A 115,343-nucleotide genomic window follows, 5' to 3' on the forward strand; every position below is an offset into this window, starting at 1 on the left:
GCATCTGCAGAACCTTAACAAAAGCCTCTTCCGTCGTCATTCTCATCTGAGTGTTTCCTTTTATGGGCCACTAAGGCCTTGGTAAATTACAGTATTTCGTCCTTGAGGTAGTAGCCAACATAGGCTACGCGCTGACCCAGTCGCCGGAACGGAGTCAGGATGCCGTGGCTGGGCAGAGGCGACGTGAAGATCGGCAAATCAAACGCCTTGTCCTTCTGCCCCGCAACCAATTGCGCCATGCGGCGCCCGGCCTGGGCCGAATACATAACGCCGTTGCCGCCATAGCCCATGGCGTAGAATACGCTCTGATCCGGGTCCGGCCGGAAGATACGCGGCATCATGTCATGGCTGACATCTACCCAACCCCACCAGGAGTAATCAAGGTTGATATCTTCCAGCGCCGGGAATTTCCGGGCCAGTCCCTTTTTCAGCATTTCCAGATGCTTGTCATTCTCGGCGTCCCGTCCGGTCACTGCACTGCGGCTACCGATCTGCATCCGGTTGTCTGGCAGCAGGCGGTAATAGTGCCGCAGCGTGCGCGTATCGGTCAGCGGAGATTTGGTCTGGATGCCGCACTCGTCCAATTCAGATTGGGTCAAGGGCCGGGTGACCATCGAGTTTGACAGGATAGGCATCAGGCGATGCTTGGTCCGGTTGCTCAGCCCGGGCGGTGTATACCCGGCTGTTGCCAGCGCCACAGACTTGGCGCGCACAGTCCCACCCGGAGTCCGAACGTGGTGCACGCCGTTTTTGGTCTCCCACCCCATCACCGGGCTGCCGGTATGGATTTTCACACCCAGCCGGCGTGCCATGTTGACATAGCCAAAGGCCAGTTTGCCGGCGTGAATGCAGGTACCGTCGGGCTCCCACATGGCACCTGCCGCCTCCATGTCGCGCACGTGGCTTTCGTGCAGTTCATCGCGGTTGATGATGCGCGAGCCATAGCCAAACACGTCGTTCAGCAGCTTGCTCTCTTTCTTGAGCGACGGCATGACCTTGTCCCGATGGGCAATGTAGTAATGCCCCCCCGGCTGCGGATCGCAGTCGATATCATCCGACGCAATCAGGGCATTGAACAGCTCAAATGCTTCGGTCACTTCGGAGTGCATGCCTTTGGCGACGTCAACGCCCCACCGTTCGATCCACTGTGACCGCTTCAGCCGCCCGGACGAGATTTGGGCCTGCCCGCCGTTGCGGGTCGAACAGCCCCAGGCCACGGTGTTCGCTTCCAGAACAACGGCTTGAATACCGTGTTCCTTGGCAAGATGAATGGCGGTCGACAGACCGGTATAACCCGATCCGACAACAACGACTTCCGCATCCATATCGCCGGACACGGGACCATCATCCGCAGGTGGTTCGCCAGCGGTGCCAATCCAGTAAGTTGGCGCGTGATCACGGTTGTGACCCGGACCGGCATCAATGATGGGATCATACTTGGGATCATAGCTGGCCTTGGGCCAGTGACGCGGGATGCTGTTATCCACCATTCTAGTTTGTCTCCGAAGCTGCGCGCAGGGCGGCGGATCAGGCTTTGAACATCGGGCGCGTCTTGCGAAGCGCCTGTTTCACGACAATTTTTCCGTCACGCACTGTGAACAGATCGGCACCTTCGGCCTCGATCCGCATGCCGTTGGCATCGGTGCCGGAAAATGTCCATTCCGATACGGCGCGGTTACCGTGTACGAAGTGGCTGTGGTGATCCCAATGCGCGTCCTTCATGCCAGCCCATACGCCCGAAAAGGCAGCAGCGATGGCTATTGCACCTTCGACCTTGTTACCATATTTCTCGTCACCAGCGACCGTGTAAAATACGCAGTCATCGGCGAAATGGGTCATCACACCGTCAATGTCGTGACGGTTGAACGCGTCGAACGTATCGGCGAGGTCCTGCGCGGTCAGGGTTTTGCTCATTTTGTTTTTCCTTTTCAATAGAGGTGTTACGCTTCGTCCGGGTTCGGAACGATCAGTGTCGGGATCTTGGATCGCCGCAAAACGCGTTTGGCGACGGTGCCGAGGAATGTGTGGGAAAAGCCGTGGTCGTGTGCGCCCAGCACGATCAGATCACAGCCCAGTTCCACCGAACGGCGCAGGATCACTTCGGCAGGGTGGCCATCGGTGACCTCGACCGAAGTCACTTGCTCGCGGATTTTGGCGTCACCGCCTTCGAAACGCGCCCAGAACTTGGCCTGCCGCTCGGCCAGAACCTTGCGTACCATCTCGTGGCGACGCGACAGCGCCGTTTTGCGGGTTTCCTCGTTCAGGATGAACATTTCCATCGTGATCTTGGCGTCGTCCGAGATCGGCTCATTCACGTGCAAGACATGAATTTGCGCTTTGGTCGCCTGCGCGATGCTGGCGGCATGACGCAGGGCGTGGGACGAGTTCGCCGACAGGTCGGTGGCAAACAGGATGTTGGTGACCAGTTGTTTCATGTCGTCATCCTTTCCGGTCAGTAGCCCAGCAGCCGTGGAAGCCACAGCGACAGTTCAGGGAAGAAGGCAATTATGAAGATCGCGGCCGTATTGGCGGCAGCGAACGGCAGCGCCCGCAGCGAGATCTGTTCGATCGAGATGTTCGAAATACCCGAAGCGATGAACAGGTTTTCACCCAGCGGCGGCGTCTGGAAGCCGATGCCCAGCGTACAGACCATCACAACACCAAAGTGGATCGGGTCAATGCCCACCGAATAGGCCACCGGCAGCATCACCGGAACAAGGATCAGGATCGTGGCTAGCGTCTCCATGAACATGCCGACAAACAGCAGGAAGAAGATGATCAGCGCCCAGATCACATAGAGGTTGTCGGTAAAGCTGAGCATCGAATCCGCAATAATCGCCGGGATCTGGTTTTCCACCAGCAGACGGCCGAATACGGTTGCGGTAAACAGGATCAGCAGCACGCGGCCGGTCAGCCAGGTAGTTGCCTCGAGCGACTGGAACAGGGTCTGCCACGTCAGTTCGCGGTAGATCACCACACCCACGACCAGCGTGTAGAAGATCGCGACGATGGCGGCCTCGGTCGGAGTGAAAAAACCGGTGTAGATACCACCCAGGATGACGAGAGGAGCCATCAGGGACCAGAAGCCACGATACATCTCGCAGAACACATTGCGGATGGACCAACCGTCGGCCGAGCCCTTGTAGCCGCGCTTTTTCGACATGAAAAAGTTCAGAATCAGAAGGCTGGTGGCAATCAGAAACGCCGGAACAAAGCCTGCGATGAACAGTTTCGAGATCGAGACGGACTGAAAGATGCCGAATTTCTCGACCGCTTCCGGTGGAGGTGCCATGCCGAGCGCGGCAATGCCAAAGATCACCATCGGGATGGAGGGAGGAATAATAATCCCGAGGCCGCCAGAGGACGCAGTGATTGCCGAGGCATAGCCGCGCTCATATCCGCGGTTGATCATTGCCGGGATCATCAGCATCCCCACCGCCGCGGTCGTTGCCGGGCCCGAGCCCGAGATGGCACCAAAGAACAGACAGGCCATGACAGTCGCCGCCGAGATACCACCGGTGAATGGGCCAGCCAGGCTTTCAGCGACGTTAATCAGCCGTTTTGAGATACCGGCGGCCTCCATCAAAGCCCCAGCAAGGATAAAGGCGGGCAGCGCCATCAGCGGGAATGCACCCACCGAGGTAAAGGCGATCTGCACAAATTTTATTGGGTTTTCGCCCAGGTACAGGAACGAAAACAGCGATGCGACACCCAGCGCCACAGTGATCGGCGCGCCGATCAGCAGCAAAAGCAGGAATGATCCAAACAGGATTGTGACGATTTCGGATTCCATGATGTATCCCCCTGCCCTTAGGTGTTCTTGGCCGCATCGGTGGCGGCTTTGATTTCGTCGAGGTCGATCTGATCCGGGTCAGAAATGTCTTCACCCTTGATCAGGCGGCGATAGTTCACCTGAATTATGCGGAAGGTCATCAGCGCAAAGGCGATGGGCAGCACCATGTAGATGTACTTCATCTCGATACCCAAGGTCTGGGACTTCCAGAACTTGTTCATCTTGTTGAAAACAAAATCTGTCGCCAGGTAGAGAAAGTAGACATTGAAGAAGAGCCAGAAGAGATCGGCAAAGGCTTCGATGTACTTGATCGCGCCGTCAGGCAGGAACTTGAATTGGAATGTCACGCGGTTATGCGCGCCCTTCAGAGCAGCGTAACTGGCGCCAAAATAGACGAACCAGACGAACATGTAGACCGAGAGCTCCTCGATCCAGCTGAACGAAAAGCCAAAGACTTCGCGCGCGATGATCTGCACGAATAAAAGGCAGACGAAACCGGAAAGCAATATCCGGCATATGACACTTTCTATATTGTCCAGAAACTTCCAGAACATGTGGTTTCACTCCTCCCTGAGATGAGAAGAGCGCCGTGGCGCTCTTCCCTGTATCGCTCTGCGGCGATTACTGCTGGACCGGGTCGCGGCCGATGGCTTCGAGAACTGCGTTCATCTTTTCAACGCCACCGATGGACTCGTAAAACTGCGGCCATACTGCACCTGTCGCCAGTTCGATGAATTCGGCCTCGTCGTTCTCGGGATCGACGATTTCCATGCCCTTGGCGACCAGTTCTTCCTTGATCGCTGCTTCGGAGTCGCGCAGGAACTGGGCTGATTTCTGGGTCGCTTCCTGACCCGCTTCCAGGATCATCTGCTGCTCTTCTTCACTCAGGCTCTGGAACACGGCCTCGGAAATGATCAGCGGTTCGATCGAGAAGATGTAACGCAGGTTCGTGACGTGATCCTGAACCTCGTAGAACTTCATCGCGTTGATGGTCATGTACGGGTTGTCCTGACCGTCAACAACTTTGGTTTGCAGACCGGTGAAGGTTTCCGACCAGGCCATCGGGGTCGGGTTGATGCCCCAGGACTTATAGGTTTCGATCATGATCTCGTTCTTGGGAACGCGGATGACCAGATCTTGCAGATCGGCAACCGAAGTCACCGGTTTCTTGGAGTTGGTCAGACGGCGGAAGCCGGTATAGGTCCACGCGATGATGCGAACACCTGCGTCACGGATGGTGTTTTCCGTCAACTCCTGACCGATCGGACCTTGGGTCAGAGTTTCGGCGTCTTCCAGGCTGAGGATGACGTAAGGCAGGGTGAAAACACCCACCGACGGCGAGAAAGGTGTGACGTTGTTGATCGCCAGTAGCGACATGTCCAGCGTGCCGATGGCCGCTTCGTTCACGGTATCCTGCTCGGATCCCAGCTGACCGTTCAGAAACAGGGTGCCGGTGTGCTCGCCGCCCGACTTCGCCTCCAGCGCTTCGACAAAGAATTTGCCGGTCGCTTCCTGCGGGCTGCCGGCACTATCGCCAACTGCAATTTTGAAATTCTTCGCGTCAGCTGCGCCTGCGACCATCAGTGCTGCCACGGATACAGCAGCGCTGAAGGTGCCAAGCTTCTTGAAAAATGACATGGATTTCCTCCCATTTGTCAGGTTTTCGAGGTGCGCGCTGGCCAGGGGAGAAGTTTGGCCAATCCGATTCTGCCTCGATCGGGAGAACCTAGCTTGCGAAAAATGTTTCTTCGTTGTTAATCTTTGCGCGAAAGGTTTCATAAATGTCGAACGCCAAAATGCAGCGCGAAATTCTTGCCACCCGGATCGGCGACACTGACATTCGCCTGTTGCGGATTTTCAAAACAGTTGTCGAAAGTGGTGGGCTCTCGGCAGCCGAAATTGAGCTGAATATCGGGAAATCAACGATCTCCAAGCACCTTTCCGATCTGGAATTGAGGTTGGAGTTGAAACTGTGCAATCGCGGGCCATCCGGGTTTTCATTAACCGAAGATGGTGAAAAAGTACTACGCGCAGCCGAAGATCTGTTGATTTCCGTTTCACAGTTTCGAACAGAAGTGAATGAAATCAAGGAACGGATGGCGGGAACCATACGGGTGGCTTTGTTCGATCAATGTACCTCGAATCCCGAAGCCCGGTTGGCCTCCGCCATTCACAAGTTCAATGAAGCCGCGCCCGCGGTCCAAATCGAACTGTCCCTTGAGCCACCTAACGTGATCGAAACAATGGTCATCAGCGGGCATCTGGATATCGGCATCATCGCATTGCACAGGCCGTCCGCCAGCCTTCACTACGCGCCAATTTATGGAGAAAACATGTTCCTGTATTGCGGGCAGGAACATCCCCTGTTCGGTCTTTCAAACACCGAGATGAATTCGACGGACTTGCGCAAGTTCAACTATGCGGGCCTCAGTGTGAATTCTCCCAATCTGATCGTTGGCCAGCAACTGGGCTTTCGACGCGCGGCCAAAGTTCAAAATGAACAGGCCCTCGCCATTTTGATTCTTTCGGGTCGTTACCTTGGATTTTTGCCCGATCACCTTGCGCAGGAGTTTGTTGACGGCGGCCTCATGAAGAAAGTGAAGCCCGAAGAAACACAGTATCGAACCAGATTTGCGGCAGTGACCAGAAAGCAACCCGCTCCAACACGTGTGGCCAAACTGTTTCTCAGTGTTCTGCTCAAAGAACACGGCGCTTCCTAGAAATTCCCGCGCATTCGGGGCAGCAGTTTGAAACCCGGCACGCGGCATGAGAATTCTGAATTCAATGTTCAAGTCAACCGACAGAGAGCTCAGGCAGAAAAGCCGGTTTTCCGCGTCAAAACCGGGTAGAAGGCACAGAAAATCCAAATTTCTTCAGGACTTGCCCTGCTTCGTGGCCCCAGCGCGTTTGCAGTACATCATTACCATTGCGCCGCAATCCTAGTGCTTTCAGCGTTGTTAGCCTGTCCGGATTGTCGCTGCCGAAAGATACAGCAACACGTGGCCACCAGTAATCAACCAAATCCTGCAGAGATGACTTGTTCTGCTGCTCAGCCAGTTTACCCAAACCTTCTTCAGCCAACTCGGCGTGGCGGGCTTCGATCGGCGCAATCGCGCGGAAAGCATCCGCCAGAGGTTGGTAGGAAACCAGGCTAAACTCGGCCAATTGAACTGCAACTGCGCGACCCATCAGCAAATTCATAACGACCGCGTCTGCCCAGCCAAGAATGGGATAGTTGAAGACGGCAAGGCGCATATCGTGCTCAGAGCGTGTTGCGCCAATGTCGGCGTCGCGGTTAAGTCGCGCGGTCCAGGGGTGATGATTGGCGTAGCGCTGCGTGTCGACACCAAATTCGCCCATGATATCCAGAACGCGACTGGCGTTATCGGTTTTCTCCAATACGATCTTTGCGGCGGCGATACGCTCTTTGATGCCGGGACCTTCGTTGATGACATCCGCAAAACCCGCTGCCCCCGCAAGCTCGCTGTCCACGAAAGTCGTCATCAACTTCATCAATTCGGCGCGATAGCGCGGGGGAACGTTCGACGGGTTGGACAATACGCCACCCTGCTCCAGATACTTTTCGATGCTCATTTCTTCAGGCATGATCCGTCCCCTACTGATCGAAGTCGACAACGACATTGTCGGTCCGTGGATAGGACTGGCAAGACAAGACATATCCTTTTTCGACTTCGTAGTCTTCCAGCGCATGATTGGATTCCATCTCGACCTCGCCCTCCAAAACCATGCAGCGGCAGGTCGAGCAAACGCCCGCCTTGCAGGCGAAGGGCGCATCCATTGCGTTTTCGAGCGCTGCATCAAGGATGGTGGTATCCTTGGGCATTTCAATGGTCTGTGTCGCACCGTCCAAAGTGATTGCAGCTTTGGTCAGATTGGCGCTTCGGGACGCTTCTTTGTTTACGATCTTGCGTTTCAGCCGACCCGGTTGCGCACTTGCAAACAACTCAAACTTTATCTGGCTGTCCTCCAGACCATGAGCGCGTAGCGCGCTGGCGATACCCAGCATCATCGGCTCCGGGCCACAGATGAAGGCCGCGTCGATGTTCTCGATATCTATCCAACCTGTTCTGAACAGATCGGCGCATTTTTCTTCTGTTACGAGACCCGTAAAAAGGTCAATCTCCTGAGCGTCACTTTCCAGAACATGGATCACGTTGAAACGGCTCATGAAGGTGTTTTTCAGATCTTCCAGCTCTTCACGAAACATGATCGTGTTTACGCCCTTGTTTGCATAAACCAATGTAAAGGTGGAATTTGGTTCCTGGCTGAGCGTGGTTTTCAGGATGGACAGGACCGGCGTGATGCCAGATCCGCCTGCAAAACCAAGATACTGCTTTTCGTTTTCCGCATTCAATTCGGTAAAGAAACCGCCCATTGGGGGCATGGCCTGGATCGTATCGCCAACTTTCAGATCTTCGTTCGCCCAGGTCGAAAACGCACCGCCATCGACACGCTTGATGCCAACTTGCAGGATGCCATCGTCCTTGCCCGAGCAGATGGAATAGGACCGGCGCAATTCTTCGCCGTCAAAAGACTGACGGAAAGTCAGATATTGACCCTGCGTGAAGTCGAACGCTTCGTCTGTGCCGTTGGTGGGCTTGAGGGTCACGACCACCGCGTCGCGTATTGTCCTGCTGATTTCAGTAATTTCCAAATCGTGAAAGCGCGCCATGGGTCCCTCCCTCAGATGCACTTGAAGTAATCAAAAGGCTCAAGACAGTCCTTGCACCGCCATTGGGCCTTGCATGGGGTCGAGCCGAATTGGCTGAGCCTTTCCAGATGGGTGCTGCTGCATTGCGGGCATCGTTCCGGCCCGCCACCTGGTTGAGGCGGAGCAATGCCAAACTTCTCTAATTGCGCACGGCCCTTGTCCGACAACCAGTCCGTGGTCCACGCAGGAGAAAGCTGGCGGCGCAGCTCCAGATTTTCGATGCCATGCTTTCGCAACGCGGTCTCGATATCGAAGTTAATGATGCTGGTCGCGGGGCAGCCCGAATAGGTCGGCGTGACAGTGACAACCAACAGGTCGCCTTCCCAATCAACGCCACGGACAATCCCAAGATCCACAAGCGATATCACGGGAATTTCCGGGTCGGGTATGGCGTCCAGCCACTCCCAGACCTGATCAATTGCGGGTTGCGCCATGATCATCACCATTGGCAGCCTGGATAGGCGCGGGGCAACCACTGCATGGTACACAGCAGATGGCCTAGATGCTCAGTGTGCATATAGCCGGTCCGGCCCCCTTTATGCGCGAAACGGCTCTCGGGGATGGTCAGTGTCGCCTCGGACAGAACCCGGCCGACCAGAGCGCCATATTCCTCGCGCAGCGTAGCCGGATTTACCGAAATACCAGCGGCAACCATCTGCTCGTCGGCCTCGTCGCTGTCAAACATCTCGCCAACATAGGGCCAGAGGTAGTCCAACGCGGCCTGCATGCGATCGTGACTTTCCTGAGTCCCATCGCCCAGGCCAACCACGGTGTCGGCCGAGCGTTCGAGGTGATACGCGACCTCTTTGCTGGCCTTCTCGGCGATCTCGGCCACGGTTGTGTCCGAGGATTTCATCAACCGGCCCAAAATAATCGCATGCCACGCGTCGAACAGGAACTGACGCATCAGAGTTCGGCCGAAATCACCGTTGGGCAATTCCACCAGCAACAGGTTGCGGAAATCCCATGCATCGCGAAGGAAGGCCAGATCATCGGCGGTTTTGCCCTCTCCCTGCACTTCCGCGGCGTAACCCAGCCACAACTGGGTCTGACCGATCAGGTCCAATGCAGTGTTGGCAAGCGCGATATCCTCCTCAAGAACCGGGGAGTGCCCGCACCATTCCGATACGCGGTGTCCAAGGACCAACGTGTTGTCACCCATGCGCAGCAGAAATTGCAGCAGGGCCTGTTTGTCGACCTCAACCATTACATGTTCCCCACTTCATCGGGAATGTCGTAGAAGGTCGGGTGGCGATAGACCTTGCTTTCCGACGGCTCGAACAAAGGGCCTTTGTCGCCGGGCGCCGTTGCCGTGATATGTTTGGCTTCAACCACCCAGATCGACACGCCTTCGTTGCGGCGCGTATAGACGTCACGCGCGTTCTTGACGGCCATTTCCGCGTCAGGGGCGTGTAGCGAACCCACATGACGGTGGCTCAGACCATGCTGACCGCGAATGAAGATTTCCCAAAGAGGCCATTCGTTTTTCATAGTGGAATCTCCTGATTACTCTGCCGCGTGCTCGCGGGCGGCTTTCTTGCGGGCGTGTTCCATCAGACCCTCGCGAACCCATGCGCCGTCGTCCCATGCGTTTTTGCGATCTGAGAGACGATCCACGTTACAGGGGCCGTTGCCCTTGATGACGTTAAAGAACTCTGTCCAGTCCGGATCCGTGTAGTCGTAGTGACCACGCTCCTCGTTCCACTTGATACCGGGATCCGGCAGGTCGAGGCCAAGAAATTCGATTTGCGGCACTGTCTGATCAACGAATTTTTGCCGCAGTTCGTCATTGGTGTTGATTTTGATCTTCCACGCCATCGACTGGGCGGAATGGACCGAGTCCTTGTCCGACGGGCCGAACATCATCAGCGACGGAAACCACAAACGGTTCAATGCGTCCTGCGCCATCTTCTTCTGTTCCGGAGTACCTTCCGCCATTTTGCGAATGGCGTCATAACCCTGACGCTGGTGAAAGCTTTCCTCTTTGCAGATGCGGATCATGGCGCGGGAATACGGGCCGTATGACGTGCGTTGCAGCGGCACTTGGTTCATGATCGCTGCACCGTCCACCAACCAGCCGACGGCCCCGATATCGGCCCAGTTCAATGTCGGGTAGTTGAAGATCGACGAGTATTTCATGCGGCCGTCCAGCAACATCTCGGTAATCTCATCACGGCTCACACCTAACGTTTCAGCAGCGCAATACAGATAGAGGCCATGACCTGCTTCGTCCTGCACCTTGGCAAGCAGGATTGCTTTGCGTTCCAGTGTGGGCGCGCGGGTGATCCAGTTGCCTTCAGGCAATTGACCGACAATTTCCGAATGCGCGTGCTGACCAATCTGGCGGATCAGGGTTGCGCGATAATCATCAGGCATCCAATCACGCGGTTCGATCTTGATGTCGCGGTCGATCTTGTCCTGAAAGGCGCGCTCCTCCTCCGTCATCTCTTCTTTGGATTTGACGCCCGTTCCGGCTGTTTTCACCAGCTGTGCATACATCTGGGGTTCCTCCTTCAGACACGTTCCAGGATCATGGCTGCACCCTGCCCGACACCAACGCACATGGTGCATAGGGCATACCGCCCGCCGGTGCGTTGCAACTGATAGGCTGCCGTCAAAACAAGCCGCGCACCCGACATCCCAAGCGGATGTCCCATCGCGATGGCGCCTCCGTTGGGATTCACATGCGGCGCGTCGTCGGCAACGTTAAGCTCGCGCAGCGTGGCAAGACCCTGGCTGGCAAAAGCTTCGTTCAATTCTATCACATCCATCTGCTCAATGGTCAGTCCTGCACGTTCTAGAACCTTATGGCTGGCCGGTACCGGGCCAATACCCATGACGCGCGGCGCGACACCCGCGGCCGACATGCCCACCACCCGAACCATCGGTTTCAGGCCATTCTTTTCCGCCATCGCCTCATTGGCCATCAGGATCGCCGCCGCACCATCATTCACGCCCGAGGCATTTCCTGCAGTGACAGTCAGGTCAAGCCCGTTCACACCTTTCAGCTTTGCCAGTTTTTCAACGGTTACTCCGGGGCGCGGGTGCTCATCGGTGTCAACAATGATCGGTTCGCCTTTGCGCTGCGGTATGGAGATTGGCGTAATCTCCTCTGCGAAAACACCAGCCGTTTGAGCGGCCTCCCAACGCGCCTGACTACGGGCCGCGAAAGCGTCCTGATCTTCGCGGCTGATATTGTAGTCCGCGGCCACGTTATCAGCAGTTTGCGGCATGGAATCCACGCCGTACATCTCTTTCATCTTCGGATTGATAAAACGCCAGCCAATGGTGGTGTCGTAAACCGCATTCGAGCGGGTAAACGCGTTGGTGGCCTTCGGCATCACGAAAGGCGCGCGACTCATGCTTTCCACACCGCCGGCAATTGCCATATCATAGTCGCCGGCCTTGATCCCCCGTGCGGCCATGCCAACCGCATCCATTCCCGAAGCACACAGCCGGTTTATTGTGGTCCCTGGCACGTCGATCGGCAACCCAGCCAGCAAAGCAGCCATGCGGGCGACGTTGCGGTTACTTTCGCCGGCCTGGTTGGCGTCACCATAAATCACGTCGTCAACACTGGTCCAATCGACCTGGGGATTCCTTTGCATCAACGCAGCAATCGGCGCAGCCGCCAGATCATCCGTCCGCACTGAGGACAGCGCCCCGCCATACCGGCCAATTGGCGTGCGTGTCGCATCGCAAATGAATGCGTCCATCTGTGGAATCTCCCGTTTGTACCAGCTCGAAACACCAACCGATTGGTCGGTTAATACAGTCACCAGTGATTCGGGGCAAGATTAATGTTACGCTTTCCATTGTATCAGCCAATTTTTGTAACGATTTGAAAGACAAATACTCTGGCGCAAGCAAAGGAATTTCGTTCTGGCCTGGATCAAATCACGTCTGAATAGGCCAACGTGGCGGTCGTACGGAATGGGATTGCCCAGTGGTCGCCACACACAAGTTCAGGATTCCAAAGCTTTTTCCAGAGCATCCAAAGAGGGTCGAGGCAAGGCTGCCAACAATTGAGAAACCACTTCGCGGCAGGCAGGTCCCATCCAGTCATCCGGCAGAAACGTCTCGGGGAGGTCTGGATGGCGCAAAACCACCCGGCGCCAGCTATGGACCAATAGAACGCGCAGCACGGCCACTTTCATTGGATCGCTTACCACGTTTGGCGGCAGGTGGCTCTTCACGGCCTGTGCCGTTTCCCAAAGCTGATCGTAGGAATCCTTCAACGCCTTGGGACCGCACAGGTCTTTAAGCCAATTTGGAACAGAGATTTCTTTGCTTTGCACAACCAAAAGCTCTTCAATCCCATCTGGTGCGGGCCCGGGTGCCATAGCAGTTGAGTTGTTCAGGGAAATGTAATCTCCCGTCAGCATCAAGTCGGACAGCTCCTGCCGGGCCAAGTCTGAACCGCTGCCAACCAGAACATGCCAAATGTCGGGCCTGACCGTTTCCCGGGCATAAATGCGAGGCACCGCTGCGGCGCTTTGGCTGCGGCCAAAATCCGTCAATCGGTGAACGCTGTTTCGTCCGATCCGAGTGCTTTCGATCCAACCTTCCTTACGGAGCCTGTGCAAGGCGACGCGAGTCGCCTCGGCCTTGATACCGGCAAGACTGGTCAGTGAGGTAATCAGGGCACCACTGATCTGATCCGTTTCGTTTTGCGCAAGATCTCCGAATATCGTGACCAGCACTGACCACACCCTTTGGGTACCAGAGGCAGTCAGCCGGGTCACACAGATATCAAACCAATCAGGGGTCTTTTCGTTCATGGCAAAAGTATATTCAGGAGGGCCGGAATTTCCATCCGATCGGCCAACCCTAGTAGGCCACCATCGTAAGAAGCTCGTATTCGGCGACCTGCTCGTCGTGCTGATTGGTCAGGGTGACGTGCCACCGGACCTCGCCATAGTCTTCGTTTCGTTTTGTTTTGTTCTTGACCGTCAGTCGCACTTTGATGGCGTCACCTGCCTCTACAGGTTTCATGAAGCGCAGACCGTCCAGCCCTGTGTTGGCAAGAACCGGTCCTTCATTGGGCTCGACAAACAAACCTGCCGCAAACGAAAGCAGCAGATAGCCATGCGCCACACGGCCCGGAAAAAACGGATTCCGTTCTGCTGCCGCCTGATCCATGTGTGCATAGAACGTATCACCGGTGAAGTGGGCAAAATGTTCTATGTCTTCCATAGTTACAGTGCGCGAACCCGTGTGGATCGTCTCGCCGATGCTCAGGTCGTGGTAACGACGGGTAAATGGGTGAGAAGGACCTTCTATCTCGGTCGCACCGGGCACCCATTTATTCCCAATCGCCGAAAGAATATCGGGTGATCCCTGGATGGCGGTCCGCTGCATGTAATGCTTCACCCCTCGCACACCGCCCATTTCCTCACCGCCACCAGCTCTGCCGGGGCCACCATGGACCAGATGTGGCAGTGGCGAACCGTGACCTGTCGATTCCTTCATCGAGGCGCGATCATTGAAGTAAAGCCTCCCGTGATATGCGCCCGCGCCCAGAACGACCTGCCGCGCGACATTTGGGTCATGGGTTATAACAGAAGCCACCAGCGAGCCCTGCCCCTTGTTCGCCAGCTTGATCGCGTGGTCTATGTCGCTGTAGCCCATGATTGTGCTTACGGGGCCAAAGGCTTCGGTGTCATGAACACGCTGGGCTGCATCGGGATTGGCACAGTGGAACAGCATCGGCGGTAAAAAGGCGCCTTTGTCAGCATCAGCACCATCCACTGTGAAATCAGACGGATTGCCGAATACCCGCTCTGCCTCCTGTCCGATAATGGCGGCTTTTTCCAGAACGTCCCGCTTTTGGGCATTCGAGACCAGCGCTCCCATGCGCGTCGTCTCCAGTCTCGGGTCTCCGATGACGGTTTTCGCCAACCGTGCCGAGAGCGCCTCGATAACGGCCTGCACCTGTGGCTCTGGAGCAATAATTCGGCGAATAGCAGTACATTTCTGACCCGCCTTGGTGGTCATCTCTCGCTGAACTTCCTTGATGAACAGATCAAACTCGGGCGTTCCGGGTTCGGCATCCGGGCCAAGGATTGAAGCATTCAAACTGTCCTGTTCGGCGACGAACCGCACCGAATTTTCAAGGATCGCCGGATTGGACCGCAGCCTAAGCGCTGTGTCGGCGGACCCGGTAAAGCTGACCACATCCTGCATCGTCAGGCGATCCAGCATGTCGCCCAAACCACCTGAAACCAGTTGCAAGGCGCCGGCCGGAAGAATGCCGGACTCCAGCATGATCCGCACACACAGTTCCGTCACGTAGCAAGAATTCGTTGCCGGTTTAACGATAGCGGGAACCCCTGCCAGCAGGGTCGGAGCAAGTTTTTCCAGCATGCCCCAGACCGGGAAGTTGAATGCGTTTATGTGGATCGCAACGCCTTGTAACGGTGTGCAAATATGCTGACCCAGAAACGTCCCATTGCGCGACAATTGCTCAACTTCGCCATCCAAATAGACATGCCCATCGGGCATTTCGCGCCGTCCTTTCGAGGCAAAAACGAACATCGTACCGATACCACCATCGATATCGATCATGTGGTCCGACTGGGTAGCTCCGGTATTGAAGGACAGGTCATACAACGCCTGTTTGTGTTTTCCCAAATGTAGGGACAGCGTCTTGAGCATCTTTGCGCGCTCATGGAAAGTCATCTTGCGCAGGGCTGGTCCACCAACGTTGCGCGCATGGTCCAGCATCCCCTGTACATCCAACGCGTTGTTTCCTGCGGCCGCAATCACCTCACCAGTCACGGCACTGGCAATTTCCCGGGAGCCCTCTCCGGGCGCAACCCAGTCACCCGCCGCGAAGCTGGAAATCTGTTGGATCGTCATGGGGGCTCTCCTCTACCATTGAATTTGTCCGCGAGGCGGCGTTTAACTCTTGATAAGTTTTATTATCAACCGTACGGTCGGTCAATGATATAGAAAACAAATAACTTGGACACTTAGCAAACGCGCGCCGGAAGCCGCGCAAAGCCGCGAAACCGAACCCGCCCGCCACGCTGGGCCTCGTCGGTGAGTTGATAATTTGGAAAGCGGCCCAGAAACCGGCTGATTGCCACACGCCCTTCCATCCGAGCTAACGACAAACCAACACAGGTATGTGGCCCCCCGGCAAACGCATGGTGTTTGTTCGGCCATCGTTGCAAGACCATCTCGTCAGGTTTTTCAAACTGACGCGGATCGCGATTGGCGGCGCCAATACACAGATGGATATCGGTGCCTGCCGGAATAGTATGGCCGTGAAACTCCACCTCTTCGGCAGTCAGGCGGTTGCCAAACTGGTTCGGGCTTTCAAAGCGCAGAAACTCATCTACAGCCGTAGTGATCAGGTCCGGATTGGTCAAAAGCTCAATTCGTTTATCACGATGCCGGTCCAGTAATTCCAGCGCATTACCTATTAGGTTGGTCGTCGTCTCGTGCCCGGCGTTCAGGATGAAAATACAATTCTGATACAGTTCGACTTCAGTAAGTCCACCATCCACATCGTCCTGTATCAGTCGGGTCAGAACGTCTGTCTCTGGGTCACCGGGCTTTGCCCGGCGGTCTTCGACAATGTAACGCAGAAAGGTTTTAAATTCGGTCACGGACCGGTTGCCCCACTCTTTCTGCTCGGTCGTCAGCTTAGGTTCCAACGCGCCGAGGATTGCGAGTGACCAGTCACGCAGAGGGCCTCGCTCATTGCGGGGAATACCCAACAGGTTGCCTATGATCTCAATCGGGATGGCGCCGGCAAAATCTTCGATCAGCTCGACCTCACCCTTCGCTTCCATCTCGTCCAGAAGAGTATCGACCAGCGCGATCAATCCCGGCTCCATCTGCGCCAGAGCACGCGGGTTCATTGCCCCGACCATCACTTTGCGAACGCGCGTATGAAGCGGCGGGTCGTTGAACACCAGGCTCGTGGTGTGGTGCTCATACAGCGGGCTGTCGGTGCCGAACTTCGGACCGAACACCGCCTTCTTGTCGGAAATGAACCGCTTCGTGTCACGGTAGACCACATTCAGGTCGTCGTATCGCGAGAGGATCACTGATCCACCGGGTTGCGGACACACTGGCGTTTCTTCCCGCAACTGTGTGTAGAACAGGTATGGGTCAACGTGAAACCCCGGGGGAAGCGACGTCAGACTAAACATCAGTGACCCATCGCGCCCATCTGTTCCGGCAAAACCAGCACCAGCCACGGCACCAGAACGATCAATGCCAACCGGAAAATGTCAGCGACCCAGAAGGGTGTAACGCCCCTAAAAATAGTCGCTGTTGATACATCACCGACAACGCCCTTCAGAATAAAAACATTCAATCCCACTGGCGGCGTGATCAGGCTTATCTCTGTGACAACGACGACCACAATACCAAACCAAATCGGGTCATAGCCCAGCGATGTTACCAGCGGAAAAAAGATGGGTACGGTCAACAACAGCATTGAAAGCGATTCAAAAACGCAGCCCAGAATAATGTAGATGCCAAGGATCATCAGAATGACAGCAAAGGGCGCGACGTCGTAGGCCGTGACCATCGCGATCAAAGCCTCGGGCAGGCCGGCGAGATTGATAAAGTTCGAAAACACTTGCGCGCCGATCAATACCGAAAACAGTGCCGCAGCAGTGTGAGTGGTCTCTTTCAAAACCTCGAATGTCGAACGAACGGTCAACCCTCCGCGCGACAATGCAATCAGAAAAGCACCCATAGCACCCATTCCTGCCGCCTCGGTCGGGCTAAAGGTCAGGTTCAGCGGGTGGAAGTCAAAGGCACCATAGAGGCCGCCGATCACAAGGAAGAACAGGAGCAGAACGGCCCAGACAGAGCGCAACGCTTTCAGGCGCTCACCCCAGCCATGGCGTTCTCCTGCCGGACCGGAATCCGCTTTGCGCCAAACGGTCCATCGGACAGCGAACAGATAGAAGAGGATGCCCAATATGCCTGGAAGGATGCCAGCAACGAATAGCTTGCCGATTGAGGTCTCTGTGAGCAGCCCATAGATGACGAGGATCACCGAGGGCGGGATCAGGATGCCGAGGGTCCCGCCAGCCGCAATCGAAGCCGTTGAAAGTTCGTCCGAATATCGATAGCGGCGCATCTCCGGCATTGCGACCTTAGACATGGTCGCAGCAGTGGCCAGTGACGAGCCGCAAATTGCCGAGAACCCACCACAGGCTGCAACGGTCGCCATGGCAATGCCGCCCTTAAAGTGACCAAGAAAGGCGTTGGACACTGCGTAGAGCTCGCGCGCAAGACCGCCTTTGTTCACGAATAGTCCCATCAAAATGAACAACGGGATGACCGACAGGCCGTAATCCTGTGCGGTGTCCGTGATCTGACGGCCCACCATCGACATGGCAGCCTTCAACCCGCGTTCTGAAAAGATACTTCCCCCTCGCTCATATGCAAAACCCAATGTACCAACGAGCCCCATTGCAAAAACAATGGGAAGACGCACCAGCACGAGAATAAGTACGAGGGCAAAACCGATCAGTGCCGCGGTCATTGGGTTTGCTCCGAAAGGATATGAGGGGCAAAGAGATGCAACAGGCCAGTAACGACCATCGCGACGGCAGTGATCGTGATCGATGCCGTTATGAACCATCCGACGTAGAATACGGGAATGGAAAGGTATTCCGTCACATCACCATAATCGCGGGCGCGCTCAGACAGAATCCAAACGCGTTTGATTGGCCAGATCAGCATTATACCTGAAGCCAAGTAAACGACCGCATCCCGTATGCGGCTCAGGCGCAACCGAGCAAACAACCCGTCTGTCAGGTCGACCGCGATCTGGCCTTTCGAAGCCGAGATCATCGGCAAAACAGAGAACACCAGGATTGCCATCAGGATTCTGGTCAGTTCCGTTGCGGCCTCGATGGGCGCGTTGAATACGGACCGAAAGATGACGTCGAAGAAGGTCATCACCATCAGGATAAACAGCGCCAGGCAAGCCAGCAGCGTTGGAAGAAAGCTGACACGACGCGCGAGGGTCACGAAGTTTTGCATGGTTGGTTCCCAGCGGGTGAAATTGGCTGACGGCTTGTTTCCGCCAGCCGGGCTGCCTTATTGGGCGGCCATTTCCTTTACGATCGTGTCATAAGCAGCCTGCGCGTCCACGCCGGAGCCATTCACTTCATCGATGACTTTTGTGCGTACATCGACGGCAATCGCATTGAATTTTTCAAGATCTTCAGCAGACGCCGTGTTGATCGCATTACCTTCTGCGGCTTCCGTGGCTTCACGGCCAATTGCATCGATCTGATCCCAGATCTTGCCGATTTCACGGCTCAGCGGCTCACCAAAGACGTTTTCTTCCAGTGCCGCCTGCAGATCTTCGGGCAGGTCGGCAAATGTGTCTTCGTTCATGATGAAGGCAAAAGAACCTCGATACAGACCGCCTGGAACTTCGTAAACGTTCGGGGCAACTTCAGTCAGCTTGAACCCCTTGCGGGATTCAAACGGCATGACCACACCATCCGCAGCTTTGGAAGCGAGGGTCTCATAGACCTTCGGTGCCGGCACCTGAATTCCGGTCGCGCCAAGGGCAGAACCGACATCGCCGCCGACGCCACCAGGTATCCGGACCTTCAGCCCGGACACCTCATCCAGAGAAGTCACGGATGAACTTGAATGAAGTTGCGCAGGGCCATGTGTGTGCAGTGCGATCACTTTTACACCACGATGCTCATCAGCCGCTTTGAGGTGGTCTTCGTAGGTGCGCCAATAAGCAACAGATGCCGCTTCGGCCGATCCTTCATACCCGGGCAGCTCAATCATCTTGGTCGTGACAAAGCGACCGGGCTGATAGCCGTGAAAGATGATCGACGCATCTGCCGCACCATCCATGATCAGATCCATCTGCGCGGGCGGAGGGGCGATACCCAGTTTAAGTTCGGCGGTGACCTTCCCATCTGTGGCTTCTTCAACCATTTCAATGAATTTCGGCCACATCATGGCATTGATACCGTGCGTCGGTGGCGCCCAGCTGGAAATGGTCAGCGTATAATCCGCAGCATAGGCCGCAGCACCAGACAGGGCCATCGTAGCGCCCGCCAGAAGCGAAGTGAGTTTCGTGAATTTGGCCATCGGTTCCTCCCTGAAATATGGCATCTAGAGTTCGGGAACTGCGCTGCAGAGCCGAACTGTGTGAAACGAAAATTCTGTTTACCGCTCTCGCGCAATCCTCCATGAACCGGGATTTTCTGCAGCCACTGTTTCCATGGTCTGCCGGGAAACCGCCGGTCCAATTTCATTGCTATAGTTCATCGGCCCGCCCCGCCAACGCGGGAAACCATAGCCGTGAATTTGAACCATATCGACGGCTTCGGCACTTTCGGCGATGCCTTCTTCGACAATCAGGGCGCCTTCATTGGACAAAACTGCAATCAAGCGAGACGAAATCTCTTCGGTTCTAAATTCGCGTCGTTGGATATCATGTGCCGCAGAATAGCTTTCGATCAACGATTCTACATCAGGATCACGGATCGGCGTGCGATTGCCGTCGTCATAACGATACCACCCCTTACCTGTTCGCTGACCAAACCGTCCATTCTCGCACAGCTGGTCAGCTATGGTGACATACCGCTCCTGCGGGTTGCGGGTTGCAGCATTGCGTTTGCGATTGGCCCAAGCAATCTGGAGACCCGTCAGATCCTGAAGTTCATATGGGCCCATAGGCATCCCGAACTCTCGCATCGCTTCGTCCACCTGATAGGGCAGAGCCCCATCCGCCAGAAGGTAGTCCGCCTCCCGCCTATAGGCTGCCAGCATGCGGTTGCCGATAAACCCGTCGCAAATTCCTGACAAAACCGAAATCTTCCCCAGCCTTTTGCCAATCGCAAATCCAGTGGCGATAACCTCAGAGGACGTGTGTGGGGTTCTCACAATCTCCAGCAGTTTCATGACATGGGCCGGGCTGAAAAAATGTAACCCGATGCAGCAGGCCTGATTGTTTATCCCGGCAAAAATCTCCATCGGATCAAGATAAGAGGTGTTGGTTGCAAGAATGGCCTCACCATCCATGTATTCTGCAAGCTCGGCAAACACCTGTTGCTTGACAGCAAGATCTTCGAACACCGCTTCAACGGCCAATTGGGCGTCCGCAGCAGCCGCATAATCGTCGACAGCGCGAAACGCTTCCATTCGATCCTGCAATTGCGCCCCGGTCAATTTGCCCCGGCTGACCGCCCCCTGCAAAAGGCCCGCGACCCGTTCATGTGCGGCGGCGGCAGCATCGGCATCACGTTCGATTAGGGTGACGGACAGCCCCCCAAGCAGAGCAGCAGTTGCAATCCCCGCCCCCATCAAGCCACCGCCAACAACAGCTATCCGGCTGATGTCACGCGGGATAGCGCCTTTAATGGCCAGTGGCCTCGCCACATTGCGTTCCGCAAAAAAGGCGTGGCGAAGCGCACGGCTTTCCGCACGCTGGCGAAGCTCCAGATGACGGGCGCGCTCTTTCGGCTGGGCTTTTGCAAATGGCTCGGACGACCAGATCAAGGCCGTCAGGTTTTCCAATGGCGACTGCTGCCCCTTTGAACGCTTCAAGAGCGTTTCGCGCGATTTTTCAATCAACTCCGGCGGGTATTTCGGGACATCTCTCTGGCTGACCGGGACGGGCCGATCCGGCAGGTCAGTGACAAATTCCCTAACCGCACTCTGCAAATCTTCGGCCACGTAATCCACCGCGCCCAGGTCCAACAAGTCTTGCGCTGTCAGGATTTTCCCCGAACAGGCTATGTCGATGGCAGCTTCCATACCCACAAGGCGCGGAAGCCGCTGTGTCCCCCCTGCCCCCGGAATCAAACCCACCTTGACCTCTGGCAAACCAAACCTGGTGTCGGATGCCGCAATGCGCCAAGCGCAGGCCATGGCAACCTCGAATCCGCCACCAAGCACATTGCCATGCATCAGAGCGACAAAAGGAACCTCGCTGTCCTCAATCATCTGAACAACGTCCGGCAAATGCGGCTCGACCGGTGGCGCGTCGAATTCAGACATGTCACCACCTGCAATAAAAGTCTTTCCGGCGCAGGTAAGCACGGCAACACGTGCGCCTTTGACTGCCTCAACCGCATTGGCAAGCCCCTGACGCACTCCGATTGACGTGGCGTTCACAGGTGGATTGTCGATTGTGACCCAGGCGATGTCGCCCTCGCGCTCAACTTTCACCGGTGGCGGTTGCTGCATGATCATTCTCATTGAGGGTTCAGACTCGATGTTTCGCTAAATATTGACCAACCGTTCGGTTAATGCAATAGTTAACTTGAAACAAAGGCGGGGCAGTCATGAGCGATACGATTCTTATACAGGATCATGGGAATTGGGTCGAAATCACTCTGAACCGCCCGGAAAAGCTGAACTCATTCAACGAAGAAATGCACGTGGCCCTTCAGGACGCTCTGAAGCTTGCCCGCGACAATCGCGCCCGCGCAGTTCTGTTAACCGGCGCGGGGCGCGGGTTTTGTGCAGGACAGGACCTTGGGGACCGCGACCCGTCAAAAATGGACGGCCCGCCCGATCTGGGCCAAACGGTTCGAACGTTCTATGCGCCGCTGGTCCGGTTGATCCGCTCGCTGAACTTCCCTGTGATCTGCGCAGTGAATGGCGTGGCCGCCGGGGCCGGAGCAAATCTTGCCCTTGCCTGCGACATGGTTCTGGCGGGGGAAAACGCCAAATTCATTCAGAGCTTTTCCAAGGTCGGATTGATCCCTGATACAGGCGGTACCTGGCACCTGCCTCGTCTATTGGGCGAAGCCCGCGCCAAAGGCCTGGCATTGACCGCCCAGCCTCTGTCTGCAACGCAGGCCGAAAATTGGGGCCTGATCTGGAAATCAGTGCCCGATGACCAACTCATGACCGAAGCCCGTGCTCTTGCCGAGCAATTCGCCAATGGCCCCACCCTCGGGCTGGGACTTACCAAACAGTGCATTCAGGCTGCTGCCGTCAATTCCTTGTCCGATCAATTGGATATTGAGGCGGACGCAATGAAAACCTGCGGGGAAAGTGCTGACTATGCAGAAGGCGTTGCGAGCTTTCTTGAGAAACGCGCGCCAAACTTTCAGGGCAATTGATGATGACTCCCAAAGAACGTGCCGAAAAATCCGCCGCGAGCATGTGGGCTAATGACGAAGCCAGCAAATGGTTCGGCATGGAGATTATCGACGTTAACGAAGGGCGCGCAACCCTGGCTCTGACTATCAAGGCCCACCACTGCAACGGCCATGGCATCTGTCACGGAGGCGTCAGTTTCGCGTTGGCTGACAGCGCTTTTGCCTTCGCCTGCAACAGCCGCAACGTTTCAACGGTCGGGCAACATACGATGATGAGCTATATGGCACCCGGCCGGCTGGATGACCGCCTAACCGCCCGAGCGAACGAAGTTACTCTGGCGGGCCGTAGCGGCATATACGACGTTCGTATCACCAACCAGGACGATACCCTGATCGCGGAATTCCGCGGCGTGTCGCGCGCGGTTGGTGGTCGACATTTCGACGAATAGTTTCGCGTTTGGAGGAGCGCCGCGATGAAAGATCTGACCCCGCACAAAACTGATCTCGACCCGATTGAGATCGCCTCGATCGACGAAATCCGTGCCTTGCAACTGGATCGCCTGAAATGGTCGGTGCGCCATGCCTATGAAAATGTGCAGATGTACAAGCACAGGTTCGACGAGGCGGGCGTGCATCCTGACGACCTGAACGACCTGTCCGATCTGGCTAAATTCCCCTTCACGTACAAAAACGACCTGCGTGACAATTACCCGTTCGGTTTATTCGCCGTGCCGCGCAGCGAGATTATTCGTGTGCACGCCTCATCCGGCACCACTGGCAAGCCGACTGTGGTGGGTTACACCAAAAACGACATCGAGAACTGGGCAGACCTCGTGGCGCGCTCTTTACGAGCTTCGGGCCTGCGCAAGGGTGATATGGTGCACAATGCCTATGGCTATGGCCTGTTTACTGGCGGGCTTGGGGCTCATTACGGTATCGAACGTCTTGGGGCGACCGTTGTTCCGATGTCCGGAGGTCAGACGGAGAAGCAGGTTGGGTTGATCACCGACCTCAAACCCGATGGGATCATGGTAACACCATCCTACATGCTCAATATCCTGGAGCAGTTTCGCAAAGTGGGTCTGGACCCGCGTGAATGCTCGCTGAAGGTTGGGGTGTTTGGCGCCGAACCCTGGACTGAAGCCATGCGCCTTGAGGTCGAAAAGGCCTTTGACATGCACGCTGTCGATATCTACGGGCTTTCTGAAATCATGGGGCCCGGTGTAGCCAACGAATGCGTTGAGACCAAAGATGGTCCGGTGATCTGGGAAGACCATTTCCTGCCGGAAATCATCGACCCTGAAACCGGTGACGTGCTGCCTGACGGAGAACTGGGCGAACTGGTGTTTACCACTCTGACCAAGGAAGGGCTGCCGATGATCCGCTATCGCACGCGCGATCTGACCCGGCTGTTGCCTGGGACTGCGCGGTCCATGCGTCGGATGGCCAAGATCACCGGTCGCAGTGACGACATGATCATCCTTCGCGGCGTCAATGTTTTCCCGAGCCAGATAGAAGAACAGGTCATGGCCACCGGCGGTCTGGCGCCCCACTACCAGATTGAGTTGTTCAAGTCCGGGCGGCTGGACGCCATGCGGATTATTGTCGAAGCCACGCCGGGTTCAACCGATGAATTGTCCAAGACTGCCGCCGCGCGGATGCTGACCAAACGGATCAAGGACATTGTTGGCGTTTCCACCGAGATTGTTGTAGGTGATCCCGGAAATGTAGAGCGCTCGCAAGGCAAGGCGAAACGCGTCATAGACAATCGTGATAAGGAGTGAGCCTTGGCCCGCACAATCGCCAAAGATCACGGCCAAAAGCGAGAGCAAATCCTTAAAACGGCCGCCAAAGTATTTGCCGATCAAGGATTTGATCGTGCCTCGATGACGCTATTGGCGAAAGAGTGCGGCATCTCCAAGGCCAATATCTACCACTACTATGATAGCAAGGATGCCATTCTCTACGACATCCTTGAAACCTATCTGCGTGAGCTTCGAGACCGGATCTGCACTGTCAAGACAGACGGTCTGACACCCGAGCAAAAGCTGCAAGCCACGATCCGTGAAATCCTGTTTGCTTATCAGGGAGCTGATGACGAACATCGTGTGCAAATCAGTGGCATGACGGCCCTGACCGAAGACCAGCAGAAACTTCTGCGTGGATATCAGCGTGATCTGGTGAATTTCGTGAGCGACATCGTAAGAGAAGTTTCGCCCAAAGCATTCGACGGGGATAACGCAAAGTTGCGCGCAACCACAATGTCGGTGTTCGGAATGCTGAACTGGTATTACATGTGGAATACAGGTGCCGGATCCCAAGCCCGCGAGGATTACGCGGATCTGGTCAGTTCATTAACACTGCGAGGCGTGCAGAACTTGTAGGGGCTTACTCGCAGGCCTCGTCTTAATAACCGAGCGTGGCGCCTGAAAAACTTCGCGAAAGGTCTTCGGAAATAGCAGCACATCTTTGTACTGTCGGGTTCGCGAATCGGAGCGCCCAACACCCCGGCATCATAAATCGCACCCGGAAATTCAATCTGCAAGACCGTGCCCGGCCGGGCGTATTCTGGCGAGGTTGGAGTTGTAATAGCGGACGGTTCCATCCTCACGGCTTCCGATTCCAACCGCCTTGAAATATTGGAAATTTAATGATTACAGCGCTCTCACTACGGAAACGATTTAAAAGCTGTTGGAAGGGATAGCCGTCCTGCCCGACCAGACATACGAAGTAATTGCTGCTTATGTCGGCAGAGCAATGGCCCACGCCCAACTCATGGCACAGCATATCCCGAATGGTCGGCACACTTCATTATGAACGCACACTCCCGTTGTGAGGAACCGGGCAAGAACAACGCTAGTACCGCCTGGGCCGCGCTAAATGACCGGATCAGCTCACCCGCCACCAGTAGTGCCTATGTCACCCTCATGTTGGCGGACGTGCCGGATAACCTGACTGGCGCCTTTTGGCCCATTGGCCAGAAACTGGCGCAAGTTAAAGGCAAATGCGAACCTGGCGGTTTTCAGGGCAAAAGAACGGGTTCTGCAATTAAATGGCTACAACAACTGCTTGATTTGAACCAACCCAGATCGGGCAATTTTTCTGCTTTTAACAATTCCGGACGTACGGGACGGATCGATCTAACCGCTGGCTTGGCGAGGTCATCCGACAGGCGGTTGGGGGCTTTTCGCCGATCCACCGATTCTCGCATTTTCAACCCATCAGCAACAAACTAGGATGCAGCGCATCGAAGGCTCTCCTGCCTCTTACAAACCAACAATCATAGGCCTCGTTCGTGAACACAGAGAACCGCATGTTAATGCCGCCCCGATACGAGCTGCGAAAAGTGCGCGATCAGGGCGTAACTTTTCTGGCCTTGGCGTTCCTGTTCAGCATCTTCGTTAATCTACTGATGCTGACCGGCCCTTTGTTCATGTTGCAGGTCTACGACCGGGTGCTGGGATCGCGGGCGGTTGAGACCTTAACCGCGCTGTTTTTGCTGGTGGTTTTACTTTACTCCCTTATGGCGATGCTGGACTTTGCCCGGGGTAGAATCGTTGCACGGTTTGGCGCCCGGTTTCAGTCCCAACTTGACGAGCGGGTGTTTGACGCGACGCTCCGGCGGTCACTGTACCCGCAGGCGCGATCGGCGCCAGCAACTGCGTTGCGCAATTTGGAATCTATTCAAAGCCTTTGTTCCTCGCCGGTTTTGCTTGCCCTAATGGACATCCCCTGGACACCGGTCTTTCTGGCCGCAATCTTTCTGTTTCATCCCTTGCTGGGGTGGCTGGCCGTGGCAGGTGGTGCTCTGCTGATAGTGATCGCCCTGCTGAACCAGTCTCTGACCCATCGCAAGGTCGCAGAAGCGCAAAGGGCCTCGGCTCAGGCCAACGCCTTTTCAGAACATGCCAGACAGGCGGCCGAAGTAGTGCGGTCTCAGGGTATGCAGGAAGACATTACATCGCGGTGGCAGAAACAACGGACCAATGCACTGAGCCAGACAATCGCCGCAAGTGACTGGACTGGTAGTTTCACGTCGCTCACCAAGTCGTTGAGGTTATTTTTGCAGTCTGCAATGCTGGCACTCGGCGCGTGGCTGGTGCTGCGCAACGAGTTGACGCCGGGTGCAATGATTGCCGGATCAATCCTGCTGGGCCGGGCGCTGGCGCCTGTGGAACAATCCATTGGCCAATGGGGTATGATTGAAAGAGCTCGCGCAGCCTGGATATCGCTGAACCAGTTTCTGGACGCAACCCCGCCCGAAGCCCCGCGCACCAAACTTCCTATACCCGAAGGAAAACTGGTTACCAAAAGCCTGACAGTCATTCCGCCAGGCTCAAGCACGCCCACACTCCGCGGTGTTACACTTCGCCTCGAACCGGGCAAGGCCCTTGGCGTCATCGGCAAAAGCGGATCAGGAAAGTCCACGCTCGCCAAGGCTTTGATGGGACTGTGGCAACCTGCCGCTGGTGAAATCCGGTTGGGCGGCGCGACGCTGGATCAGTACAATCCGACAGATCTGGGGCAGCACGTCGGCTACCTGCCGCAAGAAGTCACTTTGTTTAACGGTTCTGTGGCCGAGAACATTGCCCGCATGTCAGAAAATCCAGACCCTGAAGCCGTTGTTGAGGCCGCCAAAAAAGCAAAGGCGCACGAACTGATCCTATCGCTGGAAAAAGGCTACGATACGTTTCTGGAGGGCAATGACAGTCAGCTGTCCGGCGGCCAGAAACAGCGCATCGCATTGGCGCGCGCGCTGTATGGAAACCCGGTTCTTCTGATACTGGACGAACCGAACTCTGCGCTGGATGCAGATGGGACCGAAGCACTGAACGCCGCCGTAAGGGGGCTGAAGGAAGCGGGGAAATCGGCCATCATCATGACGCATCGCCCTCAGGCGATTTCCGAATGCGACGATCTGGCGGTTGTCGAGCGGGGACAGGTCGTGAAATTCGGCAGCCGCGATGAGGTGTTGGGCGCGATGGTGCAAAATGCCAGTGCAATCAGACGGGGTCTTAGCCAGGTGGGTGAATGATGCAGGACGCAACGGTTCAATACAAACGCCCGGTCTGGAGTATCACCATACCCGCGCTGGTCGGCTTTGCGGCATTGGGCATTCTGGTAGGTGGATTGGGCATCTGGGCTGTTCAGACCCGCCTTGCCGGGGCCATCGTGTCGCAGGGGAGCATCGAGGTGCAAAGCAACCGGCAAGTGGTTGAACATCCCGATGGCGGCGTCGTCGGCGAGATTTTTGTGCGCGACGGGGATGACGTGGCCGCCGGGGATTTGCTGGTCCGTCTGGACGACACGTTCTTGTCGTCTGAGAAAACTATCGTCGAATCTCAACTGTTCGAATTGCTGGCGCGCCGAATCCGGTTGGAGGCCGAGCGTGACGGTGTGGACGCCGACGCACTGGCGACCCAGTTGGCGGAACTTCAGATGCGGGAAGGCATTGATCCAGAACTGATTGCCGGCCAGCAGCGCCTGTTCGAGGCCCGTTTGGAAACGATGACCCAACAGACGCAACAGCTAGGCAAACAGACGGTTCAGATAGAAAGTGAAATCGAGGGCACCGAGGCACAGCTTGTATCCCTACGCCGCCAGGTCGAGTTGATTCAGAATGAGCTGAAAGACCAGCAAGACCTGTTGCAACGTGGTTTGACGCAAGCGAGCCGGGTATCGGCCTTGCAGCGGGAAGAAGCCAGCCTGACGGGTGAGATTGGCCGCCTTGAGGCCTCGGTGGCGCGGCTGAAGGGCCAAATTGCGGCCACTGAGATTGAGATTGTCGAATTGACAGCCACCCGCCGGGAAGAGGCCATCACCGCATTGCGGGATGCTCAGACCCAAATCTCCGAACTGGACGAACGCCGCCTGTCACTGGATGTGCAACTGTCACGATTGGATATCCGCGCGCCTGTTACAGGGTCTGTCTATGGCAGTCAGGTATTTGCGCTGCAGTCGGTTATCCAGCCTGCTGAACCGATGATGTATGTTGTGCCTCAGGACACGCCGTTGCTTGTAGCGGCGCGCGTGGATGCGATTCATGTGGATCAATTGCATATTGGGCAACCCGTGGCCTTGCGTTTCCCCGCTTTCAACCAGCGTGAAACGCCCGAGATAGACGGTCGGGTCATCACTGTTTCGGCAGACACCTTTACGGATGAGAACACTGGTCAGACGTTCTACCGTGCCGAAGTGGTGCCGGAGGACGATCAAATCGAGCGCTTGAACGGACAAGCTCTGCTACCCGGTATGCCTGTCGAGGCGATGATCAAAACGGACGAGCGGACGCCGCTTTCCTACCTGATCAAACCTTTGGCCGACTACTTCAACCGGGCCTTTCGCGAATAATTCAATCCCGGTGTCAGACCAGTTCCAGATTGCCCAAAAGGATTGATGTCATGTCGGTGGAAATAACATTGTCCACCGCTACGACGTCGACCCCTGTTTCATAACTGACATTGTCTTTGGAGATACCCGAGAGGTCCGCATCGTCGTCCAGGAAAACCCATTCCGGTTCATGCGCCGTGGGCTGCCCGACGGCGACCTGTAGGATCGCCAATGCGTCGAGTGCATTGACTGTACCGTCCTGCGTAATGTCGGCCGCGATCAGGTTTTCCGGCGAGGCCGGCCCCCACGTCGGGTCCAGCCCTACTGAGATGCGCAACACCTGCAGGGCATCCAATGCGGTGATATCGTTACTGGCTGTTGAATAGGTTTTAACAATCTCAAGTTCACCGTCAAAGGAACCCGTTGGCAATTCGAGGTCAAATCGACCTTCGTCATCTGCCCGGACGCTGATCGTACCGCCCCCATCCGGGGTAAAGAAAATTTCCGCATCGGCTAGCCCAGGGTTCGCTGCCTCGGAATTGACGGTGATTGATCCCTGAACCCCATCTGAACTTCCGGGATCCGAACCACCAAAGTCGCTGAAATCCACTGGAATATGATCCGGGCCGCCAAAGCCTGCTCCGAACACTTCTGCGCTGGTTAAGGGGCCGCCTGTTGCCGAAACAATCTCGATCACCTCGTCGAGGTATTCGATATGCGCCCCTTGCGCCGTGGAAGTGAACGTCAACTGACCCGGCGTGCGCAATAAAGGATAGTCAAACAGGTCAAGCCTGTCGCTCCCGGCTTCGAAATCATTTATTGATGTCACATCACTGCCATATTGCATGACAAAGATGTCCGCACCGCGCCCTCCGTTCATGACTGTCGCACCCGATCCCGCAATCAGGATGTCGTCTCCCTTCCCGCCCGAAAGGGTCGTGTCCAATACACTGCCGCTTAGCATATCGTCGCCTGCGGTTCCTATCACCGATCCGAATCCATCGCGAACAACGCCCAGATTCTCGATGGAAACGGTGAGGTGGGTCAGCCCCGCGTCCTGTTGCGAGCCAACGAGAATTTGCAGCTCGTCCCCCACATGCGCCACGCTGAGTGTTTCAACATTCTGCAATCCGCTTTGATTGGTGTCCTCGAAACTATCCAAATGAATAAGCTGACCGTCAGGCGTGAGTGTGAACAAAGTGACACCATCATCCCCACCACCCGCCACAACGAAAGCATGCCCGTCCGCCTCGATAACAGCCAGATCCTGTATCGATTCAAACCGCGTATGCAGAGTATCTAAAACATGGTCTGTCGGAGTCAGATGCCCATCGCTGGCCAGTTCCATCACGCTGAGTGAGTTGCTTCCGGCACCTGCCACCACAACCCATGACTGGCCATAAACCTGCACCACTTCAACAGCCGTTGGTGTCGCGATCCCCAATGTCGCCAGGGTATCGCTGTTGTCGATCACGCTAAGTGCACCGGTGTTGTTTTCGATTTCATACGTGCTGATCGTGCTGGTCGCAGCATCGGCAGCGATCAAATAGTGATCCGAACCTGATTGCAGTACCTGCATCGAATCAGCTTGCGCAGTTACAGACGTCCCAAGGCTCAGCGAACCGTCACCATTGACGGTGTAGGTCGTGATTTGCCCGGAACTGTCATTGGCGATGGCCAGAAGGTCGCCGATTTGAACAAGGGCCGAAATATCTCCGCCACCGGCCAATGACCCGGTCTCCTGCAAAGTACCGACAGTTCCGTTTGGATTCAGGTCATACCCGACCAAACCTGTCGCAGAATTCACATCCAGCACAAGTTGATCGTCTCCGGCCAATGAAACAGGCGTTCCGCTGCGACCAACCTGAAAAGAAATTGAACCGCTGAAATATTCCGTGTCCTGCAACTGAGGAACAGCGCCCTCGGTCAGTTTCCAGACCGCAATGCCACCCCCTGGTCCAGTCACACTGTACAGATACGTGACCCCGTTAAACGTTTTTAAAGCCGTATCGCCGATACCTGAATCGAGCGCTGCGCTCCCCGTTGCAACCACACTTTCGAACTTAAGCATCATAGCAAATCACCCAAAGCCACCCCTGGCACCGAAAACAGGATGATCCGATGCCCAGTACGGAACCAAAGCGGGAATGTGGTGAAAACGAGGAGTTCGGCTTTAGTTTAACTCAATTTTTTCTGGTCCGACCGCATGAGCCACAAAAGGGAAAGACAGATGAACAAATCCAGCCTCCCCCAAACGGATGCGGAAACCACATGTGAGGGCAAGATGACCAAAGAACCTGAATCCAAGACCACTCCAGCCGATGCCCAACCTGATCTGGAGCGTAAGCGGAACATCCGCCAATGGATTGACGGCAAAATGCGCCGCTGGGCCGGCCGCGGTTTATTCGGCGGACTGGGTTCCACGATCCTGGCCCTGCCAGCTTTGGCACAAGCCACTATCGAAGAGCTCTACGCATTTCAATTTGCGGAAACGATACCCGGGGTACAGTCGGTCAAACTACTGGATAATGGTGATGTTCTTCTGAAACTGGCTGATGGCCGCAAGATGATCATCGCGGCCGAAAACGTTCAGGTGCTGGACGGCGGCGCGATCATGATTGCCGAAGATGTGGTTTCTGAGATCGCTCAGTTTAGCCTGGCCGCCGAAACAGGTGGTGCGGCGGCGGGGGTGATGACGACGTCGCCGTACCAGTGCCCGCTCCTACGCCACCGCCTGCGCCCAGCTACCCTGACCTCAACCTGGCTGGGGCTCAGACAGATACATTGAGCAGCGTAAATTTAGGACATATCGCGCCAGGCGGTACAGAGGCTGTTGAAGTTTCCATCGGTTCGTTCACCAAAACGGTAACTCCAAGCGACGACGGAACATGGATCGTTTCGCTGACACCGGACGAAGCGGCCAATCTTCCTCAGGGTGTAAGCACCGTTACAATTCGAAATCTCGACGGCGATGGTGAAGAAATATCGGTCGAGACGGTCACATATAATGTGGATACCATCCCCCCAACCCTGACGATTTCAGGCTTCTCCAGCGGGGAGGTGATGAATGCGTCCGAACAGGCGGACGATCTAACGGTGACCGGCACGACTAATGCAGAAAACGGTCAATCCGTAACGGTCGAGATCAACGGGCAAACATATACGGGCACCGCTACCGACGGGCAATGGAGTGTGACTGTTCCTGCAGAGGACCTGAATGCCCTGCCTGACGGCGCAACGATAACTGTCACTGCGGATGTAACGGATCAGGCGGGCAACCCGGCAACGCAGGCTGGAACCAGCTTTGATACGGATTTCACCGCTCCTACAATCTCGCTGAATCCGATATCCGGCGGCTCAATCAGTCTGGTAGATGTGGGTAGCGATCTGGTCGTGTCCGGGGCCACAACGGCACCCGACGGGTTTCCTGTTTCGGTTGAGTTTGATGGGCAAACCTACTCCGGGACAACTTCCGGCGGCATGTGGAGCGTAACCATTCCCAGTGCAGATCTCGGAGGATTGTCGACAGGCACTCCAGCCGCGTTCAGTGTGACTGTCAACGATGCCGCCGGTAACACGTCGGTTCCGGCCTCGGCTTCGGTTCCCGTAGATTTGACGGGACCATCGATCAACATTTCTCCGCTGTCTGTTGGGGCAGTTCTCAACGGAGTGGAAGTGGGGTCGGACCTGACCATCTCCGGTTCTACGGCAAATGTTCAGGATGGTCAGCAAGTAACAGTAACTCTGGACGGACAAACCTATACCGACACGGTGTCAGGTGGTAGTTGGACCGTGACGGTGCCCGCTGTTGATCTGGTCGCGCTGGCGGATGGTGGGGACTTTGCCGTAACTGCTGATGTCTCGGATGCCGACGGGCTGCCAGCTTTTCAGGCCAGTGCACCCCTCGCAAAGGACATCAGCCCGCCAAGCCTGAGTATCGACAGCTTTTCCGATGGTGCTGTCATGAACGCAGATGAACAGGGAACGGATTTGGCCATTACCGGGTCATCGACGGCCGAGGACGGGCAAACCGTAACCGTTACCGTAAACGGTCAGACATACACCGGAACAGTGACCGGCGGTGCGTGGTCGGTGACCGTTCCTGCAGCAGATCTTGCGGCCTTACCGGATGGAACCACGATAGCCGTTACCGCCGACGTAACAGATGCTGCAGGAAATCCTGCGGTTCAGGCGAGCAACAGTTTTGATACTGATTTCACCGCTCCGGACCTAGCCATCACAGGAATGTCTGACGGCGCAGTGATGAACGCAGCGGAGCAATATACAGACCTGACGGTGAGCGGCACTTCTGACGCCACGGATGGCACGCTCGTCACTATTGAAATTGCCCGACCGGACGGCACGATAGATGTTAGCGGCACCACAACCGTCAATGGAGGCACCTGGAGCTATACCGCTCCGGCCTCGGATTTTGGGACATTGCAGGATGGCATCTCTTACGACATCAACGCTATGGTTTCGGACTCCGCAGGCAATAGTGCCAATACCTCCGCGAGCCTTGGAACCGATTTCACTGCGCCTACTGTGACGCTCGATCCATTGCCTGTCGGTTCAGAACTGGACGTGGTTGAACGGGGCAGTGATCTCACCATTTCGGGCACCACAAATGCTGAAGACGGGCAAGTCGTAACGGTCACATTGAATGGCCAGGGCTATACCGGCACGGCATCCGGAGGAGCATGGTCCGCAACCGTACCTTCCGGCGACCTTGCCGCCCTTGCAGATGGCACAAGCTTTTCGGTTTCAGCCACCGTGAGTGACGCGGCTGGAAACTCCGCAACACCAGCAATGACCAACCTCAATACGGATTTTCGCCCGATATTGAACATGAACCCTGTCGGAACGAACAACGCGATTGGGCTGAGCGACGCACAGTCATCGGGAGCCACGGTTTCCGGAACTTCAATTGGATTGAATGCGGGTCAAGCCGTGGATGTTGCGCTTAACGGCACGTTGGTCGGCTCAGCGACCGTTGGAGCTGACGGCAGCTGGTCTCTGTCCGTTCCAGCCTCAGAATTCTCAGGCCTAAACGCGGGCGACGATTTGGATTTCTCTGCAAGCGCAACAGTTTCCGGCGGACCAGATCCTTTGCCCGTAACCGACGAAAACGCTGCTCATGAACCCGCAGCTTATGTGATTGCGCAGGCAGGAATCAGCGGTTCTACCGTAACGTTTGAGATCTATGCCGATGCGGACCGGGACATCTCGAGCGGGCTCGCAATGACGGCGGAATTGGGTTTTGATCCATCAGTTGTCACTTTCGACACCGGATCGGACGTGGAAAACGGCGCCTTCGACCTGTTTTTGTCTAACCCGGTCGGAGGCACTGCCATCAGTTTTGCCGGAGCGGCAACCACATTTACTGACCTGTCGCAACCGCTGGTGACGTTCACAATGACCGTTCAGGATCCTAGCCAGCCAATTAAACTGACAATTACGACACCAGATGGCGGACCGAGTGTTTTGCAGTTTGGTACGAACGGTGACGACACGCTGGTGGCAACCGAGGTGGATAATATCATCCGCGGCCAGGACGGCGACGATGCAATTGACGTCTCGGAAGTTGGGCGGGACGTGGTCGTATTCGAAGCGGATCCGGCTGCAAACGGGGTAGATACAATTACCGGGTTCACCGTCGGTACCGCCTCGGAAGTATCAGATGCATTGACGTTCAGCGGACTGAGCTTTGGAACATTGCGAGGTGACGGAACGGACGTTGAATCTCTGGCCGTTGGTGACGCAATTGGTTCAGATACAGGGTTTGTCGGCCTGACAACGGTTTTGGGCGACCTCTCAGACGGAACCATCGAGGCAGCCGTCGAGACATTGACCGGAGTTCAGGCAGGCGACGAAATCTATGTGATGGCGACCGATGGCGCAGACAGTGTTCTGGTCAAGGTCGATTACTCGTCTCCGAATTCCGCATCGGTTGAAACCGTCGCGCTGTACTCTGGTCTGGATGATGTGAGCGGCCTGAGTGCCGACAATATCCTCCACACCGATCCAACAGGCGCAACGGCCTAAGCAGTTAAGTGGCCTCCAATCTCTTTGATCGGTGGCCATACCAAAAGCATGGGGCAACAATGGCACAGGACGGCCTGTTTCCAGTAACACACGCACGGCATGGGCAACGGTACTGGAAACGATTCACATCTTTTAAATTCGCTGCGAACCGCACTGACTGTGCAGTTGTATTTAATGAAATCCAGATAGCTGCGGCCGCTTTTCCAATTGTGTTTATGAAATCTGAGAGGGGTATGGAACCGAGAGCATTGCTGTCTCTGCGAACAGGCGCGCCCACTCCTTTCCTTTCGCAGGATGGACAGTGGTTGGCACCCTACGTCCCATCTAGTTTGCGGTGCCACCCTTTCCAAGCTGAACGAACCTGTACGAACGAAACGGACAGCACCTGCCGATTTCAACTGAATGTCGATGAAAGCTCTGGATACGTGACGCGCAATCCCAGGGACGAGGTGTTTTTCGACGCGAATGGGAAACTATCCCATGAACTGCTCGAAGTTCAGACTTTTCTGAAAGCCTATGTTGCCGCCAGTGAGGCGACCCAAAAGCTCTGCCGGACGATAGCCAAGTTGGGTTTGCTTGAGCCCATTGAAACCCATGGTGCAGTAGACTTGCCGTGTGAAGCATTTGGAATCACGTCTTCGCGATTAACAAAGCTTTCCCAAGCCGAAAAGCTGGTCCTGGTGGATTCCGGCGCCCTTCAACTAATCCACGCACATCAAATATCACTCTCTCATTGCGAATGGATATTGCGAGCTCAGCAACAATTGACACAACGAGCAGCACCAGAAAAATACACCGAAAATTCAGACATTTCCGGTTTTCTGTATGCAATGGCAAAAGCGCAGAATGCCGATTTCCTAGAATCCAGTGGGGTGTAAAACACCTATGCCAATTTTCGATCTCACGCTAAGAGCCGTACCTCTCTTTTTTCTAGTTGCACTGTCATCGGCCTGCGCGCCTGCCCCAGATTTAACAAAGGTTGAGGCTTCGTTTTCCAAGGGTTCTGTTGGGGCTGGCGCAAGCCTCCCTTCGCTTCAACTGGCGCAAAGCGGTTTTGGGCAAAGGGTCCGGGCAGCCGTTGAAACCAGTCCGGAGCTGGCACAAAGCGCTTCTCGGCTGGTGGTCGCTTCCGCCAACGAAGATGTAGCAAAAGGTGCGTTCCTGCCGCAGTTCTCAGTCGGGCTAAACGCCCGTTCAGAGAGAATTGCCTCGGATCTTGCGGATGTCTCACCCTACCTGCGCATCTCCCAACTGGTTTATGATGGCGGCGCTGCGTCCGGTAACCTGGTCGCTGCACAGGCCCGTGTTCTGGAAAGTCGTGGCGATCGATTGCAAACGGCTGCGGCTACAGCTCTTTCTGCAATCGAAGCGTATGTCGTGGTGCTGGACCGGCGGAAACTTCTGGATATCTCAACGCAGAATGTCGCAGCTCATGAAGAATTGGTTCTCCAAACCACGGAACGATCAGCGAAGGGCGCAGGGTCGAATGCGGATGTACAGGCCGCTCGCTCGCGCATGGCGGATGCACGAACTCGGTTTGCAGACGCCAAGGCACGCCTTGATCGCGCGGAGGCTCAGTTTCGTGAGGTCTTTGGCGTACCGTCCGGAGATTTACCGCCGCCTGTCGAAGCCCCGAATCTATCGCGAACAGATATGCAGATCATAACGGACAGTCCTCAGGTCCGCCGTGCAAATGCCGCCTTGCTTGCGGCGAAGGCAGAGCGGACGGCAGCACTTGCACGGCGCCAGCCAGACGTACGTGTCGCGGCATTCGCAGACCGGGACGACAGTAACGACGCCAACTTCGGAGTTGATCTCGCCTTCAATTATGAGCTGGACACCACGGGCCAGCGCCGGGCCTCGATTGCCGCTGCGGAAGCACGGGTTAAAGAAGCTGAATTCGAACGAGAGTCAGTTATTCGGATCATACGAAGAGAATTGGGATTCGTCCGATCCGATCAGCAGGCTGGCGCAGAACGATTGCAGGCTGCCCGAAGTGCTGTCCAGGCCAATGCGGACAGCGTAGCTGCTGCACGCGCGCAGTTCACCATCGGACGTCGCAGCTTGATCGAAATCCTGGACGCGCAGAGAGATTTTGTGAACGCGCAAGAAAGACTGATCCTGGCGGAACAAAGCTTTTTCCTGACAAATTACGCAGCACTGAGCCTCACGGGTGACATTCTGGACCTGCTGGGCATTTCGACAGTCGAATGGAGCAACGGTCGATGACGCAATTAAAACCAGTTTCCAAAGAACCTGCTCTTTCCTCTCTCGAGGCCTGTGCCCTGCATATCGCGTCTCATCTGGACCGCCCAATGACGATCGCCGCATTGCATGCGGCTCATTCAGGGGCCGTAGGAGAGCTCACCATACGCGACGTGCTTGAGGTGACGCAAAAGGCTGGTTTACAGGCTGGTTATGGCAAACGAAGTCTTCGCGACTTCGACGAAGTTCTGGTTCCTGCTCTTTTGCTATTGGAAGGCAAAAAAGCTGTTGTTTTCCATGGTCGTACAATCGACGGCCAGCTCCTGGTTTTCGATCCTGAACTTGGTGACGGTATCGGAGAGGTTTCTGCAGATAAGCTGAGTAGGACTTATACCGGCTGTGCCATCCTGTTTCGCCGCAATCATCAAAAGGATGTTTCGGCTGGCGACGACCCTGAAACGGGGCATTGGTTCTGGTCAGCTATGGTGGCAAACCGATGGTCCTATACACAGGTGGTCCTTGCTGCGGCACTTGCCAATTTGTTGGGTCTCTCGACGTCAATATTCATCATGGTCGTTTACGACAGGGTTCTTCCCAACGAAGCAACGGAATCCCTGATTGCGCTGACAATGGGCGTGGGCCTGGCGCTTGTATTTGATTTTATTTTGAAATTGCTGCGCGCCGGTTTCATTGATCGTGCCGGACAAAAAGCCGACATGCTTATGGGGCGGCGCGTGTTCGATCAGCTGCTCAATATTCGGATGACGTCCCGTACTGGGTCAACCGGAGCCATGACAAGTACAATTCGGGAGTTCGAAACTCTGCGAGAGTTCTTTACGTCCGCTACGCTTGTCGCATTGGTCGACCTCCCGTTCATAGCGCTTTTCCTCTTCGTAATTCACCAGGTGGGAGGTCCGCTCGCCCTGATCCCTGCCTTTGCAGTTCCAATTGTCCTGCTCACCGGCGTTGCAATTCAACCTCTGTTGTCACGTCTCGCCGAACAGAACTTCGCTGATGGTCAGTCAAAACAATCGGTTTTGGTCGAAGCCGTTTCGGGGCTTGAGACGATCAAAACCACTGCGGCTGGAAGGCCAATGCGGGCACGATGGGAAAATGCGATGGAACGCCAGTCATTGCACGGCACCCGCAGCCGTGCGGTGACGCAATTCGCCCTGAACCTGACCGGGTTCACGCAGCAGGCGGCTCAGGTGTTGATCGTGTTTTATGGTGTGTTTTTGATTGCCGATGGACAGGCAAGCATGGGAGCTCTGGTTGCTTCGGTTATGTTGACTGGTCGGGCTCTGGCCCCCTTGGGGCAACTGGCGCAAACCCTAACTCGCGTCAATCAGGCGCGCAGCGCCTATCGTAACCTGAACGCATTGATGCAGGCTGAAAGTGAGCGACCCGAGGGGCGCAACTGGATCAGCCGGTCCGATTGCGAAGGGCGCATTTCGTTTGAGGACGTGCACTTTACCTATCCCGATCAGGCGCAGGACGCCTTGGCAGGGGTCACTTTTTCGATCGAGCCCGGTGAAAAAGTTGCGATTTTGGGGCCGATCGGGTCTGGAAAAAGTACGATTGCGCGCCTTTTGCTAGGCCTTTATCAACCACGGTCCGGATCAGTTATGCTGGACGGTGTTGACATTCGCCAGGTTGATCCGGGCGACCTGCGCAGGAATGTCGGTTCGGTATTGCAAGATATCTGGCTGTTTTCCGGGACAGTTCGAGAAAACATTGGCAGCGGCGCCATCAGACCTCGGGACGAAGATCTTATCTGGGCAGGCAAGGTTGCCGGAGTTGAGGATTTCCTCTCTCGTCATCCAAATGGTTATGACTTGAAACTGGCCGAGCGGGGAGAAGGTTTGTCCGGCGGTCAGCGGCAGGCCATAGCGCTGGCCAGGGCCCTGATCGGGCAGCCTCCGGTTTTGCTTCTGGATGAACCGACCAGCGCGATGGATGTTCAAACTGAGACCGAAGTCATACGCCGCCTGAAGCAAGCCACACAAGACACAACAATGGTGATCGTCACGCATCGCGCCAGCCTATTGGAACTGGTGGACCGTGTGATTGTAATCGAAGGCGGGCGCGTTGGTTTAGATGGGCCGAAAAGTGTTCTCACGCAGCATGCCCGAAAAGCAAGGAGGCACCTGAATGTCGCGGCATCCTGATCTGGATACACTCGCGCGCGAGATGCGAGGGCGGTCACCGATGCGTGGATCGTTGTTAATGCTGGTAATCTGCGCATGCCTGGTCACGATTGGGTTTTGGGCTCGTTTTACAGAACTGGATGATGTGACCCGCGTAGATGGGCGGATTGTCCCTTCGGCGGATATTCAAGTGATCGAAGCCACAGAACCCGGTGTCCTGCAATCGCTGAAAATCCGCGAAGGGCAAGTGGTAGAACAAGGTATGCTGTTGATGGAGTTCGACACCACCCAGATCGACAGTCAATTGAATCAAGAGCAGCAACGCGCATTTGGCCTGATGGCCCGAACTCAACGTCTACAGGCCGAAATAGACGGTTCCGATCTGAATTTCGCGGCGAGCCTGATTGAAGGAGCACCCGAGGTCGTGCGGTCGGAAACGGCATTGTACAAAGGGCGGCAATCCGAACTTGAGGCTGAAATCGCCATCCTCGAACGCCAACGCCAACAACGGCAAAGGGAATTTGAAGAAGGGCTTGTGGATCGGGTGATCGCAGACCAAACACTCAGGTTATTGGCCGAAGAGCGCGCTATGATTGAGCCACTGGTTGAGAAGAGGATGGAGCCAGCGACGTCGCTACTGAGCCTCCGCCGCGGCGAGGCTGAGTGGGAGGGAAGAAAAACTCGGGCCGAAGCTGCAACCAGTAGATTGAAAACCGGATTGGAGGAAGTCGACGACCGCATTCGCGCAACGCACAGCCGGTTTCGCAGTGCCGCTTTGACCGATCTGGCGCTGGCAACAACGGAACTCGCATCGCTGCAACCTGCATTACCGGCCCTGCAGGAACGAGCCAACCGAGCGCAGGTCAGGTCTCCGGTTCGAGGCATCGTAAACCGAATTCATCGCACAACTATCGGGGGCTTGGCGCGTAGTGGAGAAGAACTGGTAGAAATCGTCCCCTTGAACGACACGCTACTTGTCGAAGCCTATCTTCGGCCAGAAGACATCGCCTTTTTGCATGCGGGTCAACCTGTCAAGGTAAAGATTACAGCCTATGACTTTGCGCGCTTCGGAGCGTTGAACGGTGAAATAACTCGCATTGGTGCAGACACGATCACACGGTCCGAACGCAATGATGAAGAAGTGTTTGTCGTCGAAATCGAAACCAGCAACTCTATGGTGGATGCGAACGGCGCCGCCGTTGAAATCATCCCGGGCATGATAGCTGAAGTAGATATACTATCTGGCCGAAAAACGGTTATGGATTACCTGCTCCAACCGGTTGTCAAAATAAAAAACAGGGCTTTACGAGAATGATCCGCAAATCTGGGTGGTCATTCGGTCGAGAGCAAACTGTTCATCAAGGCAGTATGTGAAATGCCTGCACACGCCTTTGTCTGACCGTGCAAGTGTTTTCGACTTCAGTTAGTTAAAGAAAAACTGACACGCGCTCATGACACCGGTTGCTTGAACTGTTGGTCAAACAGCTGCCGAAAAACACCATCCTTCTCGATCAGTGAATTCAGATTGCCCTCTTCAACAATTTCACCGTCCTGAACGACCACAATCTTGTCCGCTTCAAGCACTGTGGCCAATCTGTGCGCGATCACAATCGTCGTTACATTCTCAGTCAGCTTGTCCAAGGCCTCTTTCACAAGGGCCTCGGATTCTGCATCAAGTGCGCTGGTAGCTTCGTCCAGCAACAGAATTTCGGACTTGCGAAGTATGGCACGTGCGATGGCCAATCTCTGTTTCTGACCGCCGGACAAAAACGCCCCGTTTTCTCCGACTTCCGTATCATAACCTTGGCTAAATTTAGTAATGAAATCATGTGCATGCGCTGCTCGAGCGGCTTCCATCACTTCTTCATCCGTCGCGCCAGGACGAGCATACCGCAGGTTTTCCATGACGGTGGCGGAGAACAGAAACGTCTCCTGACCTACGTAGGAGATTTTCCGGCGCAACGATGCAAATGTTACGCCCTGCAAGTCCTGATTGTCTATTACTACTTTTCCCCAGTCAGGATCGTAAAACCGCATTATAAGGCCAAAGATCGTTGATTTTCCGCCGCCGGATTGGCCTACAAGAGCAGTCGTTTTACCGGCCTCGAATGTCACGTTCATTTTCTTGATGACTTTCTGCTTGTCTTTGTAAGCAAAAGTGACGTTTTTCAGCCGGATTTTTCCCGGCCCTGCGATCAGATCTTTGGCGTCAGGACTTTCGCGCATCGGATCTTCCTGATCCAGCAATTCAAACATCATACCAATCGGAACCATCGCCGTTTCAATTACAACGCGCATCTTCGACAAACGTTTTGCCGGCTCATAGGCCATCAAAAGCGCGGTGATAAAAGACATCAACTGGCCTGCGGACGTTGGCTCGCTACCTGCAACCCCTATCGTGCTGACTACGAGGACACCCGCCACTGCAAGGCCGGCAAGAAATTCCATCAGGGGACTGGCGACGGATTGTAGTTTGGAGATTGAATTTGCCCGCCGTTCTACCGATCTGATCGCACCGTTCATGCGATTAGTCATTTGATCTTCAAGGGCAAAAACCTTGATGATTGTAATTCCGCCAGACGTTTCCTGAAGAACTTTTATGATCTCAGACAGCGCCTTCATCTCGGACTGCATGATCGCGCGAACACGCTTCAACAGATATCGCACGCTTATAAGAGCTACCGGACCCACCACAAAGAACAGAACCGACAGCATCGGCTGCTGGTACACCATAACAAAGACGAGACCGACCAGTGTCAGAGCGTCTCGTACGAAGCTGGTGACAATCACATCAACAAGGCGTCTGGCTGCCTGCGCACCTTGTGTGACACGCATCAATAGGCTGGAAGATTCCGTTTTGGCAAAAAAGCCAACGCCACGCTTTATCAGCTTTGCATACAGCCGTTCCTGTTGGACAGCGACGATACGGTTACCGGCGCGCGCTAGGAAAACAGACTGTACATAGGAAGCAGCCGCTTTGCAGAAAAACAAAGCAATCACAGCGCCAGCGATCAGCCACACCTGAGATTTCATTTCCGGCTCGGTCATGGCATTGACAATGTTTTCCATCATCCAAGCCGTACCGGCCGTTGTCGCAGCCACAACCACCATTGCGGCCATCGCGATCCCGTACAACCAACCCTGTTTTCGAAGGCTTTCACCCACCAATCGGCCAATATGACCAGATCGCCATTTGGCCAAGGTTTTTTTGATCATTCTACTCTCCAAACCCTTTGCCACATTCGATGCCAAACAACGTTACGGTCAAATTTTGTTCCCAATGACTCATCATTGCGACAACAGTCGGCGGGATAGGATGCCGTTAGTTATGCGCGACTGTGCCGAGAATCCATAGCTGGTACACAGATATTGGCGGATGTTGTATCCATATTGACATGAGGTTCGCACGACCCCATTTCTAGATCCACCTACCACGTTGATTTTATTAACTAAACTTAAAAACGATGAGCGCAAAACGTCGCATCCCTCTGAACTTTTTTCAGCGCATTACCGCCACTCGACATCACCAAGGAAGATATACCCAGCACCATAGATCGTCTTGATCAGGCGGGGATTCTTGGGATCTTCGCCCAGCTTGGTGCGCAAACGGGATATGCGTACGTCCATTGCCCGGTCGAAACTGTCGCCTGCGGCTCCACCCAATGTCTCTTGCATCTGGGCTCGGCTGATCAGCCGTTTCGGACTTTCCAGAAACAAACGCAGCACTTCTCCCTCCGCGTGACTGAACGGTGTCTCTGCGCCGCTACTGTCCTCTAGAACATAGCGGTCGAAATGCGCTGTCCAGCCGTTGAATCTTGCCACTTCCGAGTGCGTGGTTTGTGTTCGCGGTGAACGCAATCTGGCGCGGATCCGGGCCACAACTTCGGCAGGATCAAACGGTTTGGTGATATAGTCATCTGCCCCAAGTTCCAGCCCGGTGACACGATCCTGTACCTGCGCGCGCCCCGAAATGATAATGACCGCCGCTCCCTGTTCCAGCGCCAACCGGTGAACAAGCGCCAAGCCATCAGTATCCGGCAAGGAAAGGTCTACCAGGCACACATCCGGTGTCACACGTTTCAGCGAGGCCTCGAACTCCCGCGCCCGCGAAAAGCTTTGCGTCCGGAACCCCGCATCTTCCAGCGCGTCCGTCAGGATACGTCGGATTTCAGGCTCGTCATCAACAATAGTGACTAACGGTTGTGTCATCAGGCAGCCTCGGTTCGGATCAGGGCAGAGAGTTGCGCCTTTGTAAACGGCTTGTGAAGTACCGGCGCAAGTGTCAGCGCTTTTCGGTGCAACGGATCGGAGTACGGCAGGGATGTCATGAGAATACACGGCAGCGCGGGGTCTAATTTTTCCGCCAGGTCCAACCCGGTCCCCTGCCCTTCAAGGCGAATGTCGGATAATACAAGTGCAATATCTTCAAGGTTCGAAATCAACGCCAGAGCTTCATCGGACGAGATCGCTTCGATCACGTTAAAACCCAGATCAACCAGCATTTCACGGAATTGGCCGCGCAGGTCGTCATTGTCTTCGACCAGCAAGACGAGACCTTCCTGTATCGGTGGTGCAGGGCGATAAGGCATGCGCAGGACAACTGATGCTCCTGACGGTGTGTTGCGCAAACTCAGATTGCCTCCAGCCAATTTCACCGTGTCGTAAACCATCGGTAATCCCAGTCCCGATCCTTTGCTGCCCTTGGTGGTGAAGAATGGATTCAGCGCCTTTTCAAGGGCTTCATCAGAAAAGCCAGGGCCTGTATCGGATACCGCGATTTCGATCCAGATCGCCCCGATCTTGTGTGCGCTGATCGTGACCTGACCGGACTCACCGCAGGCATCGCGCGCGTTCAGGACAAGATTCAACAATGCATCCTGAACCATACCCGGATCCAGCATCAAGGCTTCATCCGGCAAGGTGTTGACCACTGACAAGCCAACACCGCGTGGCAAAGAAGGGGACGCCAAAATCCGCAAATCTTCCAACATGCCGCGCATGTCGGTTGCTTTGGGCTGAGGCGTCCGGCTGCTGGTCATATCCGCAATCCGATGCAGCAGCTGCCCGCCCCGACGCGCGGTCTGCTGAGTGGCTGCCACAAGCTCGCGCGCGTCCTCGGGCAAAGGCATTTTTTCAAGCCGTGATTGCATTCCCAGAATGATCGTCAGCAGGTTGGAGAAGTCATGCGCCAGACCGCTGGTCATTTGTGCTGCCATTTCCCTGCGCCGGGTCTGCTGCAGGGCGACGCGCGCCTGGGTTTCTTCTGTGATATCAACCGACATTACGTAAACACCGCCTTCTCCATCCGGGCTGAAGGACACGCGAATACGCCGTGAATCCTGATCTTCGGTGAACTCGAAGACCGACGTTTCCCCGCCATAGGCCTTTTGCAGGTAAGGTTCGACCCGCGCGAACGCAGCAACGCCCAGGGCTTGCGAGACATGCATGTCCAATATGTCCGACGGGCGGCCCGGCATGACAGAGCTGAGGCGTCGGTTGGAATAGTCGTAACGCCCCTCCCGGTCCAGATGAGCAATGTGGGCAGGCATCATCTCAGTCGTCATGCGAGTCCGGGCCTCAATCTCGGTCAGCTGGCGCTTGGCCTCCTCCAGGGCCGCGTTGGCAGCAGCAAGTTTTCGGTTTGTAGCCGACAGCTCCTCGGCCCGGTCCAGCAGTTGATCAGAGAGTTCCTCAGACCGAGCCCGTAACAGAGCCTCTGCCTTTTTTGTGTTAGTGATATCGGTGTAGACCGTGACCCAGCCCCCTTTGGGCAATGGTGCACCTTCGACTGAAATCACCCGTCCATTGGCCCGCACTCGTTCCATGTAATGAGGTTCAAATGTCAGCGCCTGATTAATTCGCTGGTCAACGATCTCTTCGACATCCGTGACCTCACCATATTCACCGTTTGCAGCAAGATGGCGGATCGTGTCACTGAACAGAGCACCGGGCTGGACCAGTTCGTCCGGAAGATCGAACATGACTTGAAAGGGGCGGTTGCTGACCACCAGTCGCAACTGACTATCGTAAATCGACAAGGCCTGACCTATCAAATTCAGGCCCGCTGTTGTCATCGCCTTTATCTGCTGTTCGGTAATGTCCAAATTCGCCCTCCCTGCGACACATGCGTAGCATTGGATCTGTCACAGGTGTAGGGGGCATGGACGCGACACTTTGGGTTCAGCTACGACGGGATCCAATCAATACCTGGCCTTCGATTTCGGCCCATCCCTTGTAATCGAGTGAAGCGAGAGCGTGTGATCCATATTGCGCATGCGGTGCCGCAACATCTGTCGCCCAAGACGTGCCAGATCACCCGCATACTCGGGGTCTTCGGCGACGTTTTCCATCTCTCCCTTACCGTCGTAGTCAAACAGGATCGGCGGCAAGTCCGCAGCAAACTCAACCAATGTAAACCGCTCGTCCCGCAAAATGCTCAGGCACGAGTCGCTGTTGCCCGTCCCCAGCACCTGCTGCCAAAGCGTTGGGGTTTCCGGTTCTGAAAAATCCAGCTCGCTGAAAGAATAACTGCGCCAATCTTCCGGGATCTGTCCTTGCAGCAGCGGCACCAACGACCGCCCATCCATCGAATTCGGGACCGGCTGTCCAACCCAATCCAGAATTGTCGGAGTGATATCAATGGACTCGGTAGGTACGGAAATCGCAGTGCCGGCCTGGGACTGATTGCCCGGCATCCGGATCATCAATGGCGTGTGATAAGCAGCATCGTACACAGTCATTTTGCCCCAGCTATGACGGTCACCCAACATCTCGCCATGATCGGCGGTAATCACCAGCAGCGTATCGTCGTATTGGCCGCTGTCTTTAAGGTGCTGAATGACGCGGCCGATATGGTGGTCCACCTCTGTCGCAAGGCCCAGGTAAACGGCGCGCAGAGTCTGAATATTCTCGAGCGTCGGCTGAACGTCGTCAAAACCCTCTACGAAATCTGCTGCGGTCTGTTTGTCCATGGTTGGGCCAAAAAACGGGTGCATCGCCCGCTCCTCGGAATCGGCGGGGAAGCCAGCGGGTGCAGACAAGGTGGCCGGATCGTACATCTCATTGTACGGTGCCGGAGCCACCAGCGGCGGGTGCGGTCTGATATAGGTCAGATGGGCAAACCAGTTCTTACCGCTGAACGGGGCTATATTGTTCAGGAACGCATCGGTCAGAAAGGCTGTATCACTGTCTTCGGCGCGATACATGGCGGGATCGCTCAGGCGGGGCTCACCACCGCTTGGCGAAACCGGCTTATGTACGTCCCAGTAATCGTCAAACGCATACCCTTTTTGCATCAGGTGAGACCGCCAGGGATAGGATTCTTCGAGCCTCATTTCGACCACCTCGTGAAACCCTGCCATCGGATGCTCAAACGACGTCAGGATGGGATCATTGGGGTCATGCACGCGAGGATCGGCCGAGGTGTCCGTATAGCCGAACAACATCGGAATATAACCAGCCTTGCGCATTTCGGTCGCTATGTTCGGCGTATCGTGCCGAAGGGGCGCGCCATTGCGTACCGAGCGGTGATTCATCGCATATTGCCCCGTAAGGATTGAAGCCCGCGACGGGCCACACGGGTTGGTCACCGAAAAATGCCGGTCAAAAGTCACGGCTTCATCCATAAAGGCGCGCAGGTTCGGCAGATCGACATGTGCCGCCAATGCACCGTTCAGGCAATCGGCTCGCAACTGATCAATTATGATGAACAGGACATTTCCGGCGTGCTGCATTTCACTTCCCCTGATTCCACAGCTGTGGTTACAGAGCGGACTGTGTCTTGGTTCGATAACTCCGGCAACCGGTTTGTAACAGCGAAGTCTTTTAATGGTTGTGGCGATAGGAGAGGGGTTAAACAGGACCAGAATTATGATCGTCCTTGGCGGCCAAACGATAGGCCGTCGCTGCCCTCAGAACGAGTGCGGATGGTGCATCCTTAAACTGTAACACCGACGCAATTACACAGCGCCAAATACCGTGTGGCGGCAAAAACTCGTTGCAGCTCAATGCAGTTTCACATCACATACGCCCATGACGCAGCCAATGATACAATCGGAACAAGATGCCAACGGCGTTTGCCTGCGGGTTTCGGGTAAGCTGCTGACTCAGTCTCTGGACACCGTTGAAAAGGCCTTTGCCTCGTTTCAGCCGGACCGCGGTGACGTTACCGTAGATCTGACAGGCGTTGAGGCATTGGATACTGGAGGGGCCTGGCTGATCGCGGATTTGGCCAGGCGTGTCAGGTCAGGAGGCGCAAAAGTACAGTTTGAGGGCCTTAGCCCCGCTCATTACGCCCTGCTCGACACTGTGGCAGAAAACATCCCGGACAAACCCGGGGTGGAAGCCGAGCGTCCCGGCTTTGTCGACTGGGTCGCCAGCGTTGGTGCGCGCACGGCCGGGGCGTGGAAGGACACTCTGTCGTTACTCGGGTTTCTGGGCTTGACGCTACATCGTCTGGTTCGCACCATCCTAATGCCTTGGCGCCTGCGCCGCGCGGCGCTGGTGTCGCAGATGGAAGAAACCGGGTTCAAGGCCATTCCGATCGTCGCCCTGATGGGGTTTCTGATCGGCGTCGTGCTGGCCTTTCAGGGCGCCACCCAGCTGAAACAGTTCGGAGCCGAGATTTTTGTCGTAGAACTGATCTCGATCTCGGTTCTGCGTGAACTGGGCATTCTTCTGACGGCCATCATCGTTGCCGGCCGGTCGGGGTCGGCCTTCACCGCGTCAATCGGTTCGATGAAGGTGCAGGAAGAAATCGACGCCATGCGCACACTGGGTCTGGATCCTATCGAGGTGCTGGTCATCCCGCGCGTCGTGGCCTTGCTTATTATGCTGCCGATCCTCGGCTTCATTGCCGACATAGCCGCCCTGATCGGCGGCGGGTTGATGAGCTGGATCGACCTGGGCGTCAGCCCCGGCATGTTCGCGACCCGGTTGAAGGAAAACACGGGCATCTGGCAATTTGCCATCGGAATGATCAAGGCGCCCTTCTTTGCACTGGTAATTGGCGTTATCGCCTGCTGGCAGGCAATGCAGGTCAAGGGCTCGGCCCAGAGTGTTGGCCAAAGAACTACGGCATCAGTGGTGCAGTCCATCTTTTTGGTTATCGCCTTGGACGCACTGTTTTCGATCTTCTTTTCTGAGTTGGGAATCTGACGTGGACGGGGCACAGTTAGAACAAACGTCCAAATCCGATACGCAGCGCGAGGCTGTTATCCGCGTTCGCAACCTGACCAATCAGTTCGGTCCGCAGGTCGTGCACCAGAACCTTAATCTGGATGTCTGGCGCGGTGAGGTGCTGGGGATCGTCGGCGGGTCGGGCACGGGCAAATCGGTCTTGCTGCGCACAATCGTTGGGCTGAACAAACCTGCGGCCGGCAGTATCGAAGTATTGGGGGTCGATGTGCTGAACGGCCCCGAAGACGAGCGCCGCCGCATCGAAAGGCACTGGGGCGTAGCGTTTCAGGACGGCGCTCTGTTTTCCTCGCTGACCGTTCTGCAAAACGTAATGGCGCCATTGCGCGAGCATACAGGCCTTAGTGAAAGCCTGATGCAAGCACTTGGCAGCCTGAAGATCAGCCTGGTTGGATTACCGCAACTGAGCTGTGGCAAGTTCCCGGCCGAGCTGTCGGGCGGGATGCGCAAACGCGCGGCTTTGGCTCGCGCATTGGCATTGGACCCTGAGATCGTGTTTCTGGACGAACCCACCGCGGGTTTAGACCCGATCGGGGCAGCCGCATATGACGAACTGATCGGTGAATTGCAGCATGCTCTGGGTTTGACGGTGTTTATGGTCACGCATGATCTGGACAGCCTGTACGCCATTTGTGACCGGGTCGCAGTGCTTGCAGAAAAACGCGTGCTGGTTGAAGGCCCGATTGAAGAAATGACGAAAGTCGATCATCCTTGGGTGCAGGAATATTTCACCGGCCCCCGGGCGCGCGCGGCGCAAGAGAAGGGGTAGGACAGGTAAAGGCTATGGAAACGCGAGCGAACTATATCCTGATCGGCGCATTCACCCTTGCGGGTATCCTTGGCGCCTTTGGCTTTTTTCTCTGGCTTGCGAAGTTTGAGGTCTCGCGGCAATACGCTTATTACGACGTTCTTTTCGACAATGTTTCCGGTCTGTCTGCCGCGGGCGGCGTCAGCTATAACGGCCTGCCAGTCGGGCAGGTTATTTCGTTGAATCTGGATGACGACGATCCATCCAAAGTACGGGTGAAGTTGGAAGTAGATGCGGATATCCCGGTAACCGAGGATACAATTGCGCAGTTGCAATCCCTTGGTGTGACCGGAGTCAGCTATGTGGAACTGTCCGGGGGTTCTGTCAGTGGCAAAAGGCTGCCGGAAAACAGCGTGATCAAAAGCAAACGCAGTGCCATTCAATCGCTGTTTGAAGGCGCACCGAAAGTGTTGGACGAGGCCGTTAACCTGCTGGAGAACCTCAATGCGGTTGTCGACGACAAGAATCGCAAATCGGTCAGCGACATTCTGGACAATCTCGCCTCAGCTTCCGGTAAGCTGGAAAAAACCCTGTCTGATTTTGAGAACCTGTCAACGGATCTGGGCGGTGCGGCCAAGAAACTCGGCGACTTTACAGATCGACTGGACCAGTTGGCGGATACTGCCGAGACGACTCTGACAACGGGAACGGACACGCTGAATAGTGTGAAAACCGCTTCGGAATCCGCGACCGCCGCATTGGATAGTGCCAAGGGAACAATTGAAACAGCCGATCGTGTGATTCAGGAAGACGTCAAACCCTTCATCGATCGGGCGTCGGCTCTGGCTGAGCGCCTGTCCCGATTGTCAGACGAGGGCAGCGTCGCATTGGCAACGGTCACCGAGACCTTTTTGAACGCAAATAAAACGCTTGGGTCGATCACCGGTGCGATGGAAACCGCAAAGAGCACGCTGACATCCGCAGAACGTGCCTTTGACTCGGCCAATAAGGTCATCAACGAGGACATCGGCACAGTGATGGATGACGTGCGCAATGCGGCAAATGAGGTCGCGGCCACAGTTAAGAACGTCACCCAAAGGCTGGATGACATCTCGGCCGATATTCTAAGCGCTTCAAAGTCCGCCTCGGAACTATTGGGCACCATCGACGGCATCGTGCAGCAAAACCGACGCCAGCTGTCCGATTTCATGCGCGTTGGCCTGTCGCAATTCACACGCTTCATCGAAGAGTCGCAACGACTGGTCATCAGCCTGGATCGTCTGGTGGACAAGGTCGAACGTGATCCCGCGCGCTTCTTACTGGGAACCCAAGCATCGGAGTTTCGCCAATGATTAGGCTTTTTCTTGTGGTTCTTGCGCTGGTGTCGCTGGGGGGCTGCACGGGTCTGGGAACGCTCCGGCAAGCGTCGAAGCCCAATGATCTGTATCTTTTGACGCCGAAAAGTACTTTTTCCTCGTCTCTACCGCGCATTCAAAAGCAGATTGTCGTGCAGGAACCGACGGCCACTGCGGCCGTCAATACCGACCAGATTGCGATTCAGCCGACACCGCTTCAGGTCCAGTATTTGCCGCGGGCCAGATGGGTTGACCGGGCGCCGCTAATTGTTCAGGCGCTGTTGGTCGAAAGTTTTGAGAACAGCGGCAAAGTTGCCGCTGTTGGCCGATCCACTGTCGGGCTGCGCGCCGATTACGTTATCGTCCCTGACTTGCGAGAGTTTCAAGGCCTTGTCGTTAGCGATGTTGAGGACACCAAAACCGTGCGCGTTGAAGTCCGCATGAACATCAAGATCATCGACGAGTTTGAAGACAAGATCATCGCCTCTGACTCATTCCGGGAATTCGTCGTCGCAGCCAGCGACCAGACACCTGATCTTGTCAATGCTTTTGATGTGGCTCTGGGCAAAACCATGCGGGATGCTGTGGAATGGAGCGTGCGCAAAATCAATACCCACGCCGCCAATAATCCCAGACAGTTTTGAAAGGAAAGCGGGCGCAGCCGGATAGCCGGGCCCGCTGGTCAAGCCTATTGGACCAGAGTCTCGGCGAGACGCATCAATGTGACCGCTTCCGCGCGGTATCCGAAAGGGTCAGTGCCTTTCGATGAATTGGCAAGCTCGATCGCGTCCTCATAGGACCAAGATCCCAGATATTCACCACCGCGCAGCAATTGCCCAAAGCCGGCGATAGAGTATGAAAAACGCACATCGTCCGAAGCAACACCTTGCCCCGGTAGGATTGGCTCTTCAATCAACTGACTTTCAGTCGCACCGGGCGTTTTGAAACGCAGTTTGAAATACCCAATTTCTTCCGATCCTTCGGACGCCAGCTGCTCGGTATAGCGCAACGGGCCGTTTCGGATTGCATCGGATCCAACGGGCGTGACTTCGTATATTGCCGTCACGGTATGACCTGCGCCGATGTCACCAGCATCCACCTTGTCATTCGAGAAATCTTCTCTCCGCAACGCGCGGGTTTCATATCCGATCAGACGATATTCGGCAATTTGAACCGGATTGAACTCAACCTGGATCTTCACGTCATTAGCAATCGGGAACAGCGCTCCGGTCAGTTGATCGACCAGAACTTTGCGTGCCTCGCCCAGCGTATCGATATAGGACGCCTGCCCGTTCCCGTTCTGCGCCAGTGCCTGCATGGTTGCGTCATCGAGATTGCCCCGGCCAAAGCCCAGAACACTTAGGAAGGTGCCACTGTCGCGTTTGCGGGCAATGAAGTCCTTCAGAGTATCAGGATCGGAGAGACCGACATTGAAATCCCCATCCGTGGCCAGGATCACGCGCGTCACTTCGCCGTCCTCAGCCATGCTATCGGCCACCTGATAGGCCTGCTGCAATCCCGCCTGCCCGGCGGTCGATCCGCCCGCCTCCAATTGGTCCAGGGCGGTCAGGATCTTGTTTCGATCTGAGGCCGCCGTAGGTTCCAGCACCTGTCCGGCGCTGCCTGCATAAGTGACAATTGAAACCTGATCCTCGGGCCGCAACTCGGACAGTAAGAGACGGAAGGATTGTTTCAGCAGCGGCAGCTTATTCACATCCTGCATGGACCCCGACGTGTCGATCAGAAAGACGAGGTTCAGCGGCGGGCGATCCTCGATCTGCGGCAGTGCGCCCTGAATACCGATATGGACAAGCTGTGTGTCTTCGTTCCACGGCGTCGGCGTTACGGTGATCGTGGGACGGAACGGCGCGCCCTCTTCGGGCGTGGGATAGGAATAAGGGAAATAGTTCACCATCTCTTCGACCCGCACCGCATCTTTCGGCGGCAACCGACCGCGCATCAGTGAGGATCGGATTACTGAGTACGAGGCCGTGTCTACGTCAATTGAAAAAGTCGACACCGGGTCTTCGATTGTGACTTTCAGAGGATTGGTGTCGGCGTTGGCAAAGGCTTCAGTGTCCGCCTCTGGGGCTATTCTCAAATCGCGCGGAACCGGAGCTGGTGCTATCGAAGGGGCTACCTCATACAAAGTTCCGCCTGCAATTCCGGATTCCAGTGTCGCGCCCAAACCACTGGTTCGTTGTTTGCTCGTCTCACGTTCTCGGGCTGGCGATTGCGGCGCAGTGGAAATGGCGTCTGCAAACTGCTCTTGCGGTTCCGGAGTAGCGGCCTCCGGCAAAGCGGTCACTGTTTCTTCCTGGTTTAAGTCGTGTTCAGTGTCTATCAGTTGGCTTTCGGTTCGGCCCGTCGGATTGACAATGTAATCCCGCGTCTGCGGCAAGATCACGACGAGCGCCACGGCGGCAATTGCGGTTGTCGCGGTCAGGGCACCGCGGTGCGAGAGGGCATTCAACATGGATTTCGCTCCTTCTGTCAGGCGGGCCTTCAGGCCTCGCTTGTCAGTCAGACGAATCGCAGAGCCCGATCCTTGGGCGCGCACGAAAATTTTCTGCGACTGTTCCAGATTTTCGGCCCTCCGCTGCGCATCGGGTGTCGGCGTCGCGGCGTCCATCAGCGTCTTCAGCTTTTCAAGATCGTCTGTCATGGTGCCAGCTCCTCTTGCCGCAAGGCGCGCAGGCGTTTCCGGATATCCGACATCCGCCAGGACACGGTGCCCTCAGAGACACCCAGCACCTCGGCGGCTTCGGCATGGGTCATCTCGTCTTCCAGAGTCAGGGCCAGCGTATCCTGCAACTCCTGGGGCAAGGACCGCATGGCGCGCTGCAACCAATCCACCGCTTCAGCCGTTTCGCTCGCTTCGGCGCGGCGCATTTGTTCAAAATCACCCCACCCCACAGCGGCCCTGCTGTGGCTGGCCTGGCGACGACGCGCATCTTCGGCGGCGTTGACAACCACACGATACAGCCAGGTGGTGAACTTCGCCTGCGCGCGAAACCCGGAGATTTTGGCGGGCAAGGCGGCGCAAATGTCCTGCGTCAGATCCTCGGCCTGATCGGCGCGCCCGGTCATCCGGAAGGCCAGACGAAAAACCCTGTCGTAGTGTCGCTGCAGAAGGATCGCGAATGCCTCAGCATCCCCCTCTGCAGCGGCCTTTGCCAATTCTTCGTCCGATGTAGTCATTCGCATCACAGTGTGTAAGACGGATCAAAAAGGTCGATCCTTTGCGAAGCACGAAAATAAAATCAGAATCGTTCTGCTGAAGCCAATTCCCAATCTTCTGCAAAGCCTTCGGGGATTGCCTCTGTCAGCAGAACGCCCTCATCGATAAAGGTGTAGAGCTCCGCATATGACAGTTCACGCTCATCCGCCGTGCGGCGGCGGATATCGGCAGGGCGCAGCTCCGAAACCTTTTCTTTACCCATGGCACCAAGAAGCTCACGAAAGCTTTCCAGAGTGGCGTCGTGGAACCGATGCACCCTTTTGCGCTTTTGCGGCACGTGCACAGCCCGGCCACGAATCGGATCCTGCGTGGCCACGCCCGAGGGACAGCGGTTCGTGTTGCATTGCAGGGCCTGAATGCAACCGACGGAGAACATCATCGCCCTCGCCGCGTTGCACATGTCGGCGCCAAGAGCAATCTTCTCGACCATGTCATAACCGGTAGCGACCTTTCCTGAACAGATAATTCGGATTTTGTCGCGCAGCCCCACACCGCGCAGACAATTATTGACGAAGATCAGGGCCTCGTTCAGTGGCATGCCCAATCGGTTGGTGAATTCGACCGGGGCCGCACCGGTACCCCCTTCTGCGCCATCAATTGTGATGAAATCAGGCAGGATACCCGTTTCCAACATCGCTTTGCAGATCGCCATGAACTCGGACCGTCTGCCAATGCACAGTTTGAACCCGACGGGTTTGCCATCCGACATCTCTCGCAAATGCCGCACGAAATGCATAAGGCCGGTAGGACCTTCGAAAGCCGAATGGATGGGCGGCGAAATGACGTCTTGGTGTTCCGGGACGCCACGGATTCCCGCAATCTCCTTGTCCACCTTGGCCGCAGGCAGAACACCGCCATGCGAGGGCTTGGCGCCTTGCGACAGCTTGATCTCGATCGCCTTGACCACTTCTTTCCTGGCCTTTTCGGCGAACTTGTCCTTGTCGAACCCACCCTCGGGCGTGCGGCACCCGAAATAGCCGGTACCGATCTGCCAGATGATATCGCCGCCTTCGGCCAGATGGTGCGGGGAAAGACCGCCCTCGCCGGTGTTATGCGCAAAACCGCCGTCCCTGGCCCCGCCATTCAGTGCCCGGATCGCATTGGCGCTAAGCGCACCAAAACTCATGGCGGACACGTTCAGGCGCGAGGCGCTGTAAGGCTTTGAACATTGAGGACCACCCAAAGTGACCCGTTCTTCGCTTTCGGACACGTCCTTGGGTGCAAGCGAGTGGTTCGCGCGGTGGTAACCTACGGTCATGATATCGTATTGGGTGCCGAAGGGCTGGGTATCGACCTGCCCCTTCGCTCGGGAATAGACAAGCGCGCGCGTGATTCGGTTGAATGGGCGTCCGCTTTCGTTGGTTTCCACGAAATACTGCCGGATTTCCGGGCTGACAAATTCCAGCATGTACCGGAAATGACCCAGCACCGGATAATTGTTCAGCACGTTGTGCTTTGTGGTCAGCATGTCATACAGGCCGATCAGGGCGTATGGGATCAGAAGAACCAGCAACCAATAAGCAGGCGGCCAGAAATACCCCCACAGCAAGGTCAGCGGCAGGCAGACGTAACTCAGGATGTAATAGAGTCTGCGTACAATCATTCGTGCTCTCCCAACGTGTTGCCCACCAGACCTGAAAAGACAGGGTTTCATTCGGCAACCGTGGAACAAATCGACTTTTGATTGCAAGCGTTTGTGCCCGACATCACGAGATCGGATGAATTTGTGAAGCAATTACCGGGTTTGGCCCAGGTTGATCCGTCAAGCGGCAAATTGTATGCCCAAGGAAAGGCAAACTTGGGCAGGATCATCGGCCGTGACACAGACTCGACCCGCAGTCCGGACCACTGCTGTCATGTTCCTGGCCGTATTTGTAGGCGGCGCTGCAGGATCGCTGCTGCGCGAGGGGTTCGCGGCGCAAATCCCCGGCGCACCCATACTGACAGCCACATTCGGCATCAATGTCGCAGCGTGTTTCATACTCGGCTGGCTCTATTCCATTCGGCATCGCGTTCATGCGCACATACTGCATTTGGGTGGCGTTGGGTTTTGCGGCGGTCTATCGACCTTTTCCTCCTTTGCCGCTGAACTCGAGCGTATGGCAGAGAACAACCTCTGGAGCGCGGTTTCCGCCGCCACGCTGGAAATTGTCTTTGGCCTCGCTGCTGCCATTGCGGGCGAAGCTATCGGACGGCGGATTCACCTGCGGAGACCACCGAAATGAGCGAACTGTATCTGCACGCCATGTTCGGTCTGGGCGGTGGTCTGGGCGCGGTGCTACGCCATTGGATGGCGTTGCGGATCACTCATGATCTCCCCTTATCAACGCTGGTCGTCAACATACTGGGCAGTTTGCTGTTAGGGTTGTGGATCGGATACCTGGGCGGACCCGTCGAGATGGGCGAAGAAGAAAAGCGGCTGGTCTTTGGTTTTTGCGGTGGGTTCACCACATTTTCCAGTTTTGCCTATCAATCGCTGGAGTTGAGACGAGAACGCTCGATTGCGCTGGCCGCAGGGAATATCCTGCTAAGCCTAGTTTTGTGTTGGGCGGCGTTATGGCTGGGTCTTGTCCTGATGCGCTAATGCGCGGGCACAGGCGCCTGCGCTCCAGGTTTGGGCGCCTTGCAAAAGAATAAAAACGGTATCGTCGCCAAAGCCAGCAAACCCAGATTGTTGAAAACAGTCAGATAGGAAATAAGCTCTGCCTGACTGGCGATTTCCTGCCCCAGAATGGCTGCCCCTTGCGCACTATCAGGTGTCAGGCCAAGCGGCTGCAGATAAGCTTGCGCTGCGGGGTTGTACGGTGTCACGTTTTGGCTAAGCACAGCCGTGTTTGTCTGTAGCCCGCGCACGATCCACGTTCCCACCAGTGAAATTCCGACCGATGACCCAAGCTGCCGGGTTACGTTGAACAGACCCGAGGCTTCATCCTGCCGGGACTTTGAAATACTTTCGAAGGCAAGGATCGACATGGGCACAAATACCAGCCCCATGCCCAGGCCGCTAACGGCCCCTGGCCAAGCCAATTGCCAGAACCCGGCATTCATATTCAATGCCCCCAGCATGAAATTACTCACGGCTGTCAACAACATGCCCACCCCTGCAAGCACCCGAGGATCAAATCGCGTTACCAAAACGGCCCCCGTGCCAACCATCGAGATTCCCGCAGCGATACCGCGCGGGATAAACAGGTGGCCAGACTCGATGACGGGATAGTCCAGCAGATTTTGCACAAAGGTTGGCAAGATTGCGATGCCGCCAAACAGCGAGATGGCGAAACCCGCAATGACCAGATTGCACAAAGCAAAATTGCGATCCGCAAACAAGCGCAGGTCGACGACCGGCTGTTTTGTAGTCAGCGCGTGAAAAACGAACCCAAGCGCACCCAGTACAGAGGCGATCACCGCCACCTGAATGACACGCGACGACAGCCAGTCCTTGGTCTCGCCCTGATCCAGTACGAATTGCAAACAACCGATCCCGATGGCCAACAGCGCCAGCCCCGTCCAGTCAATCCGGACCTCTTCGGTTTCGTCATCCGGCAACTCTCCGGCCAGCAGCAACAACGCCATGGCGGCCACCGGCAAGTTGACGAAGAACACCATCCGCCACGAGAAATACTCTGTCAGGATCGCCCCGATTGTCGGCCCCAAAACCGGCGCAACCACTACGCCAAGGCCGAATACAGCCATTGCCTGCCCGCGTTTTTCACGTGGGAACGCGTCGAACAGAATGGATTGCGACAATGGAATAAGGAAGGCTCCGAACATGCCCTGGGCCAGGCGAAAGATGACTATGGTCTCCAGACTCCAGGACAGGCCGCACATGACGGACATGGTGGTGAAACCAGTAATGGCGGTCAGGATCAGCCTGCGCCGCCCGACCCGGCGGGCGACAAAGCCGGTTAATGGCATGATCACTACAGCCGAAACTATGTAGCTGGTCAGTATCCACGTTGCCTGATCTGTTGTCGCGCCGAATGCGGCCTGAATATGAGGCAGTGCAACGTTGACGATCGTACTGTCCAGCACCTCGAGAATGGCGCTGAGGACTACGGCGATGACAATCACCGGATTGACGCGGCCTGCCGCCGAAGCTTTCATTTCCCGGCCTGATCTACTGTCGTATCCACCGTTACTTTACTACTGCCTCCCACGCGCAGTGGTGCGTCGGTTGGATCGAGTTCGATGCGAACGGGAAAACGGCGTGTAACCTTGACCCAGTTGCCACTGGCGTTCTCGGACGGCAACAGCGAGAACGTATCTCCGGACCCGCGCCCAATTGATGCCACTTTGCCGGTCAGGGTCGTCCCCGGAAGCATATCGACCTGAACTTTCACCGGTTGGCCCGGACGGATGCGCGGCAAGGAGGTTTCCTTGAAGTTCGCGTCTACCCACCAATCCGAGGATTCGACGATTGAAAACTGCGGAGCATTTGCAGCCACCGCCGACCCGGGGCGCAGAGTCAGGTTGGCAATCCAGCCATCCGCCATTGCATAGACATTAGTCCAATCCAGATCCGCCTGCGCAATCTCAAGCTGGGCGCGGGCTGAGAGGACATCGTCCTGCTTTGCGGCCAGCCCACTTTGCAGCGCCAACAGGGCGGACTGGCTGGTGGTCAACCGGGCCGAGGCCTGCGCGAATTCCGTGGTCGCCTGATCCAGTGAAACCTGCGCGACATCTCCATCTGAAAACAGCGCCTTTGTACGTTCAAAATTGCTTTTTGCTGTATTGAATGCCGACTGGGTGGACTCGACGGCCGCCTCAGCCGCCGTGATCTGGGTGGAATAGGCTTGCGCCTGTTGCATTGAACTGTCCAGATCGGCCTGGGCCTGGTCCACCGATGCCTTGAATTGCGTGTCGTCAATTGTGAACAGCAGATCACCGGTCTTGATCTGCTGGTTCTCGGTGATCGGGACCTCGGCGACCTGACCAGTCACCTGTGCTGCCACGTAAATGATATTCGCGCCCACATAAGCGTCTTTGGTCGTCGGATAGCGCTCTTCATGGCGCCAATACAGCAACAGGCCAGCTGCGATTGCACCCAACATCACGACAACAGCTACAGTTTTCAGAGATTTCATGGGTGAGGTCCGTTACCGTTCATGCGGATTCTTCATCACATTGGGAAAGTGTGCATTCGCACCGCCAGATTACCCATGATCCAAACTGTTCCAAGGATAATAATCAGCAGAACAAGTGTCGAAAACAAAACAAGGTCAAGGTCTTCACGGCTGCTGCGGCGCCGGTCGATATGCAGGAAATAGACCAACTGAACGATCAATTGAGCCAGCCCCAGCAGACAGATGGATAGATACACGCCCTTGGTTTCGATCCCGTATTTGTAGGCGATCAGAAATACCGCCAACGTCAGCAGAAGCGACCCGCCATAACCGATCACATAACGGCGGCGCTCTCGCCGATGCATCTCACTGCGCTTATCCATAGGTCAGGCCTCCGAAATAAACGATGGTAATGATGCCGATCCAGATCAGGTCAAGGAAGTGCCAGAACAGGGCAAGCCGCACCACGCGCGACATCAGCAAATCGGTCAGGCCGAACACACGCAACTGGATGCCCAGCACAATCAACCATAAACAACCGGCCGCGACATGAAGCCCATGCAACGGTACAAGACCATAAAACGCTGAAAGGAATCCACTGCGCTGCGGTATCCCGCCCTGCTCCGCCATTGCGATGAAATCGCGGATTTCCAGCACCAGAAAACTGAGCCCCAACACAAGCGTCACACAGAACCACAGCACGATCCGTATTCGTGGCAGATTGTATTTCAGGGCCAGCATCGCCAACCCCACTGTGAGGCTGCTGGTCAACAGGATCATCGTTTGCGCAAAAATGCTCTTCAGGTCAAACAGCTCATGCGGGCCCGGTCCGCCTGCCTGCGCGTCGATCATGGTAATATAGATGGCGAACATCAGGCCGAAATAGACCAGATCGCTCATCAGAAAGACCCAGAAGCCAAAGGTGACGACCTGACTGGCCTTGTCGGCGCTGGCATGCCGCCGACCGAGGTTAAGCCCCGGGTAGCTGTGTGTCGGCGCGCGCTTCAAGTGGCGGCCTCCAGATCTGGGCGTGCGAGGCCGCGGTTTTCCGGAGCGCTTTCATAGTCACGGTCAACGGGTGTCGCATTGTGAACCAGATCAAGCCAGGCTTCGTGCCGCTTACGCACTTCCGCGGCGGGGATGACTTCTTCGGTATCGATTCTGAAGGTCCAGAGGATGAACGACAGCAACATGAGAACGGTCATCAGTGCCGCGAGCCACCAGATCCACCAGACCAGCGCGAACATCCAGACGCCACTGAGTACGCACAGCATGAACCCGATCCCGGTATTGCGCGGCATTGTGATGTCCTCGTATGCGTCCGGTGTCGGGTAGGCTTCCCCACGTTCTTTGGCGGCAGCAAAATTATCCCGGTCCGTCACTTTCGGGATGATGGCAAAGTTGTAGGGTGGCGGCGGTGCCGGAATTGACCACTCCAGCGTATGCGCGTCCCACGGATCCCCAACCGGAACCCGGGTCTTTTCGCGGTCGCGAATGCTGACCCACAACTGGACAATCACCGACAACAGAGCAGCCAATATTACCAAAGCACCCAGGACGGCGATGATCATGTAGGGATGAAAACTCGGATCTTCCCAGCTGAAAGACCGGCGCGGCATTCCCATTAGACCGACAAAATACAGCGGCAGGAAGGTAAGCATGAAACCGACCGTCCACAGCGCAACTGTGACCCGGCCCCAGAACTCGTTCAGGCGGAAGCCGAAAGCCTTGGGAAACCAGTAATTGTACCCGGCCAGCAGACCGAACAGCACGCCCGGCAACAGTACGTTGTGGAAGTGGGCGACCAGAAACAGGGTGTTGTGAACCTGATAATCGACCGTTGGATTGGCGAGGATCACTCCGGACAACCCTCCGATGACGAACAGCATCAGGAAGGCCAATCCATAGAGCATGGGTACCGAAAACCGGATCCGACCCCGGAACAGTGTCGCCATCCAGTCATAGACCTTCACGCCGGTCGGGATTGCAATCAGCATTGTGGCAATGCCGAAGACCGCGTTGATCAACGCGCTTTGGCCCATGGTGAAGAAGTGGTGCAACCAGACGGTAAAGGACAGTACCGCAATCGACATCGTGGCGATGACCAGCGAGTTGTAACCATAAAGGCGCTTGGCCGAGAACGTTGAGAAAACCTCGGAATAAATGCCATAGGCCGGAAGCACCAGCAGGTAGACCTCGGGGTGGCCGAACAGCCAGAACAGATTGGCATAGTTCATCATGTTGCCGCCGAGATCATTGGTGAAGAAATGGAAATCCAGATAGCGGTCGGCGGCCAACAGCAGCGCCGCAACGCCCAGAGGCGGCATGGCAAAGATGATCAGGATCGAACTGCAAATGATTGTCCAGCAATACATGGGCAACCGCATAAATTTCATTCCCGGCGCACGCAGTTTGTAGATCGTGACGGCAAAGTTGATGCCGGTCAGGGTCGTGCCGATGCCTGAGACGACGATGGCCCAGATCCAGTAGTCCGGTCCGACACCGGGATTGAACGCGGCACCGGTATAAGGCGGATAGGCCGTCCATCCGCCGGTCGAGAATTCTCCGACCAACAATGACACCATCAGCATCATCCCGGCCGAAACGGTCAGACCCAGACTGATCTGGTTCATTACCGGGAAAGCCACATCGCGTGCACCAATCATCAGTGGGACAAGGAAATTTGCCAGGCCAAATACAAAGGGCACCGCAACGAAGAAGATCATGATCGTTCCGTGGGTGCTGAACAGCTCGGCAAAATGCTCGGCCTCAAGGAAACCGTCACCCGGCCCAGCCGCCTGCTGGGCGCGCATGACCACGCCTTCCAGCACGCCACGCGCCAGCATGACGATGGCAAATACAATGTACATAATGCCGATCTTCTTGTGATCGGCGCTGGTCAGCCAGTTGCGCCACAACAGCCCCCATAGGCGAAACCACGTCAACGAACCGACCACGGCGATGACACCTATGATCACAATGGCGGCGGCAGAATTTGCAACGATCTCATTGGCGTTGGGCGTCTGGATCAGGCCTACAATTGGGAAGGCGTCCCAGTTCAGGCGGCCGAAGAAACCGGATTCGGTGGTGGTCATTGCGAGGCCTCCTGCCCGAATGCAATGGTTCCGGGTTGCTGATCAATGGGCAATGGTTCTCCGCCGTGGTACCGATGCAGAATGGACTGAAACAGATCGCCATCCTCTAAAGTGAAATACAAAGCGGTGTCTGGCATTTGCTCAGTACCCAGCGCGGCCTGAACCTCATCCCGGTCAGTGCGCATGGCCAATGCGCGATAGGTATCCGGGTCCAGCGGAATGCCGTTGGTGCGCACGCCTTCAACCCAGGCGTTGAAATCTTCGGGCTGCATCGCCAGTGTTTCGAATTTCTGTTTGGTGAAGCCGCGGCCATTGTACTGCGTATTCTCACCCTGCATTGTCTCGGGCGTATCCGCCACGAGGTGCAGTTGCGTCGTCATACCAGGCATGGCGTAAATCTGACCAGCCAAGGCAGGGATCATGAAGGATTGCATCACGGTGTCCGTGGTCAGCGTCATCGCGACCTGTTGTTTAACCGGTAGCCCCAACTCTCCGACACTTGCGATACCCAGATCGGGGTAAATGAACAGCCATTTCCAATCAAGACCGACAACCTGAACGTTCAGCGCAGGCGTTTCACCAAAGCGGGTTGCGTAGGGGTCCAACCGGTGCGTTGCCTTCCAAAGATAGAATGACAAAAGCGCCACGATCACGACCGGCACGCCCCACATCACGAATTCCAGACCGGCGGAGAAATCCCATTTGGGCCGGTAGGCGGCATCGGCCCCTTTGCGTCGCCGGTAACGCAAGGCAATCAGGGGCACCAAAACCAACACAGGGATTACCGCGACCAGGATCAGCACAGTTGCACGCAAAAGGTGGGTTTTCTGGACGGCCGCGATCGGGCCCTGTGGATCCATGAAACTGTCGCTCGCCCATGCCATCTGCGTCGATGCCGCAATGATCGCGACCGCTGCCGGAACCGCCAATAACACAGATAAGGGTTTGAGTGGGGCCACGCCTGATTGTCCTCTTCTCCCTTTGCCTCCGGCCAACTATCGGCAGAGTCACGGGATTTCTCAAGGATTTTCCGAAACTAATGATTTTCGCACACCACACATGAACACCCTTGGCGTTAGGCACATGCAAAAGGAAGCCGACGTTGCAGTTGACTTGCATTCACGGTCAGGTGAGACATTTTGGTAATGCGTTGGATCATTTTCACCCTCAGTCTCTGGTGCCTGTCTTCAAGCGTTGCAGCACAGGATCGTGCGGCTGTCGAACGGCAATTTCAGAACTGGCTACAGGATACTGTCTGGCCGCTGGCGAAAGCCAAAGGCGTCTCTCGCCGCACCATGCGACAAGCTTTTGAAGGGGTTACCCTGAACTGGAAGCTGCCGGATCTGATTCCGCCGGGCAGTTCGGCGCAAACTCCAAAACAGCAAAAACAGGCTGAGTTTGGCTCGCCTGGTCGCTACTTCAATGCAGGTTCGGTTCAGGGGGCCACATCTGTGGGTCGCCAGATGGCGCGTCGGCACGCGGCGGTGCTGTCACGTGTCGAGGCCGAAACAGGAGTTCCCGGACGTATCATATTGGCCATCTGGGGACGTGAGAGCGGTTACGGTCAGGTTCCCATTCGTCACGATGCATTTCAAGTGCTGGGAACCAAGGGTTTCATGAGCGCTCGTGCGGATTACTTTACCGGCGAACTTATTGCCGCTCTGCAAATTGCCGAGTCAGGCCACGCGCCACCGGGCACATTGAAAAGCAGTTGGGCCGGGGCGCTTGGTCAGCCACAGTTCATGCCTTCGAACTTTCTGACCTATGCAGCGGACGGGAGCGGTGACGGGCGATCCGATATCTGGGGTTCAGCCGAGGATACAATCGCGTCCATCGGAAACTTCCTTGCCCAACATGGCTGGATCACCGGGCGCGACTGGGGCTTCGAAGTCACGGTCCCGGCCTCGGTTTCCTGTGCGCTGGAGGGCCCGGATCAAGGTAAGCCAGTTCAGGACTGGGCAGCGATTGGGATTACCCGGGTTTCGGGCAAGCCTTTTCCGAAACATGAACTGGCCGGTGAAGGATACCTGATGATGCCTGCGGGCCGAAACGGACCCGCTTTCCTTGTGACGCCAAATTTCTATGTCCTCAAGGACTACAACAAAAGCGATCTCTACGCTCTGTTCGTGGGCCATGTCGGCGACCGCATTCAATACGGTGTCGGAAACTTTACAGGGCGCTGGGGCAAAGTCGGCAATCTGTATCGGTCCGATGTCGCAGCCATGCAGCGCGCTCTTGAACAGAAAGGCCACGATGTCGGAGGCGCGGACGGATTGCCGGGATTCAAAACGCGCCGTTCGATCGGCCGATGGCAGCAGACAGCGGGCCGCGCGCCAACCTGCTTCCCCGAAGCTCGTATGAAAACGGACCTGATCCGCTAGCGATTCGCGCTGGACCCGACGTCAAAATCGGCTCCAACCAGAGCATTGCGGACGAGCACACGACTGCCCCCTTCACAAAAATGTCAAGAAGCCGTCGGGTTTCATTATTATATTTCCGGTACAGTCCCTGTTTCATTCACAATCCGCCTCTGGTTGCCCAAATTGTAGGCAAAGGCTTTAACATTTTTTTAAATAGTGCCACGTTCGGCGACAGTGAAAGGCAACTTTTGCAAACACGTTCCCGACTGCAAACCGAAAGACTGCGACGCGGTGTTCATTGCGATCTGACAAAGCAAAATTCGAACCAGTCCCGGTCTCTCTGGGTCGGACAAACATGGTGGCCAGCAACCATCCTGAAAGGATGTGCGTGCCTTGCCGCCAAAAAAACGGGAGTTGAAAAACATGAACAAGTACATTCGGACGTCTCTGGCGGGTCTACTGACTTCGACCATGATCACCGGTGCAGCCTTTGCTGCCGGCACCCATCCGGAAACCGGCGAAGCGCTGGCGGATGACCAGACCTTCATCTATCGCCTTGGAGACGAGCACAGCTCGGTCGACCCGCAGGTTGTAGAAGACACATACGGCGCGGAAATTACCCGCGACCTTTTCGAAGGTCTGATGAACCAGGACGAAGATGGCAATCTGGTTCCCGGCGTTGCCACTGGCTACACCGCCAATGACACCAAGGACGTCTATACTTTCACCCTGCGCGACAACGCAAAATGGTCCAATGGCGACCCGGTCACTGCAGGTGATTTTGTTTATGCCTGGAAACGCGCTGTCGATCCAGAACTGTCCTCGCCCTATGCCTGGTTCATGGAACTGATGTCGATCCAGAACGCTGCCGAGATCATTGCCGGGGACAAGTCGATTGACGAACTTGGCGTCAAAGCCATCGACGATCACACGCTGGAAGTCACGCTGAGCGCGCCGCTGCCGTACTTCCCGCAGATGACCACGCACTCGACCACCTTCCCTGCCCCGCAGAAAGTGATCGAGGAACATGGCGACGCCTGGACCCGCCCTGAAAACATCGTCTCGAACGGCGCCTACATCCTGACTGAGCATGTGCCGCAGGAACGTTCGGTTCGTGAGCGCAACGAAATGTATTGGGACAACGAAAACACCATTCTCGACAAAGTGGTTGCTCTGATCATCAACGACGAGAACGTTGCCCTGACCCGCTACCTCGCCGGTGAGCTGGACCGCACTGAAGTTCCCGCAGGTCAGTTCCCGCGTCTGAGCCAGGAACACCCTGAAGAAGCGATCAGCTTCCCGCGCCTGTGTAACTACTATTACACGTTCAATCTGTCCGATGGCGGCCCCGAAGCCTTCAAAGACCCCAATGTCCGTCAAGCCCTGTCGCTGGCAGTAGATCGTGAGATCATTACCGAAAAAGTGATGGCGGGCGGCCAGCCGCAAGCCTACACCTTCGCGCCCGAAGCGACCGCAGGGTTTACCGTGCCCGAAGTTGAAATGGCCTCGATGACCCAGGCCGAACGGGATGAACTGGCCAAGGAATTGCTGGCAGGCGCGGGATTTGGCCCGGACAATCCACTGAGCTTTGAGATGGTCTACAACACCAACGAAGACCACAAAAAGGTCGCCGTTGCACTGAGCCAGATGTGGAAACAGAAGCTGGGCGTGAATGTCGAGCTGGCCAACATGGAATGGAAAGTGTTCCTGGAAGAGCGCGGCAACCAGAACTTTGATCTGGCCCGTGGCGCATGGTGCGGCGACTACAACGAGGCGTCCACCTTCCTTGACTTGCTGCAATCGCAGTCGGGCTATAACGACGGCAAATACGCCAACGCCCGTGTCGACGAACTGCTGACCGAAGCCAAAACTGCCGACGATCCGGCACCTCTGTACACTGAGGTTGAACGTATCATTGCGCAGGAAACTCCGGTTATTCCGATCTACCACTATGCTGGCGTCTACATGATGGACAGCGACGTTGGGAACTGGCCCATCGATAACGTCGAGCAGAACTGGTACTCGAAGAACCTCTACAAGCGCGCCGAGTAATCGTCTTTGAACCGCGCCCTGCCCCGGGACCGCCCGGGGCAGGGCCAATAAACATGGGGGCATGAAATGCTTGCCTATAGCCTAAGGCGACTACTGGTCGCCATACCGACGATCCTGTTGCTGATCGTCGCCTGTTTCTTTTTAATGCACTACGCGCCTGGCGGGCCCTTCACCTCAGAACGGCCTCTGCCGCCTGCGGTTCTGGCCAATATCGAGGCACGCTACGGGCTGGACCAGCCGCTGTGGAAGCAGCTGTGGGACTACCTCTACAACATCGTCGTGCATTTCGATTTCGGTCCGTCCTTCAAGTTCAAGGACCGGGATGTGAATGACATCATCGCGCAGGGCTTCCCGATCTCGCTGACCTACGGCTCGCTGTCGTTTCTGGTCGCCACGTCCATCGGTGTAGCACTCGGCATAGCCGCCGCGATCAAACATAACAGCTGGATCGACTATTTCGCCGTCGGTCTGGGGATCGCGGCGCAAGCGCTCCCGAACTTCATCATGGGCCCGATCCTGATCCTGACCTTCACGCTGTGGCTGGGCTGGCTGCCGGGCGGCGGCTGGAATGGTGGTCAATGGCAATATCTGGTCATGCCGGTAATCGCCCTGGCGACGTCCTACATGGGGTCCATCGCGCGGATCACCCGGTCGTCGATGCTCGAGGTGCTGAACTCGAACTTCATCCGCACCGCCCGAGCTAAGGGGCTGCCGACCCGCACCGTGATCTGGCGCCACGCGCTGAAACCCACGCTGCTGCCGGTGGTGTCCTATCTGGGACCGGTTTTCGTCTACGTTCTGACTGGTTCGGTATTCGTAGACATCTATTTCTCGACCGGTGGTTTGGGTCAGGCTTACGTCGGCTCGGCCCTGTCGAGAGACTATGCCGTGCTGTTGGGTGTCACCATCCTTTATGGCGCGCTGACCGTTATCGTGAACCTGTTGACCGACCTGGCTTATGCCTGGTTCGATCCGAAAATCCGTTACTGAGGGGCTGGCAATGCTTGGAAAATCTCAAAAAGCCGCCCACCTGGCCGAAGACATCACCGATTACACAGCCATTCAGGGGCGTTCGCTGTGGCAGGACGCGCGGATGCGGTTTGTCCGCAACAAGGCCGCAATGGCCAGCGTACTTATATTGGGCCTGATCGTTCTGTTCACTATTGTTGGCCCCTATTTCGCCGTATGGACCAACGAGGAGATTGACTGGAACGTCATGGGCGACGTGCGCGGCATGGGGATGCCGTCTGTCGAAACCGGACACTTTTTCGGTGTCGACGACCTGGGGCGTGACCTCTACAGCCGGGTCATTCAGGCAACGACAATCTCGCTGCTGGTGGGCCTGATCGGCGCCGCGACGGCGCTGATCGTCGGCACCTGCTATGGCATTGCCGCAGGTTATATCGGCGGACGCACTGACAGTCTGATGATGCGTTTCGTCGATATCATGCTGGCGATACCGACGACACTGATCATCATCCTGTTGCTGGTGGTGGCCGGACGGTCGTTCGTTACGCTGTTCATCGCCCTGGGCGCGGTCGGCTGGCTGACCATGGCGCGGATCGTGCGCGGCCAGACTCTGACCCTGAAAAACCGCGAGTTCATCGAGGCCGCCCGCGCCGCCGGTGTCAGCGAATTCACCATCATGTACCGCCATATCTTACCCAACCTGTTGGGCGTGGTGATCGTATATGCCTCGCTTCTGGTGCCTGAAATGATCCTCATCGAGAGTTTCATCTCATTCCTGGGCCTTGGCATTTCGGAGCCGTACACGTCGCTCGGCCGTCTGATCGCCGAAGGGGCAGGAACGATGGCCTACGGAACCCTGTGGCAGCTGATGTACCCCCTGACATTCTATGTCGCCATCATCATCTCGATGTTCTTCATCGGCGATGGATTGCGTGACGCTCTGGACCCGAAGGATCGCTGATATGTCTCTGTTCTCCGTTAAGGACCTGAGCGTCCAATTCGATACCCCCGATGGCGTGGTCGAGGCCGTCAAAGGCATCAGCTTCGACATCAACCCCGGCGAATGTCTGGGCATCGTCGGCGAAAGCGGGTCGGGCAAAAGCCAGACCTTCATGGCCGCGATGGGATTGTTGCCTCCTGCCGGGCGGGCCTTGGGATCTGCCACGCTGAACGGCAACGAAATCCTGAACCTGCCGATCAACAAGCTGAACAAGATCCGTGGCGATGATGTCGGCATGATCTTTCAGGACCCGCTGACCGCCCTGACCCCGCATTTGCGGATCGGCCAGCAAATGCGCGAAGTTCTGCAAGTGCATGAAGGGCTGCAAGGTTCGGCCGCGCGAGCGCGTTGCCTGGAATGGCTGGACCGCGTGCGGATTCCCGAGGCCAAACGGCGCCTGGACCAGTACCCGCATGAACTGTCCGGCGGGATGCGCCAACGGGTGATGATCGCGATGTCGATGCTGTGCAATCCCAAGCTGCTGATCGCGGACGAACCGACTACCGCGCTCGACGTGACCGTGCAGGCAGACATTCTGGACCTGATGGTACGGCTGCAAAAGGACGAAGGCACCGCTATTGCCCTGATCACCCACGACATGGGTGTTGTCGCCCGTATGTGCGACCGCATTCAGGTAATGCGTCTGGGCCAGTTCGTCGAGGCCGGTGACACGCGTGAAATTTTCCGCGCACCTCAGCACGAATACACCCGTACCCTGCTGGATGCGATGCCCCGGATCGACGCCGGTGACGCACCCAAAGCGTTGGAAAAGGTCGAGGAACCGCTGCTCAAGGTTGATGACGTCAAGGTTCACTTTCCGATCCATGTCAAAGGCGGGTTGTTCGGGCATAAAGTTCCGCTGAAAGCGGTCGATGGCGTCAGCTTCGACATCCGCAAGGGTGAAACGCTGGGTGTGGTCGGCGAGTCGGGCTGCGGGAAATCCACGTTGGCCCGGGCCGTGTTGCAGCTGATCGAACCAAGTGCAGGCAACGTCAGCTGGCTGGGCCATCCTATCGTCGGGTTGAAACGCGCCGAGTTGAACAAGTACCGCAAAGACCTGCAGATCGTGTTCCAGGACCCGCTGGCCAGCCTCGATCCGCGCATGACGATTTCGGCCTCTATAGCCGAGCCGTTGAAAACCTATCGCCCTGATCTGACCGAGCGCGAACGCAAGGAAATGGTCGCCGAGATGATGGAGCGTGTGGGCCTGAAAGCCAACATGATCAACCGTTATCCGCATGAGCTATCTGGCGGGCAGAACCAGCGAGTGGGAATCGCCCGGGCGATGATCAACAAGCCCAAATTGATCATCTGTGATGAGGCGGTTTCGGCGCTCGACGTGTCCATTCAGGCTCAGATTGTGGAACTGTTGCGAGAACTGCAACAAGAGTTCGGCCTTTCGATGATCTTTATCAGTCACGATCTTTCGGTGGTACGCGCGGTATCGAACCGAATCATGGTCCTGTATCTGGGTCGAATCGTCGAGTTGGGCGATGGCGAGGTAATCTGCTCGGACCCGGTTCACCCTTATACAAAGTCACTGATCTCGGCAGTGCCGATCCCGGATCCGGATGTAGAACGTTCCCGCCAACGTCTGAAATTGCCGGGAGAATTGCCCTCGCCCATGGATCCGAAAGCCGCATTGCGGTTCCTTCCCAGTCGTCTATCCGCGGGCCAATCGAGCTATGTTCCACAGCTTAGCGAGATCGCACCCGATCACTTTGTTGCCGAACATGACCCGCTAGAGGTCATTATGGCGAAAACCTGATGACCTGTCCCGGCGCCTGCAAAAAGGCGCCGGGAGAATGTGGTTAACTTTGACTCCACCGCATCGAGATGGCACTTTTTGACCTGTTATTGTTTAAGGACACAGGTAGCGTTGATTGTTCGGGCGTTGCGTCCTAATAGGAATGACCGGCCTCACCATACCCAGCCGGGACTGAATTTATTTTGAGAGGTAGCATGGCACGCAAGGTCACAAAGGCGATTTTCCCAGTTGCAGGGCTAGGTACCCGCTTTCTGCCAGCGACGAAATCGGTTCCCAAAGAGATCATGACCCTGGTCGATCGCCCGCTGGTGCAATACGCCATTGACGAAGCCCGTGCAGCCGGCATCACCGAATTCATTTTTGTAACTTCGCGCGGCAAATCTGCGCTTGAAGATTATTTTGACCATAACCTTGTCCTGGAACAGGAATTGAAGGCAAAAGGTAAGGACGACCTGCTGGAAACCCTGGATGCCACCAACATGGAAAGCGGGGCAATTGCCTATATCCGCCAGCACAAAGCACTGGGGCTGGGGCATGCGGTCTGGTGCGCGCGTCGTCTGATCGGAGATGAACCATTTGCGGTAATGCTTCCCGATGACGTTATCGCAGCCGACAAGCCTTGCCTTCAGCAGATGATCGAAGCGTATGAAGAAACAGGCGGCAACATGGTTGCTGCCATGGAAGTTCCGGCAGACAAGACCAGTTCCTACGGGGTGCTGGATGTGTGCGAAAATATCGGCAAAGTCGTTCGCGCGCGCGGTATGGTCGAAAAACCCAAGCCGGGCGAAGCCCCCTCGAATCTGGCCGCCATCGGTCGCTACGTTCTTGGCCCCTCGGTTCTGTACAATCTGAACCAGAAGAAAAAAGGCAGTGGTGGCGAGATTCAGCTAACAGACGCGATTGCCGAGGACATCGGAAACGGTGTGCCGGTATTTGGGTATAAATTCGATGGTCAGCGTTTTGACTGCGGATCCAAATCGGGGTTCCTGCAGGCAACGGTCGCTTTTGCGCTTGCCCGCGACGACCTGCGCGATGATCTGAGCAATTACCTGCATGACATCGTTGCGACGGGGCAGGCCGCGCAATAGCTGGTTTCCTTTTCGGTAACTCATGACTTTCACCCCAAGCCTGACGGCTTGGGTGTATCGAAGCGCGCCAATCATTCAGGTAGCTTTTCGGGTGTTGGGTCCGATCCATTAATCTAGGCCGCCAACCAAGGTACAGCACGCAAATCTCATCTTAGGCGATGCTGTTTCACCGACCTGTCCACAACGTAGTATATTAGTATTTGGTTTCGCGGGCGTCCGGTCCGGTCAGACAAGGTTCATGTGCATCGCGGCAATGTGGCGCGCAACGCAATTGCCGGACCAAAGCCACAGGAGGACGCCCCGTGTCACAGAACTCACCCCGATTGAGCCTGCCTTTTCTGCAACCTTCTCAAGCCCAGAAACATGTCACCCATAACGAGGCACTGCGCCAGCTGGATATGATTGTTCAGTTAAGTGTAGCCTCGACAAACGCAATAAACCCACCCGCCGTACCGAACCAAGGCGAGATTCACGCATTGGGCGCATTCCCGACAGGTGATTGGACGGGACAGACCGGGATGCTTGCGGCGTGGCTGGACAACGCCTGGCATTTCATTGCGCCCGGCACCGGATGGCGCGCATGGGACGAAAGCGCCGGTCAGCTGAAAATTTGGGATGGCGGCACATGGATCGATCCTCCGGTTGCGACTCAAAACCTGGATGGAGTGGGTGTAGCCACCGGGTACGACAGCACAAATCGCCTGTCCGTGCGGTCCCCGGCGACACTGCTTAGCCATGACGGAAACGGGCATCAATTAAAGATCAACAAGGCCAGTGCAGGCGACACCGCATCCCTGCTGTTTCAGTCCAACTGGACGGGACATGCTGAATTGGGACTGTCCGGAAACACCGGCTTATCCATCAAGGTCTCGCTCGACGGAGGCACATGGACCGAAGCGCTGAGTTTTGACCCCGCATCCGGAACCGCCAGTGGCGCCGCCGTTCAGGCCAGTGCCGACGACACGACGGCCGGTCGCCTGATGCGCGCGGACTACGGATACGGCCCGGGCAATCTGCTGGGAACCGTCGCCGAAAACGCAGGTACTCCGACGGGTGCAGTGATTGAACGTGGCACCACAGCCAATGGAGATTACGTCCGGTTTGCGGACGGAACGCAGATTTGTACTGCCACGTTACCGGCAATGGACTGCACGGTTGCAGACGGTGCGTTATTCACCAGCAATTTGGCGTCCTGGGATTTTCCTATCGCCTTTGCGACCGGCACCACGGTCGCTGTCAGTGGAAGCGGCAGCATGACCAACCGTTTTGTTGGCTTTGACGCACCGACAGAGGCAACAGTAACGTTTAAGGTCCTGTCAATTTCAAACGATGCGACAATCATATCGCCAACGGCCACCGCAATTGGCCGCTGGTTCTGACCGGCCAAACCGCCCGGCCCTTTGATCGGGCGGTTACTTGGCCCGCAGATCCGCGTCCGCCTGATCCAGGAACCATGCATAGGTTTCACGGATACCGTCTTCGAGCCCGATCCGCGCGCGCCATCCCATATCGGCCAGGCGGGATACATCCATCAGCTTGCGCATGGTGCCGTCCGGTTTGCTGACATCCTGCGTGATCCGCCCGGTAAACCCGGTGATCTTGGCCACCAGTGCAGCCAGTTCGGCGATCGAGATATCCTCACCGCAGCCCACATTGATATGGCTCAGCATCGGCTGGGTGTTTGCCTCATATACCTCGCGCGGCAGGTCGAGTACGTACAGAGAGGCCTCGGCCATGTCACCCACATGCAGGAATTCGCGGCGAGGTTTACCGGTGCCCCAGATCACGACTTCGTCCAGACCGTCGCGCTGCGCCTCGTGGAATCGGCGGATCAGAGCGGGCAGAACATGGCTGTTTTCAGGGTGGAAGTTGTCACCCGGGCCATAAAGGTTGGTCGGCATGACCGAACGGTAATCGACCCCATGCTGACGATTATAGCTTTCACACAGCTTGATCCCGGCGATCTTGGCAACCGCATAAGGTTCATTGGTAGGCTCCAGGACGCCTGTCAGCAATGCGTCTTCTCGCATGGGTTGCGGGACGGCCCGAGGATAGATGCACGAGCTTCCCAACTGCAGCAGATGTTTGACCCCGGCAGCAAAGGACTGATGAATCACATTGCACTCGATCATCAGGTTTTCGTAAATGAAATCAGCCGGGTAAGTGTTGTTGGCGTGAATGCCGCCAACTTTGGCTGCGGCCAGAATGACCACATCCGGGCGCTCGGCCTGCATAAACCCTCGCACAGCTGCCTGATCGGTCAGATCCAGCTCGGAATGTGTACGGGAAATCAGCTCAAGCGCTTCACCCGCCGCCTGCCGGTCCTGTAGACGGCGCAGGATTGCACCGCCAACCATGCCGCGGTGACCCGCAACGTAGATTTTACGCATAGTGCCCTCCTCAGCCGTTTTCCAGGCTCACCGGCAATTCGTACCCGTGTTCTTTCAACAGCGCATGGCGTTTCGCCGTTTTCAGGTCCTCGACAACCATCTCGGCGCACATTTCCTGCACGGTCAATTCAGGCACCCAACCTAGCTTGGTTTTGGCGTTCGATGGATCACCCAACAGTGTTTCAACTTCGGCCGGGCGGAAGTACTGCGGATCGATACGCATAACCACATCGCCGGGATTCAGTGCCGGAGCATTGTCGCCCTCAATGGATTTAACGGTCGCGATTTCATCCACGCCTTGGCCCGAGAATTCCAGCGTGACACCCAATTCGGCAGCAGACCATTCAATGAACTGACGAACCGAATATTGCACGCCCGTTGCGATTACAAAATCCTCGGGGTTGTCCTGTTGCAGCATCAGCCACTGCATCCGCACATAGTCTTTGGCATGACCCCAATCCCGCAGACTGTCGATATTACCCATGTAAAGACAATCTTCGAGGCCCTGCGCAATATTCGCCAAACCTCGCGTGATCTTTCGCGTCACAAAGGTTTCGCCACGACGCGGGCTTTCGTGATTGAAGAGGATGCCATTACAGGCATACATCCCGTAGGCTTCGCGATAATTCACGGTGATCCAATAGGAATACAATTTGGCCACCGCATAGGGCGAACGTGGATAAAAGGGCGTCGTCTCACGCTGGGGCGTTTCCTGAACCAGACCATACAGTTCTGACGTAGAGGCCTGATAAAACCGTGTTTTCTTTTCCAGCCCCAGAAAGCGGATCGCTTCTAGTAGGCGCAGGGTACCGATCGCGTCTACATCGGCGGTGTACTCTGGCGACTCAAAACTAACGGCCACGTGGGACTGCGCGCCCAGGTTATAAACTTCGTCAGGCTGAACTTCCTGAATGATTCGCGTCAGGTTCGACGTGTCGCTCAGATCGCCATAATGCAAATGCAGCTTTGGGTTTGGATCATGAGGATCCTGGTAGATATGATCGATCCGCTGGGTATTAAAGGAAGATGCACGTCGCTTAATCCCGTGCACCTCGTAACCTTTTTCCAGCAGGAATTCGGCCAGGTAAGACCCATCCTGTCCTGTGATACCAGTAATCAACGCCTTTTTTGTCATAGTATTTTCCCACGGAATTTTGTGCGCTTATTGTCTTCTCAAGACAACAAGATGTCCCGGAATGCAACCCAAGTCGCCGGACAGCCATTGAAACCGGCGGAACTTTCCTGAATGTATGAGTGCCAATGATGTTTATTGGTCGGAAGGGTTTCATAGAATGCGTATTGCGATGATCGGAACAGGCTACGTTGGCCTGGTGTCCGGTGTATGTTTTTCCGATTTTGGACATGACGTGATCTGTGTCGACAAGGCCGATCGTAAGATAAAAACTCTGCAGGATGGTGAAGTCCCCATCTATGAACCGGGTCTGGATACCCTTATGGCCAAAAACGTGGCCGCAGGACGGTTGAGCTTTACCACCGATCTGGCTGCTGCGGTTGAAAACGCAGATGCGGTCTTTATCGCCGTTGGCACCCCCACCCGCCGTGGGGACGGACATGCCGACCTGACTTATGTGATGGCCGCCGCTGAAGAGATCGCTCAAGCAGTAACCGGCTATACAGTGATCATTACGAAATCTACTGTTCCGGTGGGAACCAACCGCAAAGTTCAAGAGGTCGTTGCCGCTGCAAATCCGATGGCGGATTTCGATGTGGCGTCAAACCCTGAATTCCTTCGCGAAGGCGCCGCCATTGACGATTTCATGCGCCCCGATCGGGTGGTTGTCGGCGTTGAAAGTGATCGGGCGGCCGATGTGATGGCCGAGATATACCGGCCACTTTATCTGCGTGACTTTCCAATCTTGACCACAGATCTGGAAAGCGCCGAGATGATCAAATACGCCGCCAACGCATTTCTGGCGACCAAGATCACTTTTATCAACGAAATTGCCGGCCTGTGCGAACGTGTCGGCGCTGACGTCAAGGAAGTGTCGCGCGGGATTGGTCTGGATGGCCGTATCGGCAACAAGTTCCTGCACGCAGGGCCGGGATATGGCGGCTCTTGCTTTCCGAAAGACACTGCAGCGCTTGCGCGGATCGGTCAGGAACATGCCTACCCAATGCAAATCACCGAAACCGTCATTCGCGTGAATGACGAGGTCAAGAAACGGATGATCGAAAAAATTCGCGAAGCCTGCGATGATAGTTTTAACGGCAAAACCATTGCGGTCCTCGGCGTGACGTTCAAACCCAACACCGACGACATGCGCGACGCACCCTCGCTAACTATCGTTCCTGCTCTTATCGGGGGTGGAGCCAGCGTTCGTGTCGTCGACCCACAAGGCAAATCCGAAGGTGAAACCCTATTGCCGGGGGTCGAATGGCTCGACGATCCTTATGTTGCCGCGAAAGACGCAGACGCCGTTGTGTTACTGACGGAATGGAACGAGTTCCGGGCTCTGAATTTGACCGAGTTGGCAGGTGCGATGAATAACCCCCGCATGGTCGATTTGCGGAACATCTATTCTAAAAGCACGACCCTGAAATCGGGCTTTGACATTTACGTGGGCGTCGGGCGTTAAACACCCGGGTTTCTGTTTCGGGGGGCGAGGATCAGCGCCAGATCCCCGACCAATTTAAAGGGGCTGTCAGCGATGCCGTCAAAGCAGTTGGCCATTCCTTATAATGCTCAATCTGGAACGGGCGGCGTTCGGAAGCCAGCAGTGGTTTTCTCGCCGGCGGCGGCAAAACAATAGATCTCCGCCGAATTCAATCCGGAACTCTTCGACTTCGACAAATTGCGAACCTCGCTTGTTAAATATACATGCAAGTTAACTGTTCCCACACCAATCTATACCGGATTGCCCATTTGGGCACAGCGGCTTTTATTTGCTGGGTTTTTGACATACCGCCTGCGATCTGGCGGTCCGCGCCGCAATACATGGCGGTGGGGCGGGAAAATTTGGCCGGACTGGCAATTCCGATATACGCCTTGGCGTAGGGCAAAACCGAAGCGCGGCCAGCTTTCCATTCACAGGAACGTCGCCATCGGTCTGGACGGATGTCGGGTTTGTGACTGACCATGAGCGAAATGATGTCGCGAACGAATACAGTTGTCGTTTCTGATGAAGTCAGGAACGGCAATTTGCGGGAGCATTCCCGAACAATCCACGAGTTGCAGGATTTATCATGCCACGCACCGCCCACCGACGCCGGGACCGTCGCAATTCGCATACATCAGAGCCTTCAACCATCACAGGCGTACGTCGCGAGATTCCTACCTATGACCTGATGCGCGCCGAAGGTCTGGAATTAATCGAGGCCCATTCGGAACGTTTGCTGAGCGAGATCGGCGTAAAGTTCATCGACGATCCCGAAGCCCTGCGCCTCTGGCGCGATGCAGGGGCGGACGTGGCAGGGGACCGGGTGCGCTTCCCGCCCGGTCTGTTGCATTCGCTACTCAAGACCGCGCCGAAACTCTTCCACCAGCACGCGCGCAACCCGGCGCGGACGATCGAGCTTGGCGGTAACAATGTGGTCTTTGCGCCCGCCTATGGTATGCCGTTCGTCAGCGACCTCGACAACGGGCGCCGATACGGGACCATCCGGGATTTCGAGAACCTGACCAAGCTGGTCTATGCCTCGCCCTGGCTGCACCATTCCGGGGGAACAACCTGCGAACCGACGGATCTGCCGGTGAACAAACGGCATCTGGACATGGTCTATGCCCACCTCAAATGGAGCGATAAACCGTTCATGGGCTCGGTGACCGCACCAGAACGTGCCGCCGACAGTATCGAGATGGCGCGTATCGTGTTTGGGCGTGACTTTGTTGAGAAAAACTGCGTGATCATGGGCAACATCAACATGAATTCGCCCTTGGTGTTCGATCACGCTATGTCAGGGGCGATACGCACCTACGCTGCAGCTGGACAATGCCCCGTCATTGTGCCTTTCGTTCTGGGCGGCGCAACGGCGCCCGTGTCGATGATCGCAGCTGTGACGCAGGCGTATTCCGAGGTACTGGTGGGCTGCGCACTTGCGCAACTCGTCCGGCCCGGCGCGCCGGTGATCTTCGGTAATTTTGTCACCTCGGTAGATCTGAGATCCGGTTCACCTTCCTTCGGCACGCCTGAATCGGCGCTGGCATCCTATGTGGCCGGGCAACTGGCGCGGCGCGTTGGGCTGCCAGTCCGGTGTTCGGGTGCGTTTACCAGTTCAAAACTGCCGGATGCACAGGCGATGATGGAAAGCGTGACCGCGTTGCACGCCTCAGTCCTGAGCGGGGCGAATTTCGTGCTGCAATCCGCGGGTTGGCTGGAGGGCGCGCTGACGCTGTCCTACGAAAAGCTGGTCATGGATGCGGATTATCTGGGCGCTATGCACCGTTTTCTGAAAGGGCTGCCGGTCGAAGAGGACGCCTTTGCGATGGACGCTTTTTCCGAGGTCGGGCCGGGCGGGCATTTCTTTGGCTGCGCCCATACGATGAGAAACTACGAGACTGCGTTCTATGAGGCTGAACTGTCAGATACGCAAGCCTTCGAAACCTGGTCCGATCAGGGCGGCACAGATATGGCGAGACGCGCCAACAGGAAGTGGAAAGAGCAGCTCAGAACCTACGAGCCGCCGCTGCTGGACGAGGGAATAGATGACGGGTTGCGCGATTTCATGGCCCGAAAGAAAGAACAGCTTCCGGACAACTGGCACTGAAATTCGAGGGAGTCGGGACCACATATGCGACTTAAGCAGTAATTCCGAACGGGTGGCCAGTTTCCGTTCGCCCACGCATGTCAATCTTGCGGATCGACATGTCTTTAGCATCGTTTCAGTTAACGTCGAGTCCCAAACCCAACCCCTGAATGCGTTGATGTAGCCTTCCTTATCAATTTGAGTGCCGACACAGGGCACCGAAGGATTTGGCGTCGATCCTCACCCTTCCCGGCGATTGCGCCGCATGGCGTGGGCGATAGTCGGACATTGCGGATCCAGGAAGGTACATGCAGGCCACACCGCCATCCTAAACGGACACAGCGCGCTGAAACCAGCGTAGCATTCGCCCGAGAGTACCATTTTCGTTGCGAACTGGGCGATGCTGCAGATAGTAAGACACCTCTCGGTCCGAGACGGATGGCCCAAGGCGCAAAACCTCGCAGTTGGCCAGCGACTGGTCGACAAGTCCACGCCAGCCGAGACCGATGCCCTCTCCGCGCCGGACGGATTGCAACAGGAATGGATAGGCATCGAAGGCCGTGAAGTTTCCGAAGGAAGGCCGCTCAAGCCGTGCATGGGTAAACCACTTGTCCCACGTCATAAAGCCCGACTCTCCGACGTCGAAATGTAGAAACAATTCAGGGGGAACTCTGGAAATGCACTCTTTCGCTTCGGGGTGGGCCGCAAGAAAGTCAGGGCTACAGATGGGAAAGGTTTCTGACCGGATCAACGGAAAACAGGGGCGATCAGACAAGCGCGACGGGTCCCAGACCACCGCGGCGTCCAACCGGCTAAGGTCGATATCCCCCAACTGGTCGGTCGTCACGACACGCACACGTCCATCGCCCAGATGGCGCCGCAGATCGGAAAAGCGCGGCATCAGCCACTGGTCTGCAAAGCCGAACGTGCAGGCCAGCGTGACCTCTTTCCGGTCGCGCGGGGCAGAGATATCCGTCCAGGCCAGATCCACATGCCCAAATCCCAGCGCGATGGCGTCGGCCAGTCGGATCGCGTTGGCCGTGGGTGTGATCTGGTTGTTGTTTCGCTCGAACAGGGGCTGTCCAAGCCTGTCTTCCAGCGTCGTGATGTGCCGGGAAACTGCTGGCTGGCTCAACCCCAGTTCATCCGCCGCGCGCGACAGGCTGGAGTGACGCACCGCCACTTCGAGAACCAGCAAGGCATTCAGCGATCCGGATGACGGCCGTATCAATCTCTCCATAACAAATTATTAGAGAGCGCATCAGATTTAGGCCAGTGTCCATTTTTAATTGTTGAGCGTAAGTTCCGCAGAAGCGAAGCGCCCATACAGAAAAATTAGTGCAGGTGTGACATGTCTGAACGTCCTCTTTCCCACATTCGCGTCCTTGACTTCGGGCAGTACCTTGCTGCTCCGCTGGTTGGCATGATGCTGGCCGATATGGGGGCCGAGGTTATCCGCATCGACCCGCCCGGCGGACCCGTTTTTGATGATCCGTCCTTTGACATGATTTCGCGCGGGAAAAAGGTGCTGACGCTGGATCTCAAAACTGCCGCGGGCCGGGATACCGCCATTGATCTGGCCAAACGCGCCGATGTAGTGATCGAGAATTTCCGACCCGGCGTTATGGATCGTCTGGGACTGGGGGCTGATGTTCTGCGTGCCGCAAATAATCAGTTGGTCTTTCTGTCCATGCCCGGCTTTGCTTCGACCGATCCCGAATTGGCCGGATTGCCAGCGTGGGAGGCGGTGATTGCCGCCTATACCGGGCAATTTACCGACATGGGGCTGAACCGGCGGCTGATGGGGATCAACCCGTCCTTCACCCCTCTGACGCTGGCCTCGGCATACGGCGCCAGTTTCGGGGCCATGTCGGTTTTGTTTGCCCTGAACGCGCGCAACCGCAATGGCGGCGATCACATCGAAGTTCCGCTCGCCTCGGCCCTGCTGGAAGGTCTGATCTACAATTGCGAGCAGATCGAAGACTACCCCGAGCGCTATAAATCCCCGCGCGAGGTAGAGTTGGACCGACGCGCCGCCGAAGGCCTGCCGATGAATCTGGAGTTCGACGAGTTGTCCGAATTCCTCGACCCATTCTATCGTACTTACACCTGTGCCGACGGGCGTGGTTTTTATGTGGTTTCGGGATCAGTCGCCACGCACCCGCGCCGTGTGCTGGAAACGCTGGGGTTGGGTGAACTGGCAGACGAGTTGCCGGATTTCTCGGCTTATCTGGATACCAGCGACTGGCCCGCCGAATGGTCGATGAGCAACTACCCGGTGGGGCCATCGGATCGGGCGCGGGTGTCCTCGGCCATGAAAGAGGCGTTTCTGACCCGCCCTGCCCATGAATGGGAAGAGCTGTTCGGCACGGCCAAGGCTCCGTCCACGGCGCAGCGATTCACCAAGGAATGGCTCGCCGATCCGCATGCGCTGGCTTCGGGTCTGGTGCTGAGGGTCGAGGATGCGCGCCACGGCGAGATGCGCCAGATGGGCAACGTGGCCTGGCTGACCGATGACGACGGAGCGGCGCGTAAAACCGGACCAGTTGCAGCCGATCTAAAGGCGCTGCTGGCGAGCAGTCCCCGTAACGGGGGTGCCATCGGTGCTGGCGGCTGGCTGGAGGGGCTGAGGGTTCTGGACCTGACCAATGTAATCGCGGGCCCGACCATCGGCTCGACTCTGGCGCGGTTCGGGGCTGAGGTAACGCTGGTTCAGCCGGTCGAACCGTCAGTCGACCCGTGGAACACCGTTGTGTTCGGCATCCATGCGCAGCGCGGCAAAGAAAGCATCCTACTGAACCTGAGTAGCGAGGTGGGTCAGGAGGCGCTGTACAAACTCATTGCCGAGGCGGACGTCATCACCATGAACGGCACGGATGAGCAGCGCGACAAGTTGGGCATTGGGCCGGACTACCTGGCCGCGATCAACCCGCGGCTCATCCTTGTGCAGTTGGACGCCTTTGGCGGGCCGATGCGCGGGCCGAAATCTGATCATCTGGGTTATGACGATCTGGCGCAGGCCGCCACCGGGGTCATGGTGCGGTTCGGCGGCGGCATGGAGACGCCCGAAGAACATGCCCATTTCGGCACGATCGATGTTCTGACCGGCTTCTGTGCCTGTGTCGCCCTAGGCGGGGCTCTGCTGCGGTTGCGTGAAACTGGGCAAGGCGGCATTGCAAGGGCGTCGCTGGCGGGCGCAGGCAACCTTATCCAGGCCCAGTTCATGTTCGACTATGACGGGCGCGCGCCTTTCAATGAGCCTACGGGGCGCGAAGCGTTGGGCTGGGGGCCTTTCTATCATTGCTACGAGGCCGCCGATCAATGGATGTTCTTTGCCGCACCCACCGAGCAGCGTGCTGCCTTGGCCGGAGTGCCGGAACTGGCCGATCTTGCCGATGCCGCCACGGATGACCTGCACGGTGCACTTGCAGACCGGTTCAGACTCAAACCGATTGCGTATTGGCGACAAGCATTCACAGGTACCAGCACAGTGGTTCCGCTAGCCTCCCTGCATGAAACCCGCGACACGGCGCTGCAACTGGAAAGTGCGGGTGACATCGACATCGCCAGGGATACGTTCCGCGTTATCCGCCACGATCAGCACCCGATGGGCCGGTGGTGTGACCTGGTCGCACCTAACGCAGTGCGACCGACCACGGGACGGATAACCATTCCGGGTCCGATGCAGAAATACGGGGCGCAAACTGCCAGTATTCTGACAAGGATTGGATACGATGCAGCCCAGATTCAGCAGATGATAGCGAGCGGTGCCGCCGGCACAGAATGGTCGGAAAAATACCTGCCGGAATAGGTCGGGATGCAATTGCGGGCTCCGGAAGACACCCTTCACTTTTTTTGAGTCTCGGGAAGGCCATTCGTAGGGCGCTGTAATGCTCACCGAAGATGTCTGTGGCCAAACTTCAGACGCTCGCCAGGTACCCGTTTCGTACGCAGATTGCCCGTAGAAACCTGGCCGCTCACAACCATGGCTTCCGATACTTCATTTGATTTTTTAGATGTCGGTCAAACTCCACTCCGATCAAATCAGAAATCAAGCCCTGTTTCTGTTAAACGTTAGATGCGGATCAGATAGCGAAATCTAACCATTCTCTGGATTTCGCTCTGGCAGTGGTTGAGTCAATGTTTCAAATGGCCAGTCACTCGGCAAGGGGGCGCAGCTTTTGGTACGCCCCCGTGAAATTTTTTCCGTCGCTTACTGGCGCTTCAGCATCCGTTTGGCGGCAGCCTCCAGGCTCTCACAGCTGTCGCCGGTAACTGAGACTGCGACTTTCTAAATGGCTCCGCCGGTGAACTCTCCAGGTGTAGTATACATCTGGCTGACTGCGTCGCCGCTGTCGTAGCCAACGCACAGACCATCCCCCGAAAGCGTGAACTTACCGGACTGAGTGCGCAGGTCACCCGAGGCGACCTCCTGATCGTCGATGTAAAGTTTCATCGATCCCAGAACCTCGCCATTGTCGCCGGTGCCGGTCGCGTCGAACTCCATCCCCAGAGTGTAAGCACCTGGTTTCAGCTCTACGTTCGATTCAAATACCTGTTCGGGCTGAATGCCGAGGAAATTGTAGACGTAGTAGAGCTTTTTGTCCTTGAGGAAAAGCGAATGGGCACCGAACCTGGACCCATGAGCGAAGATCACGCCGGATGTGTCCTCATCCTCGATCGCGACATTGGCGAGGATCTTGCGATCCCGGCCGCGGATATTGACGGCGACACCTTCCGGCACACAGGCGGTATGCGGGCAGTAGATATAAGTATCGCGCGCCGGCTCGGATGTCGGACGCTCGATACCAATGATCTCGACCGCGCTTCGGTCATCCAGCGGAAGCACGTTGTTTCTGGCAGCTTCGTCAAACCAAACCTGAATAAGTTCGTTCAGCCCTTCCGGCTCTTGTTCTGCCAGGTTGTTCGCCTCTGAACGGTCCACGTCAACGTGATACAGCTCCCACGCATCCTTGTCGAAGTTGCTTGTTCCGGTCAGGGGTGCATGCACTGCAACGGCCTTCCAGCCATCTTTCCAGATGCCCCGGGTTCCAAGCATGGTTTAATACTGAACCTCTTTCCGGGTTGGATCATCCGGTGCTGCATCAAAGGTGTACGCCATGGATACACCGGACATTGGATACTGATCGACACCGTTGTTGGTCTTGGACATTTCCAGACCGGTGATTTCCAGAATCGTCGGCACAATACCCACCGAATGGTGATACTAATGCCGGATTTCGCCACCATTCTGGATGCCATTGGGCCAGGACATGATCAGCGGATCATTGGTGCCCCCGGCATAGTTCGAATACCGCTTGAACATCTTGAACAGGGCCGAGAAGGCCGCAGCCCAGCCAGTCGGATAGTGATTGTAGGTATCGGGGCTGCCAAGTGCGTCGAGATACTTCATGTTCTCGTTCACTGATCCATTTGGCGCCCCCTCACCGGACGCGCCATTGTCGGCGGCGTAGATGATCAGAGTGTTTTCGTACTGCCCGGTTTCCTTGAGGTAGTCGATAACCCGAAACACCTGGCTGTCGGTATATTCCGAGAACCCGGCATAGACCTCAGCCATGCGCGTGAACAGCTTCTTTCTGTCGTCATTGAGAGTGTCCCACGGGCGCACGGCGTCATCCGGATTGGCAATTCCGTCCGGCAGGAAGTTCGTCCCGGTATTGACGGTACCTTCAGGCACGATCCCCTTGTCGATCATCGCCTGTGTGATGTCTTCCCGATAAGCGTCATACCCTTCATCAAAGACCCCCTTGTATTTGTCAGCCCATTCCGTCGGTGCGTGGTTGGCACCGGGGTTGAACCACATGTACCAGGGCTTGGACGGGTTCGTCGCTTTCTGATCACGCAGCATCGAGATTGCCTGATCGGCCAGATCCTTGGACAAGTGGTATCCTTCTTCTGGGCGGTATGGTTGTTCGATGAAACGGTTGTCTTCGACAAGATCCGGATACCATTGGTTGGTCTCGCCGCACAGGAACCCATAGAAACGATCAAAACCCTGATTCAGCGGCCATTCCGTGCGGCTCGCGCCAGACGCGACGTCCTGTTCGGGGACGTTGTAGTTTTTCCCGATCCAAAAGGTGCTATACCGTTGGCCTGCAGCACTTCGGCAATTGTTGTGACTTGCGGCGGTAAACGCCCGCTTGCCCCGGGAAAGCCGTCAGCGGTCTCGGTAATTGCCGCCATCCCGTTGAGGTGATGGTTGCGCCCGGTCAACAGGGTCGAACGCGTAGGAGAGCAAAGCGCGGTCGTGTGCCATTGGGTGTAGGTCAGCTCTTGCGCGGCGAGGTCATCCAGCGTCGGCATATCGATCTTGCCACCATAGGGCGACCACGCGCCCAATCCGGTATCATCGTAAAGGACAAACAGGATATTTGGAGCACCCTCCGGCGCGGATCAAAGCTCGGGCCGTTTTCAGTCCGCGGGAAGTGCCGGTGATTGGGCCAATACACACGCAGCGTGGCGTTAAATCCAATTACGCGTATCTCGCTTTGGCCGGGGGTGAAACTGAATGACATCGAAACCGGAGAGGTTACGTCAGTTGTTTGCCCGCCCGTTAGAACCTATCCGCGTGTCAACTTCGTAAGGGTCATCGAAGATGGCGATTTCCCTTCGCGCATAACCAGCGCAACTTTTCAGACTTGGCGGCTGCGTTCGAGGTCTTCCGGGGTACACCTGCCATTCCTTTCCCTGATCATCCTGCGATAGCTAGGGGCTTGGCCCGTCACGATGGTTCTTGACGCTCCAACGGTGCCGCCACATCCCTCCAACGCGGCCATAGTTTTCGCGCACATCCGGGCAGGACAGCGGATATCGACGGCACCCATCTTGTTTAGGTATCCGAACCGGGCAATTGCTCGGCCTATCGCTGAACAACAACGCTACAATTGGCATGTCGGACGATGCGTGCCGCAGTCGATCCGAGCAAAAGGTCTGAAAACCCGGGCCGGTGCGACGACACAACAATACAATCGATCTTTTTCTTCTTCGCCCATTCCAAAATGGAATTCGTCGGGTGGCCTGAAATCACATGCGTATCGATATCATCGGTGGAAAGCTTGGTTTTCAGGGTATTTTCGAACTCGGAAATGCTGTTCTTAATCTGCTCCTTGGGAAAGTATGACCCTACATATGAGGGAAGCTCTTCAAGAACGGAGAGAACCGACACTTTTCCGCCTTTGGCCAGGAGGCGGTGAGCGGCTTCCAGAGATTCCGCGCACTCGTCAATTTGATCGGGTGCGACGGGAACGAGAATATGATTGTACATCTGGACCTCCTATTTATTTGAGGATGCTCGGCAACCAGGTGGCGATCTGCGGAAAGATGAAGATAAGCGTCAGGCCAACAAACTGAAGCACCACGAAGGGACCGACCGAATTGTAGACATCGCCCATGCTGACATCCTTGGGCAGAACACCTTTGATCCAGAAAAGAACAAAGCCGAATGGCGGTGTGAGATAGGCGATCTGGATGTTAACGATGAACAGAGCTCCAAACCACAGCTTGTCGATCCCCAGCTCATCAATGATCGGAATGAAGAGCGGCGTGCAGAGCATGATGATGGCCCAATCGTCCATCACCATTCCCAGAACAAGAATGATCAGCATCATCATCAGCAGAATTCCGGTGCTTCCACCGGGCATGGCAAGCACAAGGTTCGTCAAAAGATCCTGACTTCCCATCGAATTGAAAACATTGAGGTAAACCGTTGCACCAATCAGAATCCACAACCCCATTCCGCTCAACTTCAGGGTCGAGACAAGTGAATCCCGCAAAACAGCCCAGGTCAGTTTCCCGTAGACCAGGTTGATGATGAACGCTCCGGCGGCACCGAAAGCAGCAGCTTCGGCCGGTGTTGCGATTCCACCCCAGATCACGCCGAGCACGATGATGATCAGCACGGCGAAGGGCCAGATGCTGAACACAGCGCTCAGCTTTTCCTGACGGGTGAATTTCTCTTCCGCAGGAAGAGCAGGTCCCAAATGCGGTTGGATTCGGCAGCGAGCGCCAATGTAAATTACATAGAATGTTGCCAGCATGAGGCCAGGCAGGACCCCTGCCATGAACAAGTCACCAATAGAGACTTTGGCCAGCAGACCATAAAAGATAAATGGAACGCTGGGAGGGATAAGCGCCCCGAGTGCGCCACCTGCAGCAATGGAACCAATGGCAATCGAACGGTCATACTTGTAGCGCATCATCGAGGGGTAAGCGATCTGTCCCATTGTCGTGGTGGCCGGCGGTGTAATTCCGGTGACGGCCGCAAACACCGTACAAACCTGAACCGTGCCCATCGCAAGCCCGCCATGGATATGGCCGATCAGCTTGTAGACTGCGTCGTATGCCGCCTCAGCTATTCCGGAAAATCGTATGAGCGATCCCATGAACAAAAACAGGGGCACCGTCACCAGCACCGAATTCCACGGCGTCGAATAGAATGCGCTGGGAACAGACAGCAGCGCACGCGGTTCAAGGATTAACGCAAACAGCACAGCTGTACCGCCCAGGCCAAACGCCACCGGGAGCCCCATGAAGAGGATCGCAAACAAAATGATGAAATACAGCGCTGTGATGAGTTCGAGGCTCATGATCTTTTTTTCCTTGCTTATAGGCTGTTCATGCGTGCCGGTGCGTGTCGCTTGGCAGGTAATCCCAAGAACACCGATATCTCTGGTCCCTCCCGCTGGCCCGTCGGTCGGGCCAGCGGCGGTATTCAACGGATATTCGGGAAGTCTCCCGTCGCGCCTGTGTTATTGAGCGCCGGCTTTGTCGGCGAGGAACTTTTTGTAGATCTCCACGCCCTTGGCGTTGCCCTCGGACGCTGCAGCAACCTGCGGCCAGACCTCGGCAATGGATTTTTCCCTCATCCGTGCGACTTCCTCATCGCTGAGCTCGATCACCTCGCCCCCGGCATCCCGAAGTATCTGCAAGGCCTCTTCGACGCCTTCCGCATGCAAACGGCTGGTTTCGAAATAGGTCTCTTCGAAGATACCGTCGATCTGGTCACGCTGCCATTGGGTCAGAGCATTCCAGCTTTCGAGATTGATGAAAATCTCCTGGTGCTGCGCAGGGTTCCACCCGGGCATGATCGCATAGTTGATCACCTCCTGGAACGACATGTCGTCGATTCCGCCGGTGTCCCAATAGGTGCCTTCGATCGTGCCAAGCTTGATCGCCGTGTAGATTTCACCGGCATTCATAGACACCGGGGAACCGCCCATCGTCGAATGGAAGATCGCCTGAGGTCCGCCAGCGCGCATCTTGTGGCCGTCCAGATCCTCCATCTTCTCTACCCGGAAGGTGGTGAACATCGCGTTCGGGCCCTGGTTGGTCCAACCTGCCCAATGCAGATTACGATCGTGGGCAGCTTCCTGAATAATGTCGCCGACGCGATAATCAGGGCTTCCCCACATAACTTCCCAGGCTTCTTCAGTGTTGTTGGCGCCCATTGCCATGCCAAAGGCCAGCATACCTTCGGGCATGTCACCGCCATAGACCGAACCCCACCCGGCATAGCCGTCAGTCAGACCGGCCGCCGCAGCACCAAATGCCTCGGCACCGCTGACCAGCGCGCCTGCTGGTTCGACTCTGATCTTTACGGTGCCCTCGGTCGCCTTCTCAACGGCCTCGACCCACGGGATCAGCCCGTTGTCCCATCCGGCATCGGTCTGGTCGAAAGCGGGCTGAAAGGTCCATTCGGTCACTTCGTCGGGCGGGCCGTCCTGTGCGGTGGCAACGCCGGCGAGCAGCGCAACGGCGCCCGCCCACATTGTGGTTTGTATAATCCTGTTGGATTTCATGGTGATTCCTCCTTGTATTATGGGTTTGTTTTCTTGCCCCCCAAAAAAGAGAGACGCAGGTTTTCGTCAGCGCTATTGCTCTCTGCCAAGCCCGAGCATTGTTTGAACGTCTTTTATGAAATGCTTCAGAACGATCAGCAGGACGAGACAGCCGCTTAGCGGAATCGCAAACTTGATCGGGTAGATTGGGATCGGGATCGCTGTCGGTGTTTTCTGGTTGAGTTTCAGGGACAGTGCAGCCGCATCATAACCTTTCCAGATCAATGCAACGAGAAACAGGACCGCGAAGGGGGCAGTCAGAATATCGAGGATCGCCTTTGAGCGATCACTCGCGTTTGCATAGAACAGATCGAGTTTGACGAAGCTGTCATGCTGAAGCGCATAAACGCCACCCGTGCAAGCCAGCAGAACCATTGCCGCCTGCAAGGTCGTTCCGATCCACTGCGACGGTGCGTTGAGCACGTAGCGCATGAACACGTCCGACACACCAAAAGCCATGCAGTAGAGGATCAGAAACCAGCCGATGCGGCCCATGACCTCAGAAATCGCGCCCGTTACCAATTCCAGTCCGCGCATCAGCATTCCGCTCTCCCTAAGTTTTCTGTTTGCATGTTCCCCATCGGGAAATGCGTGAGTGAATCGAGAATATTTTCAGTGTTGTTGCAGGGGTGCGTTTCGCTGGCAGGTCGCTTATTTGATCCTCGATCGGATCAAAATCCACACTTCGCGACAACATTGCTATCAGGGGCCGCCTATCAGCCGGCTTGGCAAGAGCCTCTTTTGAGGCCACTACCTGAAAAACAGTCCGGAAAGGCGTGCATGTAAGGGCTGAGTTTCGCCGTAGCATACTGCGGGCTGGCAAGGAGTACGCGGCATTTTCGTCTGACCCGAAGGATCGAAACGTCACGCAATCACCCATAGCCATGCAACAACCCCTCCCTTTGCCGCGACCAATCGCCCGGGCGTCATTGGCGCATGACGCTACGGCTTCCTCGGACCATTACAGCAAACGACATGGAATTCAGACGAGAAAGATACAGATTCCAATTCCGATGGGTACAGATCAGTCCGGTTTGAGTATCCGATCCAGCTTTGGTGAGGGCCGCAGGCTGAATCTGTTCCCATCAATGCGCAAAATCTGTACCTTTCCCACTCCCACTAATATTGCATTACCGCCTGAGGATGGATACGACTCGGACCCTGCGACTGCGCGCAAAGACGTCGGCATCAGCGAGCAGGTGAACCGCACATGCTCGGTAAATGGCCGATCAAATCGGAACACCGTTGAACGGGCTGACTTACCGATCTCCAGCTCCAAGAACGGTGCGATTACCACAGATCCTTTAGGACCTCTGACAAGGTGGCAATACCTGGTTCGATCAGATTCTTACGGATGGACGAGACACCAAGGCGAAAGAAAAACTTGCCATCGCTTAATTTTGAATAGCAGGGGGCGATTGGTTCGACGATGACTCCACGTTTCAGTGCGGCATTGGAAATAACCTTGGCATCCAGTCCAGCCTGCGCGTCCGCGAGAACAAACGTTGTGCCGCCGAAATCCCCGGATCTTAGGAAATTTGGAAGTCGATCGCGGATAGCTGCGTCGGCCGAAAACCAGCGTTGCTCATAAGCCAGCCGCAGTCTGCGAAGCAAGCTGTCGTAATATCCCAACCTGATGAATGCGGCCGCCGTATGCTGCAGAATCATCGGCGGATGGCGCATCATCATGCCCCTGCAATCGCGCGCGGCATCAATGAATTCGACCGAAGCAGTCATGTATCCAAGCCTCAGACCCGGCGAAAGCCCTTTGGACAAACTGCCCAGATAGATAAGGCGTCCGGTTTTATCGAGGCTTCGAAGCGGAAGCGGTGAGGATTGCCGATAATCCACGTCGCATTCGTAATCATCTTCTACGATGTAAAAATCATAGGCTTCTGCGGCCTGTAAAAGTTCGCGGCGGCGACGTTCAGACATTGTGACTGTAGTCGGAAACTGACGGTTTGGCGTTATGAACACCAGATCGACATCCCGCAATCGGTCATCGACAACCATCCCCTCCTCATCAACGGCCTGAAAATGCAAAGATCCAAAATTCGCCAGCAGAATCTTACGGGCATCCGGGTAACCCGGATCTTCCATAGCGGCTTTTCGGTTTCGTCCTCCGAACAACAGGCTCGTGATGAACAAGCCATTTTGTGACCCCAAGGTGATCAGAATGGAGTTGCTGGGTTCGAAGATACCCCGGCGCGGCAGGATGCGCTGGCTAACCTGCTCAATCAGTTCGGCGCTGTCGGCATAGAACCCGTCCGCTGACCAGATCTTGAGATCCTTGCGGTTCATGGCCAGCCGCGTACATTCGCGCCACTCGGCGACAGGAAATCGGTTTTCGTCGATCTGGTTGCAAACAAATGGGTATTTGTAATTGTACCAATCGGGTGGTCTGTAAATGGTTTCGACATCTTCCGTGCGCCGCATTCGGTTGAGTTTACTGCATATAGGCGCACGCGGATTGGGGCTGGACTGCGCATTCAAGTGTTTGTCCGGGTGAATGCCGCGATCGGAACAGACGAAATAACCCGATCTTGGGCGGGCCTCGATCAACTGTTCTTCTTCAAGTATTCGATAGGCAGCTACTACCGTATTGATCGAGACGCCAAGTTCCCGGGCCAGTTGACGACAAGACGAAAGCTTCATTCCGGATGGCATTAAGCCTTCGAAAATGAGGCGCGAAACCTGCGATACGATCTGATCGCGCAAGCCTCCGGGTTGGTTTCTGTCAATGTGTAATCTCTGCGTCATACCGTTCAGGCTGCGGGTGTCGAGACTGTACTTTTAGCTTAGCACGATCAATTCGGGTAGCAGTGTGCCAAGATATGGAAGAAAAAACAAAAGGCCATAACGACCTGAAGCGCGGTCTCTTTATGGATATTCTGTCAGCACCCTGCACAACGCACCAATCTGTTCATCAACACGCACGAGGATGATGATAAAAGGCGCAGTTAGCGCGATATTGGGTATATGGCCAAGCCGCCGGTTCATCTGGCATTTCACGGTTGCCATGCTTGTCGATATATTTCTGAGAGCGAACAGCAATTTGCAGAAAATCAGCCAATTGGTGCGCGAATTTTGCGGGTTCGGCCAACCCAGAGACATCGCAGCACTCGCCGTTAGAACAACTGGAAACTCGACATGAGAATAATCCTGACATCGGCAGATGCCATCCTGCTTTCGACTGAGGCATTTGCAGCGGACCTGACCATAACGGATTTTACCCTTACGAGGGCAGCCTGTTTCCGGTTTCATCCAAGCTGATTGAGGGACCGTGTGACGGACCTGCGCGGCGCGCTCGTAAGTGTTCAAGATGTGCTTGGCGTGAAACTGTTCGGTTCATTTCTTTTCAGATTGAAAATCCCGTATTTATTCTCTGCGCACCATATTTTGACGTTGGCCGCTAAGGGCTTTTCATCCGGGTTGACCGCAAATGTTCCTTCAATAGGAAACACTCAGGACATCGCCCGTTATCACAAATGTCGGCTTCGCAGTCCCAATACTGTTCGCCTCGAACATGGTCACATCAAAATCTGCAAGGTTCGGTGCCTGCAAAACAGGATATGCTACGCCCTGATCAAAGCTGTGGCCCTTGGGAAAGGAAAAGACCATCTTTGCAGGCGACTCTTTAATTTTCAGCGCCTCTGACATCCTCAATGTCGTCGGATTTTCCCCAAGTTGACTCTTCAGGGTTCCATTGGTCAGTTCCAGGGTTCCGATGGTCAGCGCGCCATCATGCTCGGTAATATCCAGAACGCCGTCGCCCATCAGGTGTATCCGCGCGGTTCCGCCGGACGACTGGCCCGAGAACGTCACACGCCCGCCCTGTCCGCCGTTGATCCCATCATAGGCGATCAGAGTTGCACCTCCGGCTGATGCCGTATCCGTAAACGACGTGTATCCACCCTCATGGTCTGGTGTTTCGCCGCCCATATTGTGGATTTTTGCGTTTGCGGCGGTGGGTGGTTGATTGGGTGCCCCCGTTCCATAAGAGGATTGGAATATCGTATACCCACCGGCCTGCCCCGGATAGTTCCAGATCGATGCACTGCCCGCGCTTGGGAAATAGTCGTTAGGTGGTTTGATGGAAAATATCGTGTGGCCCGCACCAGAGCTTTGATTCAAGGCACTGCCGAAATTCAGGATCGTGGCGTTGCCCGCCGTAGCGAGCCCGTAGCGCGCCGTAAATTCAGTGTGCCCGCCGCCGCCGGGGCAGTCTTTGGTCGCGCCATAATTGATATAGGTCCCTTCGCCCGCCGACGCGCCCGGGTTCTCGATGTCGGGATAGTTCGGATTGTTGTTGAAACTGGTAACGCCCCCATGGGCACCATCAATCGAGGCCGGGTAATTGTTGAACCGTCCCTGCCCGCCGGTCGCACATCCATCAAACGCGACATCACCGCCATTGGCCCCGTTCCAGTTGGCATCAACCGCCGTTCCTCCGAAGTTAATGTAGGTCCCCTGCGCCGCCGACGAATAATCATAGAATTGAGTGTTTCCGCCGTCCCCGCCCGGAACTGTACCTCCGCGGTTGATAAAGGTCGCGCTGCCCGCCGAAGCGGCCTGGTGAAACACGGCATTGGCGAAAGTATCACCATCACTACCCAAGGTTCCGAAGATCGAAAAAGTCGCGGTACCGGCACGCGCGCGCTCGCTGAACTTTACCGTGCCGCCCAGGCTGCTGCCTTGGGGCGGGCGTTCTTTCCCGGTTCTGAGCGTAAAGTAAGCAGATCCTGCCGTCGAATCATCATGAAACGCGATGGTGCCGCCGCCATAGGATGTTTCCAGCGATGGCGGCCCGGCGTAAAATGTAACCGGTCCTTCTCCGGCAGATGCAGAGCCGGTGAATTTCAGCTGCGGTTGATTGAAGGTACCAAGCGAGGCAACAACAAAGCTCTGGGTGTTAAGTGAGCGATTAACTATGCCTTCGCCTGTAATCGTCAGCGCAGGCTCTTCGCCCAGACCGCCTACTGTGAAAGAAAAGGCATCCGCAGGTTCGGCAAACACCAAGGATTCGATCTGAGCGCTGGAATCTGCGGCAAATGTGAGCGCAGTTTTGGACGACACGCCGAACACGGCATTTGTGCTTGGCACCTGACCTGAGCTCCAGTTTTCGCCGTCATTCCATTGATCCGATTGCGGTTCGGACTTCCAGCTTGATGTAGACATGATTTACGACCTCCCAAGAATAGATTTTGCCGGCCCGGAAGAATGCCGGGCTTCACGCGATAATTGGCAGTCAGGCATCCAGTGGAAGAAGGCGCCTCAGTTTGGTCCGTCAGATATCGAACAAGCGTTTGAACGTAGCGCCATAGGCCTCTGACGCGCCTTCAAGCACCGGCGCGCCATGCCCACAGAATACGTGCTGGAACGACAGTTCCGACAAACGTCTGAAATCTTCGGCCTCGGGTTGTGCGGCCTGCATCCAGACTGGCCCCACATTCGCCGGTGTGAAAAACCCCATATCGGTCATAACCTGCGCGGACTGTTCGCTGAAAAATTCGTCCGGTTTCAGGTAATTCTGCAAGGCATCGCAGGCGATCAGAACGCCACCATCGCGCTCCAGTCGAAAGATGCATTCCGGAACGCTGGTTGTTTTGAATGTGAACAATTCGGCCCCGGAAACCGGCAGCTCGCCGCCTTCGGTCAATTCACGATCAACAGGTACGCCATCTTGCCCGGCACCGGGCTGCGCCCAATAGCTGGCACCATATACATCTCGGTAAAACGCGTCATCAGAACCATGCAACCCGCCGACCTGCACGACGTTGGCGATTTGGCCCAGCTTTTCGAGATCCTTCAGTCCGTCATCGGAAAGCCTCACGGCGTTAAACAGCGTAAGCTGATCGCCGTCGCGGACCACGGTCATGTTCCGGCTGAATTGCCAGTCAAGATCGTTGAAATGCCATTCCCGCGTGCCAGTCACGAAGAATATGTTTTGCAGCGGCTCGGAAATCATGCCATGCGGCGTCGCCGCCAGATGCGGTGTATTCGAGTGTTCCATAATATTGCCCCCTAAAATGGGGTCAGCCTAGACGCATTTCTGCAGGCAGGGAAGTGTAGTCGAATGTACCGACATATTCGTACTCTTCGTCAAACGCATGCAAATAAGTATTAAGACATTCCCGCTGATCATCCCGCAACCGGTCAGCTACGACATCTTCCAGCTGCTCTGTCCCGTCACTGGTATCCATTCGTCTGAGATGAAACACCGAGACCTCCTTGCCGCCAAACCAATCCTTTCCGATCGAGTGCGCTTCACGCGCGTTGGTCATGTCAAAGACAGAACCCGCCAGTACTGTCAGATGAGGCTCAATCCCGGTGTGATCAAAATGGCGCCCGGTCGGTGCCGGACAAAAGGGCGGCAGTGTCGTCGGCGTCAGCACGGGATGAGCCCTCAGTTCAGCGATATAGTTTTGATCCAAACCGGCGCTAATGGCTCCGCGGAGAAGTATATTCAAATAGCGTCTGGTCGGCAGGCATGCGTTATTGACGAATTTTGGCAGCCCCACATATGCCAGAGCCTGTTCGGTTCCCAGTGGTGTTTCGACATTAATGACCACCCTGTCATATCCGACACCATATGCTTCAAGCTGGTCCAAAGCCGCGAGGTCTGCCTCATCGCAGCAATGCAAGACACCCAGAACCCTGTCATCAGGATTTCCGGTCGGTTCGATATTGCCCACACCGCCCTCGTGGCGAAAGAAGTGCTCGACATTAAAAACAAGCCGCCACCCCAAAAGCGCGGCCGCGCGAGACGCAGACGGAACGACCCCCTTCGCCTTCAAAGAGGTGAAGTCCATATTTGAGCCGTATCCAAAATAGTTAATCAACGCTATGCTCTCCGGAATGGGGCATCCACGATATTGCGGTAAAACAGCCCCTTTTGACAGATTATTTGAGTGTCTCAGTCAGGTCTTTCCAAGAGAAAGGATCTATCTTGCACATTGAAATCGCCGGATACCGCATTGAGCAACAGATAGAATCCTTTTATTCGAGCTCGCTTTTTCAAGCGCGCCACCGCGATAACGGGCGGACGGCACTCATCAAAACCCTGTCCGCCAAATTTTCGGACGTCCAAAACGCAAAACGGTTGGAGCGCGAGTATTGGTTGCTGACCGAGCTAAGTGAGATACAGGGTGTTCTGCCTGTGTCCGGCATCCACTTTCACAGCAACGGAACACCGGCCGTCATCAGCCCTGCCACAGGTTGGACACTGGCGTACTATCTGCGCGCAAGACGCGCATCGACTTGGCCCATAGACCAGATTGTCGATATCATCATTCAACTCACGACCGCTCTCGACGCTGTCCATGACAGGAACATGGTGCATAAGAATATCGCGCCGCAAAACATCCTGCTGGATGACACCAACTGGACGGTCAAACTGATGAACTTCGAAATCGCGACCTCCCTGTCGCGTGAACATCAAGGCAATGTGGCATCCAATCTTGTCGAAGACCAATTGCCTTACATCTCACCCGAACAGACAGCGCGCATCTCGCGTGATGTCGACTATCGGTCCGATTTCTACTCGCTGGGCGTCGTGTTTTTCGAGTTGTTGTTTGGCCGCCTGCCCTTTTCGGCCAAGACACATCTTGAATGGATCCACGCCCATATCGCCAAACTGCCTCGCATACCTGATGACGCCAGCGCGCATGTTCCTTCATCGGTCATAGCGATCATACTCCGCCTGCTCGCCAAAAACCCTGAAGACCGCTACCAAAGCTCGTTTGGGCTTTTGAATGACCTGCAGGAATGTCATCGCCAACTGGTCGAAACCGGGCACATCATACCCTTTGAACTGGCGCAGCGGGATATTTCCGAGGTGTTTCGGGTACCGCAGGTCCTGTATGGCCGCGATACCGAACTGGCCCGTCTCAACGGGCTGTTCGAGAATGTGAAACGCGGAGAGACCGAGTTCTGTTTGATTTCGGGTAGTTCAGGGGTTGGCAAATCGGCGCTTGTGGATGAACTGAGCAAACCGATCCTGCGCGCACGAGGCTTTTTTCTGCGCGGCAAGTTTGACCAGTTCGAACGCGCAAAACCCTATAGCGGAATCGCGGCGGCTTTTTCAGGACTGGTGCAGGAATTGCTCGCCGAGTCGCCAGAGCAGCTTTCCAAGTGGAAAGAAGATATCCTCGATGCGCTTGGAAGAACCACACAGGCCCTGCTCGACATATTGCCTGAGCTTGAACAGATCATCGGCCCGCAACCACCGGTGCCTGCCTTGCCCCCTGCCGAAGCACAAAACCGATTGCAGCTCACCTTTCTGAACTTCGTCCGGTTGCTGGCAACCGCAGATCACCCCCTCGTTGTCTATCTTGATGACCTGCAGTGGAGCGATGCTCCGACGCTGAACCTGCTGCAGAAACTGACCACCGCGCGGGATATCGGCCATTTCTTGGTAATCGGCGCATACCGGGACGGTGAGGTCGACGGCAATCACTTGCTCAGCCTTGTGCGAAATGAAATCGCCAAGAGCCGTGAAATACACGACATTACCTTGCCTCCGCTTCCTCGCTCAGTGGTGAACCAGATCATCGCACGGACCTTTCGTACCAGCGAGACGGCAACACAAGACCTCAGCACGATCCTTTTCAGGACAACGCAGGGCAATCCGCTTTTCGTAAAGGAGCTTCTGCAGTCGCTCTTCGAGGACGGGCTGATCCAATTCGACAGGGCGCACGGTTGCTGGACATGGGAGCTGACGGCGATTGGCCACGCCAATGTAGGCGATAACATCGTCGATTTCCTTATTGGAAATCTGAACAAGTTGCAGGATGACACCAAAGACACGCTGCGCATGGCGGCCTGCATCGGGCATGAGTTCGACATGGCCAAGCTTTCGGTGGTCCATCAACGGTCAAAAGAGCAGCTTGGCCTTGCGTTGATGAGCGCCCTGTCACGCAACATCATCTTGCCGCTGGACGACAGCTATCAGTTGTTTGACAAAGCGGCAGCCCATACCGAGGCGCAGGCCGACGCCTCGATGAACCCGCGCTTCCGGTTTCAGCACGACAGGGTGCATCAGGCGGCATATGAACTTATTGACGATGCCGACAAGCAGCAGGTGCACTTGTCCATTGGCAGGCTTTTGCAGAAAGAGGAAACTGACGAGCCCTCAGGGGAACACCTGATCAAGATCGTCCGGCACCTCAACGAAGCACGGGATCTGATCACGCTGAAGCCGGACAAATGCGAGTTGGCGCGCTTGAATCTGGCCTCTGCCAGGATTGCGCTTGATGCATCCTCATATCAGGCCGCCCTGAATTACCTGCGGGTTTCCCGATCGCTGCTACCTGCAAATGCCTGGAAGCAGGCCTATGAGCTGACGAAGGAGCTATCCTCACTCTACGCGCAAACTGCGTATCTGAACGGGTTGCACGATGAGGCGGATGCCGAGCTTTCATTGGCCCTGAAAAACCTGCACACGCCCCTGGAGAAGGCGCAAACCCTTTCAATGCGGACCCGCCACTACTCAACACTCGGTCGTATGAAAGATTCGATCGACGCAGCCCTTCAAGGCCTGCAATTGCTTGGGATCGAAATATCCGCCGATGTGTCCTGGGCCGAGGTTGACACAGAGATAGCCGAAATCTCGAAGAATCTGGCTGGTCGCAACGTCGCCGATCTGATCCATGCTGGCCGCATGACAGACGAGAACATGTCGGCGGCCGTTGGTCTTCTGATGGAGATTTTTCCTGCCGCTTTTCTGTCGGGGGCAGGTAATCTGTTTCACTTTCTTGTGCTGAAATCGGTCAACCTGTCGCTCAGGTTCGGCAACTCTACCGAAACTGCGTTTGCTTATGCAACCTATGGCATGTTGCTGTGCGGCAGCATGAACAGGCCCGGTGAGGGCTATGAATACGGCAAGCTGGCTCTGGCGATGAACGACGCGTATGACGATATCGCGCTGAAATCACGCATCATTTACGTCTATACAATGTTCATCCATCACTGGAGCCATCACTGGACGACAATGACCGGCTGGTTCAAGCGCGGCATCGAATTTGGTTATCAATCAGGAGATCTGCTGTACCTGGCCTATAACGCGCAGGATTGTATCATCTGGGACCCGCGTCTTGACCTCGAAACGGCCATCGCCGGGCAAATCAAGTACCTGGCGGTCGTCAAGGACTGCAAATATGCGGACAGCTACGACTCGGGAACATTGTTTCTGCAGATGCTGCAGAATTTCGCGGGAAATACTCGGGACAGATACGCGCTGACCAACGAGGATTTCGATGAAGAGGTCTGCTTGAACGGGATGCAGGCCCGCAAGTTCATGACCGGTGTCGCAAATTACCATATCTACAAAACCGAAATTCACTGCATGTATCGTGATTTCCAGGGCGCATTACCTCATGTCGTCGCTCAGGAACGGTCGATGGACAGCGTGATGTCGTTGCCGCAATCTGCTCGTTTCCGCTTTGTCGCGTTTCTGACCTATGCAGGAATTTTTCGCGAAACCCCTAAGGCCGATCAGCCCCGGTTCTGGCAAAAGATGAAGGATCATGCCGCACAAATGGCAATCTGGGCGCGCCATTGCCCCGAGAATTTTCGCCATCTCGACCTGGCAATGACTGCAGAACTGGCGCGGCTTAACAGTGAAGTACTGGCGGCCTTCCATGGGTACGAAGAAGCGATTACCTGCGCTGCCGAAAACGGGTTCACCCGTGACACGGCTATGATTCACGAGCTTTTCGCAATGGCCTTTCAGGATATTGGTCAAACCATTGCAGCAGAAGCTCATCTGAATGCTGCACGACATCTCTACCACCGCTGGGGCGCGACCCGCAAAGTGGCTATTCTTGACGCGGAAAACGCCTCCATTCAACAAATAACGCAGGCACATTCACCGCGTGAGGGTACCAATGCGTCCGGAAATGCCACGCATGACATCTCTCAGGGATCACTCGATCTCGGGGCGGTCATGGATGCGGCGCGGGCGATCTCGGGTGAGATTGTACTGAATAAACTGCTGTCCCGGACCATGCGCATCCTGCTGGAAAGTACTGGTGCGCAACGTGGCCTGTTCCTTAGCGGCAATGGGAACGGCTGGCAGGTCGAAGTCGAATGTCAGGTCAAAACCGACGGCACTAAGACCATGGCCAGCAAAACCGGAGCGGATCAGGACAAAGTACCGTTGTCGGTAATCAATTATGTCGCGCGCACGCGCAAGCCTCTGGTTCTGGACAACGCCACGATGGCCCCTCGCTTCGATGTTGACCCGTACATTGCCGGGAATGAAACCAAGTCGATCATGTGCGTCCCAATCATACGTTCCGACCAATTCACGGGCATGGTGTACCTTGAAAACAATCTGGCAGCTGGCGCTTTTCCCGAGGCGCGGCTGTCAATCGCTGAACTTCTTGCGGCACAGGCTTCGATTTCGATCGAAAACGCGAAACTATACGTCGAACTGGAACAAAAGGTCGAAGAGCGCACAGCGGAGCTCAGCAGGAAATCCAATGCGCTGGAAGCAGTGGCGAACCAGCTGTCGAAATATCTTTCCCCGCAGGTGTACCGATCGATCTTCGACAAGGAAAAAGAGGTCCGGCTGACATCAGAGCGCAAGTTGTTGACGGTCTTTTTCTCTGATCTCGTTGGGTTCACGGAACTTGCCGAACAGATGCGATCCGAAGACCTGAAGACACTTCTCAATCATTACCTGTCCGAAATGTCCGATGTTGCCCTGTCCTTTGGGGCGACCATCGACAAGTTTGTCGGCGACGCTATCGTCATTTTCTTTGGCGATCCCGAATCCCATGGCACACAGAACGACGCGCTCGCCTGTGCAAAGATGGCCCTGGCGATGCGGGATAGGCTGACGACCCTTCGCAAGCAGTGGATGGACAACGGGATCGAGAAACCTCTGGAGTGCCGGATGGGTATCCACACCGGTTTCTGCACTGTCGGCAATTTCGGCAGCGAGACCCGAATGGATTACACAATCATCGGACGGGCCGTTAATCTTGCATCACGTCTTGAAAACGCTGCGCGAACCGGGGGCATTCTGATCTCGCAAGAGACATACGAGCAGATAAATTCCCAAATCTCCTGCGTCGAGTGCGACACGATTGAGCTACGCGGGATCGGTGACCCGGTCAGAACCTATGAAATCGTGGACCTGATTGATACTCCTTCCGGCGATCACACCACGCGCCGCTAAGGTCTTGGCGCCGACGCATCGGGCAGCGCGACAACGTTGCCTGCCTTCAGGTTTGGGCTTGTTTCATTGAGTTTTTTGGGCCCGGCGGCGGCGCAATCTGACACCCACATGGTGCGTTGTCCGCACCGGCACAACGCTTCATCGCTTCCTCGAATGAAAATTTCGGATGTGGCGGAGGGCCGGCGCAATAGAACAGGTCCATTTGTGCCAGCGCGCAGATGACCTGGGCGTCCCGCGCATCCGGGGGCGCGGGCGGGCCTTCAGCCTTGGAGTTTCCAAACCAGCGCAAGCAGGCCCGCGATCTGGCTTTTTCGGGTTCGATATCGGGATCTTTCGCATACTCGTAAAGAAATGATGCCGCGACCAGATCCTGCGCTTCGTACATCCGGATATCGGGGATTTTCTTCGGGTGATCCGAGCATTTCCCAGTTACCCCCGCAGCGATCATATGGTTCGAGATCATATAGGGCGTCTCACGCGGATCATCCGGTGAAATCCGCACTTTGCCGACTTGCAGGACCGGGGTTTCAGGCGTTCCGTTGGCATCCTTTTTCATCACATCCTTATACGCCACCCGGAACCACCCCGGGGCCTGCGGGTCATAAAGCGGTGAGCCACACACCAGCAAAGGCAGCGTATGCCTCTGGCCCGTTGCGTTAGGCCCATTGAGGTACAGGTTTAACATCGTGCGAATATAGTTGCGCTCGGGCGGACCATCGAAAAACCCTGATGCCATCATGATCGGGAAGTAGTCATTGGGATATTCGCTCTGCCCCGCGCCGGGGGCCGCGATCGGATTCACGTCCACGATGGTGCGAAAAAAACTGACCTCATCGTCCGGAATACCGCTGGCACGCAGAACCGTGTCCCACCGGTGCATTGTCATACATTTCAGAAACGTACCTTGCTGCAGGACCTGCCAGGGTGGGTAATGCATCAACAGCAGCCCTTTTTGCGCCATGACATTCAAACCCAGAGGTGGAAACAGGTGCCATTTACACAGCCCATCATCCTTGTCGCTGTTGACCGGATACCCCTCCATCGGGTTCCAGACCCCGAACTCCTTTAGCAGTTCCCTGCCAATCACGGCCTTGCCTGCGGCCTGCGGCGCAAGGAGCCTCTGGTGATGTCGGGCAAAGAGTGAAAGGGCCGCCTCCGATTGATCCGCCGACAACTCGACCCAATATCGCTCATCCGATTTGCGAACAGTCACCGCGGCAGAGGTAAACCCGTCCGCCTCCAACGAGTTTCTGGTGTAGTGCGCGATGACACTTTCCCGGTTAGTCAATCCGACGTCGGGATTGGCCAGTTCCGCCGGTGGGAACAACTCGTCCAACAGGTCGGCTGTTCCCAGTGGATAAGTAAATGCCGCCATGTCCTCAGCTTCCCGCACTATCTGGGGGAAAACTCTTGTCATATGGCGGTGTGAAGCTTGGCTTGTCCGTGCGCGGCTCGCTCAATTCAAATACAGATTCAAAGGTAGGTGCCACCTGAACCCGGTCGCCCAGTCCCCAACGGGCGCGCGGGATACCGTACCATTCCAGGACCGTCGACAGCAGCGAGGTTCCTTCATAGGGCTGCGGTTGACCGCTGCGGAAGACGGTATTGGATTTGACCAATGGTGACACGATGATCGTCGGGACCCGGGGGCCCATTACATCGTATTTGAATCCGTCGTTTTCATCCCGTGGCCAAGCGGGTTGCGCCGCCGGTGGAGGGACGTGATCATAAAGGCCGCCACCTTTGCTGAAGGTGATCACCAGCGCAGTCTTGTCCCATTGCGGGCTGTTGACCAGCGCCTGGTAAATGTCATTCAGCGTCCGCTCGGCAGGCACCATGTCGCCGGTTGCTCCGGGGTGATAAGACGTAGCCCCGTTCGGCGCGATCCAGGCCGGTTCGACAAAAGAGAACTTTGGCAGCATTCCCGCCGCCGCGTCGGCCATGAACGTGCTCAGGGGTTGCACGTATTCAAATTTGGCCTTGTCCACGCTCGGCAACTGATTGCGTAAATACAAGTAGTAGGTAAAGACGTGGTCCATCCATTCGACGGAATAGTAGATCTTCCAGTCAAGGTGGCCGTTATTCTGAAGAACCTTCCAGATCGGCTGACGCAATGGTTGCTCGGCATACTGCGTGTATTGCGGTTCGCCCTCGCAATTGACTGTGATGTTATAGTTTGATCCCGACAGGGCGAAACCCCGATTGGCGATGGTTCCTCCGGGCATCGGCGAAAACCAGTAATCGCTGACCGCAAAACTCTCGGCCAAGCCATTCAGAACCGGCAATTGGGTCGGGCTGAACGAAACCATCGCCTCACCGCTGAGATTGTTTGAGACGAACCCCGCCATATCGGCAGCTGCCCCGCTCTGATACGCGGGGTAACCGCCGCTGAATTGCTGCTGAATGCAATCCGCCGTCGAGTGGAAGGGGTCGATTGACGGAGCTGCCAGCACGAATTCAGTGCTTAACGTGCCGTCATGGAATTTATGGGCGGGATAGTTTTTACCATCAGCCTCGTTGGTGTTCGATTTCGAGTTCGCTTTGAAGGGTGGGTCCGCGTGAACATAGTTCAGATGCGGGGCGTCCGCCTCATAAAGCCATCCCAGAACGCTGTCCATTGTCCGGCTTTCCAGCATGTAGACAACAACATGTTCAATGTTGGCCCGCATGAAATCCATGGTCCCCGGGGATTTCGCCCGTTCGGCATCGACCGGAATAGACGTCTGCACCGGTGTCAGATCGCCCGTGGCTTCGAACCCTTGAGGCAATGTCCCCTGCTTTAACGGGCCGACGAAAGGGTCAGCCAGGAACGGATCAAATCCCCAGAGCCTGTAGCTGCCATCAGACGGGACCACATCCAGAATAAACTCGCCCAAGGCAATCAACCGATGCGCGTAATCCATATCGGACCGCTCGCCTTCCGACATCGCTGGCAGGGCCAACGGATGCATGTTTTGCGGATCGAAGTTCCAAACGCGATATTTCGATTGCGCCGAAATCCATTCCAGGACGTAATTGCCCATCGGCAGCAACTCGCTTCCGCCACCGATTAACGCAAAGGCATCTTGTGGTCCCATGGCGTTGGGCAACGGGTCAGGCGGTTGTTTCTCGGGGCCCGGAGCCGGATCGAAATTCCACAGCATATATGTTCCGCGGGCTGCGGTTGGCATATAGGCCATGACATATCCTGTCATCGGCACAAGCTGCACGATATCGGTTTCCGTCGCATCCCAAGTATAGTGATCGTAGAACTGCCAAAATTTGGACTTGGGCCAACTGCCCGTCTGCAAGGCCTTAACATTCAGCGGATCGGGTTGCGTGGGGTCAAAAACAAAAATCTCATAGCTCGCGGCCGGATTGCTCGCTTTCTGCAAGGGGGCCAGATCGTAGGAAATCATGTAGCCGCCAATCGGGCAGAGCTTCTTGCCAGCGGGAAATTTTGAACCTGGCGCAATCATGACCTGCTCGAACAACTCGGGAAGATCCGGGTGCATCCGCCAGATTCCGTAATCGTCGTTCTGGGTACTGCGGCTGATCAAATATGTGGATGCGGCATTTGTAAAAACGTTCTTCTCGGTCATGGGTCTATCCAATCCATTGGCGTCGAAACGGTAAAAATAAGGGATATTCGAGAGTCTTTGTTCACCAATGTGCAACACTCTCCATTCAATACAAAGAAAAATCACAATGTGTGCATCATCGGACAGGTGCGAAATCGGCCCATTTGACCTTCCAATCGGCCCATAACAAGCGCTTGAAAGTTGTTTGACGCTGATGATCGCGGGTTGCCAATCGGATTCGCTGTTGGCGCGCTGCCCGCGATGAACGGGTTTCGGTCGTATTTGTGAAAGGCACCGGGAAAACGTCCATGAACAATCCGGTTAACACAAATAACCTGATTCAGCAGATTTCGGTTGTGCTGGAAGGAGCCAGAACCGATGGAGCGCGCAATCAACGAAACGGCGCACCGACGTTGGCCGCGGTAGGAACGTCAGACCATCCAGACCAGAGGTCATCTGATCGGGAATGAGAACATCGTATCCTGCGGGAGTTGCCGATCTGGTCTGGTATGTCGGCACTCATGACCGCTGTTTCTGGCCTTGCCGGCCGTTGTCGCGTTCCTCACTTGCGGTTGCCGGATGCAAGAGTTGAGCGCAGGTGGTTCCGACGCAAACACCCTCCATCAGGTACAAGGGTCACGTCTTTTCCACCTGAGATCATAGTCCACGCGGTTTGGGTGTGCGTCCGGTTCAAGACGACTCATGGGGCATGATCTGACCCTATCGACGAAATTTTATTGTACTTTAAACTATTGCGCGAACCCCTTGGCTGGGCGTAACCATAAGTAACTGGACATCAATTCGACCAGCGGCAGGGCGTTTTCCGGCACGGCCGACGCAATTGCGACCCAGCGCTCCGCCAATGCCGCGGCCAGCCAGAAAGGTGCAATATGAGTAACGATGTTCGCCCGCTTTCTCTGAACGTACCCGAGCCGGGATGCCGTCCGGGTGATACGCCCGATTTCTCGGATTTCGAAATTCCCCGCGCCGGAGCGGTCGGACGCCCACCCATAGACGTTGATCCGGATGAAATCCGCGATATGGCATTTTCCATTGTGCGGGTTTTGAACAAGGAAGGCGAAGCGGTCGGTGAATGGGCCGGGGCGCTGAGCGTCGATGAGCTTCACGAAGGACTGCGCCATATGCTTATCCTGCGGGCATTTGATGCACGTATGCTCACCGCGCAGCGTCAGGGTAAAACCAGCTTCTACATGCAGCATCTGGGCGAAGAGGCAGTCTCCTGCGCGTTCAGTCGCGCGATGCAGCCCGGAGACATGAACTTTCCGACCTACCGACAAGCGGGGCTGCTGATCGCGCGAGACTATCCGATGGTCACCATGATGAACCAGATATTCTCCAATGCCGAAGACCCGCTGCATGGGCGGCAATTGCCGATCATGTACTCTTCGAAGGAACACGGGTTCTTTTCGATCTCGGGCAACCTCGGCACGCAATTCGTGCAATCCGTTGGCTGGGCCATGGCGTCGGCGATTTCTGGGGACACAAGAATTGCAGCGGGTTGGATCGGGGACGGTTCGACCGCCGAGAGTGATTTCCATGCAGCAATGGTCTTTGCGTCGACCTACAAGGCTCCGGTCGTGCTGAATATCGTCAACAACCAATGGGCGATTTCGACATTTCAGGGCATTGCACGCGGTGGGGTCGGCACCTTTGCTGCGCGCGGCCACGGTTTCGGCATCGCGTCGGTTCGGGTCGACGGAAACGACTACTTGGCCGTGCACGCAGTCGCCAAATGGGCCTGTGAACGAGCGCGTCGTGGCCACGGGCCAACCTTGATCGAACACGTGACCTACCGCGCTGGCGGGCACTCGACTTCCGATGATCCGTCGGCCTATCGGTCAAGGCGCGAGGCCGCAGCTTGGCCTCTAGGGGACCCAATCGAGCGGCTGAAACAACACCTAATCACAATCGGCGCATGGAGCGATGAGCGCCACGCGCAGGCCGAGGCCGAAGTAATGGACGAGGTCATAACGGCTCAGAAAACGGCCGAGGCTGTCGGAACGCTCGCCTCCGGCAAACAACCCTCGCCGCGGGACATGTTTGAAGGCGTCTACGAAACCATGCCGCCCCATCTGATCCGGCAGCGTCAGGAAGCGGGGTTCTGATTATGGCGCGGATGACCATGATCGAAGCTGTGCGAGAAGCTCATGACGTGGCCATGGAAGCCGATGAGCGTGTCGTCGTTTTTGGCGAGGATGTCGGCTATTTTGGCGGTGTGTTCCGCTGCACGGCCGGTCTGCAGGCCAAATATGGGTCCTCCCGCTGCTTTGACGCGCCGATCAACGAGGCCGGGATCGTCGGCTCTGCCATTGGCATGGCGGCCTACGGGCTGAAACCTGTGATCGAGATTCAGTTCGCCGACTACGTGTATCCGGCATTTGACCAGATCGTTTCCGAGGCGGCGCGGCTGCGTCACCGGTCGAACGGCGATTTCACCTGCCCCATCGTGATCCGCATGCCAACAGGCGGCGGTATTTTCGGCGGCCAGACGCATAGTCAAAGCCCTGAGGGGCTGTTTACCCATGTATCCGGGCTGAAAGTGGCGATGCCATCCAATCCGCGCGATGCAAAAGGCCTGCTGCTTGCGGCCATCGCCGACCCTGACCCAGTGATATTTCTCGAACCCAAGCGGCTCTATAACGGGCCCTTCGACGGGCACCATGATAAGCCGCTGGTCAGCTGGAAGGACCACCCGTTGGGGGATGTGCCCGACGGCGATGAGGTCGTGTCGCTTGGCAAGGCCGCAATCCGTCGCGAAGGTTCGGATGTCACGGTTCTGGCCTATGGCACCATGGTCTATGTTGCGCAGGCAGCCGCTGAGGAGTCCGGCGTTGACGCCGAAGTAATAGACCTACGCACGCTGATCCCGCTGGATCTGGATGCCATCACCGGGTCGGTCAGGAAAACCGGCCGCTGCGTGATCGTGCACGAGGCGACGCGCACCTCGGGTTTCGGGGCCGAGTTGATGTCGCTGGTGCAGGAGAGCTGTTTTTACCACCTCGAAGCTCCCATGATCCGCGTAACGGGTTGGGATACTCCTTACCCGCACGCGCAGGAATGGGAGTATTTCCCGGGACCCACGCGCGTCGCCGAAGCGCTGAAAAAAGTCATGGAGGATTGATCCATGGGCGTATTTGCAATCCGACTGCCTGATGTTGGCGAGGGTATCGCGCAGGCCGAATTAACGGAGTGGCATGTCAAACCGGGCGACATTGTCCGGGAAGACGATGTGCTTGCCGATGTCATGACCGATAAGGCCACGGTCGAGGTTCCGTCCTCGGCCTCTGGCAAGGTGCTGGAATTGGGCGGGGACGTTGGAGATATGATCCCAATCGGTGCAGTCCTTATTCGGATCGAGGTCGAAGGCGAAGGCAACGAAAAAGAACGTCCCGAAGCGCAAAAAGCCGCGGAGCCGGTCGAGGTCACGGAAAGTGCCCCCGAAACGGTGGATGTATCATCCACGCAACCGCCCCCTGCCCAGGTGCAACGCACAAATGGCACCAAACCTCTGGCGTCGCCATCCGTGCGCGCACGCGCTCGGGAAGAGGGCGTCGACTTGCGGCAAGTGCCGGGTTCCGGTCCGGCAGGGCGGATCAGCCACGCCGATCTCGACGCCTGGATTGCCTCGGGCGATATCCGGCAAGGCGCCGTGACGCGGGGCCGGAATACCGGCGTGGAAGAGGTACGTGTGGTTGGCATGCGCCGCAAGATCGCCGAGAAGATGGCGGTTTCGAACCGGCAGATCCCGCATATCACCATTGTCGAAGAGGTAGAGATGGCGGCGCTTGAGGACCTGCGTGCGGCATTGAACGCCAAGTACAAGGGCGAACGCCCCAAGCTGACCCTTCTACCTTTTCTGATGCGCGCTATCGTTGAGGCGGTGCGCGAACAGCCCGAGTTGAACGGACGTTTCGATGACGAGACCGGGGTGATCCACCGCCATGGCGGTGTGCATATCGGGATTGCCACGCAAACGCCGCATGGCCTGAATGTACCCGTAGTGCATCACGCCGAGGCAGGCAGCTTGTGGGACAATGCCGCCGAAATTACACGCCTGTCAGAGGCCGCGCGTGACGGCTCGATAAAACGCGAGGACCTCAGCGGGGGGACGATCACCATCACCTCGCTCGGACCGCTCGGGGCTATCGCAACCACGCCCATAATCAACCATCCCGAACTGGCCATTGTCGGGATCAACAAAATGCAGGTTCGGCCGGTCTGGGACGGACAGCAGTTTCAACCGCGGACGATGATGAACATCTCCTGCTCGTTCGATCACCGGGTGATCGACGGTTGGGATGCTGCGGTCTTTGTGCAGAAGCTGAAATCCTTGCTGGAAAATCCTGCCATGCTGTTTGTCGAGGGCTAAATGTCAGATATCGAATGCAAACTTCTGATTATCGGAGCTGGTCCCGGCGGTTATGTCTGCGCCATCCGGGCCGGGCAGCTGGGCATTGACACCGTGATCGTAGACGAAGGCGAACCCGGCGGCACCTGCTTGAACGTAGGATGTATCCCGTCCAAGGCGCTGATCCACGCAGCTGACGAATTTTACAAGATCACCCATGCATCCCAAAGGCCCTTGGGCATTTCGGTGCCGCAGCCAAAGATTGATCTGGCTAAAACGGTTGCCTGGAAGGACAGCATCGTCAAGCGGCTGAACACTGGCGTATCTGGGTTGATGAAGAAGGCGGGGGCCAGATTCGTCAGTGGCAGTGCACGATTTGTCGATGGCAAAACGGTCTTGGTACGAAAGGGTGATGAAGAACATTCGATCAGTGCCGAGTTTATCGTGATCGCATCTGGCTCTGCCCCTGTCGAACTGCCGATTTTGCCATTCGGTGGACCGATCTTGTCCTCAACCGAGGCTCTCGCCCTGACCGAGGTGCCGGATAGCCTTGCCGTTGTTGGTGGGGGTTACATCGGGCTAGAACTGGGCACAGTATTCGCCAAACTAGGCACCGAAGTCACGGTGGTCGAAGCCGAAGATCACATCCTACCACTCTACGATACCGGCTTGACCCGCCCTGTGGCCGAACGGCTGGACGAATTGGGAGTGACTGTCATGACAGGCGCAAGGGCACTGGGTTTCGAAGACGGCACCTTGCAGACAGATCAAGGCGAGGTAGCGGCCGACAAAGTTCTGGTAACGGTCGGTCGTCGCCCGCGCACCGTTGGCATCGGCATCGAAGAACTGGCGCTGACGCAGGATGGACCTTTCGTCAAGATTGATCGATATTGCCAAACCTCGATGCGCGGCATCTATGCCATCGGCGATGTCACAGGCGAGCCAATGCTGGCCCACCGTGCCATGGCGCAGGGGGAGATGGTGGCCGAACTCGTTGCGGGTCATTCGGTCGAATGGGACAAACGCGCGATACCTGCGGTCTGCTTTACCGATCCCGAAGTGGTGACCTGCGGTGCATTACCGGACGAGGTTGAAGGCACCAAAACCACCCTGTTCCCCTTTCAGGCCAATGGCCGTGCCATGACCACCGAACGCGAAGACGGGCTCTTCCGGGTGGTCTGGCGTGAAAGCGATCATGCTGTGGTTGGGATTCAGGCAGTTGGCGAAGGCATCTCTGAGTTATCGGCGGCCTTTTCCCTGGCAATCGAAATGGGTGCTTGTCTGGAAGATATCAGCGCCACGGTTCACGCGCACCCGACCCGATCGGAAAGCCTGCAAGAGGCATGTTTGCGCGCCCTGGGCCACGCCCTGCATATCTGACCAGCCACTCGCTGCAGCCTGTTTAATTTCCCACCCAAAACCATCTCCACTGGCACCGGATCGCACCTGCACCGGGCGGCACACTATTGGCATTGAATGGCGGCGACAATCGAGGGGGTTGCCGGTCGCAAATTTGAGCACAGAGCGGATCGTGCTACCATGTGTTGTAGGGAAGCAAACATGGAGATTGCAAAGCAACGGCTAAAACTCCTCTGCCTGATCATCCTGACCTTCCTGTCGGCTGACCGGTTGAACGGCCAGGTTGATATGGCAGACGCAACCGATAACCGGGTGCTGCACACGGTGATCGAAGGGCCAATTGGCCCGGCCACCGTGCATCACATCGCGCGCGTGCTTGAACTTTCAAGGAGCCAGAATACCTCGGCGGTCGTATTGGAACTCAATACGCCCGGAGGGTTGGCGGACGCCATGCGGGAAATCATCTCCGAGATTCTGCTGTCACCGGTTCCGGTGATTACCTATGTCGCGCCACCCGGCGCCCATGCAGCCAGCGCCGGCACCTATATCCTGTATGCCAGCCATGTCGCCGCGATGGCACCGGGAACGAACCTCGGTGCAGCCACTCCGGTTGCGATTGGCGGTATGCCCGGTGGTTTGCCCGGGCAACCGCCGGAAGAGACGGGCGAAAAGGATAAGGAAACCGAAGAGGGCAAGGCTGACGATCCGTTGGCACCAAAAGATGCTATGTCAGCCAAGGCCACCAATGACGCAGCGGCCCTGATCCGCAGCCTGGCCGAGTTACACGGCCGCAACGCGGATTGGGCGGAAAGCGCGGTGCGGCAGGCCGAGAGTTTATCCGCGGAACAGGCGCTGAAGCTGAATGTCATCGACCTGATGGCCCCAAACCTCAACGCATTATTGCGGGACGCAGACGGCCGCAGCGTGGTGATAGGGGAATCCCGGCAACCGCTGACCCTTTCCGGCCTGCCCGTGGAACGGATCGAGATGGAGGCGATTACCCGGATCCTCAGCATTCTGTCGAACCCGAACGTGGCGTTGGTGCTGATGATGCTTGGCGTTTACGGCCTGATATTCGAGTTCTGGAACCCCGGTGCAATTGTTCCCGGAGTGGTCGGGGCAATTTGTCTTACGTTGGGGCTTTATGCACTTAATCAGTTGCCGCTGGACTATGCGGGGCTGGCACTGATTGGGCTTGGTATTGCGTTTATGGTGGCCGAAGCCTTTTCACCAAGCTTTGGGGTGCTTGGGCTTGGCGGAATTGTCGCCTTTTCTCTTGGGGCTGCGATGCTAGTTGACACGGATGTCGAAGCCTACCGCGTCTCATGGTGGTTGATCGGGGTAATGGCATTGCTCAGCGCATCGATCCTGGCGGTGCTGCTGGGCTACACAATCCACACTTATCGGCGAACGCCGGTGTCGGGTTCAGACCGGATGATGGGCGCGCAGGCCCGCGTGATGGATTGGTCCGGCGGTGCCGGGTTCGTCTGGGTCGAAGGGGAACGATGGCAGGCCCACGGAACAACTGGGCTGCAGCCGGGACAAGAAGTGCGGGTTTTGGAGATCGAAGGCCTCACGCTGCGTGTCGGGCCGACAACCACGGAGAAATCATAGACTGGCGGAGGAAAACAATGATGGAAGCATTCCCGTTTGAATGGATCGCCTATCTCATCGTGATGGCGCTGGTGTTCCTGTTTCTGCAAGCCGCGATCTACATCTTTCGGGAATATGAGCGGGGCGTGTTGTTCACACTCGGGCGGTTCACACGGGTCTCGGGGCCGGGGTTTGTCCTGATCATTCCGGTGGTACAGCAGCTTGTGCGCACTGATCTGCGCATGTTTGTCGAAGATGTGCCCAGCCAGGACGTGATCAGCCGCGATAATGTGTCGGTCAAAGTTAATGCGGTGATCTATTTCCGTATCGTGGATGCGCAACGTGCTATCATCAACGTGGCGGATTTTCGGGCGGCCGTCAGCCAGTTGGCGCAGACCACCCTGCGTTCAGTGCTGGGCAAGCACGAACTGGACGAGATGCTGGCCGAGCGTGACAAGCTCAACGCCGATATTCAGGAGATACTGGATCGTCAAACAGATGCCTGGGGCATCAAGGTTGCGAATGTCGAGATCAAGCATGTGGATATTGACGAAAGCATGGTTCGCGCCATTGCCAAACAAGCCGAAGCTGAACGCCTGCGCCGGGCACGGGTCATCAATGCTCAGGGCGAGTTTCAGGCGGCATCGAAATTGGTGGAGGCAGGCAAGCTGCTGGCGACCCAGCCAAATTCAATGCAGCTGCGTTATTTCAACGCCCTCAATGACATCGCTGCCGACGGCACAACGACAATTGTTTTTCCATTGCCCGTCGATCTTCTTCCAAAACTTCAGAAGAAAGACGAGTAAATCGAGTATCCCGCAACTGGTTCTGCACTTTGGGCTTTGTTGCAGACTTTGAGCCGGTACTCTCCAATATGTAGAGTTCGAGTTTCAGTCCGCGCCAGTGTCACTTTTCAACAGCCACTCAAGGTTGAGAAAAGCCAAGATTGCAATCCGTCACCCACATCGGATTCCAACCTTGACCACGAGCCTACCTCAATTTGATTCAAGTACTGCGTTCAGGAATTGCTGCGTCCGCTCCCGCTGGGGGTTTTCAAACAGGTCCGACGGCGCGGCCTGTTCTTCGATTGCGCCGTTGAAGAAAAAGCAGACGCGATCCGAGATGTCCTTGGCAAAACCCATCTGGTGCGTCACCATTAGCATCGTCAGGTTATGTGCATCCACCAGTTTGCGGATCACGTTCGTCACTTCACCGATCACCTCAGGATCCAGTGCAGACGTCACCTCGTCAAACAACATGACCTTGGGGCGCATGGCCAGCGCGCGCGCGATTGCGACACGTTGCTGCTGACCACCAGACAGGCGCGACGGGTGCTGATCGCGCTTGTCCGCCATGCCAACCATCTGGAGCAGCTCCATCGACCGCTCCTCGGCCTCTTTCCTTGGCAGGCCTAGCACCTGTACCGGACCTTCCATGCAGTTCTGCAACGCAGTCATATGCGGGAACAAATTGAAATGCTGAAAACACATGCCGATCTTGCTGCGGATACGCCGGATATGCGCCGGGTTCGCGGGCACCAGAACGCCACCTTTTTCCATATGTGTCAGCGGTTCCCCATCCACATAGATGACACCTCCATTGATGGTTTCCAGCGTCATCAACATCCGAAGAACAGTCGTCTTACCTGACCCTGACGGGCCAATGATTGTCACCATCTCACCCGCGTCGACATCCAGGTTCAGATCGTCGAGCACGGTCAGCGCGCCATAGCTTTTGCGCACATTCTGAAAGCGGACCATCGGGATGTTATCCCCCTCCAGACGCAAGGGGTATTGGCTCATATCTTCGGTCATTTACTTCATTCCCATCTTACGACGCACCCATTTTTCGAATTGGGTGATCAGAAACGCGGTTGGCAACGAGATCGCTAGAAAGATCACGCCGACCATGGTGTAGGGCTCAAGATACCGATAGTTCAGAGCACCAACTGCGTTGGCAGTGTGCATTAATTCAGCCACGCCGATCACGGACAGCATCGGTGTGTCCTTGAAAATTCCCACAAGGTAATTGCCCATTCCGGAAATCGCCGGAGGCAGAGCCTGCGGGATGATAATGCGGCGATACGTTTGGGTGACCGGCATATTGATTGCTTTTGCCGCCTCCCACTGGCCTTTCGGTACGCTTTCGATGCCACCGCGATACACTTCGGACAGGTAGGCGGCATAATGCACACCGATCGCTATCAACCCGGAAGTCCAGGGCGACAGGTTAATTCCGAACTGCGGCCCGACATAGAAAACGAAGAACACCTGTAGCAGCAGCGGTGTCGAGCGAATGAACTCGACGACCTCGCGCACACACATTGTAACGATGCGGTACGGCGTGCGTTGTGCCAAAACAAGGACCAACCCCAGCACAACGGCAATTGCATAGCCCCCACCCGCAGCCATCAGAGTTTTCCCAGTGGCATCAATAAAGCGGGGCAGTATTTCCCATGTCCAGTCCCAACGCCATTCCATCAATCAGGCCCTCCCGATTTTGCGGGCCATCGAACGCTCGAAAAACCGCATGAACGGGGTGATGAGGAACCGCGCGAAGACGTAGTAGATAATCAGGGCCGTGCCGAAGGTTTGCACCGACAGGAAGGTGGAGATGTTGATCTGACGGGCTTCGAACATAAGGTCCGTGACCGAAATCAGCGCCACTAGCGCCGTACCTTTCATGATCTCGATGACCAGATTTCCCCAGGGCGGTAGCATGATTACAAAGGCCTGAGGCAGAATGATACGTCGCATCCTCTGTGCCGGGGTCATGTTGATGGCCTTGGCGGCTTCCCATTGACCTTTGGGAACGGCGAGGATCGCGCCGCGGACCAGTTCTGCCCCATACGCCCCCATGTTCATGCCGACCGCGATGAAGCCCGCAGTGAATTTGTCCAGCGTGATCCCGAACAGCGGAAGGACGAAGAAAATCCAGAACAGCTGAACCAGCAGCGAAGTTCCCCGGAAAATCTCGATATAGACCGTGGCAAAACTTTTGACGGCAAGGTTGGAAGACATGCGCATCAGACCGAAGGAGAGAGCCACGACTACCGACACAATGGTCGCCAGGACAAATTGCACGACCGTGATTAGCGACCCTTCGAGAAATCGGCCGCCATAGGTTTCCAGGAATTCGAAATAGGGCAAGCCCTGCTCCCTTCGTGTCTGTTCATAAGATACGCGTTGCAAAGACCAGCGCCCGCCTAAGAGGGCGCTGGACGATGCTACGTTTGAAGCGCGGTCGCGCGTCAGCGATTAGCGCAGGCCCATTCCATCGAGGCGTCATCGCCGGGCACATTGTCCGGGAAGTAGTCCCACTGTTCGACTGCCGCCAACATTTCGTCAGACCCAAGGTACCCGGGCATTGCGGCATTGAACTCATCGCGGAATTTATCGTCTTCGGGGTGGAACCCGACGGCGACCCAGTTGAAGGTCCATTGCGGCAGAGCATTTGTATCCGTTGCCTCAATCCCGTCGGTCTTGTCCGCAAGATCATAGGCTTCGACCGCTGTCATCGCCCCGATCGAAGCACGGCCAGCCTTTACCGCCGCCAACACTTCTGTGGTGCCAGGCAGTTGCATGATATTGCTTTCGGGGATGCCGACCTTCAGCGCCTCTTCAACGTTCACATACCCGGCAACAGCAGCCATCGTCACCCCGGCATTCTTGATGTCTTCATAGGTCTGCAGACCCTCAGGATTGCCATCAGGCACAATGAAGGCGTTACCGAACTGCCCGATCGGCTCGGAAAAATCGATATTCTCGCACCGCGATCCAAGGATATACATGCCGCCGGTTATCACATCCACGCGGCCTGCGATCAGGCTTGGGATCAGGCCCGCCCAATCCGTCACCACGGGTTCAATATTTGTGTGACCCATCTTCTCAAGCAGATCCAGGGTGATTTGGTTCACAAATCCCAGCGGCTCACCGTTTTCGCCCGGGTGAGCCCAGGGGGCAGCTGCGGCAAATCCCAGACGGATCGGTTCGCCCGCTGCAATCCGATCTTCAAGCGGCCCGGCCAGCGCGCTGCTGGCCGTCACAGCCAAAGCAGCGGAAATGACGGTACTCAG

The 115,343-nt window shown here is 56.2% G+C and carries 91 protein-coding genes and 1 pseudogene (1 of these 92 running past the window's edge); 37 read left to right on the forward strand and 55 right to left on the reverse strand.

The genetic code is table 11. The features are described 5' to 3' along the window. Nucleotides 1-86: 86 nt before the first annotated feature. The 6 genes from GOX66_RS11995 to GOX66_RS12020 form a co-directional block, all read right to left on the reverse strand. Nucleotides 87-1,490: an NAD(P)/FAD-dependent oxidoreductase gene (locus GOX66_RS11995; protein WP_170762925.1), complete on the reverse strand. Its 1,404-nt coding sequence runs from the start codon at nucleotides 1,488-1,490 to the stop codon at nucleotides 87-89. A gap of 37 nt (nucleotides 1,491-1,527) precedes the next feature. Continuing rightward, the gene (locus GOX66_RS12000; RefSeq protein WP_170762927.1) at nucleotides 1,528-1,914 is read right to left on the reverse strand and encodes a nuclear transport factor 2 family protein; all 387 of its coding nucleotides are present in this window, start codon (nucleotides 1,912-1,914) and stop codon (nucleotides 1,528-1,530) included. Nucleotides 1,915-1,940: 26 nt separating this feature from the next. Continuing rightward, nucleotides 1,941-2,435 (reverse strand): universal stress protein, encoded by a 495-nt coding sequence (locus tag GOX66_RS12005; protein ID WP_170762929.1) that lies wholly within the window; start codon nucleotides 2,433-2,435, stop codon nucleotides 1,941-1,943. A gap of 17 nt (nucleotides 2,436-2,452) precedes the next feature. Continuing rightward, complete coding sequence (locus GOX66_RS12010) at nucleotides 2,453-3,793, reverse strand: TRAP transporter large permease (RefSeq protein WP_170762931.1); 1,341 nt, start codon at nucleotides 3,791-3,793, stop codon at nucleotides 2,453-2,455. A 17-nt stretch (nucleotides 3,794-3,810) separates the two neighbouring features. Further along, on the reverse strand, nucleotides 3,811-4,347 hold the full coding sequence (locus tag GOX66_RS12015) for a TRAP transporter small permease (RefSeq protein WP_170762932.1): 537 nt from the start codon (nucleotides 4,345-4,347) through the stop codon (nucleotides 3,811-3,813). Nucleotides 4,348-4,414: 67 nt separating this feature from the next. Continuing rightward, nucleotides 4,415-5,431, reverse strand: coding sequence for a TRAP transporter substrate-binding protein (locus GOX66_RS12020; RefSeq protein ID WP_170762934.1), 1,017 nt, complete (start codon nucleotides 5,429-5,431; stop codon nucleotides 4,415-4,417). Nucleotides 5,432-5,574: 143 nt separating this feature from the next. On the opposite strand from GOX66_RS12020, the gene GOX66_RS12025 reads away from it, so the two are divergent. After that, nucleotides 5,575-6,513 carry a LysR family transcriptional regulator gene (locus GOX66_RS12025; protein WP_237212570.1) on the forward strand — a complete coding sequence of 313 codons (939 nt, stop codon included), beginning with the start codon at nucleotides 5,575-5,577 and terminating at the stop codon, nucleotides 6,511-6,513. Nucleotides 6,514-6,628: 115 nt separating this feature from the next. Here the strand turns inward: GOX66_RS12025 and GOX66_RS12030 are convergent, their stop codons facing one another. The 14 genes from GOX66_RS12030 to GOX66_RS12095 form a co-directional block, all read right to left on the reverse strand. Beyond that, nucleotides 6,629-7,399, reverse strand: a complete 771-nt coding sequence (locus tag GOX66_RS12030; RefSeq protein ID WP_170762936.1) for a Phenylacetic acid catabolic protein — start codon at nucleotides 7,397-7,399, stop codon at nucleotides 6,629-6,631. Nucleotides 7,400-7,409: 10 nt separating this feature from the next. Further along, nucleotides 7,410-8,486 carry a 2Fe-2S iron-sulfur cluster-binding protein gene (locus GOX66_RS12035; RefSeq protein WP_170762938.1) on the reverse strand — a complete coding sequence of 359 codons (1,077 nt, stop codon included), beginning with the start codon at nucleotides 8,484-8,486 and terminating at the stop codon, nucleotides 7,410-7,412. Between the two features lie 11 nt (nucleotides 8,487-8,497). Beyond that, nucleotides 8,498-8,971: a 1,2-phenylacetyl-CoA epoxidase subunit PaaD gene (gene paaD / locus GOX66_RS12040; RefSeq protein ID WP_170762940.1), complete on the reverse strand. Its 474-nt coding sequence runs from the start codon at nucleotides 8,969-8,971 to the stop codon at nucleotides 8,498-8,500. Then, nucleotides 8,965-9,732: a 1,2-phenylacetyl-CoA epoxidase subunit PaaC gene (paaC, locus tag GOX66_RS12045; RefSeq protein WP_170762942.1), complete on the reverse strand. Its 768-nt coding sequence runs from the start codon at nucleotides 9,730-9,732 to the stop codon at nucleotides 8,965-8,967. Before paaC ends, paaD begins: the two co-directional genes overlap by 7 nt. Continuing rightward, on the reverse strand, nucleotides 9,732-10,016 hold the full coding sequence (gene paaB / locus GOX66_RS12050; RefSeq protein WP_170762944.1) for a 1,2-phenylacetyl-CoA epoxidase subunit PaaB: 285 nt from the start codon (nucleotides 10,014-10,016) through the stop codon (nucleotides 9,732-9,734). The genes paaC and paaB overlap by 1 nt, the downstream gene beginning before the upstream one ends. A gap of 15 nt (nucleotides 10,017-10,031) precedes the next feature. Continuing rightward, a complete protein-coding gene (gene paaA, locus GOX66_RS12055) occupies nucleotides 10,032-11,024 on the reverse strand; it encodes a 1,2-phenylacetyl-CoA epoxidase subunit PaaA (RefSeq protein ID WP_170762947.1) in 993 nt (330 codons plus the stop codon). 14 nt (nucleotides 11,025-11,038) lie between these two features. After that, nucleotides 11,039-12,241: a 3-oxoadipyl-CoA thiolase gene (pcaF, locus tag GOX66_RS12060; RefSeq protein ID WP_170762949.1), complete on the reverse strand. Its 1,203-nt coding sequence runs from the start codon at nucleotides 12,239-12,241 to the stop codon at nucleotides 11,039-11,041. Between the two features lie 249 nt (nucleotides 12,242-12,490). Continuing rightward, nucleotides 12,491-13,306: a PaaX family transcriptional regulator C-terminal domain-containing protein gene (locus tag GOX66_RS12065; protein ID WP_170762951.1), complete on the reverse strand. Its 816-nt coding sequence runs from the start codon at nucleotides 13,304-13,306 to the stop codon at nucleotides 12,491-12,493. A 49-nt stretch (nucleotides 13,307-13,355) separates the two neighbouring features. Beyond that, on the reverse strand, nucleotides 13,356-15,386 hold the full coding sequence (gene paaZ, locus GOX66_RS12070; RefSeq protein ID WP_170762953.1) for a phenylacetic acid degradation bifunctional protein PaaZ: 2,031 nt from the start codon (nucleotides 15,384-15,386) through the stop codon (nucleotides 13,356-13,358). A gap of 113 nt (nucleotides 15,387-15,499) precedes the next feature. After that, nucleotides 15,500-16,690, reverse strand: a complete 1,191-nt coding sequence (locus tag GOX66_RS12075) for a cytochrome P450 (RefSeq protein WP_170762955.1) — start codon at nucleotides 16,688-16,690, stop codon at nucleotides 15,500-15,502. Further along, nucleotides 16,690-18,042, reverse strand: a complete 1,353-nt coding sequence (locus GOX66_RS12080) for a TRAP transporter large permease (protein WP_170762957.1) — start codon at nucleotides 18,040-18,042, stop codon at nucleotides 16,690-16,692. The genes GOX66_RS12075 and GOX66_RS12080 overlap by 1 nt, the downstream gene beginning before the upstream one ends. After that, on the reverse strand, nucleotides 18,039-18,545 hold the full coding sequence (locus tag GOX66_RS12085) for a TRAP transporter small permease (RefSeq protein WP_170762959.1): 507 nt from the start codon (nucleotides 18,543-18,545) through the stop codon (nucleotides 18,039-18,041). The genes GOX66_RS12080 and GOX66_RS12085 overlap by 4 nt, the downstream gene beginning before the upstream one ends. A gap of 57 nt (nucleotides 18,546-18,602) precedes the next feature. Then, on the reverse strand, nucleotides 18,603-19,625 hold the full coding sequence (locus tag GOX66_RS12090; RefSeq protein ID WP_170762961.1) for a TRAP transporter substrate-binding protein: 1,023 nt from the start codon (nucleotides 19,623-19,625) through the stop codon (nucleotides 18,603-18,605). Nucleotides 19,626-19,703: 78 nt separating this feature from the next. Further along, entirely contained in the window at nucleotides 19,704-21,728 is a 2,025-nt protein-coding gene (locus GOX66_RS12095) for an FAD-dependent oxidoreductase (RefSeq protein ID WP_170762963.1), read from the reverse strand. 98 nt (nucleotides 21,729-21,826) lie between these two features. Between GOX66_RS12095 and paaG the strand changes: the two genes are divergently transcribed. The 7 genes from paaG to GOX66_RS12130 all read left to right on the forward strand — a co-directional run bounded on the left by paaG (nucleotide 21,827) and on the right by GOX66_RS12130 (nucleotide 28,942). Continuing rightward, nucleotides 21,827-22,612, forward strand: a complete 786-nt coding sequence (gene paaG / locus GOX66_RS12100; RefSeq protein WP_170762964.1) for a 2-(1,2-epoxy-1,2-dihydrophenyl)acetyl-CoA isomerase PaaG — start codon at nucleotides 21,827-21,829, stop codon at nucleotides 22,610-22,612. A 2-nt stretch (nucleotides 22,613-22,614) separates the two neighbouring features. Continuing rightward, on the forward strand, nucleotides 22,615-23,040 hold the full coding sequence (gene paaI / locus GOX66_RS12105; protein WP_170763104.1) for a hydroxyphenylacetyl-CoA thioesterase PaaI: 426 nt from the start codon (nucleotides 22,615-22,617) through the stop codon (nucleotides 23,038-23,040). Between the two features lie 24 nt (nucleotides 23,041-23,064). Continuing rightward, the gene (paaK, locus tag GOX66_RS12110) at nucleotides 23,065-24,375 is read left to right on the forward strand and encodes a phenylacetate--CoA ligase PaaK (protein WP_170762966.1); all 1,311 of its coding nucleotides are present in this window, start codon (nucleotides 23,065-23,067) and stop codon (nucleotides 24,373-24,375) included. A gap of 3 nt (nucleotides 24,376-24,378) precedes the next feature. Then, nucleotides 24,379-24,975, forward strand: a complete 597-nt coding sequence (locus GOX66_RS12115) for a TetR/AcrR family transcriptional regulator (protein WP_170762968.1) — start codon at nucleotides 24,379-24,381, stop codon at nucleotides 24,973-24,975. Nucleotides 24,976-25,404: 429 nt separating this feature from the next. Continuing rightward, nucleotides 25,405-25,827: a hypothetical protein gene (locus tag GOX66_RS12120; RefSeq protein ID WP_170762970.1), complete on the forward strand. Its 423-nt coding sequence runs from the start codon at nucleotides 25,405-25,407 to the stop codon at nucleotides 25,825-25,827. A 77-nt stretch (nucleotides 25,828-25,904) separates the two neighbouring features. Beyond that, nucleotides 25,905-27,626: a type I secretion system permease/ATPase gene (locus tag GOX66_RS12125; RefSeq protein ID WP_170762972.1), complete on the forward strand. Its 1,722-nt coding sequence runs from the start codon at nucleotides 25,905-25,907 to the stop codon at nucleotides 27,624-27,626. Next, on the forward strand, nucleotides 27,623-28,942 hold the full coding sequence (locus GOX66_RS12130; RefSeq protein ID WP_237212571.1) for an HlyD family type I secretion periplasmic adaptor subunit: 1,320 nt from the start codon (nucleotides 27,623-27,625) through the stop codon (nucleotides 28,940-28,942). Before GOX66_RS12125 ends, GOX66_RS12130 begins: the two co-directional genes overlap by 4 nt. Nucleotides 28,943-28,955: 13 nt before the next feature. Here GOX66_RS12130 and GOX66_RS12135 read toward each other — a convergent pair whose 3' ends face one another. Continuing rightward, complete coding sequence (locus tag GOX66_RS12135) at nucleotides 28,956-30,995, reverse strand: dockerin type I domain-containing protein (protein ID WP_170762974.1); 2,040 nt, start codon at nucleotides 30,993-30,995, stop codon at nucleotides 28,956-28,958. Nucleotides 30,996-31,151: 156 nt separating this feature from the next. On the opposite strand from GOX66_RS12135, the gene GOX66_RS25800 reads away from it, so the two are divergent. Genes GOX66_RS25800 through GOX66_RS12160 form a run of 6 tightly spaced genes read left to right on the forward strand, consistent with a single transcriptional unit; the run spans nucleotide 31,152 to nucleotide 40,633 of the window. Beyond that, the gene (locus GOX66_RS25800) at nucleotides 31,152-31,709 is read left to right on the forward strand and encodes a hypothetical protein (RefSeq protein WP_237212572.1); all 558 of its coding nucleotides are present in this window, start codon (nucleotides 31,152-31,154) and stop codon (nucleotides 31,707-31,709) included. Next, nucleotides 31,706-34,966, forward strand: a complete 3,261-nt coding sequence (locus GOX66_RS12140; RefSeq protein WP_237212573.1) for an Ig-like domain-containing protein — start codon at nucleotides 31,706-31,708, stop codon at nucleotides 34,964-34,966. The genes GOX66_RS25800 and GOX66_RS12140 overlap by 4 nt, the downstream gene beginning before the upstream one ends. A 59-nt stretch (nucleotides 34,967-35,025) precedes the next feature. Next, the gene (locus GOX66_RS12145; protein WP_170762976.1) at nucleotides 35,026-35,844 is read left to right on the forward strand and encodes a SapC family protein; all 819 of its coding nucleotides are present in this window, start codon (nucleotides 35,026-35,028) and stop codon (nucleotides 35,842-35,844) included. Nucleotides 35,845-35,851: 7 nt separating this feature from the next. After that, a complete protein-coding gene (locus tag GOX66_RS12150) occupies nucleotides 35,852-37,195 on the forward strand; it encodes a TolC family protein (RefSeq protein ID WP_170762977.1) in 1,344 nt (447 codons plus the stop codon). Continuing rightward, nucleotides 37,192-39,339: a type I secretion system permease/ATPase gene (locus GOX66_RS12155; protein ID WP_170762979.1), complete on the forward strand. Its 2,148-nt coding sequence runs from the start codon at nucleotides 37,192-37,194 to the stop codon at nucleotides 39,337-39,339. The genes GOX66_RS12150 and GOX66_RS12155 overlap by 4 nt, the downstream gene beginning before the upstream one ends. Further along, nucleotides 39,323-40,633: an HlyD family type I secretion periplasmic adaptor subunit gene (locus GOX66_RS12160; RefSeq protein ID WP_170762981.1), complete on the forward strand. Its 1,311-nt coding sequence runs from the start codon at nucleotides 39,323-39,325 to the stop codon at nucleotides 40,631-40,633. The genes GOX66_RS12155 and GOX66_RS12160 overlap by 17 nt, the downstream gene beginning before the upstream one ends. A 134-nt stretch (nucleotides 40,634-40,767) precedes the next feature. Here the strand turns inward: GOX66_RS12160 and GOX66_RS12165 are convergent, their stop codons facing one another. From GOX66_RS12165 to GOX66_RS12180, 4 genes are all read right to left on the reverse strand, one after another. Continuing rightward, nucleotides 40,768-42,534: an ABC transporter ATP-binding protein gene (locus GOX66_RS12165; RefSeq protein ID WP_170762983.1), complete on the reverse strand. Its 1,767-nt coding sequence runs from the start codon at nucleotides 42,532-42,534 to the stop codon at nucleotides 40,768-40,770. Nucleotides 42,535-42,825: 291 nt separating this feature from the next. Continuing rightward, on the reverse strand, nucleotides 42,826-43,527 hold the full coding sequence (locus GOX66_RS12170; protein WP_170762985.1) for a response regulator transcription factor: 702 nt from the start codon (nucleotides 43,525-43,527) through the stop codon (nucleotides 42,826-42,828). Next, nucleotides 43,527-45,422 carry a PAS-domain containing protein gene (locus GOX66_RS12175; protein ID WP_170762987.1) on the reverse strand — a complete coding sequence of 632 codons (1,896 nt, stop codon included), beginning with the start codon at nucleotides 45,420-45,422 and terminating at the stop codon, nucleotides 43,527-43,529. The genes GOX66_RS12170 and GOX66_RS12175 overlap by 1 nt, the downstream gene beginning before the upstream one ends. A 96-nt stretch (nucleotides 45,423-45,518) precedes the next feature. Next, complete coding sequence (locus tag GOX66_RS12180) at nucleotides 45,519-47,051, reverse strand: sulfatase-like hydrolase/transferase (RefSeq protein ID WP_170762989.1); 1,533 nt, start codon at nucleotides 47,049-47,051, stop codon at nucleotides 45,519-45,521. Between the two features lie 310 nt (nucleotides 47,052-47,361). Here GOX66_RS12180 and GOX66_RS12185 point away from each other — a divergent pair, with 310 nt between their 5' ends. From GOX66_RS12185 to GOX66_RS12200, 4 genes are read left to right on the forward strand one after another with little or no spacing between them, the layout of a single operon-like run. Further along, nucleotides 47,362-48,474, forward strand: a complete 1,113-nt coding sequence (locus GOX66_RS12185) for an ABC transporter permease (protein ID WP_237212575.1) — start codon at nucleotides 47,362-47,364, stop codon at nucleotides 48,472-48,474. A 1-nt stretch (nucleotide 48,475) separates the two neighbouring features. Further along, complete coding sequence (locus tag GOX66_RS12190; RefSeq protein ID WP_170762993.1) at nucleotides 48,476-49,282, forward strand: ATP-binding cassette domain-containing protein; 807 nt, start codon at nucleotides 48,476-48,478, stop codon at nucleotides 49,280-49,282. 14 nt (nucleotides 49,283-49,296) lie between these two features. Beyond that, on the forward strand, nucleotides 49,297-50,613 hold the full coding sequence (locus GOX66_RS12195) for an MlaD family protein (RefSeq protein ID WP_170762995.1): 1,317 nt from the start codon (nucleotides 49,297-49,299) through the stop codon (nucleotides 50,611-50,613). Continuing rightward, on the forward strand, nucleotides 50,610-51,260 hold the full coding sequence (locus GOX66_RS12200) for an ABC-type transport auxiliary lipoprotein family protein (protein ID WP_170762997.1): 651 nt from the start codon (nucleotides 50,610-50,612) through the stop codon (nucleotides 51,258-51,260). Before GOX66_RS12195 ends, GOX66_RS12200 begins: the two co-directional genes overlap by 4 nt. Before the next feature lie 44 nt (nucleotides 51,261-51,304). On the opposite strand, the gene GOX66_RS12205 is transcribed toward GOX66_RS12200, so the two are convergent. The 3 genes from GOX66_RS12205 to GOX66_RS12215 form a co-directional block, all read right to left on the reverse strand. Continuing rightward, nucleotides 51,305-53,281, reverse strand: a complete 1,977-nt coding sequence (locus GOX66_RS12205) for a vWA domain-containing protein (protein ID WP_170762999.1) — start codon at nucleotides 53,279-53,281, stop codon at nucleotides 51,305-51,307. Beyond that, nucleotides 53,278-53,817: an RNA polymerase sigma factor gene (locus GOX66_RS12210; RefSeq protein ID WP_170763001.1), complete on the reverse strand. Its 540-nt coding sequence runs from the start codon at nucleotides 53,815-53,817 to the stop codon at nucleotides 53,278-53,280. The genes GOX66_RS12205 and GOX66_RS12210 overlap by 4 nt, the downstream gene beginning before the upstream one ends. Before the next feature lie 62 nt (nucleotides 53,818-53,879). Continuing rightward, nucleotides 53,880-55,460 (reverse strand): FMN-binding glutamate synthase family protein, encoded by a 1,581-nt coding sequence (locus GOX66_RS12215; RefSeq protein WP_170763003.1) that lies wholly within the window; start codon nucleotides 55,458-55,460, stop codon nucleotides 53,880-53,882. A 214-nt stretch (nucleotides 55,461-55,674) separates the two neighbouring features. On the opposite strand from GOX66_RS12215, the gene GOX66_RS12220 reads away from it, so the two are divergent. Together GOX66_RS12220 and crcB are read left to right on the forward strand one after the other, a co-directional pair. Then, the gene (locus GOX66_RS12220; protein ID WP_336509469.1) at nucleotides 55,675-56,082 is read left to right on the forward strand and encodes a fluoride efflux transporter FluC; all 408 of its coding nucleotides are present in this window, start codon (nucleotides 55,675-55,677) and stop codon (nucleotides 56,080-56,082) included. Beyond that, nucleotides 56,079-56,441 (forward strand): fluoride efflux transporter CrcB, encoded by a 363-nt coding sequence (crcB, locus tag GOX66_RS12225; protein WP_170763005.1) that lies wholly within the window; start codon nucleotides 56,079-56,081, stop codon nucleotides 56,439-56,441. Before GOX66_RS12220 ends, crcB begins: the two co-directional genes overlap by 4 nt. Here crcB and GOX66_RS12230 read toward each other — a convergent pair. Genes GOX66_RS12230 through GOX66_RS12255 form a run of 6 tightly spaced genes read right to left on the reverse strand, consistent with a single transcriptional unit; the run spans nucleotide 56,438 to nucleotide 62,974 of the window. Beyond that, the gene (locus tag GOX66_RS12230) at nucleotides 56,438-57,961 is read right to left on the reverse strand and encodes a DHA2 family efflux MFS transporter permease subunit (RefSeq protein WP_170763007.1); all 1,524 of its coding nucleotides are present in this window, start codon (nucleotides 57,959-57,961) and stop codon (nucleotides 56,438-56,440) included. The genes crcB and GOX66_RS12230 overlap by 4 nt on opposite strands. Further along, nucleotides 57,958-58,941 carry an HlyD family secretion protein gene (locus GOX66_RS12235; protein ID WP_170763009.1) on the reverse strand — a complete coding sequence of 328 codons (984 nt, stop codon included), beginning with the start codon at nucleotides 58,939-58,941 and terminating at the stop codon, nucleotides 57,958-57,960. The genes GOX66_RS12230 and GOX66_RS12235 overlap by 4 nt, the downstream gene beginning before the upstream one ends. A gap of 35 nt (nucleotides 58,942-58,976) precedes the next feature. After that, on the reverse strand, nucleotides 58,977-59,303 hold the full coding sequence (locus GOX66_RS12240) for a cytochrome o ubiquinol oxidase subunit IV (protein WP_170763011.1): 327 nt from the start codon (nucleotides 59,301-59,303) through the stop codon (nucleotides 58,977-58,979). After that, the gene (locus GOX66_RS12245; RefSeq protein ID WP_170763013.1) at nucleotides 59,296-59,928 is read right to left on the reverse strand and encodes a cytochrome c oxidase subunit 3; all 633 of its coding nucleotides are present in this window, start codon (nucleotides 59,926-59,928) and stop codon (nucleotides 59,296-59,298) included. Before GOX66_RS12245 ends, GOX66_RS12240 begins: the two co-directional genes overlap by 8 nt. Beyond that, the gene (locus GOX66_RS12250) at nucleotides 59,925-62,015 is read right to left on the reverse strand and encodes a cbb3-type cytochrome c oxidase subunit I (RefSeq protein ID WP_170763015.1); all 2,091 of its coding nucleotides are present in this window, start codon (nucleotides 62,013-62,015) and stop codon (nucleotides 59,925-59,927) included. Before GOX66_RS12250 ends, GOX66_RS12245 begins: the two co-directional genes overlap by 4 nt. Next, nucleotides 62,012-62,974 (reverse strand): ubiquinol oxidase subunit II, encoded by a 963-nt coding sequence (locus GOX66_RS12255; RefSeq protein WP_336509470.1) that lies wholly within the window; start codon nucleotides 62,972-62,974, stop codon nucleotides 62,012-62,014. The genes GOX66_RS12250 and GOX66_RS12255 overlap by 4 nt, the downstream gene beginning before the upstream one ends. A gap of 186 nt (nucleotides 62,975-63,160) precedes the next feature. Between GOX66_RS12255 and GOX66_RS12260 the strand changes: the two genes are divergently transcribed. The 7 genes from GOX66_RS12260 to GOX66_RS12290 all read left to right on the forward strand — a co-directional run bounded on the left by GOX66_RS12260 (nucleotide 63,161) and on the right by GOX66_RS12290 (nucleotide 72,631). Then, a complete protein-coding gene (locus GOX66_RS12260) occupies nucleotides 63,161-64,396 on the forward strand; it encodes a lytic murein transglycosylase (protein ID WP_170763017.1) in 1,236 nt (411 codons plus the stop codon). Between the two features lie 402 nt (nucleotides 64,397-64,798). Next, complete coding sequence (locus GOX66_RS12265; protein WP_170763018.1) at nucleotides 64,799-66,427, forward strand: peptide ABC transporter substrate-binding protein; 1,629 nt, start codon at nucleotides 64,799-64,801, stop codon at nucleotides 66,425-66,427. A 66-nt stretch (nucleotides 66,428-66,493) separates the two neighbouring features. After that, a complete protein-coding gene (gene oppB / locus GOX66_RS12270; RefSeq protein ID WP_170763020.1) occupies nucleotides 66,494-67,417 on the forward strand; it encodes an oligopeptide ABC transporter permease OppB in 924 nt (307 codons plus the stop codon). Nucleotides 67,418-67,427: 10 nt separating this feature from the next. After that, entirely contained in the window at nucleotides 67,428-68,357 is a 930-nt protein-coding gene (locus GOX66_RS12275) for an ABC transporter permease subunit (RefSeq protein WP_170763022.1), read from the forward strand. 1 nt (nucleotide 68,358) lies between these two features. Then, nucleotides 68,359-70,164, forward strand: coding sequence for an ABC transporter ATP-binding protein (locus tag GOX66_RS12280; RefSeq protein WP_170763023.1), 1,806 nt, complete (start codon nucleotides 68,359-68,361; stop codon nucleotides 70,162-70,164). Nucleotides 70,165-70,358: 194 nt separating this feature from the next. Then, the gene (locus GOX66_RS12285) at nucleotides 70,359-71,252 is read left to right on the forward strand and encodes a UTP--glucose-1-phosphate uridylyltransferase (protein WP_170763025.1); all 894 of its coding nucleotides are present in this window, start codon (nucleotides 70,359-70,361) and stop codon (nucleotides 71,250-71,252) included. Between the two features lie 302 nt (nucleotides 71,253-71,554). After that, on the forward strand, nucleotides 71,555-72,631 hold the full coding sequence (locus tag GOX66_RS12290; RefSeq protein WP_170763027.1) for a DUF2793 domain-containing protein: 1,077 nt from the start codon (nucleotides 71,555-71,557) through the stop codon (nucleotides 72,629-72,631). Nucleotides 72,632-72,664: 33 nt separating this feature from the next. Here GOX66_RS12290 and fcl read toward each other — a convergent pair whose 3' ends face one another. Both fcl and gmd read right to left on the reverse strand, forming a co-directional pair. Continuing rightward, the gene (gene fcl, locus GOX66_RS12295) at nucleotides 72,665-73,642 is read right to left on the reverse strand and encodes a GDP-L-fucose synthase (protein ID WP_170763029.1); all 978 of its coding nucleotides are present in this window, start codon (nucleotides 73,640-73,642) and stop codon (nucleotides 72,665-72,667) included. 10 nt (nucleotides 73,643-73,652) lie between these two features. Then, nucleotides 73,653-74,777, reverse strand: a complete 1,125-nt coding sequence (gene gmd, locus GOX66_RS12300; protein ID WP_170763031.1) for a GDP-mannose 4,6-dehydratase — start codon at nucleotides 74,775-74,777, stop codon at nucleotides 73,653-73,655. Nucleotides 74,778-74,934: 157 nt separating this feature from the next. On the opposite strand from gmd, the gene GOX66_RS12305 reads away from it, so the two are divergent. Together GOX66_RS12305 and GOX66_RS12310 are read left to right on the forward strand one after the other, a co-directional pair. Further along, nucleotides 74,935-76,239, forward strand: coding sequence for a UDP-glucose dehydrogenase family protein (locus tag GOX66_RS12305; protein WP_170763033.1), 1,305 nt, complete (start codon nucleotides 74,935-74,937; stop codon nucleotides 76,237-76,239). A gap of 607 nt (nucleotides 76,240-76,846) precedes the next feature. Next, nucleotides 76,847-78,367, forward strand: a complete 1,521-nt coding sequence (locus GOX66_RS12310) for a trimethylamine methyltransferase family protein (RefSeq protein ID WP_170763035.1) — start codon at nucleotides 76,847-76,849, stop codon at nucleotides 78,365-78,367. A 307-nt stretch (nucleotides 78,368-78,674) separates the two neighbouring features. Here the strand turns inward: GOX66_RS12310 and GOX66_RS12315 are convergent, their stop codons facing one another. Continuing rightward, the gene (locus GOX66_RS12315; RefSeq protein WP_170763037.1) at nucleotides 78,675-79,577 is read right to left on the reverse strand and encodes a LysR family transcriptional regulator; all 903 of its coding nucleotides are present in this window, start codon (nucleotides 79,575-79,577) and stop codon (nucleotides 78,675-78,677) included. A gap of 120 nt (nucleotides 79,578-79,697) precedes the next feature. Here GOX66_RS12315 and GOX66_RS12320 point away from each other — a divergent pair, with 120 nt between their 5' ends. Beyond that, nucleotides 79,698-82,157 carry a CoA transferase gene (locus GOX66_RS12320; RefSeq protein ID WP_170763039.1) on the forward strand — a complete coding sequence of 820 codons (2,460 nt, stop codon included), beginning with the start codon at nucleotides 79,698-79,700 and terminating at the stop codon, nucleotides 82,155-82,157. Between the two features lie 480 nt (nucleotides 82,158-82,637). On the opposite strand, the gene GOX66_RS25605 is transcribed toward GOX66_RS12320, so the two are convergent. From GOX66_RS25605 to GOX66_RS12370, 12 genes and pseudogenes are all read right to left on the reverse strand, one after another. Continuing rightward, the gene (locus GOX66_RS25605; RefSeq protein ID WP_214652615.1) at nucleotides 82,638-83,405 is read right to left on the reverse strand and encodes a hypothetical protein; all 768 of its coding nucleotides are present in this window, start codon (nucleotides 83,403-83,405) and stop codon (nucleotides 82,638-82,640) included. A 3-nt stretch (nucleotides 83,406-83,408) separates the two neighbouring features. Then, on the reverse strand, nucleotides 83,409-83,552 hold the full coding sequence (locus GOX66_RS25610) for a hypothetical protein (RefSeq protein WP_214652617.1): 144 nt from the start codon (nucleotides 83,550-83,552) through the stop codon (nucleotides 83,409-83,411). Nucleotides 83,553-83,573: 21 nt separating this feature from the next. After that, nucleotides 83,574-84,706 (reverse strand): annotated as a pseudogene (locus GOX66_RS25615) (sulfatase-like hydrolase/transferase). A gap of 520 nt (nucleotides 84,707-85,226) precedes the next feature. Further along, the gene (locus GOX66_RS12330; protein ID WP_170763041.1) at nucleotides 85,227-85,631 is read right to left on the reverse strand and encodes a universal stress protein; all 405 of its coding nucleotides are present in this window, start codon (nucleotides 85,629-85,631) and stop codon (nucleotides 85,227-85,229) included. 13 nt (nucleotides 85,632-85,644) lie between these two features. Next, on the reverse strand, nucleotides 85,645-86,952 hold the full coding sequence (locus tag GOX66_RS12335; protein WP_170763042.1) for a TRAP transporter large permease: 1,308 nt from the start codon (nucleotides 86,950-86,952) through the stop codon (nucleotides 85,645-85,647). A gap of 162 nt (nucleotides 86,953-87,114) precedes the next feature. Then, nucleotides 87,115-88,164 (reverse strand): TRAP transporter substrate-binding protein, encoded by a 1,050-nt coding sequence (locus GOX66_RS12340; protein ID WP_170763043.1) that lies wholly within the window; start codon nucleotides 88,162-88,164, stop codon nucleotides 87,115-87,117. Between the two features lie 72 nt (nucleotides 88,165-88,236). Further along, nucleotides 88,237-88,746, reverse strand: a complete 510-nt coding sequence (locus GOX66_RS12345) for a TRAP transporter small permease subunit (protein ID WP_170763044.1) — start codon at nucleotides 88,744-88,746, stop codon at nucleotides 88,237-88,239. Nucleotides 88,747-89,493: 747 nt separating this feature from the next. Further along, on the reverse strand, nucleotides 89,494-90,963 hold the full coding sequence (locus GOX66_RS12350) for an aminotransferase-like domain-containing protein (protein ID WP_170763045.1): 1,470 nt from the start codon (nucleotides 90,961-90,963) through the stop codon (nucleotides 89,494-89,496). A gap of 120 nt (nucleotides 90,964-91,083) precedes the next feature. Beyond that, nucleotides 91,084-91,467, reverse strand: a complete 384-nt coding sequence (locus GOX66_RS12355; RefSeq protein WP_170763046.1) for a hypothetical protein — start codon at nucleotides 91,465-91,467, stop codon at nucleotides 91,084-91,086. Between the two features lie 186 nt (nucleotides 91,468-91,653). Continuing rightward, entirely contained in the window at nucleotides 91,654-93,381 is a 1,728-nt protein-coding gene (locus GOX66_RS12360) for a hypothetical protein (RefSeq protein ID WP_170763047.1), read from the reverse strand. 109 nt (nucleotides 93,382-93,490) lie between these two features. Further along, on the reverse strand, nucleotides 93,491-94,216 hold the full coding sequence (locus GOX66_RS12365; RefSeq protein WP_170763048.1) for an MBL fold metallo-hydrolase: 726 nt from the start codon (nucleotides 94,214-94,216) through the stop codon (nucleotides 93,491-93,493). Between the two features lie 22 nt (nucleotides 94,217-94,238). Further along, nucleotides 94,239-95,045, reverse strand: a complete 807-nt coding sequence (locus tag GOX66_RS12370) for a gamma-glutamylcyclotransferase family protein (RefSeq protein ID WP_170763049.1) — start codon at nucleotides 95,043-95,045, stop codon at nucleotides 94,239-94,241. A gap of 107 nt (nucleotides 95,046-95,152) precedes the next feature. On the opposite strand from GOX66_RS12370, the gene GOX66_RS12375 reads away from it, so the two are divergent. After that, nucleotides 95,153-100,387 (forward strand): AAA family ATPase, encoded by a 5,235-nt coding sequence (locus GOX66_RS12375; protein ID WP_170763050.1) that lies wholly within the window; start codon nucleotides 95,153-95,155, stop codon nucleotides 100,385-100,387. A 46-nt stretch (nucleotides 100,388-100,433) separates the two neighbouring features. On the opposite strand, the gene GOX66_RS12380 is transcribed toward GOX66_RS12375, so the two are convergent. Together GOX66_RS12380 and GOX66_RS12385 are read right to left on the reverse strand one after the other, a co-directional pair. Continuing rightward, nucleotides 100,434-101,762, reverse strand: coding sequence for a hypothetical protein (locus GOX66_RS12380; protein ID WP_170763051.1), 1,329 nt, complete (start codon nucleotides 101,760-101,762; stop codon nucleotides 100,434-100,436). Nucleotides 101,763-101,766: 4 nt separating this feature from the next. Next, entirely contained in the window at nucleotides 101,767-103,968 is a 2,202-nt protein-coding gene (locus GOX66_RS12385) for an alkaline phosphatase family protein (RefSeq protein WP_170763052.1), read from the reverse strand. Nucleotides 103,969-104,837: 869 nt separating this feature from the next. Here GOX66_RS12385 and GOX66_RS12390 point away from each other — a divergent pair. From GOX66_RS12390 to GOX66_RS12415, 6 genes are all read left to right on the forward strand, one after another. Beyond that, nucleotides 104,838-106,073: a 3-methyl-2-oxobutanoate dehydrogenase (2-methylpropanoyl-transferring) subunit alpha gene (locus GOX66_RS12390; protein WP_170763053.1), complete on the forward strand. Its 1,236-nt coding sequence runs from the start codon at nucleotides 104,838-104,840 to the stop codon at nucleotides 106,071-106,073. A 2-nt stretch (nucleotides 106,074-106,075) separates the two neighbouring features. Beyond that, nucleotides 106,076-107,089: an alpha-ketoacid dehydrogenase subunit beta gene (locus GOX66_RS12395; RefSeq protein WP_170763054.1), complete on the forward strand. Its 1,014-nt coding sequence runs from the start codon at nucleotides 106,076-106,078 to the stop codon at nucleotides 107,087-107,089. Nucleotides 107,090-107,092: 3 nt separating this feature from the next. Then, complete coding sequence (locus tag GOX66_RS12400) at nucleotides 107,093-108,337, forward strand: dihydrolipoamide acetyltransferase family protein (protein WP_170763055.1); 1,245 nt, start codon at nucleotides 107,093-107,095, stop codon at nucleotides 108,335-108,337. Then, nucleotides 108,338-109,696 carry a dihydrolipoyl dehydrogenase gene (gene lpdA / locus GOX66_RS12405; RefSeq protein WP_170763056.1) on the forward strand — a complete coding sequence of 453 codons (1,359 nt, stop codon included), beginning with the start codon at nucleotides 108,338-108,340 and terminating at the stop codon, nucleotides 109,694-109,696. 180 nt (nucleotides 109,697-109,876) lie between these two features. Beyond that, nucleotides 109,877-111,289: an NfeD family protein gene (locus tag GOX66_RS12410; protein WP_214652627.1), complete on the forward strand. Its 1,413-nt coding sequence runs from the start codon at nucleotides 109,877-109,879 to the stop codon at nucleotides 111,287-111,289. A 17-nt stretch (nucleotides 111,290-111,306) separates the two neighbouring features. Next, the gene (locus tag GOX66_RS12415; RefSeq protein ID WP_214652630.1) at nucleotides 111,307-112,074 is read left to right on the forward strand and encodes a slipin family protein; all 768 of its coding nucleotides are present in this window, start codon (nucleotides 111,307-111,309) and stop codon (nucleotides 112,072-112,074) included. Between the two features lie 189 nt (nucleotides 112,075-112,263). Here GOX66_RS12415 and ehuA read toward each other — a convergent pair whose 3' ends face one another. From ehuA to GOX66_RS12435, 4 genes are all read right to left on the reverse strand, one after another. Next, complete coding sequence (gene ehuA / locus GOX66_RS12420; protein WP_272871510.1) at nucleotides 112,264-113,082, reverse strand: ectoine/hydroxyectoine ABC transporter ATP-binding protein EhuA; 819 nt, start codon at nucleotides 113,080-113,082, stop codon at nucleotides 112,264-112,266. Next, nucleotides 113,083-113,748, reverse strand: a complete 666-nt coding sequence (gene ehuD, locus GOX66_RS12425; protein ID WP_237212579.1) for an ectoine/hydroxyectoine ABC transporter permease subunit EhuD — start codon at nucleotides 113,746-113,748, stop codon at nucleotides 113,083-113,085. 3 nt (nucleotides 113,749-113,751) lie between these two features. Then, nucleotides 113,752-114,417 (reverse strand): ectoine/hydroxyectoine ABC transporter permease subunit EhuC, encoded by a 666-nt coding sequence (gene ehuC / locus GOX66_RS12430; protein WP_170763058.1) that lies wholly within the window; start codon nucleotides 114,415-114,417, stop codon nucleotides 113,752-113,754. 101 nt (nucleotides 114,418-114,518) lie between these two features. After that, on the reverse strand, nucleotides 114,519-115,343 hold the 3' portion of the coding sequence (locus tag GOX66_RS12435; protein WP_170763059.1) for a transporter substrate-binding domain-containing protein. Its footprint extends 15 nt past the window's final position; only the last 825 of its 840 coding nucleotides appear in the window; its start codon lies off the right edge, out of view — the gene reads right to left on this strand; the stop codon is at nucleotides 114,519-114,521.

The sequence above is a fragment of the Ruegeria lacuscaerulensis genome (assembly GCF_013031245.1).
In the GTDB taxonomy this organism is placed as follows: Bacteria; Pseudomonadota; Alphaproteobacteria; order Rhodobacterales; family Rhodobacteraceae; genus Ruegeria; species Ruegeria lacuscaerulensis_C.

What these genes read in the sequence shown, in the direction of transcription:
- GOX66_RS12250 (WP_170763015.1), bottom strand. Translation starts at nt 62,015, where the DNA reads ATGACCACCACCGAATCCGGTTTCTTCGGCCGCCTGAACTGGGACGCC.
- GOX66_RS12165 (WP_170762983.1), bottom strand. Translation starts at nt 42,534, where the DNA reads ATGATCAAAAAAACCTTGGCCAAATGGCGATCTGGTCATATTGGCCGA.
- GOX66_RS12335 (WP_170763042.1), bottom strand. Translation starts at nt 86,952, where the DNA reads ATGAGCCTCGAACTCATCACAGCGCTGTATTTCATCATTTTGTTTGCG.
- GOX66_RS12410 (WP_214652627.1), top strand. Translation starts at nt 109,877, where the DNA reads ATGGAGATTGCAAAGCAACGGCTAAAACTCCTCTGCCTGATCATCCTG.
- GOX66_RS12065 (WP_170762951.1), bottom strand. Translation starts at nt 13,306, where the DNA reads ATGAACGAAAAGACCCCTGATTGGTTTGATATCTGTGTGACCCGGCTG.
- GOX66_RS12415 (WP_214652630.1), top strand. Translation starts at nt 111,307, where the DNA reads ATGATGGAAGCATTCCCGTTTGAATGGATCGCCTATCTCATCGTGATG.
- GOX66_RS12145 (WP_170762976.1), top strand. Translation starts at nt 35,026, where the DNA reads ATGGCACAGGACGGCCTGTTTCCAGTAACACACGCACGGCATGGGCAA.
- paaC (WP_170762942.1), bottom strand. Translation starts at nt 9,732, where the DNA reads ATGGTTGAGGTCGACAAACAGGCCCTGCTGCAATTTCTGCTGCGCATG.
- GOX66_RS12210 (WP_170763001.1), bottom strand. Translation starts at nt 53,817, where the DNA reads ATGACTACATCGGACGAAGAATTGGCAAAGGCCGCTGCAGAGGGGGAT.
- GOX66_RS12265 (WP_170763018.1), top strand. Translation starts at nt 64,799, where the DNA reads ATGAACAAGTACATTCGGACGTCTCTGGCGGGTCTACTGACTTCGACC.
- GOX66_RS25605 (WP_214652615.1), bottom strand. Translation starts at nt 83,405, where the DNA reads ATGCTTGGAACCCGGGGCATCTGGAAAGATGGCTGGAAGGCCGTTGCA.
- paaZ (WP_170762953.1), bottom strand. Translation starts at nt 15,386, where the DNA reads ATGACGATCCAACAGATTTCCAGCTTCGCGGCGGGTGACTGGGTTGCG.
- GOX66_RS12330 (WP_170763041.1), bottom strand. Translation starts at nt 85,631, where the DNA reads ATGTACAATCATATTCTCGTTCCCGTCGCACCCGATCAAATTGACGAG.
- GOX66_RS12340 (WP_170763043.1), bottom strand. Translation starts at nt 88,164, where the DNA reads ATGAAATCCAACAGGATTATACAAACCACAATGTGGGCGGGCGCCGTT.
- GOX66_RS12200 (WP_170762997.1), top strand. Translation starts at nt 50,610, where the DNA reads ATGATTAGGCTTTTTCTTGTGGTTCTTGCGCTGGTGTCGCTGGGGGGC.
- GOX66_RS12015 (WP_170762932.1), bottom strand. Translation starts at nt 4,347, where the DNA reads ATGTTCTGGAAGTTTCTGGACAATATAGAAAGTGTCATATGCCGGATA.
- paaG (WP_170762964.1), top strand. Translation starts at nt 21,827, where the DNA reads ATGAGCGATACGATTCTTATACAGGATCATGGGAATTGGGTCGAAATC.
- GOX66_RS12080 (WP_170762957.1), bottom strand. Translation starts at nt 18,042, where the DNA reads ATGACCGCGGCACTGATCGGTTTTGCCCTCGTACTTATTCTCGTGCTG.
- GOX66_RS12275 (WP_170763022.1), top strand. Translation starts at nt 67,428, where the DNA reads ATGCTTGGAAAATCTCAAAAAGCCGCCCACCTGGCCGAAGACATCACC.
- oppB (WP_170763020.1), top strand. Translation starts at nt 66,494, where the DNA reads ATGCTTGCCTATAGCCTAAGGCGACTACTGGTCGCCATACCGACGATC.
- GOX66_RS12320 (WP_170763039.1), top strand. Translation starts at nt 79,698, where the DNA reads ATGTCTGAACGTCCTCTTTCCCACATTCGCGTCCTTGACTTCGGGCAG.
- fcl (WP_170763029.1), bottom strand. Translation starts at nt 73,642, where the DNA reads ATGCGTAAAATCTACGTTGCGGGTCACCGCGGCATGGTTGGCGGTGCA.
- paaA (WP_170762947.1), bottom strand. Translation starts at nt 11,024, where the DNA reads ATGTATGCACAGCTGGTGAAAACAGCCGGAACGGGCGTCAAATCCAAA.
- paaD (WP_170762940.1), bottom strand. Translation starts at nt 8,971, where the DNA reads ATGGTGATGATCATGGCGCAACCCGCAATTGATCAGGTCTGGGAGTGG.
- GOX66_RS12285 (WP_170763025.1), top strand. Translation starts at nt 70,359, where the DNA reads ATGGCACGCAAGGTCACAAAGGCGATTTTCCCAGTTGCAGGGCTAGGT.
- GOX66_RS12000 (WP_170762927.1), bottom strand. Translation starts at nt 1,914, where the DNA reads ATGAGCAAAACCCTGACCGCGCAGGACCTCGCCGATACGTTCGACGCG.
- GOX66_RS12025 (WP_237212570.1), top strand. Translation starts at nt 5,575, where the DNA reads ATGTCGAACGCCAAAATGCAGCGCGAAATTCTTGCCACCCGGATCGGC.
- GOX66_RS12235 (WP_170763009.1), bottom strand. Translation starts at nt 58,941, where the DNA reads ATGAAATCTCTGAAAACTGTAGCTGTTGTCGTGATGTTGGGTGCAATC.
- GOX66_RS12360 (WP_170763047.1), bottom strand. Translation starts at nt 93,381, where the DNA reads ATGTCTACATCAAGCTGGAAGTCCGAACCGCAATCGGATCAATGGAAT.
- GOX66_RS12400 (WP_170763055.1), top strand. Translation starts at nt 107,093, where the DNA reads ATGGGCGTATTTGCAATCCGACTGCCTGATGTTGGCGAGGGTATCGCG.
- GOX66_RS12365 (WP_170763048.1), bottom strand. Translation starts at nt 94,216, where the DNA reads ATGGAACACTCGAATACACCGCATCTGGCGGCGACGCCGCATGGCATG.
- GOX66_RS12005 (WP_170762929.1), bottom strand. Translation starts at nt 2,435, where the DNA reads ATGAAACAACTGGTCACCAACATCCTGTTTGCCACCGACCTGTCGGCG.
- GOX66_RS12230 (WP_170763007.1), bottom strand. Translation starts at nt 57,961, where the DNA reads ATGAAAGCTTCGGCGGCAGGCCGCGTCAATCCGGTGATTGTCATCGCC.
- GOX66_RS12180 (WP_170762989.1), bottom strand. Translation starts at nt 47,051, where the DNA reads ATGCAGCACGCCGGAAATGTCCTGTTCATCATAATTGATCAGTTGCGA.
- GOX66_RS12010 (WP_170762931.1), bottom strand. Translation starts at nt 3,793, where the DNA reads ATGGAATCCGAAATCGTCACAATCCTGTTTGGATCATTCCTGCTTTTG.
- GOX66_RS12345 (WP_170763044.1), bottom strand. Translation starts at nt 88,746, where the DNA reads ATGCTGATGCGCGGACTGGAATTGGTAACGGGCGCGATTTCTGAGGTC.
- GOX66_RS12155 (WP_170762979.1), top strand. Translation starts at nt 37,192, where the DNA reads ATGACGCAATTAAAACCAGTTTCCAAAGAACCTGCTCTTTCCTCTCTC.
- GOX66_RS12185 (WP_237212575.1), top strand. Translation starts at nt 47,362, where the DNA reads ATGATACAATCGGAACAAGATGCCAACGGCGTTTGCCTGCGGGTTTCG.
- GOX66_RS12135 (WP_170762974.1), bottom strand. Translation starts at nt 30,995, where the DNA reads ATGATGCTTAAGTTCGAAAGTGTGGTTGCAACGGGGAGCGCAGCGCTC.
- GOX66_RS12350 (WP_170763045.1), bottom strand. Translation starts at nt 90,963, where the DNA reads ATGACGCAGAGATTACACATTGACAGAAACCAACCCGGAGGCTTGCGC.
- GOX66_RS12260 (WP_170763017.1), top strand. Translation starts at nt 63,161, where the DNA reads ATGCGTTGGATCATTTTCACCCTCAGTCTCTGGTGCCTGTCTTCAAGC.
- GOX66_RS12240 (WP_170763011.1), bottom strand. Translation starts at nt 59,303, where the DNA reads ATGGATAAGCGCAGTGAGATGCATCGGCGAGAGCGCCGCCGTTATGTG.
- gmd (WP_170763031.1), bottom strand. Translation starts at nt 74,777, where the DNA reads ATGACAAAAAAGGCGTTGATTACTGGTATCACAGGACAGGATGGGTCT.
- pcaF (WP_170762949.1), bottom strand. Translation starts at nt 12,241, where the DNA reads ATGGACGCATTCATTTGCGATGCGACACGCACGCCAATTGGCCGGTAT.
- GOX66_RS12075 (WP_170762955.1), bottom strand. Translation starts at nt 16,690, where the DNA reads ATGTTTAGTCTGACGTCGCTTCCCCCGGGGTTTCACGTTGACCCATAC.
- GOX66_RS12125 (WP_170762972.1), top strand. Translation starts at nt 25,905, where the DNA reads ATGTTAATGCCGCCCCGATACGAGCTGCGAAAAGTGCGCGATCAGGGC.
- GOX66_RS12385 (WP_170763052.1), bottom strand. Translation starts at nt 103,968, where the DNA reads ATGACCGAGAAGAACGTTTTTACAAATGCCGCATCCACATATTTGATC.
- GOX66_RS12130 (WP_237212571.1), top strand. Translation starts at nt 27,623, where the DNA reads ATGATGCAGGACGCAACGGTTCAATACAAACGCCCGGTCTGGAGTATC.
- GOX66_RS12030 (WP_170762936.1), bottom strand. Translation starts at nt 7,399, where the DNA reads ATGCCTGAAGAAATGAGCATCGAAAAGTATCTGGAGCAGGGTGGCGTA.
- GOX66_RS12380 (WP_170763051.1), bottom strand. Translation starts at nt 101,762, where the DNA reads ATGGCGGCATTTACTTATCCACTGGGAACAGCCGACCTGTTGGACGAG.
- GOX66_RS12310 (WP_170763035.1), top strand. Translation starts at nt 76,847, where the DNA reads ATGCCACGCACCGCCCACCGACGCCGGGACCGTCGCAATTCGCATACA.
- GOX66_RS11995 (WP_170762925.1), bottom strand. Translation starts at nt 1,490, where the DNA reads ATGGTGGATAACAGCATCCCGCGTCACTGGCCCAAGGCCAGCTATGAT.
- lpdA (WP_170763056.1), top strand. Translation starts at nt 108,338, where the DNA reads ATGTCAGATATCGAATGCAAACTTCTGATTATCGGAGCTGGTCCCGGC.
- GOX66_RS12195 (WP_170762995.1), top strand. Translation starts at nt 49,297, where the DNA reads ATGGAAACGCGAGCGAACTATATCCTGATCGGCGCATTCACCCTTGCG.
- GOX66_RS12355 (WP_170763046.1), bottom strand. Translation starts at nt 91,467, where the DNA reads ATGAAACCGGAAACAGGCTGCCCTCGTAAGGGTAAAATCCGTTATGGT.
- GOX66_RS12170 (WP_170762985.1), bottom strand. Translation starts at nt 43,527, where the DNA reads ATGACACAACCGTTAGTCACTATTGTTGATGACGAGCCTGAAATCCGA.
- paaK (WP_170762966.1), top strand. Translation starts at nt 23,065, where the DNA reads ATGAAAGATCTGACCCCGCACAAAACTGATCTCGACCCGATTGAGATC.
- GOX66_RS12280 (WP_170763023.1), top strand. Translation starts at nt 68,359, where the DNA reads ATGTCTCTGTTCTCCGTTAAGGACCTGAGCGTCCAATTCGATACCCCC.
- GOX66_RS12095 (WP_170762963.1), bottom strand. Translation starts at nt 21,728, where the DNA reads ATGCAGCAACCGCCACCGGTGAAAGTTGAGCGCGAGGGCGACATCGCC.
- GOX66_RS12205 (WP_170762999.1), bottom strand. Translation starts at nt 53,281, where the DNA reads ATGACAGACGATCTTGAAAAGCTGAAGACGCTGATGGACGCCGCGACG.
- GOX66_RS12150 (WP_170762977.1), top strand. Translation starts at nt 35,852, where the DNA reads ATGCCAATTTTCGATCTCACGCTAAGAGCCGTACCTCTCTTTTTTCTA.
- crcB (WP_170763005.1), top strand. Translation starts at nt 56,079, where the DNA reads ATGAGCGAACTGTATCTGCACGCCATGTTCGGTCTGGGCGGTGGTCTG.
- paaI (WP_170763104.1), top strand. Translation starts at nt 22,615, where the DNA reads ATGACTCCCAAAGAACGTGCCGAAAAATCCGCCGCGAGCATGTGGGCT.
- GOX66_RS12035 (WP_170762938.1), bottom strand. Translation starts at nt 8,486, where the DNA reads ATGGCGCGCTTTCACGATTTGGAAATTACTGAAATCAGCAGGACAATA.
- GOX66_RS12085 (WP_170762959.1), bottom strand. Translation starts at nt 18,545, where the DNA reads ATGCAAAACTTCGTGACCCTCGCGCGTCGTGTCAGCTTTCTTCCAACG.
- GOX66_RS12160 (WP_170762981.1), top strand. Translation starts at nt 39,323, where the DNA reads ATGTCGCGGCATCCTGATCTGGATACACTCGCGCGCGAGATGCGAGGG.
- ehuD (WP_237212579.1), bottom strand. Translation starts at nt 113,748, where the DNA reads ATGGAATGGCGTTGGGACTGGACATGGGAAATACTGCCCCGCTTTATT.
- GOX66_RS12215 (WP_170763003.1), bottom strand. Translation starts at nt 55,460, where the DNA reads ATGATTGTACGCAGACTCTATTACATCCTGAGTTACGTCTGCCTGCCG.
- ehuA (WP_272871510.1), bottom strand. Translation starts at nt 113,082, where the DNA reads ATGACCGAAGATATGAGCCAATACCCCTTGCGTCTGGAGGGGGATAAC.
- GOX66_RS25800 (WP_237212572.1), top strand. Translation starts at nt 31,152, where the DNA reads ATGAACAAATCCAGCCTCCCCCAAACGGATGCGGAAACCACATGTGAG.
- GOX66_RS12395 (WP_170763054.1), top strand. Translation starts at nt 106,076, where the DNA reads ATGGCGCGGATGACCATGATCGAAGCTGTGCGAGAAGCTCATGACGTG.
- GOX66_RS12090 (WP_170762961.1), bottom strand. Translation starts at nt 19,625, where the DNA reads ATGGCCAAATTCACGAAACTCACTTCGCTTCTGGCGGGCGCTACGATG.
- paaB (WP_170762944.1), bottom strand. Translation starts at nt 10,016, where the DNA reads ATGAAAAACGAATGGCCTCTTTGGGAAATCTTCATTCGCGGTCAGCAT.
- GOX66_RS12020 (WP_170762934.1), bottom strand. Translation starts at nt 5,431, where the DNA reads ATGTCATTTTTCAAGAAGCTTGGCACCTTCAGCGCTGCTGTATCCGTG.
- GOX66_RS12305 (WP_170763033.1), top strand. Translation starts at nt 74,935, where the DNA reads ATGCGTATTGCGATGATCGGAACAGGCTACGTTGGCCTGGTGTCCGGT.
- GOX66_RS12390 (WP_170763053.1), top strand. Translation starts at nt 104,838, where the DNA reads ATGAGTAACGATGTTCGCCCGCTTTCTCTGAACGTACCCGAGCCGGGA.
- GOX66_RS12120 (WP_170762970.1), top strand. Translation starts at nt 25,405, where the DNA reads ATGAACGCACACTCCCGTTGTGAGGAACCGGGCAAGAACAACGCTAGT.